Raw genomic sequence first — 115,343 nt, 5'->3', positions numbered from 1 at the left:
CCTCCCGAAAGTTCTTTTGGGTAGGCTTTTGCGAAGCCCTCCAGTCTGACCAGCTTGATCAGCTTATCCACATTCCCTCTCACTTCCGGTCGTTTGAGCGGCAGGTTCCCTGCAATATTCCGTTCGACCGAAAGCCAAGGGAACAGGCGGGGTTCTTGAAAAATAAACCCCTGATGAATGCCCGCCCGCCTCACCCTTTCACCATCTAGCTTGATTTCACCGGAGTATTCTGTATCCAAACCGACAATCGCTTTTAAAAGGGTACTTTTTCCACATCCGCTGGGACCAATAATCGTTATAAATTCGCCTTTCTCGACATGCAAATTGATATCATTCAAGACATGATTCTTTTCCTTACCTTTTTCAAAGGATTTATTCAACTGATTAATTTCTAGCAGTGCCATGATCACTTTCACCTCCGTTAGATGGTTTAGGCATTGACTTTTTGAAACACATTAGTTGGTCGTTCCAGACCCAAATGATCGCGCAAAGTTTGACCGGTGTAATCTTTGCGAAATAATCCCCGGTTCTGCAATTCCGGAATCACCGAGTCGACGAAATCCTCCAATCCACCAGGAAGGTAAGGCGGCATGATATTAAATCCATCGGCAGCCCCATTTTCAAACCATTCCTGCATCTGGTCGGCGATTTGTATCGGTGTACCGCTAATTTCCCGATGACCTCTTGCACCGGCGACACGCTGATATAATTGACGGATGGTTAAATTTTCTCGGTCTCCAAGGTCTTTTACCAACTGGAATCTTGTTTTTGCTCCATTAATATCACGGATATCAGGCAAATCCGGAAGCGGCTTATCCACCGGAAATGGCGATAAATCATAGCTGATGAGGGCGGAAAGCAAGCCCACCCCGACTTGTTCCGGAATTAATTCCACCAAATATTGTTTCTTTTCCTTAGCCTCTTTTTCGGTATTGCCGATTACGGGAAAAACACCTGGCATGATTTTTAACGAATCCTCTGACCTTCCGTATTTTTGTAACCGGCCTTTCACATCACGGTAAAACATCTGCGCCTCCCCCAATGTCTGCCATGCTGTAAAGATGACCTCCGCCGTCTTGGCGGCCAGTTCTTTGCCAGGTTCCGATGACCCCGCTTGAATGATGACACTATGTCCTTGAACAGGTCTTGAGATGTTCAATGGTCCTTTGACCGAAAACCATTCCCCTTGATGATTTACCTGATGGACCTTGGAAGAATCGGCAAATTTAGCAGCCTGTTTATTGATGAGGAGCGCATCATCTTCCCAACTGTCCCAAAGTTTTTTTACCAGTGCCACAAATTCCTCGGCGCGTTCATATCTTGCGCTGTGAACCAAATGGCGCTCTTGGCTGAAATTCAGCGCCTCCGACTCATCGGACGAGGTGACGACATTCCAAGCGGAACGGCCGCCGCTCAAATGGTCAATGGTGGCAAACTTCCTTGCCAAATGGAATGGTTCGTTATAGGTGGTGGAGGCGGTAGCAGCTAAACCGATATGTTTGGTGACCACCGCCAAGGCAGCGAGCAGTGTCATCGGATCCGGCCTTACATTTACGGTTTGTTCAATCCCAATGCCGTTCCGGTCATGCACCGCATTTCCATCGGCGAAAAAAATCATATCAAATTTGCCACGTTCCGCTGTTTCCGCTAGTTTCCGGTATAAATCGAAGGATAATAGCTGTTCGGTGCTGCTCTCAGGATGCCTCCAAGCTGCGACATGATGGCCTGGAATCATAAAGAAGGCTCCTAGTTTCATTTGCGGTTTGTTCATTTTCACCTTAAACGTCTCCTCTACCCATATTTTTAAAAACAATAAAGGAGCAACTTTTGTAAAAGCTGCTCCAGTTATCTGGTCACATAATTATGATTGAGTTTTTTCGCCTTTATAAATTCATTCAGTTTGACGGTCAAGCCACCATGCCCAAATTTAATAAATTTTTGCGGAGTGGGATTCGGGTACGTCTCTTTTACAAAATCAAGAAAAGCCAATATATAGATTCTTCGATAAATGATATGGATCACACCATATCCAAAAAACCAATAATCGATGGTATTAAAAACCCCCCGATTGATGTGATAGAGTTGATGGCACTGCTGATAAAATTCCAAATCTGGAAGATTTAAATACTCGCTGTCGAGCAAGGACGTTTTGATGATAGGCTTGGGATCATCTTCTATTCTTAAAACGGTCTTCGGCACCTGAGTCTATCTCCCTTCAATTTGAACTCTGAAGCTATTAAAAAGTTGCCTTTTCTATCGAAGTTTCAAAGGTCCGTTTAGGCCAATCATTAATCCATCAAGAGCTTTCCTTAATCTTTGCTTAGGTTCTTCCTGTACATAGAATTGGTCTTTTCCAATTCGTTGGATTTGTTGATCAATCGTATATACACCATTGAGGATATGGCTTGCTCCCAATTCATTTAGTACCGGATTTAAGGCATATTGAATGGTTAATAAATGGCCAAATGAGCCTCCAATCACTAAAGGCAGAACCACTTTATTTTCCAATGCCTTTTGCGGCAATAAATCAAGATAAGTTTTTAAAATTCCTGAAAAGGAGGCCTTATACACAGGTGTTAACATGATAATCCCCCCAGCCTTCTCCACTATTTGATTGGCATGTTGGATTTCCTCACTATCAAAATTGGCGGTAATCAAATCTTTCGCCGGCAGGGAATGGACATTAATCACTTCAAAGGGAATGTTTCTTTCATCCAGATATTTTTCTGCGAAATCCAACAATCCATTTAGCCTTGAGTGATTATTCGGTGAACCGGTAATAATGGCTACAGCAGTCATACAATCATCTCCTATAAAAGAATTATTTTGAACCCTAGCCTTCGTTTTTACGATCAGCAAGACTTTTTGTTTGTTTAATTGCTTTTATACATATAGGTTAACTCGGTTTTAAAGTTGACTTTTGCAACTTCACTCTAAAAAAATGAATAAAAAAAGGCATAACCCCGTGTTCCATAGGTTATGCCTTCAGTTTACCGATCGGCTTTTTGATTCATTTTTTAATAATCAGATTATATGTCATATTATTCCTACCTGTCAACTTGCATTTTGAAAATTCTGTACGATTTTATAAGACCCTTTTAATTGGGCTGTTGGTTTCCGTTCCAGTGCCCGCTTTCCTCAGAGTCTCCTCGGCCACATACTCTCGTAGGGGTCGAGCGCCTTTCATACCAATCAGCAGTGGCTAAAATTAACAATATCCTTCAACAGTGCTCTAAAAAAATAGACTACCTAATTGCGATTAATAACTACTAACTTCAATTCCGTCATCTCTTCAACCGCATATTTAATTCCTTCGCGACCCATGCCGCTTTCTTTGACTCCGCCATATGGCATTTGGTCGACACGGAAAGTGGGAATGTCATTAATCATGACCCCGCCAACATGGAGTTCATCAGCAGCCTTTAATGCAGCATCAAGGCGGTTGGTGTAGATTCCCGCCTGAAGGCCGTAGCGAGAATCGTTGACTAGCTGAATGGCTTCATCAAGTGATGATACTTTATTAATAAGCACAATCGGGGCAAACACTTCCTGGCAGGAAATCTTCATTTTAGGGTCAGCATTAAGGATAACCGTCGGCAACAAAGCATTTCCTTGGGCGTGTCCTCCTGTCGCAACGGTCGCCCCCCCTTGTTTAGCCTCCTCGATCCAGCTCAACGACCGTTCGATGTCTTTTTTCGAAATTAATGCCGAAATATCGGTGGCTGGATGTAATGGGTCACCGATTTTCAATTGATTGGCAGATTCCACAAACTTCTCGACAAATGCCTCATACAGGCTGTCATGGACATAAATTCTTTGCAAGGAGATGCACACCTGACCTTGATAATCGAAAGCTCCAACGATGCATCGGGGCATGATTTTTTCAATATCAGTCCCTTGATCAACGATAAGGGCGGAATTGGATCCAAGCTCGAGGGTAACGCGTTTTAAACCCGCCTTATTCCGGATGCCAATCCCAACCTCGGGACTACCGGTGAAGGTAATCATACTGATTCTCCGGTCCGATACGATTTGATCCCCCACGTCCCTTCCGCTTCCGGTTACAATATTCAAGGCACCCTTCGGCAGCCCTGCTTCTTCGAATAGTTTGCCAATCAAAAAGGCCGAAAGCGGGGTTTGCGAAGCTGGTTTCAGGATAACTGTATTGCCTGCTGCGATGGCCGGACCTAATTTATGGGCGACAAGATTCATCGGAAAATTAAACGGTGTAATCGCCCCAATAATCCCTATCGGTTCGCGGGTAGTAAAAGCGAGTTTATTTTCCCCGCCGGGAGCGGCATCCAATGCCAGGGTTTCCCCGTGGATGCGTTTGGCTTCCTCAGCCGCGAATTTATAGGTTTGGATTGTCCTGGCAATTTCTCGTTTGGCGGCAGCAAGCGGCTTTGCAGCTTCTAGGGCAATCGTCTCTGCTGCATGATCGGCCTTTGCTTCCAGTAAACTGGCCACTTTCTCCAAAATTGCAGCCCGCTGATGGGCTGGCAATTTGGCCATAACTGGTCTTGCCTGAAAAGCGGCCTCAATGGCTTGATTCACTTCTTCTTCTGAAGCGGCAGGTATTTCCGCAATTACTACCCCGGTGTAAGGCGATTGCAGTTTTGTATAATGTTTGGCTTGGACCCACTTTCCATTAATATATAATTCTTGTTTAGAATCTGGATAAACAGCCATTTCTACACCTCAATCCATTTAGTTTTTTTAGGTTGATAGGCCAATTGGAGTTCATTTTCACGTGCAAATAAAAAAAGCTTCTGCTATTAACTATGCAAATGAACTAGCTAATACGACAACAAAAAAGACGACAGAAGACTGTCGTAGAAAGATCTTCTTTACCATTTTTCTATATGAAATTAACCTAGTGCAACATCAAGTATCATCATAATGGTAAAACCGATCATCATGATGATGGATGCAAGGTCGGTGTTACCGTTTTCCTGTGAACCTGGTATCACCTCTTCCGCCACAACAAAAATCATGGCTCCTGCCGCAAAGCTGAGGGCATAAGGGAGCAGAGGTTGAATAAACAATACTGACAACGCCCCAATGATGGCTGCGATCGGTTCAACCAGCCCGGAAAATTGGCCATAGAGAAAACTTTTTGTTCTTGACATTCCTTCGCGCCTTAACGGCATGGCTACCGCAACGCCCTCCGGCAGATTTTGAATTCCAATTCCGATGGCCAAGGCTATCGCACCGGACAACGAAGCGGAAGGAAATCCTGCGGCAACAGCACCAAACGCAACTCCCACCGCTAGCCCTTCGGGAATATTATGTAAGGTGATCGCCAAAACGAGCAACGTACTTCTCTTTTTGCCGGTAGGATGAATTCCTTCCGCCCTCTCCATCGGCAGTTCTGGATGTAAATGGGGCAAGAGTTTATCAACCACTAATAAGAATAAACCACCAGAAAGAAATCCGATTGCCGCAGGCAGCCAGGATGGCAGGGAACCTCCTTCTGCCATTTCAAGTGCTGGTGATAACAAAGACCAAAAGCTGGCCGCAATCATGACTCCGGCGGCAAACCCCAGCATGCTGTCTAAAAATTTTTGATTGACTGTTTTTGTTGTAAACACTAATGCAGAGCCAATTGCTGTCATCCCCCAGGTAAATAACGTGCCCAAAGCCGCTTGAGCGACAGCCGGAAGACTCTCAAACCAATCCAGCATATTAATAGCCTCCAAATACTCTTACGTGTTGTTTTTTATAAAATTAGCATAGTTTGTTGCATTTTGCCAAAATACTTGCTTTTTAGGATGGACTTATATAATTAGGTTACATAATAAAATTATAATTCACCAATATTTCCCCTGTTTCTTCCACTCAATTTTATCGTTAAAAGCATTGACTTATTATTGGTATTTCCTTCTGGTCAAATCTTCCATGCCGGCCTTGATTTATAGCGATTTATCGTCTTTTATTTGGCAAAAATATGCCTCTATTTCCTGTCAAACTATTACTATATGATTATTTGGTAATCAAATTACACCATTACTTTGGGGGGATACAAAAGGGTGAAAAAACCTTTGCATTTATTAATGGTATTTACCATTATCGTTTCCTTGCTTCCATTTACCAACGTTCAGGCCCAACAAATTGAACCAGTTGTGAAAGTCAAGTTAATTAACTATCTCGGCAATAAAACAGCCATTGTCCTAAAATCAAATGGTGACTATATAACAAACGATAGCAATGTGGTTCTGAAGTCTGGTACCATATATGAGCTAAAACAAATAAACGGAAAATTATCATTATACAAAGATGGTATTTTACTAGGTTCATATAATACCTTGTCCGCACAGCCCGTCGATTCAAGATCCCAGCTTTCCATCAACGATCGTTCCTATTTGGGAAGTTTTGACTTTACCGTTGAGATTAATCAATATGTCCGGCCAATTAACTCAGTCTACATGGAAGATTATTTAAAAGGTGTTGTACCGATTGAAATGTATCCTTCCTGGAATATTGGAGCATTGAAATCGCAGGCCGTGGCGGCGAGAACCTATGCCATGAAATACACCAATGGGGGAATTATTGACGATACGATTTCCTTTCAGGTATACGGCGGCTACATCTGGACCCCTAGTACCACGAAGGCGGTGGATGAAACAAAAGGACAGGTCCTTCTATATAATGGCCGGTTGATTGATACGGTTTATTCAGCCAGTAACGGCGGCATGACCGAAAATAATGCCAATGCATGGGGGAATACCCTTGTACCTTATTTATCCATCAGGCAAGATAACTACGACCCGGTAACTCCTTGGAGTTTTTCCTTCAACAAAACACAAATCGATTTAAACGGTAAAGATTTGTCCAAATCCTCTGAATGGTGGACCACCGTGAAAGAAGCAGATACTGCCATAACCAATAATATTAAGGTTTGGCTTTACAGCAATGGTTATGCAAATAGCGAGATTAAAATTGTTTCCATCCCTGATTTTTCTCTTTATGATATCGGAACTGGCGGACGGGTTAACAAAGCCAGCATGACCGTTAACTTTTTAGTAAAAGATATCACGGACCCTACCAGTAAATTAATTCCTCAACAGATTACCTTTAAAGATACAAGCGCTGCAAAAGTACGTTCGATCATTGGAAATCGCGTGATGTTAAGTTATCTGGTTGATCAGGTTGATACGGCAACCGATAAGGTGAACGTCAAAGGCCGCGGCGATGGTCATGGTGTGGGAATGAGCCAATGGGGCGCCAAAAATATGGGGGACGCAGGGAAAACCTATGAAGACATCTTAAAGTTTTATTATACAGGAGTCTCGATTTTAACGATGTATGAGGTTTCTGATAAAACAACTAGCCCTGCCACGATGACCGAGGTGAAAAATCCTGTAACGGAAATTCCAGTTCTACCTTCACCTGTTCAGGATACCACTGCCCCCGTTCTTAAAGATGTGGCGAACTCTATGGACTATACAACGAAAAAGGCTTCTCTCACCTATTCATTTAATGAAAATGCACTTGTCACAACCTTTGTCCGTGATGCCAGCGGAACGGTTATTCAATATCTTGAGCAAGATGTCGAAAAAGCACCAGGCAAGTATACGGTTAACTGGGATACCACTTCTATCCCTGACGGGGATTATTCGTTTGGGATTATCACCAAAGACGCTGCCGGCAACAAGTCATCGGCTGCTAGTAAGTTTACTTTGGTCAAACCGGATACAACGGCCCCAGTTCTTAAAGATGTGGCAAGCTCTATTGACTATTCCAAGAAAAAGGCGTCTGTTTCCTATTCATTTAACGAAAATGCATTTGTCACAACCTTTGTCCGTGATGCTAATGGAACGATTATTCAATATCTTGAACAAGATGCCGTAAAAGCACCGGACGAGTATACTGTTGATTGGGATACCACTTCTGTTCCTGACGGGGATTACTCGTTTGGGGTCATCACGAGGGACGCCGCCGGCAACAAATCATCGTCCGCCAGTATGTTTACTTTGCTCAAACCGGATACAACGGCTCCTATTCTTAAAGATGTTTCCAGTTCTTATAACAATACAACGAAAAAGGCATCTGTAACCTTTTCATTCAACGAGAACGCCTTTGTCACTGTCTATGTCCGGAATGCCAACGGAACAATCATTCAGTATCTTGAAAAAGACGCGGCAAAAGCACCAGGCAAATATACGTTCGATTGGGATGTAACGTCTATGGCAAATGGGGATTATTCGTTTGGAATCATTTCCAAGGACCCGGCTGGCAACACGTCATCGGCAGCAAGCAAAATCACCTTAAACAAAACCTTAACTGGTACTATCAATGCAACGAACGTATACATTAGGCAAAACGCATCTACAAGTTCTAAAGTATTGGGAACACTTCAAAAAAAAACTGTCACGGTTTTCACCAAAACAGGTTCCTGGTATTATATCCAATACGGGAGCATCATAGGTTATGTTTACTCACCATATGTTAGTAATGTAAGATAATCTCAATTATAAGCAAAAAAAGCAGAGACAACCGTTTCTGCTTTTTTACTTATTATATTTAAATTCTCTGTTTCCTTTTCTAGTTAATCCATCGGTCAGCAAGCCTCTCCAAGCTCGCAACCGCCACCAATGGCAAGTTTTAAAATCCAGTCGGCCAGTTCGCCAATCTTCTCTCACTCTTTGTACCGTTTTTTACGGTTGCATACTCTAATGCCCTGCATAAGAATTTTCGGGTATCCCGCGGGTCGATTACATCATCAATGAGATGCTTGGCCGCCGCTTTGTAAGGCGAACTGTCGAAGGCCCATTTTTCCAACAGCTGTTGGCGGACTTCCTTGGCATTTTCTACTTCTTGCAGCTGCCGGCCATAGACGACGTTAATTCCGACTTCGGGGCCGGTAAAATTGATCTCGGCGGTCGGCCATGCGACGACAAAGTCTGCACCCATGGATGGCCCGCACATGTTCCCATAGGCAGCACCGACACTTTTACGAATAACGACGGATAATTTGGGAACGGTGGACTGTGCCAAAGCTTGGTTCCACACCATGATTTTAGTAGGGATTTTCACCTTCTCTGCTTCATTACTGACACGGAATCCAGGCGTATCATGCAGGAAAATCATTGGAATATGGAATGAGTCGCACAGGACAATAAAGTCGGTTGCTTTTTCACATTCCTGGACACCCGCTGCACCCGCATATTTCATCGGCTGGCTGGCAATGACTCCTACCGTGCGGCCGCCCATCCTGGCAAAAACAGTTAACAGGGCCGGACCATGTAATGCCCTATATTCAAAATACCGATGGTCATCCACGATTTCGGCAATGATTTTTTTCATATCATAAGCGCGATTGGTTTTGTTCGGTAAAATATCCAACACCGGATGAACGAGCCGATAGGGATCATCCTCGGTTTCCTTATACGGCGGCTCTTCTTTGGCGTTAAGAGGCATATAGCTAAAATAATCTTTCATCTGGGCAATACATTCCTCTTCTGTCTCTCCGAAAGCATCAGCCTGTCCGGTCTGATACGCATGTACCTTCCAGCCGCCCAGCTCTTCATTGGAAACCTGCTGGCCAGTTGCCATCTCAATCATTCTTGGGCCGGCTACCGCCATACAGGTTCCTTTCAGCTGGGTGACAAAATCAGTGGAAACGGCTGTCCAGGTCGGCCCGCCAAAGCTATCACCCAAAATACTAGTAATGGACGGAACCTCCCTGTTGTGTGTCAGCATTTCTTGGGGAAAGAGCTTGTCGCTGATGCCGTCGGACCCCATTCCATCCGGCATTCTTAATCCGCCGCCTTCATGGAGATAAAACATGGGCAGCCCCCGTTTTAAGGCATACTCATGGGTCGTTTTGGCTTTTCTTAGATGGACTGCCCCTTCTGTTCCGGCAAACACAGTTTTATCGCCGGCTTGGACCATTACCGGACGGCCATTGACCTTGGCCAAACCCACAATCAGCCCGTCACCGGCACTTTTATCCTCCGAACCTGCCATATCAGAATGGTTCAGCATGCCAAGCTCCATAAACGAATCCGGATCTACCAGCAAATTGATTCTCTCTCTCGCTGTATAAAAGCCGGCTTCATGCTGGCGTTTTATTTTTTCTAAACCTCCATTTAAATTGGCCCGCCTTTTTCGTTCCAATAAATCATTCACTGCTTCTTTAACGATATCCTTTTCTTGTTCGATCACGTCAAGCTTCCTTTCCCTGTGGTTCTTTTAGAAGTCTCCTTAATACTTTTCCAGAGCTGGTGGCGGGCAGTTGGTCAATGAACTCTACGAATCTAGGAGCTTTGTAAACCGCCATTTTCTCCCTGGCCCACGCAATGAGCTCTTCCTCGGAAATGCTTCCTTTATAATTGGGCCTTAATACGATGAAAGCCTTGATGCTTTCCCCTTTAGTTTCGTCCGGTACACCGATTACCGCACTTTGCAAGATTCCCGGATGTTCGTTAAGGAGTGCCTCCACATCTTCCGGAAATACACTGTATCCGGAGACTTTCATCATTTCTTTTAGCCGGCCATGGAAAAATAAATATCCATCCTCATCGATACTGCCGATATCACCTGTGTGGACCCAGCCGTCCCGGAGCGTATCGGCTGTAGCTTCTGGCCGGTGTAAATAACCTTTAAACACGCCAGGATTTTTGATGATAATTTCCCCTTTATGACCAGGTCCTGCTGGATCGCCCGTTTCCAGGTCGATGATTTTAAGTTCGGTATCATAGACCGGGATGCCGCAGCTGCCGAATTTTATCTTGTCGAGCGGCATAAACGTATCACAGGTATGAGTTTCACTTAAACCGTATGATGCCTCATGTAAGATGCAGCCGCTGGTCACATCCTTCCATTTATCCGCTAATTGTTCGGTAACCTGCACTCCAAAACTGGTAGCCAGATTTCTTTTTAAAGAGCTTAGGTTTCGGCTTTCTATCCCTGGAATGCTTAAAATCACTGCATTCATCGGGGCTATGCTATACCAGGTGGCCACTTCGTATTTTTCAATTGCCTCCACCGTGGTCATGGGATCAAAACGGGTTAATAAAACACATTCAACCCCGCTATAGACGGAAATATTCACCCCCATCACCATGCCTGCTATATGGCATAGGGGAGCAATGGACAGAATCCTGCCGGCCGGGTCCAATTGGTTCGCGGAAACAGTGGCGGCTGTTTTAAACAAGGCACTGCCGTATGGCAGCATGGCCGCTTTTGGTCTGCCGGTTGTTCCTGAAGTAAACACCATTAAGCCAATGTCATTCCAGAGATCGACCTCAACGCTATGTGGAAACGGCTCATTGTCGGCCAATGTTTCCAAGAAATCATATGAATCATGGATATGATGCTTTTCCAATTTTAATTCCACTGGCAATGGTAGTGTGGTTACATCGGGCAGGAAATCTACGTAGTTTGTGGTGACGATAAATTTAAGGGAAGGAGTTTTTGGTCGGACTGCTGCGATTCGTGGATAAAGCTCTTGACCGGCAACCACAGCTTTTGCATTTACTTCATTGATTAGGTATTCCAGTTCGGTTTCTTTATACATTGGGTTTAACGGGACGACGATTCCGCCAAGACGCTGAATTCCATAATGGGCAATAATGTACTGTGGGCAATTTTGCAAAAATAAAGCAATACAGTCCCCTTTTTTCACTTCATTTAATGCTAAAAATTGGGCAAACCTGCTGATCGACTCGTCCAGTTCCTTCCAAGATATGTCTCTTCCATAAAAGGAATAAGCGGTTTGATCCGGAGAATCGATGGCATTTTGTTTGACATACTCATGCAATGGTCTTTGACCCAGTCGATACGATAACGTTTTCGGAACATTGTTTGGCCAGCTTTTTTGTAGTAGTTCCTTCATTCCATTTAACCTCCTTTGTTTTAGCAATTAGGTAACCGTTTTCACTTTACGGCTTGTCCCATGATTGTTAATTCAATTTATATAAAATTATACATAAATTGGAATTTTTTCACAATCGAGTTTCTTTAACCTATAAAACGATTTTTTATAATATAGACTTTTTACCCTTTCGCAACATGGACAGCCTTCATAATTTATAACAAGTCCATATTAAAGGAGGATCACTTCATGCAGATTGATTATCAGAGTGCGAAACGGTTAGAAGGAGAATTGATTCGGTTTCAAAATAAAGAAGGAGAATGGACCATGGGCCGGGTGGCAAAAGTTAGAAAAGAAGGGCTAGAGATAGAGGAATTGGGCCATACCAGTTCCGGCGCCGGGTACGGTTTTGGCTTCTTTGGCGGCCCATTCTTTAGGCCTCCGGTTTTCTTCCCATTTTTCGGATTTGCATTTTCTCCATTTTTCTTTTAGGAATAAAGTTATGTTTTACATTTAAAAAATTTGACCCAGCCATTCTGGCTGGGTCTATTCCTTCTTTTTTATTCAATCTATAATATAAATGCCTTAACTAGTTTTTTATAATAATAAATCCTCCAAAGCCCGGCTAAGAGACGGGAACTTAAACTCAAATCCTGCGTCCATTAACACCTTTGGTGCCACATGCTGCCCTTCAAGAACAAGTGCACTTTTTTGACCGAGTGCAAGCTTCATGGCAAAAGAAGGGACAGGGAGCCAATGCGGCCGGTGTAGAACCGAACCAATCTTCTTTCCGAACTCTTTCATTCTTACTGGATGAGGCGAAACCACATTGACAGGTCCACGCAATTCATGATTAATAGTAGCAAAAGCGATGGCCCTGACCACATCCGTCACATGGACCCAAGAGACCCACTGTTCTCCTGATCCGATAGTATCACCGGCAAACATTTTATAGGGCAAGGTCATCAGAGGCAAAGCACCGCCATCATTCCCAAGGACTACGCCGAACCTCAAGAAAACGGCACGAAGGCCATGTGCTTCTACCTGTTTGGCTTTTTTCTCCCAATCGGATACCGTTTTGCCGAGAAAATCCTGGGCCGTTTCTATAGATTCTTCACTATAGATGTTGTTTAATGAAGCTGGATAGATGCCAATGGCACTGGCATTGATCAGGACAGATGGCTTTTCCGGCAGCCTGTCTATGATTCTTAATAATTCATCAGTCGCTATCATCCGGCTGTCATAAATTTGCATCTGATGTACTGCATTCCATCTTCCATCGTTAATCGATACACCGGCTAAATTGACAAATACATCAGCATTTCCAATTCCCGTTTCGGGTGAAGCTCCATTTGACAGCCACTTAATATAAGTTACATCACCTGAAGATGGCAAGTCCTTCCTTGTTAAAATCACTATTTTATGGCCATTTTTAAGGAGAAGTTCCGTGAGTTCCTTTCCGATAAATCCTGAACCACCAGCAATTACAATTTTCACACAATTGCCTCCAATCCCTATTCCTTCCTAAAGATTACCATATTTTATCTTTATTTGCTTTTTAATACATCTCCATCATGGATAAACCAAGATATATTCATATGTCGCAATATTTGATAGAATGTACTATTGTAAGAATTGTTAGAAATGATAGAATCAAGTCGATGAACGTATGGAAGGCTTTTGTAGTGAGGCTTTTCAATTATAGGATTTTTGGAGGCAAGAGATAGATGAAACTGAATGTACCATTGATAGGCCAAAGACCAGAATTGCCAACGGGCTGTGAAATTACTGCAGTTACCATGATGCTGAAGTATAAAGGGGTCGAAGTAGATAAAGTAACGTTAGCAAATGCCATGCCACGAAACCCGGAAAATCCTGAATTGGGGTATGTGGGGGACCCGTTTACAGAGGATGGCTGGACCGTTTACCCGGCCGCGTTATTGGACTTGGTCAAAAACTACGCGGGAGGCTCAAAAAATAGAACCGGTATCAGCCATCAAGAAATAGAAGAATCATTGACCAATAACAAACCAATCGTCGTATGGGTTGGACCCATCCACGGGTTTACTGTCCACGCATTGGTACTGACAGGATACGATCAAGAAAATTACTACTACAACGATTGCTGGACCAACGAAAAAGACGTAAAAATCAGTAAAACCGACTTTAACACCATTTGGGAAAACCAAAACAAACGGGCCATATCCTATTAAACTTGGGGGCCTGTCCCCCGCCTTGTTAACGCGGTAATGCGCCGGGGGCCTGTCCCCCACTCTGCTAATCTACTAAAGTGGTAACTTTTATCACTGAAAACATTTTTTGGTTCCCTATAGTTATATTGGGAGGTGTTTTGTGATGAAGGTTATGTATCGTTTAAAAGGCACTGTGGATATAAAGGTGATTAAAGAAGAGTTAAAGCAGTTTGGCGGGAGATGTGCTAAGGTTGTGGAGAAGGGGTTGGAATATCAGGTTAAAGAGGAAAATGAAGCCGGTGCTCACGAGTTTTTAATGAAGCAAGGTTATGTTGAATAACGCGCAAAATGGAAAAGACCAGCCTTCACTGGTCTTTTCCATTTTGCGCGTTTTTTTATCAATTTTTACTCGATCGTTTGACATTATTTCTTCCAGTACTCATAAATCCAGTCTTTAACTATTTGATTCAGGGTCCCCTTTTTTTGGGTTTTTAGCCATTCGACTTGGTCAATGGGCAGCTTTAATTTTAGCCGGATTTCTTCTTCGGGCATTTCGACTTTTCTTATGTCCTCCAAGGTTATGCCTTTTTCGATATTAGGGAACGACGAGCTATTTTCGTTGACCCGTTCAAAGTCTTCATAGTCTATCAAATCATCCAGTTCACAGAATAAATTAAGCTGCGGCAGTCCCCCTGGAAGGACTTTTGCATGCATGATGGAATTGATGAATCTCCCATCCTTTAATTCTATCTCCAGAATAAGGTTGTCAATGTCTTTATATTTTTTAAGCGTGACCTCGCTCACTATCAAATCCAGTTCCAATGTGGCGCCTTCTTCAGATTCGAAAATATAAATGGCACTATTAAAAACATGGATCACTTCCCCATCAATTTTGACTGATTTAACTTCTGCCATACACATTCTCCTCCAGGAAACTGACACCCCCTACTCTTGCCAAAGTATAAGGAATGTTTTTTTCTCTCTTACCAAGCTTCTATAATTAAATAGTAGCTTGATTTAATGGACTAGACAACAATTCTTTAGTAAAAAGTTACATTGGGAAACAAAAAAGCCGGAAGAACCCCCTTCTTCCGGTTAATCATAACTTATTGGTAATTTAATGTTCTTATTTTGATTGATTTCTCTATCCAGCTGTTCAAGGAATGTTGGGGAACGTGAACAAGACCCACAAAGTGCCTATGGATTTCGAAGCTTACAAAAAAACGCCAGTATCCATCCTTATACTTTAGATAGATATTGGCATCATACATTATCCAACCATTAATCCACGCTCAAAATGATTCATGTCCGTTAATTCTATAATATACTCATAGTTATAAATAGATTTTTGAATATTGATTTTGTCTTCTTTTGTTAAACTAGCATCTTCTAATTTTCGTAACAAATCTTGCCTCATGCCTTCTAATACTTCTTTTACCTCTTGGTATTCCACTATAAAGGCCCCTTTCCTGCTCCAAGAAAATTATTTTTGACCTAACCCGACATATTCAATCCATCTAAATTGTAATCGCTTTCTTAATGCCTTTATTATAAGCAAAAAAAAGCTAAACTTTTCAGTAAATTTGTTTCAAATTTGTGAAATCTGCTTACGGTAGAGTGTGATATCATTTCGCATACGATGCACGAGAGTTGATCCGAAGATCAACCTACCAATTAAAAAAAGTCCAGTACCTCCTTATAGAATACTGGACTAGCTTGAAAATGTTATGTACATTTTTTACAAATTGAACAAATTAAATTAAGTTCGATTTCTGATGATCCAAAGGAGTACCAACAGATCTCTTACTTAACAGTATCCTTGCTAAAAGGATACCAACGATGACCGCAGCTATTATAGAAATGATTGATCCTATCATAGCAATTTTTACAGTCATTAAAAAAACGATTGCTAGCGCTAGCATTGTCATAATTAGAACAGAATTCCAAAGTACACGGTCTTTAACCTTTTCTAATAATAATAGGGACGGTGTATCATGTGTTTCTTCATTAGCGGCATTCAAAATGGCCTTTAAGCGACGTAGATTAATGATAGGACCCATGAACGTCATTATGATTAAAATAGCCAGAGAAAAATCGATCCACGAATTTCCAAACCCCCAACTTGTAAAAACCAGGTATAATCCTGGAAACAGAATAAAAATGACACTAAAGGGCAGTAGCCCGTCTAGTCTGACCGCTATAGCAGCCCAACTCCGCAACGTCTCTGTCTTCTTTGAATGAAGCATTGAAATCATGGATAACAGCGTGATTCCAACAGCAACAAACATCAAAATTGCTCCTAAAATGTGGATGAACAAAATAATACCATACAACAATTTACTAATACCCCTTATTTTACCTAAAATATTATACATAAAATTTTACCGGGACGATAGTCCTTTACTGAATTTATGACAATATCCCTATTCCATGTAGGTTTGCATAAAAAAAGAACCTTCCTTGATTAAGGAAGATTCTATCTCTTCTAACCAATCACCTCAGGAGGCGGAACCGCTTCCTCTGACAAACTTCCTCTAAACCAAGGCCCTTTGGCGGTAAAGATCAGTGGAATGTACACCAGTCCGCCGATGGCACATACCCATAACCATGCATCCCAGCCTGAACCGCCTACTACGACTGGAACTATCAGTACCATAGCAATGCCGACGACGCGGATGATGAATCCCCAAAGGCCCCATGCAGATGCCTGAAGCGACGCTTTAATGTCCTCTGCGTTCTCAGAGAATAGCGCCATCCATGGTCCGTATGCAATTCCCATGAACCCGCCAAGTAAAGAGGTTGCAACAATTAATTGCCCTTCCGAAATATCTGTTCCAACCAAAGTGGCGAAATACATCGTGTAGGCGAGCGACAGAATCGCACCAATTAGTGAAATGATTTTTCGGAGTCTTAACTTATCAGAAATCCATCCTGCAATGAGCAGCGTGATTAGATTTAACGTCCAAAAATACTGGGCGATACTTGCTGCCTCGGCATTGTCATAACCAAAAGCCTGAACAAGTAATGTAGTCCCAAATGACTGGATCGTCAGGTAGGTTAATAGAAATAGGGAAATCCCGATACTTAAAGCCCAAATCCGGGGTACACGTAACATTTCCCCAGCCTTTTCGTTCTGATCTTTTTTGGCGTGTTGAACGACTTTGTTGACTTTTTCCACTTGATCCAAATTTGAAATGACATGTGATCTAAGCTCTGGAGACAGGTCACGGATATTAAATAGTATGAGGATGGACGACACTAGCGCAATCGCGCCCTGGATAATAAATTGCGATTCCCATGTAAGAAAAATCGGGAGCGTCCATGCGGCCAGCGCATTGGCAAAGAAGTTAGAGCCAACGGGTCCGAATGTCCAAAAACCATATGCCAGTGCCCGCCCCATCCGTGGTGAAAAATCACGGACAAGCCCGGCAGTGGTACTAATCGAAACTCCTTCGACAAGCCCTAATAGAACCCGAACCCAGAGCAGCCCCATTACCGTATCTACCGTTGACATTAAAAATACGCATACAGCGGTTAAAAATAAACTGGGAACTAAAAACCTGACCCGGCCATGGCGATCCGCAATCGGCCCAAAAATCATCGCCGAAATCGCGGCAGCAATAACAGATGCGCAAGAAATGAGTCCGTATTCCCCCAGCGTCATTTTGAGTCCATCTAAAAGCATGGGTACGACAGGTGAAATTTGAGCTTCATAGGCGGCAATAAAATTGGCAAGGATGACAATAAATAATAACCAGACCCGGCGTCCCCCAATAGGATACGCTGTTAACTCTTGTTTTTCATAAAATAACCGTGATTTTCCCATACAGTAGCCTCCTTTTTCTTTTCAAAATCGGATTACCTGCACTCACAGCCGTTTTCTGTTCCCTCTAAGCATCACCCCTCAACCAGTTTTAGGCTTACAATACCAAGGATGAATACGCTTACATATTATTATAAAAAGCTGTTCCGAACCGATTAAACCGGTTCGAAATAGGGAAGAGTCAACTCTTCATCCAGCTTTTCAAAGCAGACTTTGACCCGCTGATCAATCAAAGGCCGCTTAGTACCATCTTTGATTCGAGTCATCAGGCGGACTCCTTCATCGAGATCCACAATCGCGACCACAAATGGCACCTGTTCCTTAAAAGGGCCGAATGCATGATGGACCACCGTAAAGGAGTAGATTCTACCGGTACCCCCGGACTGCACCCAGTCGATCTCCTCCGAAAAACAGTGCGGGCAGATCGACCGTGGATAAAAAATATGTTGATGGCACTCTTCACATTGTTGAATCCATAATTGCCCACTTTTCAGACCTTCCCAATACCTTTGTGAATCCCCATCCGGTACCGGCCTTGGCACACCCGTCATATTTAATCCCTCCCCAAAATAACGGTTGAACTGGACGACAAGACTCCCCCTGTCCCATGGACTAAGCTAAGTTTGGCATCGGGCACTTGCCGGTCGCCACATTCACCACGGAGCTGTCTGGCCGCTTCTATTAATAAGAAAATCCCGTACATGCCAGGATGGCAATAGGATAAACCTCCTCCGTTGGTGTTCATGGGGAAATCGCCGCCAGGTGCAGTTCGGCCGCCGCTTACAAACTCGCCACTCTCCCCTGGTTTACAGAATCCGAGTGCTTCCAACGTCAACAGCACCGTGATGGTAAAAGAATCATAGATTTCGACGACATCCAATTCTTCATGAGTAATCCCCGCCATACGGAATGCCTGGTGCCCCGATTCCCGTGCACCGGTTACGGTCAAGTCCGGCATGTTGGTAATCGTATTATGTGTATGTGTTTCCCCATGCCCTAGAATCCAGACTGGCGTTTTCTTTGCGTGTTTGGCGGCTTTGGCCGAGGCCACCACGACGGCGCCCCCTCCATCAGTAACCAAACAGCAATCGAGCAGATGCAACGGCTCACAAATCCAGCGGGAATTTAGCACATCTTGAATGGTAATTGGCTCCCGCTTCATGGCCTTTTCATTCATAGACGCCCAACTTCTAGCCGCCACTGCTACCTCTGCCAATTGTTCGGAAGTGGTTCCATAAAGATGCATATGCCTCATCGCTGCAAGTGCATAGGCACCCACTGGTGTCGGCAGCCCATATGGCCTTTCAAATTGATCAGTCAAGCGTACCGCTGTTTCCTGAGGTCTGATAGGATTGGATCTTTGGGTACTCCCATAAGTGATCAGCGCCACATCGAATAGCCCTGCCCTGATTCCGGCTGCGGCATGCGCAACATGTGATTCAAAAGAAGAACCGCCAATATTGGTTCCATCCGTATATTTCGGCTGAATCCCTAAATACTCCGCCAACATCATATTGGGTGCCCACGACCAATTCCCCGCTGTGAAAATAGCATCGACGTCATCCTTTGTAAATCCGGCATCGTCTAATGCACGTTTGGCAGCCTGTGCCTGCAATTGCAGGACGGTTTTATTGGGGGTAATCCCCAGATCCGATTCGGCCACTCCAACAATGGCGGCTACTCGTTCATGTTTAGACATTTTCCTCACCTCTCTCATGACAAGTCATGGCAGATTGTATGTTCTGGGGGTGGAATCGTGACCAACGAATCCATAGCCCATAAAAAGCAAGAAATAACACAATCAACACGCCGGAAAACAGAAATGGTGCACCAGCATGGAAAACAAAAAACCAACTGGCAATCAACGGCCCTATCGTACGTCCCAAGCTGTTGGCAGTCTGTTGGTAGCCAAAGCCCCTCCCTTGGACGCTTTTGGACATCCTTAATGAAATCGCCGATGAAAGCATCGGAACCACGAAAGCACGACAGATTGCCAATAAAGCTACTGATGCAAAAACAAGGAGAATAAAATTGGAAAATCCTAGCATTAAATATCCGGCTGCGCCAATGACGAGCCCGGTGACAATGGTGACGGTCTCTCCAAACCGTGAGTTAAATTTAGACAGCAGCGTCATCTGTACCAGGGCGCCCATTCCCCCATTAACTGCAAACGCCCAGCCTGTCATGGCCTGAGTCGAGTTTAAATGGTCAACAATATAATACGCGAGGGTTGAAGTAATACTAGAATCGGACAAAGAAAAAACCACTGTCCCTAACATATAGGGTAAAATATTCGCTTGAAACAGAGTATTTCTCCAAGACTGAAGGGATGACCCCCTCGACACTCCTGGCACTTTAGCAGGTTGATTGACTCTCCTTACTTCTTTTGGTAAGAGCCATAACGCCATAACTCCGTTTATCGCCGATAAGATTCCCACACCAATAAACGGAATCATGACACCAAACATCCCTAAAAATGAACCGACGATGGGACCGAAAATAAACCCGATTCCATTCATGGCAGCCATATAGCCAAGGATTCGTGCCCGATCGCTTGCTTTTGTCCAATCCGCCACCAGTGCCTGAGTAGGCGGAAATACAGCAGCAACAAACGCTCCCCCGAGAAATCGAAGGATAAGGAACACAGTTACATTTGGTGAAAAACCCAGCAGTGCCGAAGTGATCCCATAGCCCAGCACACCCGTGACAAGGACCGATCGTCTAGAAAGACGATCAGACAGGGAGCCCCAAAAGGAGCTCGCTAATAATTGGGCAATGGCGAAAACGGAGAGAGCAAGACCTAATTCAAAGGAGGATGCACCAATATGCTTTGATAAAAATGGCAATGTCGGGAGAATGACCCCAAAGCCCACACTTGCCAGAAACATCGTCGCCATCAGGAAAAGAATTGGAACTGACATGATGTGCGCCTCCTACTTGTTATGCATAAACCCTAAACAACTAGCTTTGAGATGGCTGACCGGTTGCGATATAATCTCTTAATCGCGTTTTCAAGATTTTCCCTACGCCATTTCGCGGAAGTGAATCGATAAAGACAATATTTCTGGGTGACTTGTTTTTCGCAATGTGGGCTTGACAATACTCGATTAATTCTTGCTGTGTAACATCACTACCGGGCTTCTTGACCACGAAAGCCAGAACTTCCTCACCCATCCGTTCATCCGGGACGCCAATCACCGCGTTCTCCAACACTGCCGGGTGAGCGGAAAGCAATTCTTCGATATCACGGGGATAAATGTTGAACCCGCCGCGAATAATCAAGTCTTTCTTTCGATCCACAATATACAAGAACCCTTCCTCATCCAGCTTTGCCATGTCACCTGTATGGAGCCAGCCATTTTTTAAGACACGGGCCGTCTCTTCTTCATTTTCAAAATATCCGGGGGTGACATTATCACCGCGGACAATTAATTCGCCCACTTCACCAACGGGGACTTCCCGATCATTTGGATCGACGATTCGAATCTCCACCCCTTCGATTGGAACGCCGACAGATCCTTTTTTATACGGCATTCCATCACGATAACCCGAGACGGCGGGAGCAGCCTCTGATAAGCCGTACCCATCATATACGTCTACATTAAATTTTTCTTTGAAGGCAAGTCTGATTGCATCCGGCAAGGCCGCGGAACCTGATCCTAATTTTTCCAAACTGGATAAATCATACTTATCCGCATTGGGATGATTCAGCATCGCATAGACCATCGCCGGTACAACTGAAAAGGAAGTCACTTTATATTTTTCAATCGCCGCAAATACTTTCTCCGGATCAAATTTGGAGAACACGACAATTGAGGATCCCCGCAAATACAGCACATTGGAAACGGTCAGCCCAAAGACATGTGCTAACGGGAGGATGCCAATAGTCGTAATGCGGTCTGGATTTGGGTTCGAAGTAAGCGAAGCAGACGCATTTGAATATAGGTTCTTGTGGGTGAGAATGACGCCTTTTGGCTTACCGGTGGTCCCTGAGGTAAAGAGAATGACCGCTGGATCATTCTCGGTTAATCCCGAAACGTCCGGACTTGTGTCCGCATCAGTTTGCTTTGTAAGGTTGGATAAGCTTATGGCATCCGAATCCTCAAAATCATCACAGACAAGAACGAAAGGTTTATCATTTATAGGTCGGACACTCTCCTTGATTTTTGGCAAAAGCTCAGAAGACGTGATCACCGCCTTCGCACGAGAAGCTTTGATTATATATTCAATCTCATGCGCATGTAATAAGTACATGACAGGAACGATGATGGCTCCTGCGCGGGTAATGCCTTGATATGAAAACAGGACCTCTGGGCAATTGGGCATGCATACCAGGACCCGGTCTCCTTGTTGGATTCCTAGATTTCTTAAGCCATGGGCAATCTGGTTGGCATGTTTTAAGGCATCGAGATTGCTATAAGTTTGGTCTCCATAATAAATAAATGAATACTCACCATACTTTTGGATATTCTCATCCAATAAATCTTTAATCAGTGCGATAACAATCCCTCCCAATCTATTGAAAATCGAAATGGAAAAATAGATTATTTAGCAGATTGTAATTATAGTGGAATTACTTATGTTGTCTTAAATCCATTCCGTTACATTCCCCTGCCAAGATGGCTTCTATGAATTCCTTTTCGGTTCTGATGTCGCCCATGATAGTTAAACATCTTCCTAAAGAGTGGGAATGATGGGCATCACTTCCGCCAGTAACCGCTAACCCCAACTCATGGGCGGCATTCCGTACGCAATATTCTTCTTCTCTCACCCCAGTACCATTACAAGCCTCAAGGGCATCTACATATTGAAAAATAGGCCGTTCGAGAACGGTTTCCCACTTGGGGAGCCCTGGTGGCTTGCCGCCGTATTGATAGTGTGGATTCAGCTCACTTCGAAACGGGTGGGCCAAAACCAGTGCTCCCTGTCTGCGGTCTATTTCCTTGCGCAAAACTTCGATTCTATGAATCCCAGGAATATATTCATCCAAACCATAGGCAAGAATATGCCCTATATCTGTAGTCACCTCCACACCCTGTACGACAAGACAACCCGTCCGTTCCTGAATTTCTTGCAGAGTGCGACGCGGCATCACAAAATCATGGTCCGTAATACAAATGCCATCTACTGAACTAGCTTTTAGCCAATCAACCAAATTATCTATTTGAATCGCACCGTCATAGGAGCCGATGGCCGTGTGCAGATGGGTCTCGATTAGCATTCCTAATCCAGCAATTCACCGACTTTAACGTGGCCGCGGATTAAGTTGCGCGAAATAATAAAGCGTTGGATTTCGTCTGTTCCTTCAAATATCCGCCACAACCTCATTTCCCGATACCAGCGTTCAATCGGCAATTCTTTCGTGTAACCCATCCCGCCATGAATCTGAAGGACACGGTCTACGACACGGTTGGCCATATTAGAACCATAGAGTTTCGCCATTGAAGCAGCGTGACGGTTATCCTGCCCTCTTTCTTGAAGCCATGCTGCCCGCAGGACCAGCCATTTGGTCGCTTCAATTTCTACTCCTGAATCGGCAATCATCCATTGGATCGCCTGACGGTCAGCAATTGGCTTCCCGAAGGTGACGCGAGTTTTCGACTGGTCAATGCCCATTTGCAGCAATCGTTCCGATGCACCGATAGCCCGGGCCGGAATCAGCCAGCGGCCTTGGCCAATCCATTGCATGCCCAAATTAAATCCGCCGCCAATTTCGCCGAGGATATTTTCTTCTGGCACGTGGACATCTTCAAAGACAAGGGAAGCGGGTCCCCATTCACCCATGGTATGGATGTACTCAGAACGCCAGCCCATATCCCGGTCTACCAGAAAGCAGGTGACGCCTCCTCTTGCACCCTTTTCTTTGTCGGTCACTGCAAACACCATGGCAAAATCTGCTTCGTTACCGTTGGTGATAAAAACTTTCTCGCCATTCAAAACCCACTGGTCGCCTTTTTTGACAGCGGTCATTTTGATGTTTCCCGCATCAGACCCGGCAGAAGGCTCACTTAGGGCAAAGCAGGATTTTCTTTCTCCGTTAATGACAGGAATAAGGTACTTTTCCTTTTGTTCTTCATTACAGTAGTAAAGGATGTTATCCGCCGAGCCGCCGAAATTAAAGGGAACGAAGGTACGCCCGAGCTCCATGGAGATAAGGGCCGTCATGACGGGTCCCAAGTTTGCACCACCGAATTCTTCTGGCGTATTGATCCCCCAAAAGCCTAGATCTTTCGCTTTTTCCCGGATTCTTTTGAGGTCTTCCGGGTCCATTCCGGGGCGGCCTTCTCGTTCATTTTTTAATACTTCCTGCTCATAAGGCATTAACTCTTTTTTCACGAATTCCCTAACGGTGCGCTGGATCATTTTTTGTTCATCATTTAATGTGAAGTCCATTCCACATACCTCTTCTCTTGTATTTTTTAATAGAGTCAAAGATTGAGCTCTATTAGTAAACGCTTACATTTTGAGTGAAAAAAGCTAGTCTCTAATAGCTATTCATAAACTTAGAGATTTATTTGCATGCAGAGAAACATTTTCAACTAGTTACTTCGACCATTTCAATAACCAACTAAACTTTCTCGGTTGGATAAATGTGTTCAAACACCGTTGGAACCCGGATGCCGCATCTGAGCAGCTCGACAAAATAATAAATGCTTCGGAAGAAATCATGAAGGTTTCCCTGAACTAGTCTTACCCGGCGGTACATCATATTTTGGGTCAACTCCCTGGGCCCCTCGATGATTTCATACCAATCGTCCTCCGTGCCCGCAAGCAGAAAATCAGCGGTTCCCCTTTCTTCTGCCACCCCTAAATAGGCGTTAACCACATTTCCCTGGACGATATCGAAATACGCGAACTGATCGGCTTGCAGATGCTGCCTTTTTAATACCAGCCCTAGTCGGATATCCATTTTCTTCTTTCGCTGCTCAATCCAATTCCAATAATTCTCGTCCACTTTTTCTTTTCGTTCCGGACTGGGCCCTTTAAGGGTCTCTTTCATAAACTGGTCTACCCAAGCTTCACTGAACAATAATACGCCCATTGATCCCCTCCTTATCAACCGCCAGCCGCCGCTTCAGGCACTATCGAATCCATTAATTCTTGTATGTTTTTCGGGATCGTCAGCCCAATCATGTAAAACTTTTTCTGTAAGTTCCGGATCATGGTATTTCGAATCGTGTCACGCTCCAGGCCAAGTGGCGAATAGTCTATCGTTTGGGTATACGTATTACTCATGGCCAACATCGTATTGACGGTGTCATAGACAACCGGCACAAGCGACGGGTCATCATGAATTAACTCACTTAATAATTTCATCCCGAATTGAATATGACGGGATTCATCGCGAGTTGTGGCGATAAAACCTTTGTGAAAAGCGGGCAGAACATTGTTTTCCTTACAAAAGCTTAAGGTGATTTTCATAACACTTATCGCTAATACCCCTTCAATCCACATTTGATAATTAGTCAGTGCCGATACTAGCAATTTCCTGTCATCCGGGTTTAACCGAATTTGATCCACCAAATACGCCAAGAAACCGAATGAACCAATAAAGGTTTCACTCATAAAATCAAACGATTTATCCAATGTTTCCATCATATTGTCCGCTTCAATGCCAATCGCTTCCCGGTAAAAACGATCAAAAAAGATGGTGTGCCGTGCCTCATCTTCTAAATGACTGGCAAGAAAGATTTTATGCTCATCGATAGGCATCGCTGATATAATTGGAATGACATCTACCGCTACTTGCCGCTCTCCATGATGAAATCCGGTTGCAATACTTAAAAAAGATTTCCGCTGCTCCCCGGATAATTTTTCATTCCAATCAATCCGATCCTGGGTAAAATCCAGTTCCTGAACCTTCCACCGCTGTTGTTCATATTTTTGGTATAGATCCAAGGCATAATTTTTATCTAACTTGCGAATCCCGTCATGAATATAATCAATGACAGAATTCACATGGAAGTCATGATGCAGGGATTCGATGCTGACATGATCAATGTTTTTAAAGCTTTCAGACAAGGCCTAACCTCCTTCACTGAATATGTAACACCACTCTTCGATCTACTGAAGACACCTTTGAAATTTGTGATATTTCTGAATTAATTTTACAAAAGTGGTAATTACTTGTAAAATAACTATTAATCATGGGTTTATGATTAAAAGTCATGGAGGGTGGACATGAATATTGAACAATTAAAGTATATTGTCGAAGTAGCCAAAACAAAATCCATCACGTCTGCTTCACAAAACTATTATGTTTCACAATCCGGTATCAGCCGTTCCATTGCCTCTTTGGAAAAAGAGTTGGGGATAAAACTTTTTAAACGTTTACGCTCAGGAGTGGAACCAACCAATGAAGGAAAAATCCTGGTCGGAAGAGCTGAGGAAATAGTCACTAAATTAAAAGAGTTTGAAGATCAAGTTCAAAAGATGAACAAAACCATAAATGTCCTTTTAAAAATATCTGCAGTGCCTGGTTTATTTAACTCCCTCTTACTAGACTCTTTTAAAGCCTTTATGAAAGAACACCCGAATATTAAGGTGGAAATAGATGAAAACCCCACAGAGGCTATTATCGAAGGAGTAAATCAAGAGAGAATTGATATCGGCTTTATTCACGTCTATCAAGGTATACACAAAATATTTGAAAGCTATGAGGATCTTGTTTTTAATAGTCTATTTACAACAAAATTATATGCCCTCGTCAGTCACTCGTCTCCATTGGCATCTCGGAAACAAATTTATCCTATCGATTTAATTGACCAGCCAATTGTTGTTTATAACAGCCAATTCGTAAGAGAATTCTATCAAAAATTGGAATCCAAATACGGTTCCCTTAATATCTTGTTTGCCTCCAACAATACGGAAGTAATCCGGAAAACCGTTGAAGATGGGCGGGCCATAACCCTCGCCTTTGATTTAGCAATCAAAAATTCATTGTTAAATAACAAAAAAATGAAACTGATTCCATTTATTCTGAAAAAGGAACAAGTTCAAATACCCATGGGATACATGACGTCCAAAAAAGGACTATCAAAAGAAGCTAAGCTCTTTTTGCTTATTCTCAAGAAACATTTAGCAAAGGAAGATGATCAACTTTCGAACATTGGTTTTAGAAAATAAATTACACCGCTGCCTTAATGAGAAAAACGGAAATGAATTAATATTCATTTCCGTCTCTTTTTGGAAAAAAGGATCGCATCCGTTTTCCAATTTATTCAAATAATGGAGTAACAGCTTTTTCATTATGAATCCGTTCAATCGCCTCTGCCAATAAAGGTGCTACCGTGATTGTCTTTATTTTTGGAATCAGCTTTTCTTCAGGGATATTAATCGTATTGGTTACCACTAACTCTTCAATTGGTGAAGCGGCTATACTTTCGATTGACTTATCGGTGAATACTGCATGGGTAGCACCGGCAAAGATCGATTTTGCCCCGCTTTCAGCCAAGGCTTTGGCGGCAAAAGTAATGGTAGAGCCTGTATCAATCAAATCATCGATAATGATAGCATTTTTTCCTGCGACATTCCCAACCACATCGACGGTTTCGGCTCCCTTTTCCTGTGGCTGTCTTTTGTCAATAAGGGCAATAGGAGCATTTAAGATTTTGGCCAATTTACGCGCCCTGCCCATGCTGCCGTTATGCGCTGCGACCACCACAAGATCATCCAAACCTTTTGCCTCGAAATACTGGGCAAGGATTGGCACACCAATTAAATGTTCCACAGGGATATCAAAAAAACCTTGGATTTGTGATGTATGAAGATCCATGGTGAGAACCCGGTTCGCTCCGGCCATTTCCAACAGATTCGCCACTAACTTGGCTGTAATCGGCTCACGGGAACGGGCTTTGCGGTCTTGCCGCGCATAGGAGAAATACGGGATGATAATATTGATTTTACCTGCCGATGCCCGCTTTAACGCATCAATCATAATTAAAAGTTCCATAATACTTTCATTAACCGGGTAGGAGGTTGATTGAATAACATATACCTCATTGCCCCGGACGCTTTCTTCAATCGTTATTTGAAGCTCTCCATCGCTAAATTTGGATACAGAGCACTTCCCTAACTCGCAGCCCAAGAGATTGGCAATTTCCTCTGCCAGCTTTCGATTTGATTTTAACGCAAACATTTTAAAATTATTTCTCAGTTGGTACGTCACTTTTTTTCCTCCAAATGGTTTTTGCCCTAAAAGCTTTACTCATTATTTTACTATATTAAACACTTTTGTGGTATTGTAATGTATTTTTGTTAAATTTAATTGGTAAAAGCACGGGAATTGTTTATTTCGAGTTTGAATTAAAAACAAACCAACCGCCCCTTATGGATGCGGTTGGTTTCATTGGATTGGTTTAAGCAAATACTTGACTGGCTTTCATTAGGTCTTCCCTGGCTGTAATATACTCTTGGTGAAGTTTATTTACATAAGCTGCTGTGCTGGAAATTTCGTTAATGACACCAATCCCTTGGCCGCTTCCCCAAATATCCTTCCAGGCTTTTGCTTTTCCCTCTCCGCCAAAATTCATTTTTGAAGGGTCGCTTTCCGGAAGCGCATTTGGGTCTAATCCCGCTGCCCGAATCGACGGGGCAAGATAGTTTCCATGGACTCCCGTAAACAGATTGCTGTATACAATGTCATCAGAAGTACTATCCACAATGGCCTGCTTATACTCATCAACCGCACGTGCTTCATGGGTGGCAATAAAAGGCGAGCCAATATAGGCGAGGTCGGCCCCCATGGCTTGGGCTGCGAGTATCGCTTTCCCGTTGGCAATTGACCCTGACAAAGCAACCGGTCCGTCAAACCACTGGCGGATTTCCTGAACCAGTGCGAACGGGCTCTTGCTGCCGGCATGGCCTCCTGCACCGGCCGCAACCGCAATCAAACCATCTGCCCCCTTCTCAATCGCCTTATGGGCAAACTTGTTGTTAATAATGTCATGCAAAACAAATCCTCCGTAGCTATGAGCGGCGATATTGACCTCTTCACGTGCCCCCAAAGATGTAATAATGATCGGGACTTTATATTTTACACATAATTCCATATCTTGCTCCAAGCGGTCATTCGACTTATGGACAATTTGGTTTATGGCAAATGGAGCGGCTGGGCGTTCTGGATTGCGGGCATTATAATCGGCAAGCTTTTCCGTAATTTCAGCCAGCCATTCGTCTAGCTGAGAAACTGGCCGCGCATTAAGCGCGGGCATGGAACCAACAATGCCTGCCTTACACTGCTCAATCACAAGCTTAGGGTTACTAATAATAAAAAGGGGTGAACCAATGACAGGAATACGCAGTTTTTTAAGGATTTCCGGAATGTTAGGCATATGTATCAATCCTCCGTTCAAAAGTTTTTGACGATAACCAACAGGCAAACGCTTACATTTTTGTTTCTAAACTTCTTTTTCTACTATAATACTATACTAAAAATTACCACATTTAGCAGATAGTAGTCAATCAATTTCGAATATTATAAAAAAACATCTTCTTCCGTTCAATGGCAAAGGGCAATCACAATGATTGCCCCAGCTTTTGTTTATTTGGTTTGGTTACCCATTTTGATGCAAGACAACCTTCTACACAATTCAGGTCCCGCAGAAGGTTTGGTATCGTATGGTTGACGGTGCGGGTGGTTTACAGTATTTCTCTTGTTCCGAAGAGAATTGGTAAGGGTTTGATAGGACTTCTAGCAGTGTTTCCATTACCGTGTAGTCCCCCTTTTCAGCAGCCTCCAACGCTTCTTCAACCCGATGGTTTCTTGGGATTACAGACGGATTTGAGTTTCGCATTAATTCCAGAGAAGCGTCGGCTGATTTTGCCTGTCTGGCCAATCTTTCTTTCCATTGCTGATGCCACTGTTCAAATTCTGGAATTCCAGCTAGCCCCGTCTCCTCGGGTTTTTCCAAAGTTAAGGCACGGAAGGTATTGGTATAGTCCGCCTGGTACTGCTTCATCAAATTCAGCAGGTTCTCAAACAGGGACTCATCACCAGTTTCTTCATTGAAAATACCCAATTTTGCTCTCATCCCCTGAAGCCAATTAGCTTGATACAGCTTCGAACACTCGGAAATGGCATCCTGTGCCAACTTTAACCCTTGTTCCTCATCTTCGTGAAGCAATGGTATTAATGTTTCTGTAAATCGGGCCAGATTCCACCCACCGATATAGGGCTGATTTCCGTAGGCATAACGCCCTTCTCTGTCAATCGAACTGAACACAGTGGCCGGGTCATAGATATCTATAAAAGCACATGGACCGTAATCAATCGTTTCTCCACTTATCGCCATATTGTCGGTGTTCATTACACCATGAATAAATCCGACCAACTGCCATTTGGCAATCAACTCCGCTTGACGCTTAATGACTTGCTGCAACAGCGATAGATAAGGATTCACAGTAGCCTCAACCTCGGGATAATGGCGCTTGATGGTATAGTCAGCCAAGTTCCGGAGTTCTTCCACTGACCCCCAAGCGGCTGCGTATTGAAAGGTACCGACGCGGATATGACTGGCTGCCACACGGGTCAGGATGGCGCCAGGCAAGGCGGTTTCCCTGTATACAGGCTCACCCGAATCCACCACTGCCAGGCTCCGTGTGGTTGGTATGCCAAGCGCGTGCATTGCTTCGCTAATGATGTATTCGCGCAGCATTGGCCCTAAAGCCGCGCGCCCATCGCCTCCCCGTGAGTAAGGCGTTCTTCCCGAACCTTTCAGCTGAATATCCACACGCTTTCCATTGGGGGATATGTGTTCTCCAAGCAACAGCGCCCTTCCGTCGCCCAACCTGGTAAAATGCCCGAACTGATGCCCTGCATATGCTTGGGCAAGCGGTGACGCACCTTCGGGAATTTTATTTCCCGCAAACACCGCAACGCCAACTTCACTTTGCAACGACATGACATCCAACCCTAAGGATTCCGCCAACTCATGGTTAAAGACCGCCAACTTAGGCGACCGTACGGGGCTAGGGTTTTGACTGGTAAAAAACAAATTCGATAGCCGGGCATAACTGTTGTCAAAGTTCCAACCCGAATTGTTGATTTCTTTTTCCATTGTATCTCCTTATTTCTTTAGGCATCATTAACATTAGTTTTCCTTTTTATCAAAAGAAATACCATATTTCTTTTCAATATTATCACATTAGAAACCTGCTTATTAAAACATTAATTTTCTACATTAGTCTTCAGATTATGGAAGGATTGGCTTAGATTCGTTAATGTGTAAAGCCTTGCAGTAAAAATAAATAAGTCATGGTAGTTGTTTTTTACGTATTCCTCGATGACATGAATGCCCTTTTCAAACTGACCCACCAAGTAGTGAGTGTATTTTTCATCCCAATCGTACTGGTTGATTCTGATCAATTCATCAGCGATGATTTGAAACTTAAAATCTTCTATCCAAAGTTTTATTTGATAGATTTTATCGGTATTGGGATGAAGGCTTTTTTGGTTTTCATGGCTTTTTACGACAAAACGAATAAACTCATTCATTTGTTCAGCCAGCATCATGGCTTTTTGCCTTTCGTAGTGCATGTTTTCCTCTCCTTATCAACTTTCCTAAGAAGAGTTTATGTTTTGAATTGTAAATGTACCACCCACTGTTATTATTTTCAAAGTTTATTGGGGGTGGTATGGATTATTATACGTTCAAGCTATCATTGCAGAATTTTTTCAATTTGGAGCATGGACGAGAGCACATGGAGGAACGCAGCATACATGGAAGAGGTTTTAAGGTGTTTTTCATAATAATAATGCAAATGCATGGCGATTTCTTGGGTAGCATTGGGGTTAAAGTGGTAAAAGTCCACGATGGGAATGTATAAGCTGTCTCCTATCGGGATTAAGATTCCCATCGCAATTTCACCTTTTTCAGGTGGTACAGCGGATGGATCGAGAACGATGACTTCTAAAGGTTTTTCCTCCAACATATCAATAACTACATAAGATCTATTATTATGTTTATACCCCACGTAATAGAATTTCGGTACGACCTTATCACATTCCCTCAGCCATGAAAGCAAAATGGGTTTCTTATGAAGCATTTGATAGTTTTCGGAAATATATTCCTCTATACAGCTTTTTAAATGTATGTTCGCATCATAAAAGATCCGCCACCAAAACAGGTTATGGATCAAACCATCCTTTTTCTCTTCAGGAATCGCATGTTCATCCACAAATTCTTGTGAAATCGGCGTATAAGCATCATAATATTCATCTAACACAAATATCATGAACTCCCTGAATACCTTGTCTAGCATGACCTCCCTTAATTCGTCTGAAATGGGATAATCTTTTCGGAACTTCCGAGAATCGCTTTGGGTAAATTCGATTACTTTTTCCTTTACTGCTTTCAGTTGCATCATTCCCTCACCCTTTCCATGTTAAACTTCACTATGCTTTTTCGACATTATTCTTCATTATCCTTTATTTAAAAAAGTAAATTTTTGTGAATGAAAAAATACTGTTCCCATTTAGAAATTGCAAAAAGGGGCTATCCATTAAGGGTTCTAACACTGACCCCTTTATGGATAGCCCCATGCTATCGAATAACCATTATTCTGCTTGAGGTTTCGCTCTTTTAATAAAAAAAGCAAGCAATAAAGCAACGGCTGCTATACCGGTAGCTACCACAAATGCGTCGTTAATACCGCTGATTGTGGCATTTTTTGCGGCCTGACCATAAATGGTATACGTGGCCAATATTTGTCCTTTCTGGGCGGAAATCCCGGCCGCAGCGGTAATCGTGCGGCCTAATCCAGCTAGTTTCGCAGAAAGATACGGATTGGCACTTGTGATAACATTGCCATAGTTGAACGTATGGAACGTACTTCTTGTGGTCATGACGGTTACCAAGAAAGCTGTACCAAGGCTGCTTGCGACGGTTCTGGCGGTATTTGAAGCAGCTGTCCCATGGCCAGCCAACCGTGCCGGAAGCTGATTCATTCCCTCCGTGGTCACCGTCATTGATAAAAACGACATGCCAAACATCCTCATGACATAAAGCACCATAATAAATCCATACGTCGTCGTCATGGAAAGATGGGTAAATTGCCAGGTGGTAATAACGGTAACAATTAATCCAAAAACAGCTAACCACCTTGCACCTATCCGATCAAATAACCAACCGGAAATCGGCATCATAATGGCCATCGCGATGGCGCCTGGAAGCATCAAAAGGCCTGAATCAAGTGCTGTGAATCCGCGGATATTTTGCAGGTAAATCGGAACCAGCAGCATGGCCGCAAACATCGCCATATTAATAATCATCGAGATGACGGTGGTCAAGGCAAAAATATCATATTTGAATACCCGCAAATCCAACATCGGTTGGTCGGTGGTTAACTCCCGCCAAATAAACGCAACTAACCCAATAACCCCGATTGTAAGGGTAATCGCTACAATTTTGCTATCCCAGCCATTATTTCCTGCCTCACTAAATCCGTATAGCAAAAAGCCTAACCCTACAGTTGATAAAACAAAACCTGCCGTATCAAATTTCGGTTTGGTGATTTCCGCCACATCCACCATCCAGGCAAAAGCCATTATGATGGCCAAGATACCAAACGGAATCACAATATCAAACAAAATGCGCCAAGAGTAATGGCCGATTAGCCAGCCAGATAGGGTCGGCCCAATCGCTGGTGCAAACAGAATGGCGACGCCAAACAGCCCCATGGCCGCGCCCCGCTTATCTGGCGGGAATATCGTTAAGAAAACGGTCATTAATAACGGCATGATGACCCCGGCGCCAGCTGCCTGTATCACCCTGCCAAGCATCAGTAGAGAGAAGGTGGTCGACACCGAACAAATAACCGACCCTAACGTAAACGCAAATATCGCTGATATAAACAACTTCCTCGTGCCTAGCCTCGAAATGAGATAGGCGGTAATTGGAATGAAAACGCCGTTAGTCAGCATGTAACCGGTGGACAACCATTGTACGGTGCTGGCCGAAACATTCAAGTCATTCATGATATGCGGAATTGCCACGTTCAGCAAGGTTTGATTTAATACCGCCACAAACGCTCCGAGCATCATCGTGAAAATTAGTTTGCCCCTGCCAGTTTTAAAACGGTCATATGACGAGGCCTCTGCCGTTTCTTTGCTGGGCTCTGGTACGGGTATATGAGTTTCTTTTTTCTCAATCGTTATATTTTCGCTTTTTGTTGAGATTTGTACGATTGGGTCTATTGAGTCTGTTTCTGGTTTTTTCTTTCTCATGGAAGCCCGATTTCGTTCCTTTTCTCCACCGTTATTTTTCCTCTGTTTTCGCAGCATGAAATTAACGGTCCCGATCAGGAGCATGGATAATAGAATATAACCTGCGATAAAAATGGACATGGTATCACCTACTTATGAATTCGCACTGTTACATTCATTCCGGGAACCAATCTTTCTCCGTAACTATCAAGCGAAATTTTCACAGGAATTACCTGTGTTTCTTTTGTGTAATTTCCAGATGAACTGTTAGATGGCAAAAGTGAAAAAGTTCCGGCTGTTGCCAATCCAATCTCTTGCACCTTACCGTTTAAGGTCACGTTCGGAAACGAATCAACATACACATCGACGTCCTGACCGACTTTCACATCAATTAATTTTGTTTCTTCAATATTAGCAGTAACCCATAGGTGTTCTAAATCATAGCTGACAGCAAGCTGGTTTCCGGCAGCCGTCATGGAATTTTCCACTGCATTTGACTGTACAATCGTTCCGTCAGCAGGGGCTTTTACAGGCATATCTACAGCATTACCTTGGGTGCCTTGTACTTCCACAGTCCCAATGGTTTCATCTTTGGCAAAATTGTCTCCGGTATGGCCGCTCCATTCTACGAGTTTACCTGCTGCAGGCGAGGCAATACTCACTTGCTGCCCTGAAATTTGGGCATTATCAGTTGACAGGTAATTGACAGATTCGTTGAAGTAATAATAGCCTACAAATCCCCCGCCAACTAAAACGATGAGCAAAATTACATTAATAACAATCATTCGTCTCGTATTCATTTCTGGTTGTTTCTCCTTACTCCTCAAGTATAGCGCGGATTTTTTCATGAATCCGCATGAGATTTTGTATATCTTCTTCGGGCAGTTGTTTAATCCGTTCCAGCTTTGTGACTAACTCTGATTCGTTTTGGATGACTTCTTCTAACTTTTCTTCCCCTTTTTCCGAAAGCCGAATCATGATAGCCCTGCGGTCATGTTCAAGCGTATGTCGTTCCACCAAGCCGTTTTGCACCATTCGGTCGACTACCCCGCTGACGGTACTATTTGTCAGTTTCAAGACATCGGCTAGTTCCATCAAGCCGATATTGGGCTGTGACGAAATTCGATAAAGTGCCTTTAGCTGAACTACGGTTAACCCATTTTTATCCGCATCTTGTTTTGATATTTTGTAAAAGAGTTTATTAATAGTTGAAAAGGAATTTAGAATTTCACTATTATAGGCACTCTTCACTTACGTCCCTCCTTTCCAAATTAATGTTGATGCAAATATTTCGTATACGAATTATTTGTATGCGATATATAATCCCATACCATATTGTATGTGTCAACTTTTATTAATTTCCTATCAATATGTCTTCATCCAAAAATTGTAACAGCAAAACAAAAACTGCCAGGTATTCCCCCGCAGTTCATACTTTAGCTGGGCCGGAAGACCGGCCCATTTATTTCAATTCTTCCTCAGGAATTAGCCCGAGTTTTTTGGCCTTGGCAATTGTGTCAACCCTTGTCCGTACGCTGAATTTTTGGTACAGGGCTGTTAAGTTGTATTCAAGGGATCGCTGGCTCATAGCTAAGGCGGCGGCGATTTCCCGTGTGCTTTTGCCCTTAGATAGTTCTAAAAGAATCTGCTCTTCATTAGTTGTTAGTATCACTTTTTCGTTGGTATTGGAGGTTTCCGTTATGATACCCGGTCTTCTCAGTTCCCGCACCAGCGATAGCGGCAAGACAACCTGGCGCCTTAAGGCAGCCCGAATCCCCGAAACCAATTCCTCCCTCGACGATGTTTTGGAAACAAATCCGGCTACACCCGCTTCGACCAGAAGATTGAAATGGGGCTTTATATCAAAGCCGGTATAGATGAGGATAATTAGTTCCGGATTATAAGCCAAGGCCTGCTTCGCCAGCTCCAGGCCATTGAGATGCGGCATATACAAATCAAACAACATTGCATCATAATGGTGGAGCTTAATTAAGTTCATCGCGTTCAACGAACTGCTTTCGACGGTAATGTTAAAATCAGGTTCTTGTTCCAACAGCATTTTCGTGCCTTCGATAATCGATAAATGGTCGTCTACGATTAAAATATTTACCATTTTACGATGCTCCTTTCTAATTGAATGGGCAGCTCTAACGCTGCAGTTAATCCATAGCCTTGGTTGGAACGGAATTTGATTTTCCCTCCGAGACTTTGTGCCCTCTGGTAGATATTCGATAATCTCATACGGTCTGGTTCAGAGTGTTCATCCTGTATATCCAATCCCACTCCATCATCGCCATACACCAGCTTCAATTGATCTTTTTCAGAATAGAGCTCAAAGGTGACGAGATTGGCCCTGACGTCTTCTTCTGCATGATGGAGTAAATCTTGGACAATTCGGTAGATCCCAATGGTTTGCTCCTCGCTTAACGGAAGAGTAGAAATTTCCTCCGAACGAAAGATAATTTTATAGGTGGACGTAATCTGGATATGCTCGAACAGATTTTCCAACGCCCTTTCCAATCCTAATTCCCTCAACAGAGGTGGGCGCAAGGTATTGCATGTCGTCCGGATTTGGTGGATAATGTCAAGCAATCCCTGTTCAATATTAGTAAGTTTTGTTTTGGTCTCCGTTTCGATAGGGTAACGATTAAGAAGGGATTCGAGTCTTCTATATAATTCTATTTGATCTTGAAGCACGGTATCATGCAGGTCACTGGATAAGGTCAATCGCTGCTGTTCCTGCAGATTAAACATCATCCGCAGCACCCATTGCGGTGTTTCTTTGCTTTTTACAGCCGTTTCCAGTTGGTTGATCAGATTCTCAATCATGGACAAATTTTCAAAGACCATGATGGCATAATAAGCTAATGTCTCCAGCCAGATGGAGTCCATTTTTTCGCGAACAGCTTCCTTGTACAGGGAAATCATAAAAGGCTGTTTCCCCCGCTCGCCTATTTTAATCAACAGCTTGTCAGCGTGAACCAATACATTTCCTGTTACGAATTCGGAGCTGCTACTGGTTTCGGGATAGTTTTTCAAGATTTTAGGATGGGAGTTTGGCAGGACCGTTTTTATTTCCTTTATTAGCCTCTCTTCCAAATCTGCAAGCTTCATCACGAACGACAGGTCTTGTGAAAAGTTTTTCAGGCTATTTTGTAAAAGTTCATGACGGTTCTTATGGTGTTCCAGTTCCAATTCCATTAACTTTCTTTCGGTGATATCCCTTGTCGTTACAACCTGGAGGTAATTAACCGTATCTGGCAGAGGTGTGGTTTTGCACTCACAATACCGGATTTCCCCATTCTTTTTGATAATCCGATATTCCGATGAGTTACTTTTACCGGAGGCAAGCAAGTTTTTATGCCTTGCTTCCAAATTGGACCGATCCTCAGGATGAACCATAAAAAATGTGTCCCTGTTTAACAGTTCCTCCATACTATATCCTGACAATTCAACGATATTGGGAGTAATATAAACAATATGGCGATTTCGGTCGACAATCATCAACATATCACTCGTATGATCGGCAATGGTTCCAAAAAATTCCTGTCCGTCTTTCATAAAAAACACCACCCGAGTTCTCTTACTATCTTCAGTTTACCTGAAACCAAATGCTTGCAAACCGCAAAATTCTTGCGTGTCTGTCGCTTTTTTCATGTGGTTTGCATCGCTTTTACCTGTTTTTGTATTTTTTTTCTAGGTTAGGATATCTGCCATGTATGAAGAAACATTGTCATAAAAAATAGCCAACATCGCTGTTGACTATGATATTGAAATGAAAGGGTGCAGGCTTTTCGATTTTCTAGTGATCTGGTTAAATAGGTATTCCGCATCCTTACCCACACCGCCAATAAGAGCGGAACTTCGGCTATGCTGCCATGGCAGCCCTAAAAAGTAAAGACCTTTAGCCGATGTGACGCCTCTATTGTGGACGGGAAAACCGCTTGGGTCTAATATATGGCTAACCTCAATCCAACGATAATTCGGTTTGAATCCCGTTGACCAAATCACATTGTTTACTCTTAATTCCCCTCCATCTTCAAATTGAAAGCTATCATCCTGAACAGTGGCCGTCCTTGATTTTAGTTTTACTTTTCCACTTTCAATTAAAGGTTTCAGTTCATAACCGAAAATCGGATCGTTTTTACTTTTTACGAACCTTCCAATCTTCGATTCTTTACTGGCATTATACAATCCTAACTTTTCAAAATACCAGAAAATGCTTTTGCTGCCAATCTCTACCGGCAGGAATTTCAATTTATGGCCGACAGAAAAATAGACGTCCCTGTCTGCGGATAACTCAACGGCAATTTGAGCACCTGAATTGCCGCCCCCTACCACCAACACAGAACCCTTTCGCAGCTGTGCTGGATTTTTATATTGTGAGGAATGTACCTGGAAAACTTGATTCGATAAAGATTGTGAAAAGTTCGGAATGAATGGCTTTTGGAATGGACCGGTCGCCACTACTACTTGATTGCCATAAAACTCGCCACGGTTTGTGTGAAGATGAAACCCATCTGGAACCTGCCGAAGCCGCAAAACTTCTGTTCCATGCTGGATGGGAAGCTTATTTTTCATGGCATAAGCTTTCATATAATCAGCTACCTCATCCTTTGTAGGATACCTTGTTTTGGCATTGGTAAAGCTAAAACCGGGTAATGAACTGTAGAGATCAGGGGTAAAAAGGGTAAGCGAGTCGTAACGTGTTCTCCAAATTTCTCCAACCTCCCGGCCTTTATCCAAGATGATAAATGACAGTTCAGACTGTTTCAGATAATAGCCGAGGGCAAGACCGGCCTGCCCGCCCCCTATAATGATCACATCAAGTTTTTGCATGATGACAATTCTCCTCTCAAAGAATCTTTTATTCTTTCACTTCAATGACAAACGGGAATGCCCTCACCTTTCCATCTTGCTGGAATTCAGCCCAAATTTTATAGATGCCAGGATTATCAAATTTTGTTTCAAAAATCGTATCGGTGTCATTGGATGGATGGACATGAAGGAATTTCTTCCCGTATTCATCAAGTATGACCACATGGCCCATGGCCCCTAAATAAGGAGTTAAATTAGTCCTGTCTAAATCAAAGGATAGTTTAATATCATCTCCGGCTTTAAATGAGCTGACATTCAAGGAAACCTTCTGGCCATCGACCTCTTTCATAAAGACTGTTTCTGGAACTAACGTATGGCCATGATCCGCCATTTTTGGCGCTCCCACTACAAATGGAACAGGTTCAACTTGGTAACTATAGGATTTCGGTTTTATATCGATAAATGCTTTATAATAGCCTTCAGGAAGTGAATTTCCAATGGTGAATTCACCCTCCCCGGTCCGTTCCGGATGCACGTGGTAGTACTTTTGCAGCTGTTCATCGACAATGATGAGATGAAGAATTTTTTCATGATTAACTTCCAGTTCGTCAATGGGATTTCCAGCTTTATCTTTCAAGAAAATTTTAATTTGGTTTTGATCATTATAAACGAAGGCGTTGACTTGACTACCTTCTCCTGCAGCCGCTCCCGAATCATGTCCGTGGCTTCCTTCTTCGGAATGCCCTGCTTCCATTTCTTCCATGCTATCCATGGTCTCTTTTTCATCTTGGTTAGCCTTTGCAGTCTTTGCATCCTTGCTTCCCATATCATCCATACTTGCTTCTGCAGCCTGCGCATCCTCTTTGGCAAACCATTTGTCATATGCCTGAAAACCGCAAATGACGATGGTGACATATACCATGCCGATTATTGCCCATTTTCTCATCTTGTTCACTCCTTCAATTTAATTTGTTATTTTTTTGTTTGGTATGTTATTAGCATACAGTTGAGTCATACCGTTCAAACCGCAATTCCTGCGCACCATGCCGCAAAGATTCTGCTGGGTACCGCCATCAGCCTGTAGCCGAGGGCAAAAGTAAAGCTTGCGGACCCGATCCAATTGGATGGCTGGCAAGCTTGAAAAGTTATTTTAATAATGCATCCACCCATTTTTGCACGTTGGAGTCTTCCACTAAATTGGTGTAGATAAAATAGCCGCCAAAGAGAACAACCAATGATAGGAGTGCAGGTATCGTCCATTTTCTAGTATTAGAGCCTCTTTGGACTGTATCATGGCCAACCAGCACTTCATGCTGCAATCTTAGGGCGTTTAATACAACAGACACGGAACTGAAAGCCATGGCAGCGCCGGCAAGCCACGGAGCAAGCAGCCCCAAAGCTGCAACGGGAATTCCAACGGTATTGTAAGCAAAAGCCCAGAATAAGTTTTGTTTAATGTTGTGAATTGTCCTTTTACTCATGTAAATGGCGTCGGCAATCCCATTTAGTTCTCCGCGCATAAGAGTGATATCCGCTGCCTCGATGGCCACATCGGTCCCTGTTCCAATGGCCATTCCAATATCAGCGACCGCCAATGCAGGGGCATCATTAATGCCATCCCCTACCATGGCCACGATTTTCCCTTGTTGCTGCAGCTTTTGCACTTGTTCGGCCTTGCCTTCCGGGAGTACTTCTGCAAGAACATGGTCAATGCCCACCTGCGAGGCAATCGCATGAGCAGCCTGTTGATTGTCACCGGTCATCATGACCACTTCTAAACCCATGTCTTTTAGCCGTTTTACTGCATGTTTGGACGAGCTTTTCATCGTATCGGCAACTGCCACAATTCCTGCATATTTCCCATCAATCGCTACCAACATGGCAGTCTTCCCGTTTTGTTCTAATAGAGTCATTTTAGCTGTTGCCTGTTCGTAGGATATTTGCTGTTGAGTGAGGAGCTTGCGGGTCCCGATTACGACGTTTTTTCCTTCTATTACGGCTTTAACACCATACCCTGGAATCGCTTCAAAGTCCATGCATTCCTTCATCAAGATGCCTTTATCGTAAACTCCTTTCACGATGGCTTGTGCCAGCGGATGTTCTGATTGTTTTTCGGCGGCTGCAACAAATGTCAAAAGTTCCTCTTCTGACACGTTCCCATCTATGATAATATCGGTTAACACTGGTTCTCCATTGGTGATGGTTCCGGTTTTATCCAGTACAATCGTGGTAAGGCGATTGGTCCTTTCGAGATGCTCGCCACCTTTAAACAGGATACCAAACTCTGCCGCACGGCCGGAACCCGCCATAATCGAGGTGGGGGTGGCCAGCCCTAAAGAACAAGGACAAGCAATGACGAGTACGGCTATTAATTTCTCCAGTGAACCGGAGAAATCTCCTGGTGCTACCCAAAAATACCAAATTAAGAATGTTAAGACGGCCATTCCCACCACAATCGGAACGAAGATGCCGGAAATTCGGTCTGCCATTCGTTGAATCGGCGCCTTCGAACCTTGAGCGGTTTCAACGATTTTGATAATCTGGGCCAGTGCCGTATCCTTTCCCACTTTAGTGGCACGCATCTTGATAAAACCGTTTATATTTATGGTGGCACCGATGACCGTGTCCCCGATAGTCTTGTCAACGGGAAGACTTTCGCCTGTTAACATCGATTCATCTAAGGTGGTCCTGCCTTCGATAATTTCCCCGTCCACCGGAACCTTCTCACCTGGTTTAATGTGCAGGATATCCCCCACTACCACTTCCTCCAAGGGAATCTCCATTTCCACACCGTTTCTTTCGACAACGGCCTGTTTCGATTGCAGTTGCATCAGCTTTTTGATGGCTTCAGAGGTGCGTCCTTTTGCGCTTGATTCGAAGATTTTTCCAAGAATAATCAGGGTTATTAATATGGCACTTGTTTCAAAATAGACTTCCAACATTATAGCGCCTGTTCCATAGGATTCTATTAACACATACAAACTGTAGAAGAAGGCAGCAGAGGTGCCAAGTGCCACCAACACGTCCATATTGGCACTTTTACTCCGCAGTGCTTTAAAGGCTGCTAGATAAAACTGCCATCCGATAAGCAACTGGACAGGTGTGGCCAAACACACCTGCACCCATGGGTTCATAAAGAATGCCTGTATTCCTAAACTGTCTGGTATGTTGGCCATATCAGCCAACATGACCAGAGCCATCGGGAAAGAAAGAAGCATAGCGAACAAAAACTTCCCTTTTTGACGCAGCAATTCAAGCTCCCGCGGATCTGGTTGACCTTGGCCCACATCTCCTTTTTTTTCTGCTCCGTAACCGATCTTTTCAATATTTTGTATCAGGTCATGGAGTTGAACCATCGATGGATGGAATTCGACTGTTGCGGTTTCCAATGCCAAATTGACTGTTGCCTTGGATACTCCGTCCACCTTGTTTAATCCTTTTTCAATTCTTGAGGCGCAGGCGGCACAGGTCATGCCTGTAATCAGTAATTCTGCTTTTTCCGTCACGACTCCATAACCAAGATTTCTAATTTTGTTCTCCAAATCTTCCATCTTGGTGCTTTCCGGATTATATTTGACGGTAGATTGCTCCAATGCTAGGTTTACGGTTGCTTCCATCACTCCATCGAGCTTTTGGAGTCCTTTTTCAATCCTTGCCGCACAGGCTGCACAAGTCATCCCAATGATTTGCAACTGAGCATCTTTTGTACTCATGGCTTCGTTCCTTTCTTACATATATTTCACCTCAATTAAGAAAACAGATTTACTGCATTTGATTTATTGGCAAACCATATAGCCTTGGTCTTCAATGGTTTCCTTAATCTGTTCGATTTTTACTTTCTCAGATTGATAAGTGACTTCAACATTTGCTTCCCTTAAATCAACTTTCACCTTGCTGACTCCGGAAAGTTTGCCCACGCTTCCTTCAATCGCCCTAACACAATGATGGCAGGTCATTCCTTTTACCGTTAAAGTTACATTTTCCATTTCTCGTCTCTCCTTTGGTTTAATTAGTTGGCTGTTTACATTTTCATTTTATCGGGAATTGTGACGGCAAAAACCGCAAGCTTATGGGGAAAGACCGCAGGTTTTTGTTGCTTACCGCAAATATACTGGCGGGGTAGTAAAGTCCAATTGGTAAAAGCCAAAAAAATAAACCACACAAGGTGGTTTTCAGATTGTAGAGAAAGGGTATCTTTCTCGGCAATTTTTTATATTGTCGAAGTCTAACCACCAGATTTTTCATTAAATATTGTGCCTCCTCAAAGTCCTGTTGATTTCCGCTCCAGGTGCTTCGCGGACCTTAGGGCGTGCCGGGGAGCCTCCTCGGCGCTTAGGCGCCTGCGGGGTCTCCCCTGCCCCGTACTCCCGCAGGAGTCTTCGCACCTTCCGCTCCAATCAACAGGGGAAAATAACTTTAAGTATTGCCACACACATTTTCCAGCTTGGTTAAGTGGGTGGCAATCTTTTTCATGTTCTGGCAGGCGGCAGTAAGAAGAGCCTGTTCGCTCGCCTTCTTTAATCCCCGTAACCGACAGTAGCGAAGCCCATGGAGCTTTTTTGAGTCTGCGAAGCTTCGCTCAATTTTTTCCTTCCTAAATTTATAAAGCATTTTTCCCGATTTAGATAAGCGATTTAATCTTACCTTTTCTTTGTGCTCCTCCCAAACATGTCGTGTTACGACTTTTACCTTATTTTTTGAACGCGTACATTGGGATAGAAGCGGGCAGTTCACACATTTCTTTGAATCAGACTTGTATTCTCTATAACCCTCACGGGTTGTTGTTTTGTACATTAACTCTTGGCTATTGGGACAAACGTACAGATCATGTTCCTTGTCGTATGTAAATCTCCATTTAGGTAATAAGCCGGTAGTAGGGTGATATCTCCTATGGGCAATTACCCCAAAGATTTTCCGATCAGAAAGTCCCCTACAAATAGGGCTAGTAAGATAACCAGAATCTAATGCAACGGCTTCTACTTTAAATCCAAATCGCTGGACCTGACGGTCCAAACGATTCAGACATGGAACAGAATCATGAACATTTCCAGGTGTAACATAAACATCGGTAATGATATTAAGCTTCATGTCTGTAGTTCGGTGATCAAGATAACAGAACATTTCTTGCTTGTTTTCACGGGACATAAATCCACATTCAGGGTCTGTTGTACTAACGCGAATTTCTTTAGTCTCTTTCACTTCCTCTCTTTCCTTTAATGGCTTTTTTCCATGATTAACTCTATCCTCCTCAACTGCCTTGTTTAAATCATCAAAATATTCGCGAGTCTCTACTTCGACCTCTTTCTTTGAAAACTTGTTCTTATTTGCGTTTGCCCTTAAATGAGTAGAATCCGTAAATAAAACACGACCACCAACCATTTTGTGGTTCATTGCCTGTAGAACAATTTCATCAAAAATCTCCTGAAAAATATCTGTATCTTTAAAACGATGTTGGCGATTCCAACTGATTGTTGAATGATGGGGCACTGGGTCATGGAATTTCAAACTAAGAACCAGCGGTAAGCGATGTTCATTTTTATTTCTCTTTCTAATTGTCGCTCGGAACGAATGCCGTATATATATCCAATAAACATCATTTTAAAAAGAATAAGTGGATCAGAGGGGCGGCCATTATCATCACTATAATATGGACGTACTTTTTCTAGAAGAAACGAGAAATTAATATATTTATCAATTAAACGAAGAAGGTGATTGTCAGGAACCATTTCATCTATAGATACAAATTCATATTCGTTTTGAGAGGACTCTTTAGGTTTGAACATTAGGTTTCACCACTTTATAAATAAGTTTGTTAATCATATTATAACAAATTAACGCGGTGAATTATTAAAGTTAATGAACAAAATAAAGGACTGTCGAAGGTTTTTCGACAGCCTGTAAACCACACAAGGTGGTTTTTATTTTTTCTGATATATGGCTATAAACTAATGGGTATTTCAAAGCGAACATTTAACCCATTTCCAGGCTGGGAGTCAAAGTCAACCGTTCCGTTTAAGCTGCGCACCCTTTCTCTCATCCCCGAAAGTCCCATGCTCTTGAAGGTGGGCGTTAATTTTCCGGCGTCAAAGCCCTTTCCATCATCGGAATAATGAAGGAGGATTTTTTCATCCAACTTATGAAGGTGAAAATGAACATGGCTGGCTTGCGAATGTTTTATGGCATTGTTCAGCAGCTCCTGGACGATTCGATACATGCCAATGGTCGCTTCTTCATTCAAGAACAGTCCCTCTGTATCCTTCGTTGTAAACTGAATTTTATATGTGGAGGATAGCTGCGTGTAATCAAATAGATTTTCCAGTGCGCTGATGAGCCCTGCTTCCCTTAGCAATGGGGGGCGCAACTCGTTGCAGGTCAACCGGATTTGGTGGATCGTGTCTAACAATCCTTGCAAGATTCCCATCAGTTGCCGGTCCGCTTCGCTATCAAATCGATATTCTTTTAAAATGGACTCCAAATTTCGATATAAAGACATTTGGTCTTGCAATACGGTGTCATGTAAGTCGCTGGACAATTCCATTCTTTGTTTTTCCGACAAATTAAACATTAATCGTAAAACCCACTGGGGCCGTTCGCTTTTTTGTAGTGCCGTTTCGAGTTGATACATCAGACTCTCAATGACATTTAAACTTTCAAACACCATGATTGTATAGTAAACCATGGTCTCTAACCAAATGGAATCCATGGATTCCTGGATGGAGGAAGACTGGATTGTAAGAATATAAGCCCACTCTTTACGGTCGCCAATTAATATATGTATTTGGCCACTATCATAGTGCAATTTACCTATTGTCAATTTTTCCAGAGAGATTTCTGGAGAACCCTTTCCCTCGGCAGTTCCATTTTCTCGATTATAGACAATGATTTCTGGATTAGAATCTGGAATGATAGTATTGAGCTCTTTCATTAGGCGATTCTTTAAATCTGCCACCTTCATCACGGCTGATAAATCCTGTGAATAGCTTTTCAAACTGTTTTGCAGCATCTGGTAGCGATTTTTACGGCTGGCAAGCTCCGCTTCCATTTTTTTTCGCATGGTAATATCCCGGATTGAGACAACAACCAAGTTATCAGGATGGTCCTTGACAGGCATAACCCGTGATTCAAAATATCTTAATTCACCGTTTTTATGAAAAACTTGGTATTCATCTACTTTAGGTTCCTTAGTCAGAATGGCTTCCTGATGTGAAGCCATCATTCTCTCCCGATCCTCAGAAAGCAGCGGGTCGAAAGCATTCCGCCCCACAAATTCTTCGGGACGATAACCCAATATCGATTCGAAAGAAGGCGTCACAAACCTTACGATTTGATGCTGATCCACGATGAGCAGGATATCGAGAGTGTGTTGCGCAATGGTTTCAAACTCCCAGTTACTCAGGCTAGTCGGTTCCAATTCTCCACCTCCACTGGATAATATTTCCTATATTTTATTTTACACGATGCACTCGTAAGTGACTAGCTAATTTTTCCTATCCAATCGATGATTGAAAAAAATGACGGATAGAAAATGTATTTTGAGATTCAATTATTAGGTATATAGAACGAAACCCTCTATTACTAAACTACCATTTACAAAAATTTGGAAGGTTTTTAGAGAAAACTGTCGAAATATTAAGTCTTTATAAAAATAAGAGATTAAAGGAGCGATTGGATGAAACGATTTAATGGCCGGTGGGCTGTAATACTTTTGACATGCATGTTGATCATGTCATTAGTCCAACCGGTAAATGCCCAAACCACAGAAGAACAGATTAGTCAGCTATTAAAGGCCTATGTGGACCAATTGGCCAGCAATGCAAACAGTGAAGGAATGTCTGTAGGATACGAGGTATATTCTCTTAAAGATGATAAAACCCTTGCTTCCTACCAAGCTGAAAAAACATTTGTTCCAGCCTCCACCTTTAAACTCCTCGTGGCAGCTACAGCTACAGGCAAATGGGCAAAAGATATGACCATCCCGACAAAAGTATTCCTTACCGGCAATCTTAGCCAAGACGGTATTCTTAATGGGGATATCATACTAAAAGGCTATGGGGATCCAACACTGACAGTCAATCAATTAGATGCCATGGCAAAGACTCTGACAGAACAGGGTATACATAAGGTCAATGGCAACATCATCGTGGATGAGAGCTATTTCGATGACCAATATCTAGGCGAAAACTGGATGTGGGATGATGAGAACTTCTATTATAATATGGAAATGAGTGCCCTTTCCGTCAGGGAAAATATTGTGGATGTAAACGTAAAACCTGGTTCAGCAGTTGGGGAGCCTGCCAAAGTCTCCATCTCCCCTGCGCCAGATTATATGACCGTTGTCAACACCGCGACAACCGTTGCAGGGAACAAAGCATCTTTAACTATTGACAGGACACTTGGAAAGAATGAAATCGCCGTAAGCGGTACGATTGGGAAGGATTACTCCCCTAATGGTTATACCCAAGCACGGACGATTCATGATCCTGCCTCTTTTACAGGAACGGTCTTCCGTGACTTACTCAAAGACCATGGAATTACCTTTAAAGATAAGTCAGCGATTAAAAAAGGGACATTGAGCGACAATGCCCGCTTAGCCGCAACAACCCAGTCAGCAAAGCTGGACGATATTTTGACAAAAATGCTGAAAGAAAGTAATAATTTTTACGCAGAAATGCTTACCAAGCAGCTCGGAGCAAAAGAAAACGGCACAGGATCCATCACTGCGGGAGCCCAAGTAATTAAACAGCATCTGGTGGACGATTTGGGCTTGGATGCTGATTATATCCAAAAAGACGGCTCAGGTCTTACCCGATTGGACCACATTTCACCACACGCTTTTACCTTGATTCTCAAAGGAATATATGACAGTCCAGAACGAGACCGGTTTATACCGTTCCTGCCAATTGCAGGTGTCGATGGCACGCTGAAAAGCCGAATGAAGGGCACGGCAGCGGATGGTAATGTAAAGGCCAAAACAGGCAGTATGAGCGGAGTCAATACACTCGCTGGGTATGTGACGACGAAGGACGGACAAACCTTTGCATTTTCTATTATGTGTAATGGAATTTATAAAAGTTCCTTTGCAACGAATATACAAAATCAAATATCAATTGCTCTGGCATCCTTTCCAGAATTGCCTGCTGCGCCAGTGAGCACACCAGTATCACAAAACTATCCTTTGGCCAGTGAATTTGACCCGATTTTAGACGATTCTGCATTCCAAGGGCTGATTAAAGGAGCCGTCATTTATTCCACCAAGAATCAGGAAACGCTGTACGCCCGTAATGCCCAGTCGTTATTGACACCTGGAGCAAGTGTGAAATTATTAACGACAGCGAGTGCCCTAGACAACCTTGGACAAAACTACCGGTTCAAGACGGAACTTTATACAACGGGAACAGTAACAGATGGTGTCTTAAACGGGGATGTGATCATTAAAGGCTATGGGGATCCAACCATAGCATCTAACAGCAGCCGACAAACATTAGACGGACCAACGCTTGAAGGTATGGCACAAGACTTAAAGAATGCCGGCATTCATCTCGTAAAAGGAAATATCATCGTAGACAGCCAATTCTTCACGGATGATGTGTATGCCCCAGGCTGGACATGGGATCAGGAAAGTGATGCGACCCAGCCAGAAATTACAGCCCTGTCCGTAAACCACGGCACGGTGCGAATCACCTTTGAACCTGGAAAAGTTGGCAAGAGCATAAACATTTATGCAGACCCAAATATAGATGCAAACAAAATTGTCAATTCTGCTGTGACAGGTGAGGCAAATGCTGAAAACACCTTGCAAATCAAAAGAACACGCAATGAGAATACGATCGAAATATCCGGAACGTTGCCAGCAGGAACACAAAAAGGATACAAAGATATTACAGTGGAAGCTCCCCAGCTTTACACAGGTTATGTATTTAAAGATGAGCTAAAACAGGCCGGGGTGAATGTGAGTCCCCTAGCGAAAGTCATGAATGCGGATAAACCAGCTGAGGCCAGTCTAGTTAAAACCTATCAATCACCTGCCTTATCTGAAATTGTCCGTTACATGAACCACCAGAATGATAATTTCACGGCCGAAATGACCCTTCGGACACTGGGCGCCATAAAAAGTGGTAAGGGGACATTTGATGCCGGTATTAACTCGGTTCACTCGATGATGGATCAAGTGATTTCAACTGAGTTTGATATGATGGATGGATCGGGATGGACGACATATACCCAAATATCCGCGGCACAGGTGGCCAGTTTATTGGCAGCTGAAACGAACAAACCCACTTTCCAAGTATTCTATGATTCTTTGGCAAACGCGGGTAGTTCTCAGCTAGTTGTCATTGAGGAAAAACGAGCAGATATGCCGGGACTCTCTGGATATGTGAAAACCAAAGACGGGGACCTGTTGGCCTTTTCATTATTACTGAACGGCTACAGCCCTACCCCAAGCAAACAATTGGTGCATAACTTTGCACAGAAACTATTAGAAGTGACACGGTAAACCATATGGCGGTCCCCTTGCTCTTATTAAGCAAGGGGACGCCTTTGGTTTTTATATGAGGAGGTACATCATTCTGAAATTTCGTATTGCTAAGTAATTTCAAGTTCTTTAAAATAGAACGGTATAGCGAAATTGGACAACATGATAGGAGAAAACATGAATCGCAAAATTTTTCTTTATGTAAAATCTTTTTCTGATTTGGGAACTTATATGGATATGATCGCAATCAATGTGCTTATGTATGTGGCAACAGGAAGTTCCACCTGGCTGGCGGCAACCATGGCGGTACGGACTTTTGGAGGAGTTTTGTCCAGCTTGCTTTCCGGAGTCATCGCAGACCGGTTCGACCGGCGAAAAATCATGATTTGGACGGATGTATTCCGGGCAATAATCATCTTAGCCATCCTTCCTTTTCCAAATCCTATTGTCATCCTAATCGTCTGTTTCCTAATTGGGTTGACGACCAGCTTTTTTGCCGTCAGCTATAGTGCGGAAATCCCTCAGATTTTTGGCAAAGACAGAGTACTCGAAACGAACTCTTTAATATCAAGGTTATCATCCATCAGTATCGTACTAGGCTTCATCGGTGCCGGGGTAATCACGGACTTTCTCGGTTACCAAGTCACTTTAGTTATCGACGCCGCAACCTACATAATATCTGCCGTTGTATTGATTGTGATGAAATGGGAAACAACTTTTGTAAAAAGCCAAGCCATCGCTAATGGCGTGAAACAGAAACTGATCGGTATTGGACGTGATTTAAAAGAAGTGTATTCCTATATCGTGTTAGCCCCGATGTTGCTTTCGGTCAATATCGTCTTTTTGATGGGCTCTTTTGCAGGTGCATCCCATAACTTAGGAATTCCCTTGTTGGCAGAGAAAATGGACGGGGACAGGCAAAGCTTTTATTATGGTTTAATTTGGGGTGTTTGGGGAATGGGTTCCGTGTTGGCGACAGTCATTCTGCCGAGGCTGCGATTTTTACAGGGAAACCGGTTATATTATGCAAGCTTTTTCTCGGCCATGTTCATGTCGACCGGTTTTATGACGTTTTTCTCCAATACAACCATTTGGTTTGTTTTATCATTTGCCTTTTTTACAGGAATATTTGATGCCAGTTTCACCACCTTGCATGCAACCATCCTGCAAAACACAGACAACTATGTTCGCGGAAGAATCTTCGGAGTTGGGATGCTGTTAAAATCGTTGGGATTTATGCTGGGATTTGTCGTGGCTCCGATTCTACTAAATGCGTTATCCTTGACGAAGATGGTATGGGCATTCCATGGAACTTCCATACTTACATGTATGATAGTCTGGTTATCGCGCATGGGGATTCAAAAGAAGAAGACTGCCCTTAAACAAAGCGCATAAATAAATGGGCCCAGCCGGTGGCTGGGCTTTTTCGATTCTATTTTCATTTGACGAATCTACTTTTTTCAATCAGGCCAAATCCAATTCCAGTCGGATAAAAATGGAAAAAACGAAACCATTTTCTGCTTTTATAAAAGCAAAAAACCGTACCGCTATCATTAAACTATAAAGGCGAAGTACCCAATAAAGGCAATACAGAGGATGTACATGATAGGATGGACTTCTTTAGTCTTTTTCATGGCCATCATGCTTATCGGGTAGAGGATAAATCCAAGGGCAATGCCAGTTGCCACGCTGTAAGTTAATGGCATCATGATGATGGTGACAAAGCTTGGGATCACGACGGAAAAATTGCTCCAGTCAATCTTGCTGATTTCGGTCGCCATCATCGCGCCAACAATAATCAGGGCCGGCGCCGTCACTTCAGGTGTGACAATAGAAAGAACCGGTGAAAAAAATAAAGAAACCGTGAAACAGGCTGCGATCACCACTGAAGTAAAGCCTGTCCGGCCGCCAACTCCAATACCAGCGGTTGATTCTACCATGGAGGCAGTGGTTGATGTTCCCAATATCGCTCCGATGACCGTTGATAATGAATCGGCAAGTAAGGCTTTTCCCGCATTTGGTATCTCGTTATTTTTCATCAGACCCGCTTGGCTTGCGATGGCAATCAACGCACCGGCCGTATCGAAAAAGGCTACAAACAAAAAGGTAAAAATAACCGCAAGCACTTTCGGGGAAAGCACGTCATCCAAAGCTCCAAAAACGGCTCCGAAGCTTGGTTCAAGGCTAGGTATTTTTCCAATGATGGCTTTAGGCGGATCAATAACGCCTACCAGTATTCCAATAATAGTGGTTACCACCATTCCGTAGAAAATGCCTCCCTTCACTCCCTTGTTTAAAAATATGACCGTAATAATAAAGCCGCCAATGGCCAGTAAGGTTGCAGGAGTTTTCAATTCTCCAATCGCAACAAAAGTTGCTTCATTGGAAACAACGAGCCCGGCATTTTTCAACCCGATAAAGGCAACGAAAAAGCCGATTCCCACTGCGATGGCATGTTTTAAATCCTCTGGTATGACATTAATGATTTTTTCGCGGATTTTCAACAAGCTCAAAATCATAAAGAGGACGCCGGCAATGAATACACCGGCCAACGCTGTTTGCCACGGAATTTTCATACCGATACACACCGTAAAGGTAAAAAATGCATTCATCCCCATGCTGGGTGCGATACCAATTGGAAAGTTAGCAATTAATCCAATTAACAGCGAACCAATGATGGCCGACAAGGCCGTGGCGGTAAACAGTGCCCCTTTGTCCATACCTGACTGGCTCAAGATGACCGGGTTAACCACTAAAATATAAGCCAATGATAAGAAGGTGGTGATACCGGCAATACTCTCTTGCTTATAAGACGTATTCCGTTCGGCAAATTGAAAGTAATGTTTCATGATAGTTCCTCCGAGTCTATTAAAACTAAAAAACCCCCGGCAAAGTTGCCGGGGGATCCGTCTGCAAAGGACAAGAAAAATACGCCATGTCCCTCGTAGACAGGCTATTTACGGCAGCCTGGTAGAGACGTTCAAGCCATATTCTTGAACTTATACAAGGTAAAATTAATATATAAATATAATAATGGGTATCGTATCAGTATACGAGTAATGAGTCAATAGTCCTGGCCGTTTTCCGCCAATTAAGTTTATTCTTAAAATTCAATAGACCATAAAAAACGGACATCAAAATAATGTCCGTTCAAAACTATTTAGGTCACATTCCATGAGACGAATTTATTTAACTGATTGTTTCTTAATAATTGTTGAAGCGACGGAACCGTCTTCGTAAATATTCAACGCAGCCTGAAGCCCTTCCCCGCGGTTCACTTTTGCCCTTTGGCGTATTAATACCGCTTCTAAAGCACCAAGAACGGATAATACATTTTCTTTGCGGCAGCTATACCCCATTGTGCCGATTCTCCAAATCTTTCCATGGAGCGGTCCAAAAGAGGAAGCTATTTCAATGCCAAAGGCATTAAGCAACATCTTTCGGACTGATTCACCATCGACCCCTTCTGGAATCTCTACACAGGTTACACAGGGCAGTTTATGCTCTGGGTCTCCAAACAGTTTCAAGCCCATCGCTTCAAGTCCTGCCATTAACGCTGTTTCATGAAACTTATGCCGGGCAAATCGCTGCTCGAGCCCTTCCATTAAAATAAGCCGTAATCCCTCATGAAGGGCATAATTCATTGAAGTTGCCTCAGTATGATGATTCAGCCTTCTCGGTCCCCAATAATCTTGCAACATGCCTAAATCAAAATAATTACTGGCAATCGATATCCTAGTACGGGAATAATCAAGGTCATCTTGCGTGGCAATCCCGCGTTCAACCTTTTTTCGCTCGAAGAGGATTTTTTCAATCTGTTCGTTATAGGTAATAGGTGCCATTCCGGAAGGTACAGATAAGCATTTCTGTGTACCCCCAACCACAGAGTCTAAATACCACTCATCAGTTTTCACTTCCACACCACCGATTGTGGCCACCGCATCGACAACCAACAATATATTCCGATGGCGGCAGGTTTTACCGATTTCCTTAAGCGGCTGCATCCTGCCAGTCGAAGTCTCTCCGTGAACAACCGCAACAATTTTTGGAGAAACGCGATCGATTTCATCGATAACCGTTTGCGGGTCAAACACTTCTCCCCATGGGCATTCAACCGTACGGACATCCGCCCCATATCTCTCGCAAATCTCGACCAACAAATGCCCGAATCTCCCAAAAATCGGCACCAGCACCCGATCTCCCGGCTCAATGATGCTGCACAAAATCGCTTCGGTTCCAGAACGGGATGTGCCATCAATAGGAAATGCCCAGCGATTTTTGGTCTGAAATACTTGCCGGAGCATTTCCATGTTTTCGTTCATGATCTGGGTAAAAGCCGGGTCAAACTGCCCTAATATCGGCGTACTCATGGCACGAAGCACTCTTGGGTCCACCTCGACCGGTCCTGGGGTCATAATCGTCCGCATTGGGGTCACAAGCTCTCGAAAAGGCATTTTCAACAACTCCCTCTAATAAGCTAATCGATATAAAACTTCAGTTAACAATTCGATTCCTGCTTCTAAATCTTCCAACTTGGTAAACTCTTTTGGTGAATGGCTAATCCCGTTTTGGCTTGGAACAAATAGTAAAGAAGTGGGGCACATGGTACCAAACACTTGGGAATCATGGCCCGCACCGCTGACAATGTCCTGGTGGCTAAGTTTTTTCTCCGATGCAATCACTCTAGCATACTCACACATCTCTTTATCCATCTCGATAGGCTTCACATCCATCCACTGGGAAATCACTATTCCCATATCCAAGCCTTCAGCAACCCGCTTAAATTCGGCGAATATATCCGAGCAATACTGTTCCATAACCTGTTCTTGATGGTGACGGATATCCAAACTGAACTCGATCTCCCCTGCTATCACGTTCGCCACATTCGGTTTGACATTCACACTCCCAACCGTCGCAACTAAACGAGGATCCATTTCCTTGGCTCTTTTGGTTAAAAAAGAAATGAGATGGGAAGCAGTGCTCACGGCGTCCTTTCGAAACTGCATCGGGGTGGTACCGGCATGGTTGCTCTCCCCTTTTATTTGAACCGTATAACGGCGCTGGCCGACTATATGGGTGACAATTCCAACTTGTTTCTGGTTTTTTTCTAGAATTATGCCCTGTTCTATATGAATTTCCAAAAACCGTTCTACATCTTCCCTAGCCGGACTGATGTAATGATTCGGATCAAATCCAGCTTGATTCATAGCCTCTAAAAACGATACCCCGTTTGAATCCTTTACGTCTTTGACTCGATTAAGATCATAGGCGCCGCTGATGTTTCTGGATCCCCAGAATGTTAATGGAAAGCGGCTTCCTTCCTCTTCACACAAAGAAACCAATTCGATGGTTTTTCGGGGAGGGCCATAGGTACGGAACAGCCGGAGCACGGCCAGGAAACTGGCAATAATTCCATAACCACCATCATATTTTCCGCCTTCTACCACCGTATCAACATGAGAGCCCGTCATAACGGTTTTCCCGTTTGGCTCCGACCCCTGCAATCTGCCGAATAAATTTCCAGCACTGTCAAAATAAGTATCCAAGCCGATATCATCCATTATACCTTTTAACGCCTTCTGGGCCTCCTGCCAAGCCTTAGAATATAATAACCTTGTGACGCCCCCGTTTGCCGTTTTGCCAAATGAAGCAAGCCATTCAATCATTGCCCCCACTTGATCTTTATCCACTATCTCTTTGCTCACATGAATGGCCATACTGGTATTCCCTCCTGTTTTTTAGATGTTATATTTCATTACAATTAATGGTATATACATAGTTTACAAAGATGAGGGAAGAACTTCATTAGCTAATCCGTAAAAATTTTCAAAATTTTTTATGCAATATCACTAATTTGTGATAGACTAATTGAAAAACAAATTACGTGTTGTGTTAGATTTTATAACACAAGGGGGGTTTCTAATGAAAGTACATGAGCTTTTAAAGGTCCCGGAATTAGAGGGAATGGTTTTAATCGCAGGGACCTTGGGTAAAAACCGCGAAGTCGAAACAGTTAATATGATGGATGCGCCTGATATTATTCACTTTTTGCATCAGCATGAATTCCTTGTCACAACAGCTTACCACCTCAAAGATGAACCCGACAGGTTAATCGCGTTGATAAATGCCATGGCCGTTCAAGGCTGCGCAGGATTAGGGATTAAGACCAAGCGCTTTTTGCAAGAAGTTCCTATAGAAGCCATCCAGTTGGCGGATGAATTGTGTTTCCCCATCATCGAACTGCCGCTTGAATTATCGCTTGGGGAAATTGTCAATCACACACTAAAGGCCATTCTGAATAAACGAGCAACAGAACTGGCTCTCGTTTTGGAAACCCATAAAGAATTCACTAAAATTATTTTACAAGGAAAAGGGATTGACTCACTGCTTCAGGATCTATCCAACTTAATCCATCATCCAGTCCAACTAATGGATGAACATTATAAACAAATCTATCCAACCAGCACAAGTGCAAACTTTTCAATGCTTTTAGACGGGTTTTCGGCTCCAGTAACGAAATCACCAATATCCTTTTCTATTTTGTCTATAAAACAAACCTGCACCTTATTCCCTGTTCCAATTAGCGAAAAGAAAACTGGTTATCTCGTCATCATCGGAGAACTGGAAACCAATGATCAACTGGCTTATTTGACCATTGAACAAGCAGTGAACGTTATTTCTTTTACACTAATGAAGGAAAATGCTCTAAGACAGAAGGATCGAGGCATGCGCAATGATTTCTTCCTCCATTTTTTAGATGGCACTTTTTCATCCCCACAAGAAATCATTGGCAGGGCCAGCGAATTTTCAATTAAGAATGAACAGAAATATATTTGCGTTGCAGGAAAACCGGATGGCCAGGACCACCTGCCAACCTTTACAAAACACCATGAAAAAGTCGACGATATCTATGATTTTATCGAAGCCGAAGTCACCGCAACGAATCCGAAAATCCACTTTTTCACAAAAGGCAAAACCTGTATTCTTCTTTTTGAAATCCAAGAAATCACGACAAATTATATGGACTACACAAATTCTATATTATTGCAGCTGCAAAAAAGAGTTTTAAAGTATTACGGTACAACCATCTCATTTGGGGTCAGCAATCTTAGCCATACGTTTTTACAAATCAAAAATGTCGAGAAGGAGGCAACAGACGCTCTTACTCAAGGGAATCTCGTAAGGAAAACGCAATTTATCCAAACCTATCAAACCAAAGACGTAATGGAAATATTACGGCAAGTCCCCCATGATGATCTAAAAAACTTTTATTCCTTTGCACTAAGCGGTTTTTTTGGCACAAAGTCGGAAGAAGAACAGTCGTTGCTTGAAACATTATCCGTTTATTTAGAAACGCATTGCCAAATCTCCGAAACAGCAAAAAGGTTGTTCGTCCATCGGAATACGGTCGTTTATCGAATTGAAAAATGCGAAGAACTCTTAGGCAAAAGCCTTAAAGATCCCGAAACAACCTTACAAATCAGGCTGGCATTAAGAATTAAGTCCTTATTGGAAATCTAGGATTTATACAAGTTCAATAAGCCGATACAGAATTTTTAGTTATTGTACACAATGACAGTTCAATGTTAATTGATTAATATGTAAGCATTAGATACATCACATGTTATATTTCATTACATTTTGACTCTGCTAAATTTGGCTGTTGATTTCCACTTCAGTCGTTCAGCGAACCGCGGGGGTCTAGCTCCTTACGTTCCAATCAAAGTATTAAAATTCAACATTATCGGTTTAACAGAGCCAAAAATTAAAAGGAAGGAACTGCTGTTATGTTGACCATCAAGGAAATTAACCAGGCCACACATGAAGAATTTATGGCGATAACGGATGGGATTTTTGAAAATTCTCCTTGGATTGCGGAAAAAGCAGAGACCGCTAAACCATTCGTTTCTTTACAGCACTTACATCAAGAAATGGTTCGCATTGTGGAATCCGCTTCGACAGTAGAAAAACTAGCACTGGTTAAGGCGCATCCCAATTTGGGCGAGCGGGTGGCCATGACGACCCATTCCATTCGGGAGCAAGAAGGAGCTGGCTTGCAAAATCTATCCCCCGAAGAATACTGCCTGTTTATTAGCTTGAATCAACAATACATGGAGAAGTTCGGATTTCCATTTATCCTGGCGGTCCGCGGGAAAAACAAGCAAGCGATTTATAAAAACATGGAAATGAGGCTCCATAACTCAAAAGAGATCGAGTTCCAAAGAGCTTTGACCGAAATCTATAAAATAGCCTTTTTCCGGTTAAAAGAAAAAATGAACGATTAACCTGATTTCTGCAAAACAAAGTGCCTTTTTACCTAACGACAATCAAGGGAGATTGATGGATTATTTAACTTAAAAAGGATGATGGACATGAGTTTAGAAATGTTGAACAAACAAGTAAAAAGAGATCTTTCCTATCTTGCATTTGGAGGTACCAATTGGGTTCATCCCCTCAGCCATCCGGATGGCCATGTATATGACGTAGTTATTGTCGGAGGAGGTCAATGTGGACTGGGAGCAGCCTTTGCGTTAATGCGTGAGCGCATCTCCAATATTCTGATTATTGATGAAAACCCGGTAGGATTGGAAGGACCGTGGGTGACCTACGCCAGAATGGTGACGTTAAGAACACCCAAACATTTGACTTCAATTGACCTGGGAATCCCCTCCCTTACCTTCCGCTCTTGGTGGGAAGCACAATTCGGTACAGATAGCTGGGAAAAGATAGATAAAATTCCCCGGGGCGACTGGATGAACTATCTCCGCTGGTACCGAAACGTCCTAAATCTCCCCGTCATAAATGAGGTCAAACTAAAGTTAATCGAACCAACGGATGAAGGGATCCATCACTTGCATATTGAAGGTGCAGGCGCACCCTCCGAGAAGCTGTTGGCCCGTAAAGTCATTCTGGCAACAGGAATTCAAGGTGGCGGGGAATGGCATGTCCCTCCTATGATTTCCGAAAATTTGCCACGGCATTTATATGCCCACACCTCTGAATCCATCGATTTTTCGAAGCTAAAAGGAAAGAAGGTTGGTATTCTAGGAGGCGGCGCTTCTGCCTTTGATAATGCAAACTTCGCCCTTTCCGAAGGTGTTTCCGAAGCACATGTGTTTGTCCGCCGCAAAGAGATGCCCCGTATCAATCCGATTCGTCAGATGGAAGTTTCCGGCATGATAGAACGCTTTTACACATTGGTTGATGAAGATAAGTATGCGGCAATTTCTCACTTTTTTAATCACAATCAACCACCGACCAACGACACCTTCCATCGTGCCACCTCTTGGCCCGGTTTTAAGCTTCATTTAGCTTCGCCCTGGTTAGAGGTAAAACCGACAGACGAAGGAGCACATGTGACCACGCCACAAGGCCAGTTTACTTTTGATTTTCTCATCATCAGTACCGGTCTACTCACCGACCCAGCTTTAAGGCCCGAATTAAAACTGGTGGATAAATATATAGCACGGTGGAAGGATTACTTCCAAGCACCTAAAGAAAAAGCAAATTCGATTCTGGATGCCCATCCGTATCTCAGTCCCGGCTTCTCCTTTTTAAGCCGCGATGAGGCGGGTAAAAAACGACTTCACGGGTTATTTGCCTTTAATTATTCCGCTTTAATCAGCTGCGGCATATCCGCCTCCGCCCTCTCCGGCATGAAATTTTCGATACCGAGGCTTGCAACGGCCGTGGCGGATCAGTTGTTCCTTGATGACAAGGAAAGGATATTGAAAAGTTTCTATGAATACAGCGTCAACGAATTCACGGGGGAATGGCCAACCAAGAATTCAGCTGAAAACGAGATAATAAAAATCACAAAAATTGTATAAATGGAGCTTGGAGGAAATATGACTGGTTTAACGACACATATACTAGACTTAACGAAAGGCGCACCTGCCGCCAATGTGACAATCGAACTTTATTTTCAAGATGAAGCATCTGTAGAATGGAAGCATGTAAAAACGGCGGTGACCAATACAGATGGACGGCTGGACCTCCCTTTTCTCACAAATGAGGAGATGAAACCAGGTACCTACGAACTTATCTTTCATCTCGGGGAATATTTTCGGGGGAATAACATAGAACTGCCAAATCCCCCATTTTTAGACAAAATACCCGTCCGCTTCGGCATAAACGAACCCTCTGTCCATTATCACGTTCCATTGTTGGTCTCGCCATTCGGCTATCAAGTGTACCGCGGCAGTTAAATGGTAATTATCAAGGTCGTCTTTTTAAAGGCGACCTTTTATTAATACGGATTTTTATTTAGGCTTTGTTAAACGGTATGGTTATTTTTTCTTAACTCTGTTGATTGAAGCGGATAAGCCCGACTCCTGCGGGAGTGCGAGGGCGATGAGGCCCACTGGCACCCACGGGTTCACTAAGCTCCTTTCGCTGTAATCAACAGCCATATTTTACAGAGCGCTTTTATTAAAAAAATATAATTTTTCCTTTTTTAATAGCTCGTATACGGTTACAATAAATACATTAGGAATAATTAATATCCAGTGTAGAAAATGGGGCTAAAAAAGGAGTGGCAAGATGGCAGAGGAAATAAATCTTTGCCCAGAGGTTGAAAGAACTTTTGAATTAATAGGGAAAAGGTGGACAGGTCTAATCATCTATGTATTGTTAAGCGGACCAAAGCGTTTTAGCGAAATGAATGTACTAATACCTGACCTCAGTAAACGAATGCTGACTGAAAGAATGAAAGAGTTAGAAGAGCATGGAATTGTTTTACGTCATGTGATTCCTGAACGTCCAGTTAGAACAGAATATGTCTTAACACAAAAAGGCAATGAGCTCGGTAAAATTCTCAGACCAATAAGCCAGTGGGCTAACTGTTGGATGAAGGATTATCAAGAAATAGCCAAAGATTGAATGAAATTCTAAACATGAAAAACCCTTACCTTTCATAAGATAAGGGTTTTCTTTTTTCTTAAAAATCTTGCGACTTATAGCGAGTTTTTCCAATCCGCAGCAAATCTTTCAATTCCTTGGTCGGTTAAAGGATGTTTCGATAATTGTTCGATGACTTTAAATGGAATGGTGGCAATGTGGGCACCAGCCATCGCTACCCGAGTTACATGGTCTGGATGACGGACAGATGCGGCAATGATTTGCGAATCAATATTTTGAATCCGGAACAATTCAGCAATTTTCGCAACAAGCTGGACTCCGTCTTCACTAATGTCATCCAAGCGGCCCAAGAATGGGGAGACATAGGTTGCCCCAGCACGTGCTGCCAAGAGGGCTTGGTTTACCGTAAAAATAAGGGTAACGTTGGTTTTTACCCCTTTTTTTGTAAGATAGCGGCATGCCTCTAAGCCATCCAATGTCATAGGGAGTTTAATTGTGATTTTCTTGTCTCCCCCGTTAATTTTAATCAGTTCGTTTGCTTCCGCAATCATTTGCTCAGCAGTTAAAGCATTTGGCGTTACTTCAGCAGATACCGACTCTGCATCAGGAACAATATTAAGGATTTCAGCAATACGATCTTCGAATTTAACCCCTTCTTTTGCAACCAAGGAAGGATTTGTCGTGACGCCTGATAAAACTCCAATTTTATAGGCCTTTTTAATATCATCTATATTTGCAGTATCAATAAAAAATTTCATGTCCCTTTCCTCCAAAAATGATTATTTGTTTGATTTTTCAACGGCATGTCCGCCAAACTCATTTCTTAAGGCAGCAACCACTTTTCCTGTAAAGGTGTCATTCTCTAAGGAACGATAACGCATCAATAACGATAAGGCAATAACAGGAGTGGCAGTTTGAAGATCAAGGGCCGTTTCCACAGTCCATTTGCCTTCGCCTGAAGAATGCATGATTCCTTTAATTTCATCCAGATGAGGAAATTTAGAGAACGCGTTTTCGGTTAACTCCATCAGCCAAGAACGGATCACAGAACCGTTATTCCAAACTCGGGCTACTTTTTCATAGTCATAATCGAAATCACTTTTCTCCAGTACTTCAAATCCTTCCCCAATCGCTGCCATCATGGCATATTCGATGCCATTATGAACCATCTTGAGAAAGTGGCCGCTTCCCGCTTTACCTGCATAAAGATAGCCATTTTCAACAGATGTATCTTTGAAAAGAGGTTCGACAATCTCCCATGCTTCCGGATCGCCGCCAACCATATAGCAAGCACCGTGCCGGGCCCCCTCCATTCCGCCGGAAGTTCCGGCATCCATGAATCGGACACCCACTTCCTTCAACTCGTTATAACGTTGAACTGATTCTTTATAATGGGAATTCCCCGCTTCTATGACAATATCCCCTTCATTTAGAAATGGGAGGATTTCACCAATAACGGAATCAACCACCGCGTGCGGAACCATAATCCATAGGATTCTAGGCTGTTCTAAGGATTGAACCAGTTCTTTAAAGCTAGAAACTCCTTTAGCCCCGTACTTTTTCATTTCTTCTACCGCACCAGGGTTGACATCGAATGCGACCACTTCATGATTGTGCTCAATTAAATTTTGTCCCAGGTTAAAACCCATTTTTCCTAGGCCGATTAAACCTAACTTCATTTTTTATTTCCTCCATGCTATTACTTATTTAAAAGCAATTTGGTGAGATGAACGACATTTTCAGTTGTAAAACCAAAATGCTTCATCACGGAACCGCCGTCTCCGGAAGCACCAAAAGATTCGATCGATAGGATTTTTCCATCAAAGCCAACGAATCGTTCCCAACCTAAACGGATGCCCATTTCTATGGCCACGCGTTTTGTGACTGAAGAAGGCAGTACCTCTTCTTTATACTCATCTTGCTGTTTCTCGAATAATTCCCAGCTTGGCATTGCGACAACACGTACAGAAACATTTTCTTTTTCCAGTTCAGCTTTTGCGTTTGCGGCCAATGAAACCTCTGACCCTGTGGCCATGAAGATGACATCTGGATTTGAATTAGTTTCTGCTAATACATAAGCACCTTTTGATACATGATCCAGATTGGCTTTTGTTTCGTTAAATACAGGCAGATTTTGACGGCTGAGAATCAATGCCACAGGTCCTTCTGTTTGTTGAAGAGCATATGCCCAAGCGCTTGCTGTCTCATTTGCATCACTTGGTCTGATAACAGTAAGGCCTGGAATGGCACGAAGGGCAGCCAATTGTTCCACCGGTTCATGTGTCGGCCCATCTTCCCCGACCGCAATTGAATCATGTGTAAATACATAAATAATCGGAAGTTTGGACAATGCTGCCAAGCGGATAGAAGGCCGCAAATAATCATTGAATACAAAGAATGTGCTGACAAATGGCTTCAATCCGCCATGATAAGCCATCCCGTTAGCTGCAGCACCCATGGCATGTTCTCGAACTCCGAAATACACATTACGTGCACCATAGGATTCAACGGCAAAAATTTGTTCCCCTTTGATTTCAGTCATCGTGGAATGGGAAAGGTCTGCACTGCCGCCAAAAATCGCCGGCACTGTTTTGACAAAATGGTTAATTGCCTCTCCGCTTGCCACCCGAGTCGATACAGCTTTGCCGCTATCAAACGTTAAAATATCATTAGCATCGATGAGCACTTTTCCAGAAATCGCATTTGTTAGCTGTTCTGCCAGTTCTGGATGTTGTTTTTGGTAAGAAGCAAACAATTGGTTCCAGCTTTCTTCCAACTCATTTCCTTTTTGCTTTAATTGTTCAAAATGGTCTCTGACTTCTTGTGGAACATGGAAGTCTTCGTCAAAAAGCCAATTGTAAGCTTTTTTGGTTGCTGATGCCTCTTCAGCCCCAAGCGGTGCTCCGTGGGCCTTATTGGTTCCCGCAACCTTCGGGCTGCCGAAACCAATGATGGTTCTGATTTCAATCAAGCTTGGCTGATTGGTATTTTCTTTTGCTGATTGGATTGCCTTTGTAATTGCCTCGATATCGTTGCCATCTTCTACTCTTAAGTAGTGCCAATGGGCTGCCTCTGTCCTTTTTTTGATATCTTCGGAAAAGGATACATTCAATTCCCCATCAAGGGAGATATCGTTGGAATCATATAGAACAACCAGCTTTCCTAGCTTCATATGTCCAGCCATTGACATGGCTTCATATGAAATACCTTCCATAAGGTCGCCGTCACCAACTAATGCATAGGTGTTATGGTCAATGACAGGAAAGCCTTCTTGATTAAATTTAGCGGCTAAATGGGCTTCGGCCATTGCCATGCCCACCGCATTGGCAATACCTTGTCCAAGTGGGCCCGTAGTTGCTTCTACACCAGGGGTATAACCGAATTCTGGATGCCCCGGTGTTCTGCTGCCCAATTTTCTGAAATGCTTTAAGTCATCAATAGAAACATCATATCCAAATAAATGCAGCAAGCTGTATAACAGACTGGACCCATGCCCTGCAGATAAAACAAACCGGTCACGGTTGAACCACTTCGGATTTTTAGGATTGTGATGTAAATGGCTCGCCCATAGGGCATAGGCCATTGGCGCCGCCCCCATCGGAAGGCCTGGATGGCCAGAATTAGCCGCATTCACTGCATCAATCGATAAGGTTCGAATGGTTGTGACTGCTAAATCGTTGATATTTTGGGACATTTCTTTTTCCTCCTAGAGATCTGTTACTTCTCATGTACTATGTCTTTATTTTCTTCCACTTTTTTATCAAGCCACCATGAGTACCCCTCTTCAGCCAACAGAAGCTCGGCGGCATGTGGTCCATAAGAACCGGATTGGTATTCCTGAAGAGGCAGCACATTTTCCTCGAATGCCTCCAAAATAGGTTGTACCCATTGCCAAGACAATTCCACTTCATTCCAATGGGCAAAAAAGGTGGAATCTCCGATCATAGCATCATAAATAAGCCGTTCATAGGCTTCAGGCACCCCTGATCCAGTTGGTTCTGAATCTTCACATGAAATACTGATTCTTACGGGTTCAATTTTGCCGCTCACTGGATTTTTTCCATTCAATTGCAAAGTGACATTTTCATCTGGGCTGATTTCGATAATTAACAGATTGGGTTCGACTTTTTGGTCTTTGTTATAAAGGAGCTTTAAGGTATTTTTAAATTCAATGACGATGCGGGTGGACTTTTCTTTCATCCTTTTCCCTGTCCTTATATAGAAAGGCACCCCGCTCCAAAGGGGATTATCAATCCATAAACGGGCAGCCACAAAAGTATCTGTTTGAGAGGCTGGGTCCACTCCCGGTTCCTGTCTGTAACCTGCCACCGGATGCCCATTTAATTCACCCGAAGCGTATTGTCCACGAACAATCTGGGTTGTAACTTCTTCCTTTTTAACGGGACGAAGGGCTTCCATGACTTTACGCTTTTCACTCCGGATTTCAGTCGCATTAATCTTGTAAGGAAGGTGCATTGCGGTCATCATCAGCATTTGTAGCATATGGTTCTGCACCATGTCGCGAATGGCACCTGAATGGTCGTAATAACCGGCTCTTTGTTCCACTCCTACCGTTTCACTCGCTGTAATTTGCACATTGGCAATATGGTTTTTATTCCAAATGGATTGGAGGACTGGGTTTGCAAATTCCAATGCTTCGAGGTTTTGCACCATTGGTTTTCCTAAGTAGTGGTCAATACGATATATCTCTTCTTCATCAAACGCTCTGCTAAGCCGTTCATTAAGCTCCCGTGCAGATGTTAGATCGTGGCCAAATGGTTTTTCAATGATTAATCGTTTCCAGCCTTTTGTAGCGCCAAGGCCGCTATTTTTTATATTTAGGGCAATATGATCAAATAGTTCTGGAGCTACTGACAGATAAAACATGCGATTTTCTGGAATTTGCAATTCATCTTCTCTTTGCTTAACAACTTGAAGCAGCTTTTTAAAATCCTCTTGTTTATTGACATCGAGTGTACAGAAACGAAATGCCTTTAGAAAACCATCCATTTCACTTGCATCGTGTTCTAATCGGCGTGAAAACTCAAGGACCGATTGTTTCACGTTTTCTTGAAAATCATCATGAGATAAATTGCCTCTTCCAAGCCCGATAACCGATATGGGCTGCGGCAGCTTTTTATCGATGTATAAATTATAAAGAGCTGGGTAAATTTTTCTCTTCGCCAAATCTCCCGTTGCTCCAAATAATACAAAGGTCATTGATTCCATGGTTACTTCTCCCTTATAGTTGAAAAATACTTAACGCAAACTACATATTATTGTTCCACTTCCGAACCCGCCTATTTTCGCAAATTTATGTCAATTCCTTTACTGGCATTCATGGTGATTACGATATCAGCCATTCCAACAAACAGTCCATTATCAATCACACCGGGTATTAAATTTAAATTTTTCTCTAATGTCCCGGGATTGGTGATATTCTGAAAGTTGCAGTCCAATATATAATTCCCATTATCTGTTAGATAAGGGATTCCCTCTGTTAGCCGCAACTTGGTGGATCCGCCAAGTTCTTGAATATATTTACTGGTCATCTCTACTCCAAAAGGCAGCACTTCAACTGGCAGTGGAAAGGTTCCTAACTGATGGACCATTTTGTGTGAGTCCGCAACCACAACGAAGGTTTTCGATGCTTTGGCGATAATTTTCTCCCGCAAAAGGGCTCCGCCGCCCCCTTTTATTAAATGTAAATCAGGGCTCACTTCATCAGCACCGTCTAAGGCCAAGTCGATTTGCTCGACTTCTTTAAAAGAAACTAGCGGTATGCCTAATTCCATAGCTAATTTTTTTGTTTGAAAAGAGGTGGGAATCCCTCTTATAGAGAGCCCTTGCTGGACCAATGTTGCGAGTTTATGAAGCGTATAATATACCGTAGAACCTGTTCCGAGCCCTACTACCATTCCATCCTTGACGTAATCTACCGCTTTTTCTCCAACCTCTTTTTTCTCATTCAAGGGGACCTTTTCCTTTCATCATCTACTAGGAGATATACAATTACATCCAAATAGACCATCGTTATTAATAACCTTGTTATAGCCAAATTATTTCCTCATACTATGCGATTATCCCACTTGTTTATTGAAAGGCCTTTAAGCTTAGTAAGTTCGGGTTACAAAAAACACATTTTTAATACCAGGTAACTTTTAATAACCAAAGTTATTTTCGTACCCATGATACTCTCATGGGTTATGACCGTCAAGAAATCAACTCATCGGATCATACCCAAAAGATTATCTAGCAGCCAAATGCCTTTTTTTCGGATGTCTCTGTTAAAAATGTCAGTTGATTTCCCCTCCAGGCACTCACTCAGTGAAACCGCGGGCGTGCCAAGGAGACACCTCGTGCTGTACACCCGCAGGGGTCGAGCATATTCGCCCCAATCAACAGAGTTTAATAATTTGTTTACCAGAGCCTTTGGATTTTAAATAAGGTTAAAAGGTTACTGTTCCATCTAGGTTTTCTTAATGGGCAAAATAAAATCGCACCCTTTTTCTATAATGAATGGGTGCGATTTTTTATGAAATAAGTTACAGGACACAGGCAAGTATTTTGTACAGAAAAGGCTTTCCTACATAGTTCCCAGCGTGACACCAAGTTCTTTCAACCAGCGTCGATAAGCAACCGACAGTAAATCGGCTTTATGATTAAGTTCCATTTGCAAATCAAGCGGCAGCAGTTCTGGTTTTTGCGTTTCAATGATCCACTTATCTTGTTCAAAAACCGTGTCTTGAAACCTCATGAAATCGGCGTCTGACACCTCAAAGCCATAATTCCGGGAAACCACCATGAACACTTTACATTCTTTTTCGCTTACAGGCAGGACAGTCAGCAGGATCCACAAAGTTTGCCCGGTTTCCTTGTCCTGTTTCGATAACCTGGCTGCGAGCGGGTGGAAAACTTCCTTTACATAAACATAAAATGTTCCGTTCTTCGCATCAGAACCAGAATGAGCAACAGGCTGAAAGATTGGCACTTCTGAGGTATATATTCGGCCGGGCTCTTTTGTGATGGTGAATTCAGGCAGCTCCGCATAATCCGGATGCCCCAAAAGACCGCTGTGGACATACATGAGGTGGGCATAATCGGTAAAGTTTTCTACCACGCGGGTTCCTGCTGCTCCTACTTCATATGGACCACAAACCAACGGACGTCTTGAATCATCTTCAAATTCCTCAAAGTCTGGCAAATCCTTTGTTGGCTCACCTAGACACACCCAGATGATTCCATATTTTTCTTGGCAATGGAAGACTTCCGCTTTCGCTCTTACAGGTATTTTTGTCCCATTGCTTTGAGCAGGAATCTTCACACAATTTCCATTGCCATTGTATGTCCAGCCGTGGTAAGGACAAACCAAACAGCCATCTTCAACATACCCTTCAGAAAGCATCGCGCCACGATGAATACACAAGTCTCGGAAAGCATGAACTCCTTTATCCGAACGATAAATCGCAACCCTTTCGCCCATGACGATAACGCCAACCGGTTTTTCCGTTAATTCACTAGATATATAGACAGGATGCCATTGATTCTCCAACACCTTATCCTGGATTCTTCCTTCAAAAGCCAATTTCACCATCATTCTCTCCCCTTTTTGAACATCATATTAAGAAAAGCTTAGTATCTCTAAAGAGAGGCACTAAGCTAATGCTTTCATCATGTTGCCTAGTTTTTTGGCAAGAATTCCGTTGTAAAAACTGTTTTTGCATCAAATTTTTCTTTTAATACCCCTAAATCATGAAGCTGTTCGATCAGGGTAGACCAGCGCTCTTCGGTCATATAACCGACTCCATGCTCTTGTGCATCACGTCCATAAACGAATTCAGCCTGTGATTCAGATTCAAAATCCAATGCTTCTAATTTGATATCAGGATCGTCTTTTTGGATGAGTTTATTTATATCTTTATAAGAATCTTTGTACTGATTCCATCCTTCCACAAAAGCCGTTGTCATGGCTTTAACCGTCTCTTTGTTTTTCTCCAGGTAATCTTTGGTCACGTACAGAACGATGTTATATGGATCATAGCCTGCATCAGAGATTAACTTTGTTTCCACTTCGGCCCCTTCTAATTTGGCGAAGTATGGTTCAGATGTCACAAATGCCTGGGTGACGGCATTTTCATCAGCAAGGAAGTTGGTTAGCTGTCCTGTATGAGTTAACTCTTGTACTTTGCTCAAATCGTATTTTGACTTCAGATACTCCCAGTACACAATGCCAGGTTGAATGTACACCTTTTTGCCGTTTAATTGCTCAAAATCTTCAATGCCTTTGCCCTTATGAAACATAAAGGCCTGCGGGCTGCCCTGCATGGCTGCTGCAACAGCAACCAGTTCAATTCCTTCATTTCTCGCATTGACGATTTGGTCAGCATGGGCTAGACCAAATTGAGCTTTACCGGATGCCACCATATTGATAGAAGAAACTTGCGGACCTCCTGGTTCAATCGTAACGTTTAAGCCATTTTTTTCGAATAAACCATTTTCCTGTGCCGCATACACACCGCCATGCTGCGCTTTGGCGAACCAGTTTAAGACAATTTTGACATCTGTTAGTTTTTTCTCCCCCGAGCCATCCCCAGCAGACGAACCGCCCGTCTTTTCCCCGCCGCATGCGGCCAAGATTAGCATCAATGCCATTCCCACGAAGAGTAGTTTTACTTTTCTGAATGCTTCCATTTCACGTTTCCCCCTTTTATATGTAGAGCATCTATTTTTCAACCTTCATTGCTGACTCATGCCATGACCGCAGCATCATATGGGATATCCAACTGACAAGAAGGTAAAAAACAATTCCGAAAATCGCGCCGCAAATCGCGCAAGCAAACAGATAGGGTGTTTTCAACTGAACAGCAGCGACGGTAATCGCATATCCCAAACCGCCTTTTCCGCCGCCAATCCCGGCAACAAATTCCCCGGTAATCGCTCCGATAATAGCCAATGTACAAGAAATCTTTAATCCTGACATGATATAGGGCATGGCAGCTGGAATTCTAAGCCTCCACATTGTCTGCCATTTCGAGGCGTTGTATAAGGTAAATAAATCGTTCATATTTTTATCGACCGAATTCAGTCCCATCAAGGTATTGGAGACAACCGGGAAGAACCCGATCAGGAAGGCGATAATGACGATTGAATTGTAGCCTGAACCAAACCAAATCACGATAATCGGAGCAACAGCCACAACCGGTATGGTTTGCAGAATAACGGCATATGGGTAAAGGCTGATTTCGATGATTTTGGAACTGGCTAATAAAACGGCTCCCGTTATTCCCACGACCGCACTGACGATAAATCCAATCACTGATTCCGTTACAGTTATTTGGATAGCCGGCAACAATAAATCCCAATCTTCCACTGCTGCATTCAGGACGTCTGTTGGTTTCGGCATGATAAACGGTTTAATGTCTAATAAAATCGGAACAAACTGCCATAGAGCAAGAAAAATAATAAGAGCTGCGATGGGTCCGATATAGGATAACTTAAATCTGAATTTCTCCCTTTTCATGCCACTTGACTTAGTGACAATCTCTTGATTATTGGTGGCTGCTGTTTGGACAGACATTAGACCATCTCCTTTCGACCCATACTATGTTCGAGGCTTTGCGAAGCAATTTCAACATAATCATTAAAGCTGCCGATTGTCCTCTCCCGCGGATAAGGCAGATCGACATCGATCAATTTGGATAATCTGCCCGGGCGCGCGGACATCACAGCAATTCGGGAAGATAGGTACACTGCTTCATAGACATTATGGGTAACAAATAAAATGGTTGTATTTTCTTTTTTCCATATATCCAAGAGATCCATTTGTAAGGTTTGCCGTGTCATTTCATCTAACGCGGCGAAAGGTTCATCCATCAGTAGCATTTTTGGTTTTGCCGCAAATGCCCTGGCGATTGAGACCCGCATTTTCATACCGCCCGAAAGCTGTCTAGGATACGATTTTAGATAATCTTTTAAACCAACCATCTCCAACGCTTTAATGGCCGTTTCCTTTCTGGACTTTTTATCCGATCCCCTTAATTCAAGGGGGAGAAGGACGTTATCCAAAACGGTTCTCCAAGGAAGTAAATTGGCGTCTTGGAAAACAAAGGCGATATCATTCGTATGACGGATCACATCTTGAGGATCTTGTCCAAACACCTCCACTTTTCCGTTTGTGGCGTTGCCTAGACCCGCAACCATTCTTAGAGCTGTTGACTTTCCGCATCCAGAAGGTCCCAGGAAACTAATAAATTCTCCTTCCTTGATGGCCAAATTAAATTGGCTTAGGGCAACAGTCCCAGTGTTGTAAATTTTATCGACATGCCGAAAGGAAACTACTTCTTTTTGGATGGCTCCCATCGCCGCCCCTCCTTTTTATAGATATAGTTTGTTACGTTTTAAGGATGTTAGATTTCATTACATTCAATTAACTCGTTGAACACTGTCATTGCTTTTTAATTTTTATGTTACAAAACCTAACATCATCTGTAATATAGTCACATTATATAGTTTTCTGAATCATTTGACATTAGTTAATTGTGACAAACTTTTTGATTGTTTTTAGTCACTTCAGCTAAATTTTTCAATGTAAACGTTATCTTTTCTGACACAAAAAAAGAGGGAAGAAAAACATAAGCTTTTCTTCCCTCTTTTTGTACAGTGACAATTCATTATTATAAAAATAGTGCCCCGAAGGTCAATCCACCAACAATAACAAAGGCGGGATGCACCTTCCATTTTTCTAATAATGCTAAACTTACAATCGTGATGAAAAAAGTAATCCAAATACCATTAGAAGCATATGCGGTTTTAAAGAAATCAAAAGTCAAGGATCCCATCAGGATGGCAATGGCCGGAAGGACAATTTTAGATAACCTTTTTACCTTTGGTGAATCTTTATGTTTATAGATCAGCTGCAGCAGAACAATCATCAAAACCAATGAAGGCCCAACTGTTGCGAACAGGCCTACGACAGCCCCAATAACGCCGCCAATTTCATAGCCAATATACCCTGCCATCTTAGTCGCAATAGGGCCAGGCAGAGCATTTCCCAAGGCCAGCACTTCACTAAATTCACTCGTTGTCATCCAGCCATAGCGGTTGACCACTTCATGCTCAATCAATGGAATCGATGCGGGCCCGCCGCCATAGCCAACAATACCAGGTATAAAAAAGGCTAGAAATAGATGCCAATAAATCATAGGCTCTCCCTTTTCCCTTTCATCGGCAATTCCAACTTCGCTTTCTTCTCCGGCATCAAGAAAACTGTAACTAATAACACACCAATCACCACGCCAGGATGGACTTTTAGGATTTCGATGACAATAAAGCTGCCAACAAGCAACAGCCCACCTGTCTTCCAGCCAAAACCAGCCTTTGTTTTTTTGAAAAATTCCCATGTTAACATTCCTAACATAGCACCAACAATCGGGACCACCGCATCCGTCATCCCTTGAACTCTAGGATTATCCTTAAATTGGTTAAAGGAGGTCAATAAAATCAGCATTAAAAGAATAGTCGGTAAAACCGTGGCCAGAAGGGCAACTACCATGCCCAAAACACCTCCAACCCGGTAGCCGATATAACCGGCCATCTTGGTCGCAATGGGCCCAGGCAATGTATTTCCCAAGGCCAATATATCACTGAATTCCTGATCATTCATCCATTTATACGTCCCGACCACTTCTTTATGTACTAAAGGAATCGCCGATGGGCCGCCGCCGAAGCCTAACATACCAGAACGAAAAAACGCAACAAATAGATCCCAGTGCCGTTTCACAGCATAACCACCCTTTTTTGGATTCACATTTGGATCTTTCCAATAACGAAATCTAGATGACTAGTATCCCAGTGCAGCGCCATCTCCTCTTGGGTCCGCACCACCATATTTTATTTTGCTATCGGGATCGATTTTAATGACTCCGGCATGGCCCATCACGTCTGTGAAGTCTTGTAGACGTTCTACTTGGTGCCCTTTTTCCTCCAATGACCCCACCACATTTTGCGGCACTCTTCCTTCGATTTTCACGCTATTGGACTCTGCCCCCCATGTCCGGCCATATAACCATCTTGGAGCTTCAATGGCCGCTTGAACCGGGTAGTGATAGTCGAGGATTCGCGTTACAAGGGCAGCTTGTGTTTGCGGCTGCCCCTCGCCGCCCATGGTCCCGTAAACCAAATAAGGCTGATTGCCTTTAAACAACATCGCTGGATTAAGGGTGTGGTACGTCCTTTTCCTTGGCTGCAGGCAATTGACATGGTTATGGTCCAATGAGAAGAAGCTTCCGCGATTTTGCAGAACCATCCCAGTACCTTTTGGAATGATGCCCGAGCCATACTCATGATAGATGCTTTGAATCATCGAAACCGCATTGCCCTCTTTGTCAACCACACCGAGCCAAACCGTATCCCCTTTAGGGTCTAATTGCTTCTCAAGATTTTTTGATTGAGTAAAAAGGATTTTGGTTGCCAAGTCCTTGCCTCGTTTTTCCGATAATAATTCCTCCACTGGAATGCAAGAAAAATCAGGGTCGGTTAGATATTGATCACGATCTTCAAAAGCAAGTTTAATTGCCTCAATTAACAAATGGTAATACTCAACAGACCCTTCCTCAATGGAAGGCAAATCAAATTGATTTAAGATATTCAAGATAGACAAGGAAGCGAAGCCTTGGGTATTAGGCGGTAAATTGTAGACGCGATAGCCCCGATAGTTGACGGAAATCGGTTCCACCCAGTCTGACTGATGGGAAACAAAGTCATTGTAGGTTAATAAACCTCCTTGGGATTGAAGATCTGCCACCATCCGCTTTGCCCATTCCCCGGAATAGAATATCCCGCTTCCTTCTTTCGCGATGGCTTCCAATGTGAGGGCTAAGTCTGTCTGTTTCATTACTTCACCGGCATGGTAAGATAGACCGCTTGGTTTGGTGAAGATTTTTTTGAATTCAGAAAACCGTTGCAGATGCCTGAATTCATCATCTGAATCATCCAAGTTCACGCTGGTCCAATGCTCTTGGCTGGGTGTGACCGGAAAGCCTTCTTTTGCATAATGGATGGCTGTTTGTAATAATTGGTCCCAGTGAAAGCTCCCGTTCAATCTAGTACTTGAATAATCAAAAGCCTTATTCCAGCCGGCAACTGCCCCTGGGACGGTATTAGCAGCAAGCGCTCCTCGGGAGGGGATTTTTTGCAAACCTTTCGATTGATAGAAATGAGTCGTGGCATTTTCCCCGGAACGACCGCTGCCGTTTAATGCGGTCAGTTCTTTTTCACGGGCATTGTAGATTAGCCAAAAGTTATCGCCGCCAATCCCGTTCATATGGGGATACACCACTCCGATCGTTGAGGCGGCAGCGATGGCCGCTTCGATGGCGTTTCCGCCCTCCTGCAATACTTTCATTCCGGCTTGGGAGGCCAGATAGTGTGGAGTCGTGATCATCGCATTTGGGGCCATTGTGGTGGGCCGATAGGAGATAGGATACTGCCTGTTCATACTTTTCCTCCATTCGAAGACAGTCTAGGAAACTTTTATTTTTTCGTTAAGCAAGGCCGTGAACCGTGCAACCCATTCGAGTAATTTTAAGTCTTGGTTTTGATTGGCGATAAATGATAACCCGATTGGGAGCCCATTTGCTTTTACTATCGGTATCGTGACTTGCGGGAAGCCGGTCAGTCCTGCAATACAGGTGAGCTTCATCGTTTTGGAGCGATATTGTTCCATTTCTCCGACCGATAAGTTTCGTAACGGTGCTTCCCCTGGGGCAGTTGGAATAATCAAAAGGCCATTATCTCCAAGCAATTGTGACAAATGTTTTTTTAGTTTTGTTTTAATGGAATATAGAGAATCATATTCACTGGAATTCAACTTACTTGCCCACTGGAATCTCTCGGCAATTCCAGGACCAAATTGGGGGGATACCTCTTGTATCCAGGCGCCGTGTTCTTTCCAGATTTCTATGCCTTGAATCTCCCTAAACAGCTCAGCCCAGTTTGACAATCCCTCCTCTGCCGTGTTTATATACCGATGGTTTGAGTTTAGCTCTTTCAAAAAATCCGTGACTATCAATAAACTCTCCTTCGTATCCTCTTCAACATAAGACCAAGCTTCCGTTTCAAAATAAAATTGCTGAAAATGATGATTTTCCTTACTATGCTCCGACTTAGGAATAAGGGTTTTACCTATCTCTCCCAATAATTTAGGATCACGTGCCATCCAGCCGACCGTGTCAAAACTTTTAGCGAGCGGAATGACTCCTTCGATATTGACTAGTCCGTGTGTTGGCCGGATACCATAAAGTCCGCAATAAGAGGACGGAATCCGGACCGAACCACCTGTATCCGTCCCTAACGCGAAATCAACAAGACCTGCGGCAACAGCTACAGCGGACCCACTTGACGATCCTCCAGGTATCCGGTCTCTCCCCTGTGGATTAATCGGAGTCCCGTAGTGGTAGTTCTCGCCGTTCAAACTATACATCAATTCATCTGTATGTGTGGTTCCTTTCAGGAAAGCCCCTTGTTTCAGTAAATCACGAATAACCGGGGCATAGCTTTCACCGGGCGGATGGGTTCGCAGCCAATCAGGATTTCCAGCGCTGTTACAAATATTTTTTATTTCAAAGACATCTTTTACGGCGAAGCTGAGCCCTTTTAAACTCCCGAAGGCAGTTGGGCTAATATTTAACTCTCCATTTATAAAGGCACCCCAGTTGTCTCTCATCTGTTCCCTCCTGTCACTTTCTATCAGATTAAATATAATACCATTTATTATAATTTGAAAATTCAAACGCGTCATTGGTATTTTCACTAAATTACCAAGTTAATTTTGTTTAAAATTTCAAATACAAATAAACAAAAAAGAGCAGCTTTGTTCTGCTCTTCGAAATTTTTGTGCACTATCCTTTTAAACTATTTTTGTAATGGTCATACTCGGTTTTTATGTAGTGAAAGGCTGCCGGATTTCCGCCATGATCCGGATGCGTTAGTTTCAACAACCTTTTAAATCCTGCTAAAACCTCCCTCTGGCCTGCCGTTTTTGATAGACCTAATTTCTGGTAATAATTGAGTGTATTTAGGGTTGGCAATTTCTGAGGCGTTTCTGGTTCCACTTTACCTTGTCTTGCCATTTCTTCTTTAAGTCGGAGTAATTGCTTACGTAAATCAAGATTTTCCTGCAGTACTTTTTTGGTTTCCGCCTGCAGCTTTCTATTCTCCGATTCGAGGTTAACGAGTTCTTTATGTAATTTGTTCCTTTGCTGGATCAGTGCCTGGACAGATGTTTTATGGATATCTTGGACTCCTTTGATATGCTCATCCTGTGCTTTAATTTTCAATTTTAGATCACGAATGACTTTATCCTGTTCGTTTTGTTCAGTGTTGAACCGGTTTCTATGGGTCTCATCAGAGATGTATTCCGCAATTTGAGTTCCCTTTCCCATCTTTCTAATTTTCCCTTCCTGCAGCCAACGCTTGACCACTTTTATACCAATGCCGGGTGCGACCCCTGCGTCCTTTAAAAGGTTAATTGCCTCATCGGTATCGTTCAAAATAAAGTCTGTATTCGTCCCTCCTGATTTGCCCTCATAGCTGATTTTTTGCTCGCGAAGCCAGCGCCTCACTGTTTGGATACTCATATCATCCGCTACTCCAGCGGTTCTTAATAGGTCAAAAGCTTGGTCTGTATTCATCATATCCTCCTCAACTTGTTTGGTACGTCATTTAGAGGTTCCTTTAATTACCCACTACGGGAATACAGTCTTCTATCATACTCAATAGTTATCTTAAAGGAGTTAAAGAATAAAGTGAATGGCTAAAATAGACTAATAGAATAGCCACAATTAAGGAAAACTTAAGGAAAAATAACTATGGATTTTTTAAAAACCAAATAACCAAGTTAACATAATATCGTTATATTACCTTAGGCGATGCTAAAAAAGAAGGCTAATGTTTATGTTAGCCTTCTTTCCTATCAATCTATGATAATTGTTTAATGAGCATTTTCAACGCTGTCCACATGGGAAATGTGTGAGCGATTCATCAAAATAAACAGAACAGACAATAGGACAAAACAGCCGCCTACAATAAACGGTACATGCGGTGAAAACCATTCTGCGAGTTTACCGGCTAAAAACGGTGCGACCGCGCTTCCTAGGTAACGCAAGAAACTGTATGCGGCTGATGCGGTTGACCGTTCAATCGGGGCTGCATTCATTACCGCAGTTGTGATTAACGTATTGTTGTTCCCAAGCAAAGCTCCTGCCAAAATGACCGCAGCTATCACCCACCATTTTGTATTCGTCCATATTCCCATTGAAATTAATAATAAGGCAAATAAGAATAGCATCATACACATAGATTTTATCGTCCCAAACTGTTGTTGAAGTTTAGGCGCCATGAACACGGAGGTCACCGCAAGCAGAACTCCCCAGCCGATAAACACATAACCAAGGCCATGTTCATCAAGCCCCATTACAAACGGTGCATAGGCCAGCAACGTAAAAAAGCCAAAGTTATAAAGACATGCAGATAGTCCAAATACCAAAATCGAGCGATGCTTCAACGCACGGAATGGATCAAGCAAGGACGTGCTCTTTGCTGCTGCAGCTGGCCGCTCTGCATTCAATTTCTTTTTTCCCGGCATGAGAACCGTTAGGAAAATAAAAGCAAGCACCATTAATGCTGCGACCCCTAAAAATGGGCCTCTCCAGGTGATGGCCCCTAACTCTCCGCCAAGAAGCGGGCCAACCGAAATTCCCAGACCGATGGCAGCTTCATAAAGAATAACCGCTTTAGCCGTGCCAGAATTCGACAATGTCACGATAGCAGTGAGGGCAGTTGCGACGAAAAGCGAGTTTCCTAGCCCCCAGCCTCCGCGCAGTCCAACGATAGACCAAATATTATGGGATAGACCGCCTGCGGCAGAAAAGACAGCAATAATGACCACACCAGATAATAAGGTCATTTTAATACCCAGACGGGAAGAAACAACCCCAGTTATCAACATGGCGACTGCCATGACGGCATTGTAACTGGTAAAAAGCAAGGTAACTTGACTAGGTGTAGCATTTAGTTGTTTGGAGATGGCCGGAAGAATAGGATCGACAAGCCCCAACCCCATAAAAGCAATAATACTGGCAAAAAAGACAGCCCAAACGGCTTTTGGCTGGCCTGCCTGTTTCCCTTCCCCAAGGACAGATGCTGTGGATAAAGACGGTGATGACATTACAATACCCCTTTGTATGTTATTTTTTAACAATTATACAAAAATCTAACGTTAACGTCAACGTTAGATTTAAGGGAAAATAGTCCTGGATTTAATTGATGGTAATATTTTTACATGGTTTCAGTGGATTTATCAATTCTCTCGATTGCGGCTCTTGCCCGCTCCCTTAACGTCACTAACTCTGTCTGGACACTAAGAATCTTACCAATCTTTTGTTCTAACAAGGCCAATTGTTTATCAAGAATTTGAATCATCTCAGCCAATTTTTCCTTTTGATCCCTTGGGTTGGATACCTTCTTGTATTCCGCTTTCTGGCTTTCAATTGTATCTGTAAGGGTGATGAATTGTTGCACTTCATGTAATGTCAGGCCCAAAACCTCTTTGGCAACCGTAATTTTTTGCAAAAATTCAATATGCTCCTGGCGGTAAAGCCTGGTGCCCCCTTCTGTACGTTCGGGGACAGGCAAGATACCAATTTCTTCATAGTATCTGATCGTCCGTTTGCTCAAACCGCTTTGTTTAGCCACATCATCAATTTTTAAAAACTCTTCCTTCAAATTCCCCACCTCCTGACAGGTTTACCCATATTATATCTGCATCATACGTTAAAGTCGAATTGATTATGGTCAGGTTCAATTTAACTTTGGAAAGGCTTCTTGTTTGGAAACCCGGATAGCTTCACTAGGAAAGTATTTTGAAAAGTACTTTTCCACCCTGACATGGATATCCTTAAGGTACCACTTTGACAACCCATGCTTCTCAAATAACGCAGTCATTCCTAGCCTCTCTGAACGTTTTCCCATTAAACCATCCCCCGATACTTAGTGTATCAATCCAAATATGATCCACAATTCCATCCAAGATTTTTGGAAAATCAGGGGTAAAGGGCAATACAGGGGAAATTGAAGCCTGGGTGGGAATTCCCGCCTCGTGAATTTCTTTTAAGGCTTTGATTCGTAATTTAATACCAGGAGCATAGGGAGCGAATAGCTTCTTCATATCTTCCCGGTCGGTTTCCACCGTCATAGATACCAGGACATCACATTTTTCTTTCAATTTCATGATCAAATCCAAGTCCCTCGTAATGAGTGGGCTTCTTGTCTGGATCTGTAGAAAATCAGGAGGATTCTCGATCATTTCTTCCAATAAATTTCTAGTAATGTTGGCTTTTCGTTCCATAGGCTGGTAGGGATCGGTGGCGGAAGACATAAAAATATTCACAGGTTTGTTTTTCTTGCGGAGCTTAACCATTTCATTACGATAATTTTCTGCTGCATTCGTTTTTAAATCCAGCCATTCTCCCCAAGGAGTTCCTTTAAATTTTTGGATAGGCATTTCTCGAACATAACAGTACCTGCAAGCAAAGGCGCAGCCGCTATAGGGATTCAAGGAATGGGTAAAGCCGATATCTAAATAGCCCTTTGCTTCTGTAAGGATTTTCTTTGCCTGAATATCATTTGTTTCCAATGGAGCGTCTCCTCTTCCAAAAGAATCGTTCAAGTTTTAGTAATTAATAATATTATTTTTATATTAATAATTATTATATAAAAATTGGTATGTTTATGTTATATTTTCCTTATAAAAGCAGGACTTCTATAGTAGATTAAGCCCGAACAATAGGATGGTAGGTTCCTATTTTTTATAAAATAGAGAGAAGGTTTGTCATGAAGAATCATGTACTAACAGATGTTGAATATAAAAATTTAGGACAATTTCTTATCGAGAATGAGCAAACCTTCTTGCATTTTTGGGAAGAACAAATTATCGTGCATGACATGCGAGACAATAAAGAAATGATAAGAAAAAACGGTTATTTGATGTACCAAATCTTAACATCTACCATTACAAACGGTTTTTCAGAAGATGATGTGAAACAATTGGCTTACAAAGTGGCTCAGGAGCGGGCCGATGCTAATATCAATATCGGGGAATTTGTTTATAATGTCAACCTTGGCAGAAGCATCATTATAAAATATGTAAACCGTTCTGGAATCATGGTTGAAGAGCTGCAGCTAATTATTGACATAATCAATAAGCTGTTTGATTTATTCTGCTATGATGCAGTGACAAGGTACACCGAAATAAAAGATATGAAACTCCAAGAAAGAAACCTATTTATTACCCAAACACACAAGGACCGATTGGCCATCCTTGGACAAATGTCCTCTAGCTTTGTTCACGAATTTCGCAACCCGCTTACCTCTGTGATGGGATTTATTAAACTTTTACAGAACGAAAGTCCTGATATTCCTTATCTGGATGTGATTAGTAAAGAATTAGATCAATTAAAGTTTAGAATAGCCCAGTTTCTTCATACGTCCAGGCTTAACACTGTGATTGAAAGCAAGAATGAAGATTTTCAGATGAATCGATTATTAGAAGAAGTCATTGATTTTCTGTACCCCAGTATAGTGGATGGAAACATCCAGGTAGATTCTACTATTGATGGTGATATAAAAGTGCACGGCGATCGGGATGAGTTAAAACAAGTTTTCCTGAATCTATTAATGAATGCGGTTGACGCTGTATGTGAAGAACTAAATGAGAGAAAAATTACTCTCTACACAGAAGTGGATGAAAACCAGATTAAGATTAACATCTCTAATAACGGCCCAACGATCCATCCTGATTCAGTCAAATATATTTTCGAACCATTTTATACGACAAAAAAATTAGGAACAGGAATCGGTTTATTTGTTTGCAGGAATATTATTGAAAAACATAATGGGAAAATTTATTATGTTTCTGATGATCATTTAACTACCTTTCAAATCATTTTACCTATTAAGAAGAATTAATCTTTCTATCATTGATGACGTGCAAAAAGAAAATGGCGTGCCGATGGCATGCCATTTTCTTTTTTTAAAACATCTTCACGCGGGAAGTTTATGATGCTCTTTGGATAGTAATCTTTTTCCCTTCCTTGCGACGTTTTCTAAATTCGGCTGTTGCTGTGAACAACACGTCTGTTGAAGAGTTAATGGCGGTTTCAAAGGAGTCTTGTAAAACACCAATAATAAATCCCACTCCAACTACCTGCATGGCGACATCATTTGGTATTCCAAACAGGCTGCAAGCTACCGGAATCAACAATAAGGAACCACCGGCAACGCCTGATGCACCGGCAGCACATACAGCAGACAATACACTGAGAATGATGGCGGTCGGAATGTCCACATGCATGTCCAGAGTATGGACCGCTGCAAGTGTCAAAACCGAAATCGTCACAGAAGCACCAGCCATGTTGACGGTCGAGCCCAATGGAATGGAAACCGAATAGGTGTCCTTGTCCAATCCCAGTTTCTCGCACAATCTCATATTCACCGGGATATTGGCTGCTGAGCTTCTGGTAAAGAACGCGGTTATCCCGCTCTCCTTTAAGCAAGTGAACACAAGCGGATACGGGTTTTGACGGATATTTATATAAACAATGATAGGATTCACTACTAGCGCGACAAAAAGCATGCAGCCGATTAAAACGGCAAGTAACTTTCCATAGCCTAGAAGCGACTCGACCCCATTCGTGGTAATCGAATCAATGACAAGCCCCATAATTCCTAACGGCGCAAACTTAATGACCCATGAAACCATTTTGGATACCGCATCGGAGAAGTTGGCAATTAAAGTCTTGGTGGTATCCGAAGCGGATTTTAACGCATAACCCAAAACGACTGCCCATGCTAAAATTCCAATGTAGTTCGCGTTGTAAATCGCTTTTACCGGGTTATCAACCACGTTCATCAGTAAGGTTTTAAGAACCTCGACTACACCCCCTGGAGGGACCAAGTCATCAGCGCCTTTCGTGAGAGTGATACTTACTGGGAAGAAAAAGCTTGCCACTACAGCAATAGCCCCCGCTAAAAAGGTTCCTAAAAGGTATAAAATGATAACCGTCTGCATATTGGTTTGATGGCCTTTTTTATGCTGCGCTATGGCCGACATCACTAAAAACAGGACCAAAACGGGCGCAATCGCTTTTAAGGCCCCAACAAAAAGGGATCCGAATATGACAAGTGGCTTTGCTCCATCCGGAATCACCACAGTCAAGATTATTCCTATAACTAAGCCGATGGCAATTTGCATCACAAGGCTTAGTTGATACCATTTTTTGATAAGTTGTTTCATCACTATAGTCCCCCTCACATCCATCATTATTTTATCTCTATAACGCTTTACCCTATTGAAGTTTAATAAATAGTATTATAGTTAATATTTAGATATTTTACAATAGTATTAGTTTTATGCAAATGAGAGAAAATTCACAATTGTCCTGATATATGTTTGTCATAACGTTTTCATTCGCTAAAATAAAGACCTCTATTAAAAATTATTGTGAATCTGATTTTACGGAAGGTAAAACTTGGTCATTTCTAGAATTTATATCATATTCTATCCGTAGGAATGATATTTCACGATTGTCACTTCAGTTATATAGGAGAAAAAGACTATGAGAGTGAAAGAAATGAAGGTATCCAAAAACTTTTCTGCAGATGATTTAATCAAATTTATTAATACGGCGAATAGCTTTGAAAGTGAAATATCAATTAAAAGTGCCCATTTTACGATTGACGCCAAAAGTATTCTTGGCATCATTACTTTGTTAATGGCGGGAATGGATATCACGATTGTGACAAAAGGAGATGATGAGGAAGAGGCATTAAAGGCTATTTCGAATCTTTTATGAGATACTAGTCCTTCAAGTATAACCATAAATAAAAACACCCGAGACCGGGTGTTTTACTACTTATAAATGGAATTTATGGAAGTTTAACAGTGATTTGACTCAATTCTGTACGGGATGAGTATTGAAGCTGAAGCTGTTCACCAATTGGCTGTTCATAGGCAAGAGTACCCGTTGTACTGGCGCCTGGTTCCAGTTCTCCGGAAGGCAGTGTGGTCTCGATATCAATCATAAGCAACGGTTGGAAAATATAATCCCCTTTATGATTACGAAGATTAAAATAATCCGGACTATACTCTAGATTTTCTGTTCCGGTATTCGTGATTTGTACGGTCACAATGATAAATTCATTTCCTGATTTTGGTGTCTCCTCACTATTTCCTTGTGATTTTTCCACCTTGGTTATGGTTAGAGTGGAACTCGCTAATTTTATCTCCTCCCCGACCGAATAGACTTTTTCTTCCTCTTCTTTTGATGGTTTCTCAAGTGGCGGTAATAACTGGGAAGCTGCAGACTTACTTTGGGCCGTCGATTTAGTCTCTGTTTTCGATTCGGCTTTATCTTTACTTTCAACCAGCATAATTACACCCAAGAGCAAGACGACCGCAACACCAACCAGTATTTTTTTGCCAAAGAACCTCCTGCCGGTTTCTATCGTTTTTACATCAGAAGACACTTGCTGTTTCACTTCGGCAAATTTAAATTGATCCGGCGTAAGGCGATTATATTCCGTGGCTGTCGTTTGGCCAGCTTTGGCTGGTTTCTTCTTCCAGACAAACCTTCCATTCATATTTGCTTCAAGCTCTTTTTTCATCATGTTGATAATAAGGATGACAACCAGATACCCGATGATTGGCACAAAGACGACCCAAGGAGCCCTGATAAAATCATTAAAATTCTGACCGACTAACCCTGCCCACTCATTCGATAACGATGCGGGCTTTGGGGGTGGTTCCTCATACCCAAACGTTCCGCCAATCGTTTTGCCTCCTAAAAAGAAGCCGAATATGCCAAGATGCATCGTCAACTGCAGAGTGCTTAGCAATTGCTGAAAGACGAGCAAGACCCCGTAAGATTTGAAATAAGGCAGCAGATGCGTACGGATCATATGAAACTTACTGGCACCCATTAAAAAAGAACTTCTTACGAACGATTGCCCCATCAGCTCATCCGTTAGTTCTGAAGTAAAAATAGCTGCCGTTGGGAACCCCATAAATACCAGTACGATCAGCTGATAGGCGACAACGGAAACAAGCGGCTTTTCAAACGCTCCAACCGCTGGCACCATTAAAATAAGGCACAGGAAAATGGAGGGAATATATCGAAAAATAATAAAAAAGTCCTTAAAATAGTTTTTCAACCAGGGGGTATAAACAGACAGGAAAACCCCGGCCAGGCCCCCGAAAACAACCCTTAACAAGGCCACACAAATGGCTGACATGAGGGTGTATTTGGCACCGTACAATAGGAGCAGGTGCATATCCTGGCCGTTTCGGTCCGTTCCAAAAATGTGATCCGATGACGGAGGAAACGGAGCCCTGCCGATCACTTTATGATTCTCATCATAAACTAAAATTCCTTTGTTAAAATCATCAGGACCATAAAACGGGTACAAATAACTGACCAGAAACAATAGGAGAAGAAGGGCAGCACCAATGGTTGTTTTTTTATAGCTAATCATAAACTGGCCGCCCCCTTTCCTTTATAGAACTTTAACACCAAGAAACTGATGGCTTCGATGATTAGTAACGGTAACATAAACAATAGGAGCAAGATAACCATTACCAAAAAATCATCCTTGCCATAGGAAATCATAAATGTTTTCGTGAATCCCGGAAGGTTAAACATAAACTCCAACAGGTAAAGGTTGGAAAGCAGAACCCAGAGGATGGTTCGCAAATGGATGACAAAGAGTGGAATAATGTTCCGAACCATGTGAACAAACAAGATTCGAAACCGGCTAAGCCCTTTTACCAGGCTGTATTGGACATAATCTTTTGACTCTTCCTGTTCCAGTTCTTTGATTATAAATTGCATGAGCATCATAGCCGGTAAAAAAGAAATAGTAGCAATCGGAACAAATAATGGCTTTTGGCCAAATATGCCATATAACTGGAGGATTTTTAGCCCTGTCTCTTTATAAAGAGTGATGATGACAAACTGAAATAGGAAAATGATGAATAAATCCGGAACCACTTCAAAGAAATCAATCACTTTCTTTAATGGCCGGCGGATGATTCCCGGCGCCATTTGCAACAGGATGGCCAAAAAGATACCTGTCAAAATCACAACGAACAGGGATACAGATAAAATCGTCATCGAGTAACGATAAGATTCCCCGGCATTTAGCTCGTCCAAAAGAGCCAAAGAGTTTGGCTTGATAATTTGCGTTAAAGCCCACACTCTTAACTTGATAAAGCCCCACAGCGGTTCTAACGTGAAGGTTAGGGTATCCCCTACTTTAAATAAGTAGGGGATAGCAAAAAAAGAAATGCTTCCGGCAATCATAAATAAAAGCCTCAGGGGAAGCTCCAAGGTCTTTTTCATTCTATCACCTCTTTAATGTAGGAATGTTTTTATAGTATTTTTCTACCTAAATAGATTAGACGAGACATTGCCTATTTATTGTTCACTATTTGAAAAATATTTTTTATTTTCAAAATAATATTATCATATCGGTTATGTTACATGGGGTTTTTTTATTATTTTTCTATTATTTTTTTGCACATTTGTGGTAAATGATAGACTTATAATACTATAAGGCTAGTGTTATATGAACTATGCTATGATATAAAAGCAGATTTATCATTATACAGGGGGTTTGTCCTTTGCAACGTAGAGAAAAAGCAATCATTTTGGGTGGCGGAATATCGGGTAAATTGGCGGCACGGGTGCTGTCTGATTTTTACCAGGAAGTCATTGTATTAGAACGGGATTCAGAACCGTCCGGACCGTTTCCAAGAAAAGGGGCCCTGCAAGGCAACCATATTCATGCACTCCTTCACGCTGGTGAGCATGGTCTTGAGAAGTTATTCCCTGGCATTACGGAGAAATTTTATTCCACCGGTGCTGTAAAAATCAATTCCACACAAGACCTTGCTTGGTTTCACCATGGAGTGTGGAAGCATCGTTATGACGGCGGGTACACGACAACGCTTCAAACACGCCCGCATCTGGAATGGCATATCGGAGAATCTATTAAAACGTTACCCAATGTAACCATTCATTACAACTGTTCTTTTAAAGAATATATATATGAAGAAAATGAGAATCGTATAGTAGGTGTCGATTGCACTGAGGGAGGTTCCTCCAATAGTTTATATGGCGACCTCATTGTGGACGCAAGCGGTGCGGCCAGTTTTACCACTGGCTGGTTAAAAGGACGCGGTTTACATATTTCTGAAGAGAAAGTAAAGATTGGATTAAGCTATATTAGCAAGAAATTCCAACTTCCCGATCACCAAGACAGGGATTGGACCATTAAACTTGTGTATCCAAATCCTCCGCAGGAAAAAATAGGAGGAACGATTTCAAAGGTTGAAGGCAATCAATATATCGTTACTTTCATAGGCTATCATGATGAAATAGATGAAAAAGAGGTTCTCAGAAACGAGGATAGTTTTATAGAGTTAGCTAAAAAATTGCCAAAATCCGACATTTATCAAGAATTAAAGGATGCTGCTCCATTGTCTCAGACATCGGTTTTTCGTGTCCCCCATATCACTTGGAGGAAATATGACCAAATGAAGCAGCTGCCTGAAGGCCTGCTGCTCATTGGTGATACAATCTGCAGAATTGACCCTGTTTTTGGACAAGGCATGAGCATTGCTATATTAGAAGCACTTGCCCTGCAAAAGTTGCTCACGAAGCAGAACCAGTCGCAACAACACCTGATAAGAGCTTTTCATAAACAAGCGGCTAAAATCATTGCTCCTATCTGGAGTATGGTGCTTACTGAAGACTTTCGCTATCCGTCTACCACCGGGAAAAGGCCCATGGGTCTTTCCTTTTTACAATGGTATTCAAGAAACATCTTTCTTCTATCCGCCGAGGATAAGCGGACCTATAATTCATTTATAAAAGTCATGAACCTTGTCCGACCCATGACGATATTAATGACCCCAAGGATTTTATGGAGAGTGTGTAAAAAGTCCATCTTAAAATAAGGCTCTTTTCTAAAGGATTGTTGCTTTTTCTACAGTTAAAAAGACTGCTTGGAATATGTATAGCGATAAACGACCGTTCGCTTGGAAAAATTACCGGTACGTTCGTTAATATCCCTTATAGGCGACCACACACTTTGAAAAAATTCCAGTACGGTCGTTTATACATCCTACGGAATCCATATTATTAGAAGAGACGATTTATCTTTCAATACCTATTATTCTTTAATAAACGTAAGAAGGAAAACAAAAATATCTACGAAAACAGCTTAAAATAAATACTTTGAACTAAAAGACAAAAAATGCTGCTGTCACAATCGACTGCAGCATTTTTTGTTTGTCGCTCATTCTCTGTGCCCTTCCACCTTTCTAACGCCCTGTGCCCAAATAACGACCGGGATAAGAAGCAAGGACAAAATCCCACCGCCAAAGGCCAAAGCAGTGAAACTCGACTGTGCCACAATTACCCCCGAAAGCATCCCTCCGGAAGCGCCGGCTAGTGCGATAGACACATCCACTGTCCCCTGTGTTTTTGCCCGGTTGGATGGGTTGGTGGCGTCCACAATAAGCGCTGTTCCGCTGATTAACCCAAAGTTCCAACCCAGTCCCAGTAGAGTAAGTGCCAACACAAAGATCAGCATGGAATCCGGAGGCGCGGCGGCTGCCACTACGCCTGCGGCAAGTAGAGTGGCACCGGAGGCAATCGCCATCACCGTGCGGCCAACCTTATCAACGAGAATTCCGGTCACGAAAGATGGCAGGTACATGGCGCAGACATGAATGCTAATTACGAGTCCGACCTCACTCAAACCATGGCCATGGTGCCTCATTTGCACGGGAGTCATTGTCATGATGGCCACCATGACCAGCTGGGTCAGTATCATGATGGTGGCGCCTACCACAACTCCCCGTTTCCGTGCTTCTTCTGTTACGGTACCGTTCGTATTTTTGTGCTCTGCTTCGCTTCCCTGCTTTAAGGCAATGGCATTTGCCACAAGAAGCGGATCGGGGCGAAGGAATATCAGCAACACCAAACCTGCCAAAATATAGGCGGCGGCTGACAAAATGAACGGTCCGGATAAAGACGGTACGCCGATGGATACGGCAAATTGTCCCATTGGTCCCACTAGGTTGGGCCCCGCAACCGCACCTAATGTGGTCGCTACCATGGCGATACTGATCGATGTGGCCCGCTGCGTGGAATTGGCCAAGTCGGTACCGGCATAGCGTGCCTGGAGATTAGTCGCAGTACCGGCACCATAAATGAACAGGGAAGCAAATAGGAGGATAATACTAGAAGTGATAGCTGCGATCACCACTCCAATCGCACCTGCTCCCCCAATTAAAAATCCGACTCCAAGGCCCAACCTGCGCCCGAATCGCTGGGAGGACCGCCCCACCAGGAAGGCAGCAAGTGCTGAACCTAACGTGAACAACGCAGTCGGGACACCAGCATACCCGTCGGTGCCAAGCATAGCTTGGGCAAGCAAGGCACCCACTGTTATTCCAGCCGCAAGGCCAGCCCCGCCAAAAATTTGTGAAAAAACAACAATCAACAACGTTCGTTTGTAGAGCTGTTTTTGCTTTAAAGGAGAGTCAATATAGTGACTAAACGAGTTCGGTTGACTCTCCAGAGCCATGGGATTATCGCCGATTTGGGGCACCACTCATCCGCCTTTCATTAAATCTGTTTTTGTAAATTTTTCCTATTTTTATTCTCTATTAAACTTAATTAAATTGCAATGAGGAAATGTAGAAAATGTCCAAACATGATGAAGTAGGACGGTACCCATGACCAGGCAACCACTTGAACCTAATTTCCCAGCGCTTCCTTGTTGGTGACGCACTAATAATGGCACTTCCAACCCTGCTTGCCGCAATGCCTGGTTGTAGTATCCAATCTTTTTGCCAAGCAGTCGATTCCCCCAACCACCACTAAAAAGTAAAAATGGGAGGCCAACCAGGTATTATTTCTGGTGACTACGTTACAATAATGGCCAAGTAGTTATCTTAGATATAGTTGAGACGCAAGTGTATGCCATTGTTTTTTATTGGTTCACTCCATACTTCAAGTAACCTTTTTTATAATTTTTAAGTCTTTTTAGTTAGAAGAAATGAAAATAATTTAAAGAGGTTCTTATTATGAAATTTATCCTAAACAAAAACCTATCTTTATTTTTCCTCTTGATAATCGTAAGTATTTTATCAACTGGGTGCGGTTCTACTGGGAAGAAGGTTGAATCAACTGGTTCAGTTAAACAAAAAGTAATAGCTTATCTGAGTGAAAAGGGGTATAAAGACGAAGATTATTCCTTGACTGTTGAATACGAGAAGCTAACAGAAGGTAAAATTGGTAGTCCATTTGCCATAAACGTAACTTTTAATGATGAATCTGACGTAATTTACAACTATAAGTACAACACACACAATGGTGAAATTACCCAAATTGGTGTTTCCCCATTAAAAGGAAGGCCGGCTAACGATAAAAACTTTAAACATCTTAATTAAAGAGTGGTTTTGAAGGTATAGAAAACCTGCTGAGGTAACCCAGCAGGTTATTTTGGTTTATGTTGATCAACTAATTTTTGTTCTATCAGACTCATTCTGAATAAATATTTTAATGTTGCCAACTTGAGATTTTAAATAACAAAAAAGTTCTTGACTTCTTATTTTATTACATCTGAAAACCCTGACAGCATATAGGCCATATGGACAATTCCTTCTTCAAAATCCTTCAGTTTAATAGACTCATTCGGTGCATGCACTTTAGAACCAAACCAGCCTACACCAGTGCTGACAATCGGCAGCTGGAGTTGTTCCCCGAAAATAAACATTGGGCCTGTGCCGGCTGCGCTTGGAGCCAACACCCCTTCCTGCCCATACACTTCTGTTGCTGTCTTCATGACATGTTGGATGAACGGATGATTAAAGTCGGCCCGGTATGCTTTTTGACCGTTAATCATGGTTGCCTCAATATCATGGAAGCCATGTTTTTCAAGGTGTTTCTGAATGCAAGCAAGAATATGATCAGGATCCTGCCCCGGCACTAGCCGGCAATCAATCTTTACTTTTGCGTTCTTAGGAAGTACGGTTTTCGCACCCTCCCCCGTATATCCGCTGATAATTCCGCAAATCGTCATGGTTGGCTCCAGAACCATGGCCTCTCTAGGATCTTGTCCCTTCGCTTTTGTGATGAGCGGCCGTTTTAGACCGTACAAATTGTTAACAGCTTCCTCATCAAACGGCAGGTTACGGACCGCATCCAAAACAGCAGCCGATGGTTCCTCGATTCCATCATAAAAACCACCTACTAAAATCTCATTCTGTTGATTCTTCATGGTAGCAAGCGCTTGAACCAACCGCCAAGCCGCATTATCCACATAAGCGCCAACCGAAGAGTGAATATCAATGTCAGCCCCCACACAAGTCAACTCTATGTATGCCATGCCCTTTAAACCGGCTACCATGCTGATCCTGTCTTGGTCGTTCTTTTCGCCAAACTCCCAAATACAAGCATCAGCCTGGAATTTATCCCAATATTTTTCTAGGTATGGGGCAAGGTTGGGAGAGCCAATTTCCTCTTCCCCTTCTACCATGAACTTGACATTACAAGGCAGGCCGCCATTGATTTTTTGCAGGACCTTAATGGCTGTTAATCTGGCAACCAGGTCCCCTTTATTATCGGCAACTCCCCTGGCAAAAAGCTTTCCATCCTTAATTTCCGGTTCAAATGGTTCGGTAAGCCACTCATCATGCGGCTCGGGAGGCTGGACGTCATAGTGGTTGTAAAAGAGCAGGGTTTTACTAGAGTCCCCAGTACTGCCTGCTGGGAAATAGCCATAAACCACCGGATTGCCAGGTAAATCGTCCAATACCTCTGCTTCTCCTCCGGCTTCAGAAATCATTTTTACCACATATTCCACTGTTTCCGGAATGGCTGATTTCTGGGCGGATACGGTAGGAAAACGCAAATATTGTTTTAATGTTTCTAAAGCTTGTTCAACAGATGCTGCCGTCTCACTTTTTAATTTTTCTAGTTTGCTATTACTCATGATGTACCCCTTTCAATTCTGGAATACCTATTATTTCGACATGCGAAGTAAGAATCCCTTCTGATTATTTTGCTTTTTCAAAAATATTGTCGAAACATATTAGCGAAGGGATTTATTAAATAAGGCTATTGATTTCAACTCCAGTCGCTCAGCGAACCGCGGGTGTGCCGGGGATCCTCCCCAGCCCCGTACTCCCGCAGAGGTCGAGCTTATCCGCTCCAATCAACAGAGTTTTTAAAATATCAATATAACAATAATGTTTACCAGAGACTATCAAAAGTACTATTTTCTGGAGATTCCCTTACCCGTTTTTCTTTACAATTACCCCGCACTGCTGTTCCAATGGCTGTATCACGGCGGACATGTCCATATCACCGAGGCCTGTCTCCGTTGCATGGCGAAATGCTTGTTCTGCCAATTGTCCGCTAAATTGCTTAATTCCTGCTTCTTGAATTAGCTGATTGGCCAATCGGACATCTTTATGAACGTATTTCACGGCCCCGCCTGGTGCAAATTGACGATCAAACACGTATTGCTGCATATGCCTTCTTAAAATCCGGCTGTCGCCATAGCTTGTTGTTAAAATTCGGTATAATTGTTCAGAATCCAGCCCCAACGCCGCCCCTGTGACCATGGCTTCCGAAGCCGCAAGCGAATGGACAGCGACAAGATATTGATTGAGAAGCTTGGCCATGCTCCCGGAACCGGATGGACCTAGATATTCAACAGTGTCTCCCAAAACATCCAATACAGACAAGTTTTTTTCAAATGCCTGCCTTTCTCCCCCAACCATAATCGTCAACGTGCCGCTTTCAGCTCCCTCCGGCCCTCCGCTTACTGGGCAATCGAGATATTCAATGCCGTATTTTCTTGCCTCCTCGAACACGGTCTTGCCCGTATCAGCCCCGGCCGTCGTCAGGTCCATACAAACCGTTCCTGGACGCGCATTTTCAAGAATGCCGGACTTGCCTGAATAGACAGCTATTACGTCCTCCGGCATGGATAAGCATGTCAAAATTATGTGGCTTTTTTGAGCTAGCGATGCTATAGATTCTTCATGAATGGCACCTAGATGAAGTAATGGTTTCACTTTTTCCTTGGTGCGGTTATAAACGTGCACTTGGAACCCATGATGAAGGAGCCTTTGGACCATTCTTGAACCCATCACACCTGTGCCGATGAATCCGATATTCATATTAAATCTCCCCCTCTCCAACCAACCCCAAGCAGCCAATCGAAACTATCTTCACTCATTCCGCTGGGGATATATTCAAGACCAATGTAATCTTTATATGTATTTTTTAGATAGTGGAATATCTTTTGATAATCCATCTCTCCCGTTCCAGGCTGATGCCTGCCCGGAACATCCGCTATTTGAACATGTTCAATGATATCAACGTTTTGCTGGAACAAGGAAAGCGGATTTCCATGGATTCTTTGAATATGGTAAAAATCAAATTGAAGCTTCACGTTTGACAGATTCACCTCGTTTAAAATTTCCTTTGCCAACGCCAGATTGTCTAAAAAGTAACCGGACATATCAGTCGTGTTGATTGGCTCTATGAGGAGTGTCAATCCGTACTTTGCCATTTCAGTCCCCGCATAATAAAGATTCTCTAAATAAACCTCTTTTGCTGTTCGCGGTTCCGAATTGGCAAGAACACCAGCCATACAGTGAATTCTCGGAACCTTCAATGGTAGAGCATAATTGATCCCTTCCATGACTGAATGTTTAAATTCTTCAATCCGATTCGGGTCAATCGCTAACCCGCGGTCTCCTCTTTCCCAATTTCCAGGAGGCAGGTTCAATAACACCATCGTCAATTGCTGTTGGTCCAGTTGCCGCCTGATTTCTTCTACCGGATAAGCGTAAGGAAACTGGCATTCCACATGAGAAAAACCACATTCCCGTGCTTTTTTGAAACGCTCCAAAAAAGGAACTTCGGTAAAAACAGTTGATAGATTAACAGCCAATCTGTTCATAAATATCTCCATTCAAGAAAGTTTTTTTCCTTTTACCAATTAGGGAATTCGACAAAACTGCCGTTTTTCCTTTCCTGCTGGCTACATTGGAAAAAGCTGCAGGAAAAACCACATCATTAGAATTTCATGGTGCGGTTTCTCCTGATAATTTCGGTCCCTGCCATAAGTAAATACGGGCCAGTGCAAATGACACCTATCAAGTATAGGACTACTGCTAAGTAAGCAGGCAATAAGTGAAGAAAATCCGTATAGGCAATGAAAAAATGGGTAAGGATTCCCGCTAAAAAGGCCGGGATGGCCCCGATAGTGAAGGTCCACCAGACCCAGCTTTCCCCTTCGCGGATTCCCCATACAGCGAGCATCAGGACGAGTAAACCCACACTTAGGAGAGCACTGCCAAAACCGGCCCGGTCATGGGCTATCACAGGGATGAGAAGCTCATTAAATTCATCCACCATTTCCGGCGAAAGGCACAAAAACGTCAGGTCGGTTGGGACAAAGACACTTGTCGCCCCAATGACAGAAATCACCATTCCGCCAACAGCGAGAGCCGCCCCCAATAGAACGAATGCCAGCTGTCCGATCAAACTCAACCTCCACAATCGATGATTATATCGGTTAGTGCCGGCTGGCGCTGCAGTCGCCTTTGTTGATTTTACATATCCCCAAAGGAACAACGGCAATAAAATTAGCCAAAACAAGCCATGGAGCCAATCAAAATAACCGTATCCGATAAACAGCAAGATTCCCAGGAAACCAATAATGCCGGCTGTATTTACCGCTTTTCTTGCCCAATGGAGGCCATGCTGGATTCCATTCTTAGCAAGCTGCATATAAATCACTCCGCCGGAAATCATCGTTCCCGAAAGCGTCATCCGGTCATGGGCCATGAAATATAAAATAGCAGGGTTGAAATTCAGGATATCGGTTCGCAGGATTCCTAAAAAAGACTCATCGTACGGAAGGATCACCGTGGTCATGCTAAAAATGAGCGCAATAATACCCGCAACTGCTATGGCCAAGCCAAACAGCCAATACCAGCGCCAGCCCTCAACCAGCACCTCTTTCCTTTGCAGCCTGCGGCTGTATGCCTCATTAATCCGTTTTGGCAGACCCGGTCCGGCAAATACATAATCAAAGCCTAACATGACTAAGGAAGCCCCATGTTCCAATATATGAATGGCATCTGCGGGTTCCTTAACACCGCCTGATGTGATAATCGGGATATCCTCGGGTAATATCCTTTTGGCCGCAGCCAGCACATCGATCATCCTCGAAGGAGAACCATACCCTTCTAGAAGAATACCACTTGGATAATAGTTTCCCAGTTCTTTTAAATGTGCAGTATCCTCTGCTGAATAAACCAAGATAATCGGTTTTCCTGCTATCTCTCGTAATCTTTCATATTGTTCAGCTGAATCGAAGGCATGGAAGTCCATTATATAACCATCACTATATGGCGAGAGTTGTTCGCAAATTTCTTCGATTTCTCGGAGTGTTCCCTCCACTCTTATGAAGAAAGGGAGTTTCTTTTTTGAAGTGTGAAGCCGGTCCTTAACTGTCGATAGTTTTATCGGTAAACCTGTATATCCCTGTATCTGTTCCAGCTTGGGATCCACGTGGAGTTCTTCCTTCCTCACTGGATCATGTAGCGAAACGGGACCTATTTCCAGGAAGCCGAAACCAAGATTTTGAAAGGCTGCCAGTCCGGATGCCTGGGGGTCGATTTTACCGCTTAGCCCGACAGGAGAAGGAAACGGAATGCCGAATAAGCTTCTCTCCAGTTCTTTCGAAGGTGTCATGTGTCCCAGAAACTCTATTAACGCTTCTCCTATTGCCGTTGAAGACAAGATGCTCATTCCATGGTGAATTAACTCCCTGCTAAAGCGTGGTGGCAGCTTTAGAAGAATGGATTTGAATAAAGGATGATAGGACCAATCCGGCAAGTACCACTCCCCTCCTTTCCTTATTACTCAAAATGTATTCACTTTACTGATCAGTTCCATTTACTCATTTACAATTTATATTCACATTTTATCACACTACAGGGAAAATTAGGTTTTTAGGGACGTTTTATGACTTTGCGATTATGATAGCTAAGTATTTTCAATATGTGATACTCATCACAAAAAAAAGGAACGCCATATGCTATATTGCTATTGAGAAAACTTATCAATAAGAACACGTTTTTCTATTCCTATAAAATAAGGAGATTATTCCCATGAGTGAAATCATTAATAACCGTGAACAAGACATCATCAGTCATACTGAACGGCAAACAATATTAAAAGAAATTATCAAAGACTTGCATATTGGCAAAAGTGTCGAAGAAGTGAAGGCGCAATTTGAGGAAGCAGCTGGCAGCATTTCCGTAGCCGAAATTTCCCAACTCGAACAAGCCCTCATGGAGGAAGAAGGTATTCCGGTTGAGGAAGTGCAGCGTTTATGCTCCGTCCATTCGGCCGTTTTTAAAGGGTCCATCGAAGAAATACACCGATCACAAAAGCCTGAAGATCAGCCGGGCCATCCGATCCATACCTTTAAAATCGAAAACAAAGAAATCGATCTGCTGGTCAATTTTAAATTGCAGCTCCATTATGAATGGTTTGAAAAAGAAGACAGCGAACAAAACATCTTGAAACTTCTCGAGGATTTAAACCTGTTGCTGGATATTGATAAACATTACAGCCGCAAGGAAAATCTCTTGTTCCCTTATCTGGAAAAGTACGGAATTATGGGCCCTACCCAAGTCATGTGGGGCGTGGATGACAGGATCCGTGCAGCCATTAAAGCGGCAAAAGAGAAATTGACCAACTATTCCGGCGAGAAACAACCGGTTTTGGATGATCTTTTCTTTGTTATCCAAGAAGTAACGGATATGATTTTTAAAGAGGAAAACATCTTGTTCCCGATGGCGTTGCAGACTTTAACGGAAGACGAATGGGTCAAAATTGCCCGTGAAAGTGATGAAATCGGGTTCTGTTTAACCGGACCCGCAGGTATATGGAAGCCGGAACGTAACGAAATCAAAGAAGATGCCATGACGTCAGGGTTTATTAAATTGGAAACTGGGATTCTCTCGCTAAAACAACTTGAACTCCTGTTAAACCATTTGCCTGTGGATATTACCTTTATTGACCAGGATGATGTGGTTCGCTACTTCTCCCACGGAAAAGAGCGAATTTTTGCAAGAACGAAAGCGGTCATCGGCCGGACTGTGCAAAATTGCCATCCGCCAAAGAGCGTCCATGTGGTGGAAAATTTATTGGCGGACTTTAAGTCGGGTGTCAAAGACGTTGAGGATTTTTATATTAAATTTAAAGATAAATATGTTTATATAAGATATTTTGCCGTTCGGGATGAAAGAGGCCAATACATGGGTACTCTGGAATTCACCCAAAATATCGCCCCAATTCAAAAAACTTTCCGGGGAAAAACGGATTCTTGAATAATAGGAAAAAAATAGACCTTTATTTTCATAAAAATATTGAAAAGGCAGGAATTTCTCCTGCCTTTTCAAATGTTAACTTGCCCGTGTATCTGGTGACAAACTGCGAAGTTCACGATTTCGTTTATTGGCCATTTTGGAATTAGGCATGTTCGGTGCCTTAATTAGCATGGCAATTAACACTGAAACAATGCTCAAGACCGCAATCAATTTAAATGTCGGGATAAAACCGCCCAATGAAGAAGCGATAAACGAACCGGAGATGGCCCCTATGCCAAAGCCCTGATAAATGATTCCGTAGTTTTTGCTTTGATTTTTTAAGCCAAAGAAATCGGCAACGATGGCTGGAAAGACTGTAATATTACCTCCGAAGCAAAAGGCGATGGCTGCTACACAAGTAAAGAACAAGCCATAGTGGAGCTCGGCAAAGCTTAACACCGTAACAGCTGCTGCCGTGACCAGCAAGGCGAAAGAAACGACCCGCAACCGGCCGAGTTTATCGGACAGTGCACCGAGAATAATCCGGCCGCATGTATTAAAGATGGCCACTAATGCCACCGCATTGCTTGCTGTCGCAATATCAAGCCCGGCCAGTTTCACACCAATGTCTTTTACCACTCCGATTAAGAATAAACCGCTCATGCACGCTGTAAAGAAAATCCCAAAGAGTAAATAAGCTTCTTTTGTTTTTAACATTTCTTTTACTGTGAAATCCTTCTGTAAGTTCTTATCTTCAGTTTGATTCTCATTTATTAATTTTGCTTCCCGTACCAAGAAAGAACCGCCTACTACCAAGACCATGACGATTAGTCCCCAATAAAGAAAAGCTTGATTGACACCAACCGTCTGGATAAGAGCTCCGTTCACGAATTTAAATAACAAACTGCCTGTCCCATACGCTCCAACCGAAATCCCGGATATCAGCCCTTTGCGTTCAGGAAACCATTTAATCAAATTAGATAGTGACGTAATATACGCGGTACCATCAGCCGCTCCGACCACCACTCCTGCCGTAATATAGAGCATCCACAATGAAGATGCCTGCGAACTGATGATTAAACCCACTCCAAGGACCACACCGGCAACCGCGATTAAGCGGCGGAGTCCCCATTTATCTTGAAGCTTGCCGGCAAACAATGTGGACAGGGCCAAGGCTAAGCTCGTGATGGAAAAGGTTAATGCAACGGAATTTAATTCCCAACCAAACCGATCGACTAACGGCTGGTTGAACAAACTCCAAGTATAAATCGTCCCTAATCCCATTTGTACAATGATGGTCCCCACCACAATCAGCCAGCGTTTTTCTGTGCTTGTTCTCATGTTGATCTCCTCTTTTCTTCTATTTCAATAATCATGTTTTAGTATTGTAACTGTTTACATGAATATCTTAGCACTGAAAAAAGAAGAGAAACCGTTTTCCGAATGAAATGCTTATATTCCGGAATGAATGGCGGTTATAGTTGCATAATTTGGCGAAAGCCTTTTACTTTGCTTCGGCTAACCGGAATTTCTACACTCAGATCCTTCAAACGGAGCTTGTAAGTTTGATTAAACCACGGGACAATTTCTCGGATTTTCGTCAGGTTGACCGTGTAGGACCGGTGGCACCGGTAGAAAAGTTCCTCTGGCAGAAGGGCTAAAAATTCCGAAATACTCATCGGCATTGTGTACTCCTCATTTTGGGTATATACCAATGTCACCTTCTCCCGGGCTTCTGCATAATAAATGTCATTGACATCCGTAACGATTATCTTATCGTTCTTTTTTAGATTGATATGTTTTGATGCCTTAGGATGGGATCCCTTTTCAGAAATAGGTTTTGTCCCACTTGATTCCTGTTTCCCCGCAGCCGGCATCCGGTCGCGCTGAAAGGCAGACTCGAGTCTTGCTAGAACAGAGGCAATCCGTTTCTCATCATATGGTTTTAAAATATAATCAAACGCCTCCAACTCAAAAGCTTGGACGGCATGTTCTTTATAGGCCGTTGTAAAGACAATATAGGGCCTGTCCGAAAATTTGCTGATGGTACTGGCTAACAGCATCCCATCAAGGGACGGGATATTAATATCCAGAAAGATGACGTCCGTATGATGCTCCTGTAAAAATTTCAGCACCTCCAGCCCATCCTCAAAACAATTCGTTATTTCAATTTCACTATACTCTTCTATTAAATATTCCAGTTCTTCGCGAGCTGGAATTTCGTCCTCAACAATGATGGCTTTCATACTTTCTCCTTTTCCATTTCAAAAAAGACTTCTGTACCGGGGTCGAGCCGTTTAATGGTGAGACCATGCCCGTAGATGAGTTTTACGCGTTGATGTACATTATACAAGCCGATTTTGTTGGCCGGCACCGCATCTTGCTGCATCTGTGTGATGACTGCTTCGCTAATTCCCAAACCTGTGTCCTTCACGCTTACTCGGATTTTATCTCCTATATCCTTAACGGAGATGGTGACAACTCCTGGGCTCTTCTGTTTTAAGATGCCATGAATAATGGCATTTTCCACTAAAGGCTGAATTAGCAGACTAGGAATTTTAATGTCAACGTCATCGAGGTCATACTCGACCGTTAACCGGTTACCGAACCGTGCCTTCTCAATTTCCACATAGTCGCGGACTTGCTCGAGTTCTTTATTAATATCGATGAATTCGTCATTTACCTCTAAATTGTAGCGCATATATCCTGATAAGTTGATAATCAATTCACGTGCCCTATCCGGGTTTCTTCGGGTGGTCGATGCAATCGCATTAAGGGCATTAAACAAAAAATGAGGGTTAATTTTTGTCTGGAGCGCCTTCATCTCCGCCTTATTCGCGGCCTCGCGAATTTGTTCAATCCGCGAAATTTCCATTAGGGTGGATATAATTTGCGACAACCCGATCGCCATCGTTTGGAGCGAGTTGGTCATTTTATAAGCTTTCCGATAGTAGATTTTTAAAGTTCCGGTCACTTCACCGTGTTCCTCAAAGGGGACTATCAAAAGTGAGTGAATTTGTGGAGTATGATGGTCAGCCACTTGGTTTCGCATAATGATCTTCCCGCTGCGAACCGCCTCTTTTGTTAAGTCACTAATGATTTCCTGCCCGATCACATACCGTTCTTCCCCAAATCCCACATAAGCAAGCACATCATGAATATCCGTGATTGCCACCGCATCAGCTTTAATATCATCTTTAATAATGGTACAAATCTTCTTTAATGATTCTGAGTTGACTGAACGAAAATATGGCAGGGTTTTGTTGGCAATATCCAACGCCAGCTTTGCCTGCTGCGCTGCGATTGTTTCCTTTTCCCGCTCCACACTCATAACGAGCAAAACAATCAATCCGATATTGATTTCGCCGGCAATCATAGGAAAACCAATCTTGGACACGATATCGATACCAAGTGAAAAAGGATGAGCCATAAGAAGGATTAACAGCATGGTTAACACTTCACAAAACATTCCCGCCGCAATGCCGTAAATCCAGCGCAACGACCTTTTTACCCGGCGATTGATGTAACCCGACACGACACCGGCAATGATGCTTGTAATCAGGCATGGAATCGAGGTAATCCCCCCGATATCGATTAAATACCGGTGGACACCGGAAACAATGCCTGTAATGATTCCTACCCAAGGTCCGAACAGGATTCCTCCCGATACCACCGCGATAATCCTAACATTCACCAGCGAACCCTCAACGTTTATCCCGGAGTAAGTACCAAAAATAGCAAAGGCGCAAAAAACGACGGTAAAAATAGCGCGCTCTCCAGGGGAATGGCGGCCCTTTTGCAGGGATTCCTTGAATCTTGGAATCCTGATCATAAAAAACAGGCAGATCAAAAGCAAGGCAGCCCGCTCAAATAAGTCAATTAACATTTCCAAATTAGTATGCATCCGATGTTCCTCTCTCATGATGAAGTTACCTACTAAAGATACACCTTCTTATCCTGATTGAAAATATGGCGAAGGCCTTTTACAAGATATTGTTCGAAAGCAAGTCTGCTGACTAAGACAATGTTGCATAAAAATACAGCTGGTCATTCATCTTGGCCAGCTGCTCCCCAATTTAATAGAAGAATTCTTCTAGGTTTTTGTTATTTTTCAGGACGATGCCATGAAGGTTCTCGTCTCAGAACCATTTTGAAATCTTTGCTTTACTTTCTTTTTCAAAATAATGGTTCCAATTAAACCTCATCTTAAACATGCTAAGAGACGACGTGTAATTAGCTTTTTCTATTCTAGATTTGTCGTAAATACCTCTTAATGAACCTATTTTATTTTTACTGGATAGGACGTGTCCAAAAAAATAACGATGTCTCCATTTTGAAAACTTTTTAACGCCAAGCGTTGGTATGACACCTTCTATAATCCATCTTTCTTAACCTTTAATTTGATTTGGGTTTTACAATCGATCCCCCGATGGATGTCTTACCATACCACATTATCAAGCTGATAATAGGGTATGGTATACTTTCCGGAAAAGAGTACTAGCCAATGTGGTTTTACCACTTCCTACTGAGCCGATAATCCGGATCTTGGAAGGTAATTTTTCTTTCAATTTGATCACTGTCCTGACAGCTGTTACCATATAACTCTCTAGAACATTCTTATCATTTTAAATATGTTTTCCCTTTACACTTTTATAACGACATGGTCATCTTTCTGCTATTGGTTTTCATCCCTAGGCTTTCATAAAATGATATGGCTTTGTGGTTAAACTCCCAAACATTTAAATCTAAGGACTCAGCGCCTTTGTTCTTAGACCATTCTACACAGGCATCGAATAAAGCTTTTCCAATACCAATTCTTCGGTATGTGCTTTTTACGCCAAAATCATTGATATAAGCATATGTTCTAGGTGTTAACGAATCAAAAGGCGGGGATAGTTTTAGTTCCACAACAGCAAAGCCAACTACATTCGCACTTACTTTTGCAACAAGGATGTCGATTTTGGGATCCTCCAACAGTTCGCAAAAATAGGTTGATGGCATGACTTGATCGACCTTCTGAAATATATGCGGCAATGCTTCGGAATGCTCATCTTGACCTTCTTTTACAATTAAGTTAACAGCATCAAAATCCCTAATATTAGCGAGTACTACTTCAATGTTCAATTTTAACCTCTCCAATGTTTACCATTTATTGATTCTATTTTACACCATTTAACAATGTAAAAAGGCTTTTTCTTTGAGTAAAATTGGTTTCTATATGTTAATCATCTAAACTCATTTCGATTATGTAGTCGTCTTAAAACGCCAACAATTATGATTATTATTGCAATATCCAACACTGCCAGTACATCGATCCATTGATGTTCACGCCCAGTACACTCTCTATATATAATATGGATTTTTGATATCGGGTCTTTTATTATATTTAGTAATGCAATATGTCCAATTAATCCGCATGCAATAATTTGAGCGAACGAAGTATCAATCAATATTCCTGAAAATGATTCAAAAATTAAAATCACGGTTGTAATACTCAAAAAAATTCCGGCAGCAACGTAAATGGGATTAAAGGATATGCCTGATGCAATCATGACACTATCGATGCAAACTGAAAAATCCGTGATTAGCACAAGAAATATCATCTTTAATTTGGAAATGTCAGGTACTTGTCTAACACCCTTATCCTGTTGAATTGACCATGCCAAATGGAAAGCTACCAAAAGCATAATCAATCCTAATAATACTCGTACCCCCGAAATTTCTGTCAAATAATGAAAAGTCATAACATATATGGTTCTGCTTATTGTTATACAAAGTATACTATATATCAGTGGTTTTATCTGATAACCATGCTTCCTAATTACCGTTGAAAATAATTAAATAATTATCGAGTTTCATTTATAACACTCATTATATAAATCTTTTAGGATTCCCCAAATCCCAGTCACTCCTGCCTTTTTAGAATCAATTTATTATGACTGGAATTAAAATATGCAGATTGTCCTTCTTCCCCACTTTATTTGCATAAATAAAATTCAACATCTTATACCATGAAAGACCATAAGCACAATTTGGATATTATTTTTAATTCGGACATAAGTATATAAAAATAGAGCAGACAAGCAGTCTACTCCATTCTTTAAGTCAGATTATGTTGAATGTGACCTTTAGTAGCTACCAATGCTACTTTGCAGTAATGCTGATGAACATTTTTCAGGTCCATGATTGATTAGTTATAGCAAATATTCCATTTTTAAATCCTAAAAAAAAGAGCCATCCTATTAATCAGGTGGCTCCTTCTTTTGCCTGGCAACGTCCTACTCTCACAGGGACTTGCGTCCCAACTACCATCGGCGCTGAGAAGCTTAACTTCCGTGTTCGGTATGGAAACGGGTGTGACCTTCTCGCCATTGCTGCCAGACTATTTTGCTTGAGATCGCTCCTCAAAAACTTCGGGAAGATAATCAGGAAGAAACTTTATAAAACGAGTTCGCATTTTCATATGACTTGGTTAAGTCCTCGATCGATTAGTATCAGTCAGCTCCACACGTCACCGTGCTTCCACCCTGACCTATCAACCTGATCATCTTTCAGGGATCTTACTGGGCTTGACGCTATGGGAAATCTCATCTTGAGGGGGGCTTCATGCCAGATGCTTTCAGCACTGCACATAGCTACCCAGCGATGCCTTTGGCAAGACAACTGGTACACCAGCGGTGCGTCCATCCCGGTCCTCTCGTACTAAGGACAGCTCCTCTCAAATTTCCTGCGCCCACGACGGATAGGGACCGAACTGTCTCACGACGTTCTGAACCCAGCTCGCGTACCGCTTTAATGGGCGAACAGCCCAACCCTTGGGACCGAGCCCCAGGATGCGATGAGCCGACATCGAGGTGCCAAACCTCCCCGTCGATGTGGACTCTTGGGGGAGATAAGCCTGTTATCCCCAGGGTAGCTTTTATCCGTTGAGCGATGGCCCTTCCATGCGGAACCACCGGATCACTAAGCCCGACTTTCGTCCCTGCTCGACTTGTAGGTCTCGCAGTCAAGCTCCCTTGTGCCTTTACACTCTGCGAATGATTTCCAACCATTCCGAGGGAACCCTTTGGGCGCCTCCGTTACTCTTTAGGAGGCGACCCGCCCCAGTCAAACTGCCCACCTGACACCGCGCTCCCATCCCGATAAGGGATGCGGGTTAGAATTTCAATACAGCCAGGTAATCCCACCGACGCCTCCACTGAAGCTGCTCCGGCTTCAGGCTCCTACCTATCCTGTACAAGCTGTACCAAAATTCAATATCAGGCTACAGTACTCCATGGGGTCTTTCCGTCCTGTCGCGGGTAACCTGCATCTTCAGGTACTATAATTTCACCGAGCTCCTCGTTGAGACAGTGCCCAGATCGTTACGCCTTTCGTGCGGGTCGGAACTTACCCGACAAGGAATTTCGCTACCTTAGGACCGTTATAGTTACGGCCGCCGTTTACTGGGGCTTCGATTCAGAGCTTCGCTTTGCAGCTAACCCTCCTCTTAACCTTCCAGCACCGGGCAGGCGTCGTCCCCTATACTTCGCCTTGCGGCTTCGCAGAGACCTGTGTTTTTGCTAAACAGTCGCCTGGGCCTATTCACTGCGGCTTACCGAGGCTATTCACCCCAGTAAGCACTCTCTCCCGAAGTTACGGGTCATTTGCCGAGCTCCTTAATTCATTTCCCGCTCACCTTAGGATTCTCTCCTCGCCTACCTGTGTCGGTTTGCGTACGGGCACCTTTTATCTCGCTAGAGGCTTTTCTTGGCAGTGTGGAATCAGGAACTTCGGTACTCTATTTCCCTCGCTGTCACAGCTTGAGCCTTACGGTGAACGGATTTTCCTATTCACCAGCCTAACTGCTTAGACGCACATAACCAGCAGTGCGCTTACCCTATCCTCCTGCGTCCCCCCATCACTCAAACGATAAAGAGGTGGTACAGGAATAGTCAACCTGTTGTCCATCGCCTACGCCTTTCGGCCTCGGCTTAGGTCCGACTAACCCTGAGCGGACGAGCCTTCCTCAGGAAACCTTAGGCATACGGTGGATGAGATTCTCACTCATCTTCACCATACCGGCATTCTCACTTCTAAGCGCTCCACCAGTCCTTACGGTCTAGCTTCAACGCCCTTAGAACGCTCTACCACTGACATCGAAGATGTCAATCCACAGCTTCTGCGATACGTTTAGAAGCCCCGTACATTTTCGGCGCAGAGTCACTCGACCAGTGAGCTATTACGCACTCTTTAAATGGTGGCTGCTTCTAAGCCAACATCCTGGTTGTCTAAGCAACTCCACATCCTTTTCCACTTAACGTATACTTTGGGACCTTAGCTGGTGGTCTGGGCTGTTTCCCTTTTGACTACGGATCTTATCACTCGCAGTCTGACTCCCACGGATAAGTCTTTGCATTCGGAGTTTGTCTGAATTCGTAAACCTGATGGGGGCCCCTAGTCCAAACAGTGCCTCTACCTCCAAGACTTCTGACTATCGTGAGGCTAGCCCTAAAGCTATTTCGGAGAGAACCAGCTATCTCCAGCTCGATTGAATTTCTCCGCTACCCACACCTCATCCGCGCACTTTTCAACGTGCGTCGGTTCGGGCCTCCATCCAGTGTTACCTGGACTTCACCCTGGACATGGGTAGATCACCTGGTTTCGGGTCTGCCGACTGCATACTATTTCGCCCTACTTAAGACTTCGCTTTCGCTGCGGCTCCGTCTCATCAACTTAACCTCGCATGCAATCGTAACTCGCCGGTTCATTCCCATAAAAGGCACGCCATCACCCATAAACGGGCTCTGACTACTTGTAGGCACACGGTTTCAGGATCTCTTTCACCCCTTCCGGGGTGCTTTTCACCTTTCCCTCACGGTACTGGTTCACTATCGGTCACTAGGGAGTATTTAGCCTTGGGAGATGGTCCTCCTGCTTCCGACCGGATTTCACGTGTCCGGCCGTACCAGGATCCACTCAGGAGGGAACGAAGTTTCAACTACAGGGCTGTTACCTTCTATGGCTGGCCTTTCCAGACCGCTTCATCTACCCCGTTCCTTTGTAACTCCATGTTGAGTGTCCTACAACCCTGAAAGGCAAGCCTTTCGGTTTGGCTGTTCCCGTTTCGCTCGGCCGCTACTCAGGGAATCGCGTTTGCTTTCTCTTCCTCCGGGTAATTTCAGAGCAAGCAGCTCCCCGGGTATGCCTTCAATAATTCCCATGTATTCAGGTAAAGATGCTGCCCCATTACGGGCAACGGGTTTCCCCATTCGGAAATCTCCGGATCAAAGCTTACTTACGCTCCCCGAAGCATATCGGTGTTAGTACCGTCCTTCATCGGCTCCTAGTGCCAAGGCATTCACCGTGCGCCCTTTCTAACTTAACCTAAAATGGTTTAAAACCTAAAATGGCGATTACTCGGTTTTACTTGGTTTCTTCATATTGATGATTATCCAGTTTTCAAAGAACGAGCTTGAGAGAATGTTTTGAATTATACCTTACGGTATAATCCTCACAGAAAAGATTGCTCCCTCAAAACTAAACAAACAACAGAGGTCAACTGTTTATCAGTCCATATGGACTGCATATTTCCTTAGAAAGGAGGTGATCCAGCCGCACCTTCCGATACGGCTACCTTGTTACGACTTCACCCCAATCATCTGTCCCACCTTAGGCGGCTGGCTCCGAAAAGGTTACCCCACCGACTTCGGGTGTTACAAACTCTCGTGGTGTGACGGGCGGTGTGTACAAGGCCCGGGAACGTATTCACCGCGGCATGCTGATCCGCGATTACTAGCGATTCCGGCTTCATGCAGGCGAGTTGCAGCCTGCAATCCGAACTGAGAATGGTTTTATGGGATTGGCTTCACCTCGCGGCTTCGCTGCCCTTTGTACCATCCACAGCACGTGTGTAGCCCAGGTCATAAGGGGCATGATGATTTGACGTCATCCCCACCTTCCTCCGGTTTGTCACCGGCAGTCAGATTAGAGTGCCCAACTGAATGCTGGCAACTAACTAAGGGTTGCGCTCGTTGCGGGACTTAACCCAACATCTCACGACACGAGCTGACGACAACCATGCACCACCTGTCACTCTGTCCCCCGAAGGGGAAAACTCTATCTCTAGGAGTATCAGAGGATGTCAAGACCTGGTAAGGTTCTTCGCGTTGCTTCGAATTAAACCACATGCTCCACCGCTTGTGCGGGCCCCCGTCAATTCCTTTGAGTTTCAGCCTTGCGGCCGTACTCCCAGGCGGAGTGCTTAATGCGTTAGCTGCAGCACTAAAGGGCGGAAACCTCTAACACTTAGCACTCATCGTTTACGGCGTGGACTACCAGGGTATCTAATCCTGTTTGCTCCCCACGCTTTCGCGCCTCAGCGTCAGTTACAGACCAGAGCTCGCCTTCGCCACTGGTGTTCCCTCCACATCCTTACGCATTTCACCGCTACACGTGGAATCTGGGCTTCTCTCTTCTGCACTCAAGTCCCCCAGTTTCCAATGACTCCTCCACGGCTGAGCCGTGGGCTTTCACATCAGACTTAAAGGACTGCCTGCGCGCGCTTTACGCCCAATAATTCCGACAACGCTTGCCACCTACGTATTACCGCGGCTGCTGGCACGTAGTTAGCCGTGGCTTTTCTGGTTAGGTACCGTCAAGGTACCGGTACACCTGATACTTGTTCTTCCCTAACAACAGAGCTTTACGACCCGAAGGCCTTCATCGCTCACGCGGCGTTGCTCCATCAGACTTTCGTCCATTGTGGAAGATTCCCTACTGCTGCCTCCCGTAGGAGTCTGGGCCGTGTCTCAGTCCCAGTGTGGCCGATCACCCTCTCAGGTCGGCTACGCATCGTCGCCTTGGTGAGCCGTTACCTCACCAACTAGCTAATGCGCCGCGGGCCCATCTGTAAGTGTCAGCTAAAAACCAACTTTTAGCCTTTCCTCATGTGAAAAAAGAAATTATCCGGTATTAGCATCGGTTTCCCGATGTTATCCCAGTCTTACAGGCAGGTTGCCCACGTGTTACTCACCCGTCCGCCGCTAATCAAAAGGTGCAAGCACCTTTTGATTCGCTCGACTTGCATGTATTAGGCACGCCGCCAGCGTTCGTCCTGAGCCAGGATCAAACTCTCCAAGAAAGTTGATATAGCTCATAAAAGTTAAAACGTTGGCTTCGTTTCGAAAGAAACGAATGTTTATTGTTGACGTATTGTTTTGTTTAGTTTTCAAAGAACAATTTCTTACACTGTCAAAAGCGACAGGAACAATAGTATATCGCTTTTCTTCTAACCTATCAATCATCAATTTTTACCAATTGTGAATGACGTTAGCTCTTTTTTTAGAGCAACGGGTTTTATCATAGCACCAAAACAGTGAAGATACAACCAGAAGTTATTTCCAAAACATTTATTGTTTCGCTCTTCAGAAGCGACTTACCTATAGTAACACCAAAGAAGGTATGCTACAACAGAAAGTTTTTACCAAATTCACAGTTTTTTTCTTAACTGATTCATACATTTCCTTCTGAATAGCGACAAGAATTGAACATTACGGCTTAATTATTTTTCAACCCGGCATTATTTTCACATCATAATAACAGCATTAGTATGTTTAATAAGAATACCGGGGATATTATCAATACATCTTCAAATGCCAGTCAATCTGTTCCGGTAACAATTGAAAAATACAACTATGTACATATTAATTATTGGAGGTAAAGAAATGAATGAAAAAAACGAAAAGCTACCCGAATGTAAGTTTAGGCGGTGAAAGGGCTAAGGATAAAGGTGAGGTAGATTCTGGACAATTGCGATATGGTGAAGAAAAAGGTAATAGCAAAGGAAAGTCAAAATAAAAATCATGATGTTTCCTTTCTAGTTCAAAATGACTGAAAAAAGAGTAGACCCAGGGGGCTACTCTTATTCTTTAGATATCTACTGTACCATCACAATCAATCTATAAATTTTTATTATAACCACCTAAAGAATAGTGTCCCTTATTATACTTTGTTGTTCCCTCTTTTCCTGATGTAATTGATTGACCGGAAACCTTTTGGCTATTCCTGCTTTTCCATTGATCATAGGTTAATAGTCCAGAACTACATGTCATCATTTAAATATTTAATATAATCATTCCCATAAATATAAATCAAAGGAATCACCTCCACTGGTTACTAATAATGTATGCGCTTTCATTTATAAACAACACTGTTATGTTAAAAATGTGCTCATTTTGACTTGAAGGTAATTCTAAGGCATTTGACACTTGTTAGCATAATATTTTTCTTGGCAATAGGGACTACAATTGATAACATCCCTTTAAATGCGAACTGCTACTTTTTCAGAATCCCGCCATGAATCTTACAATCCGAGAAAATATGAGACAGGACATGAACGATTCAGGTGGATAGCAACTCCCTACACTTACTTCACCCAATTCCTGGTGTGAGGCTAACAGTTCAAGATATAATTAAAGATCCTTCATATTCCTAAGAGTGATTAAACTTTCCTTTCTAATAACGTTGAATTCAAGGAGTATTTGCGTAATAGGAGTTCTTCACTGTTTAAGTCGATCAAAAGGAGGAAATTGCTTTTTAGTTCCAGCTTGAAGAATAAATTCTAATCGTGAAATCCAGTTATTGTTCTCAGCCTCAATGAGGTGCTAGACTACCTCGCGTGCATTCCATGTGCCTTCACCGTCTTTATTATTCAGCCATCCTGTAGACAAACCAAAAAGAAATTACTCCAGCATCTGTGGTGCGCGCTCCAGAAATTCTAATTTTCTTCTTTCGTGATATTCAAATTTTTCTCCTTTCAGTTAACTTATTTTCATATTGGAATCTTACCCTATAGTCAAAATCTCCGTTAGTCTCAATGATGTCGCTTATCACTTCCATTTCGAACGGTTTTTGTCGTAAAATAGTTTTGCTCTCTCCCTTTTCCTCATAAAATATTTATGTAATCGGAAATTGAGATATTTGTAACTTGATATTAAAACAAATGAAAACAAAATATGGGATAATGACTACTTCAAGGGGAATAGGAATACATAAATTAGTAGGTTACTCATTCAAAAAAATAATGTTATCTAGCTCTAGGTGGTGCAAAGTTTGACACGTTCGAAGAAAAACAGAATCAGAGTAAGATGGAGGAGAGTTTTTGGAGCCCTTCTTTTATTAAGTATATTAATGGCAGGTGTTTTTCAAATATATCAGTACGTAGAAGGTAAAATCTATGCCGAAAGCCAGCCGCTAAAGAAAGTGGAAGGAAAGCAGAGTTTACAAGGAGAAAAGAATAACCTGGAGGAAATCAATGTCCTCTTATTAGGCAGTGACTCCCGGGGAGAAAAACAAGCCCGTACCGATACAATTATGGTGGCCCATTTTGATCCACAAACCCATAAGATTAAACTTATCTCTTTTATGCGTGATATGCTAGTGTCTGTCCCAGGACATGGGCAACAAAAATTAAATGCGGCCTATTCGTTTGGCGGCACTAAATTGTTAAGGGAAACCATTAAGGAAAATTTCGGACTGGATATTCCATATTATACGATTGTCGATTTTAAAGGATTTGAAAAAGCAGTGGACCTCCTCGTACCAGATGGTATCGAAGTAAACATTCCTTATGAGATGTCATATGGTATTGACACAAAGCTAGAACCTGGCAAACAAACACTTCACGGTAAAGAACTTCTGGGATACGTCCGTTTTCGCCACGATCGTTTAAGTGATTTTGGACGGATACAGAGACAGCAGGAAGTGATTTCAAAATTGACAGATGAAGCCATTAGCCTGGAAAGTGTTGTTAAACTCCCTAAGCTGATCAGTCTTATGAATACATACATCGATACAAATGTCGATAAATCCACAGTTTTGACAATCGGAAAAGATATTTTAACAAAGAAAAGCAAAAATGTAGAAACCATGCGTATCCCTGAAGATGGCAGTTTCGAAAATAAACGAGATGAAGCACTTGGTGAAGTATTAGAAGTAGACTTTGATCAAAATATCGAATCACTTAATCAATTTCTAGAAGGAAAAAACGTTGCACAAAATGAGGAATAGTTATTGTGTTGCAAAATAGGTACATAAAAGCGTGGGTCAACTGTTGAAGCCCACGCTTTTTTATTTAAAACTGTGGTACGTTGTATTGAAAAACAACCCTTACCGTTGCATTTAATGTATTTTCACCAGGTTGAATGGGAGTGGTTGTGCTTTTAGCTGCAAAAGCCACTGATTCCGCGCTCACCGGGGTAAAGAAATGCGGGGTGGGAATTTGTTCTATTACTCTTAGTGGGATCCGATTTAAGTTCACTCTGATGGTATGGGCAATTTGCTGTGCTTTGGCTAGAGCGTCGTTGACAGCCAATGTTAATGCCTGCAGATAATGGAAATCCTCTTGCGTATTTTGGAATTGGATGTTTCCCGATCGGTTGGCACCTTCTTTAATGGCTAAATCATAGACCATTCCGACTTTAGATAAATCTTTGATCGTTATTTGAAGTTGGTGCTCTACTTCATATCCTTTGAATACCGATTTCCCTTCCACAAAGTCATATCTCGGATTGACGGAATAAACCGTGGTTTTTATGTCATCTTGTTCGATTCCCGCCTGTCTGATGCTAGCAATGATACGATTGGTGATGACCGCATTTTCTTGTTGGGCCGTTTGTACATCTTCATTCGTTGTAACGACCCCAATGGATATGTTGGCTTGGTCAGGCTGCACAGTGACCTTCCCTTTCCCTTCTACCGTAATCGTGTAATCATCTTTATTTGGGTTAGGCAAATGATGGTTTTCCCTAAAAAATGCCACTTTTTTCACCTGCTTTGCTTTATGATAAAACTAATATATGTATAGACCCTTGAAGTGTAATCAAACAACAGCATCATGGTTTCATTTCCCTCTTTTACAAAAAGAAGGAAGCAGCTGAGTGCCACTCCCTCCCTACCTTCCAATATTTACCTACTCTTTATTTTTCATTATACAGAACAGTGGTTCGGATTCATCCCAATAGGTGAAATATTTTTCCAGCCGAATGCTAACTCCGTTAATTCTTTACCTGCAAAATCAACCGCTATACTAGTAATCACTTCGCCACCCATCTTTTCATAAAAACGGCAAGAAGAATTATCCTTTAATACCCATAACATCATTGATTGAATATTTTGTTGTATTAAATCTTTTGTAACAGCCATTATAAGACTCCTGCCTATTGTACGTCCTGGAAGCTCTTTAAAATATAGATGGCATATAGTTCACCTTGATATTCGGGGAAATCTCCTGTCCTTTCTTTGCCGCCGTTAGCAAATCCGATAATTTGACCGTTTATCTCTGCCACAAAGACATTTTCCTCCGGTATAATCCCTTTCCATAATTCTGCCCGTTTTTCATAGGTCAACGTTTTTAGGTATTCATCGTGAATAGATCTGCATAAGTGGTCTTCCAAGCATCCACGTGCACTTTCGCTATTCCCTCCACGTCTGCTAATCCCGCTTGCCTGATTATCATTTGATCACCTCATCCAATTTGATCTAAATGTCATCAATCTATACTGTGATTTTATATGGAAATATATCTTACAATCTTTGTGACATAAAGTAACTTTTCCTATAAAATTTCTAATAATCAAGATATTTATGGGAGATCTCACCTTTATTAAGTAAGGAGTGATTGCTTTGGATTTTAAGCGAGCAAGAGTAGGAGATAATATTGTCTCGACGAATGGAATAAAGGGCAAAGTGGAAAAAGTCGGAGAAAATTCGGTGGTAGTGGAAATCATCGAGAATTACTCAGGCCAAAGTTTTAAAAATAATAGGACTGTTGTTTCCCATAGTAAATATGTGGTCCTTTTAAGTTAATCTCAAAATTCCTGCATCAATAAAAATACCTAAAAGAATAAGGCAACCTCCTGGCCATTCCTCATATGACGAAAGGCGCCGGAAGCTGCCTATTTTAATGTCCTTTTACCCTGTACACTTTTAATCCAACGTCCCCAAACTGATAATCCATCGTTTCCCCATTCTCATGAGCGTATTTTTCCAGGTTTCGCATAAAATGAACCCCCTCACTCAGCTCGTCATTCGTAATGATGTCAAGAGCGGGTGACAGCAGCTGTCTGGATAGGAATACGATTGTCTTGCTTCTGCCTCTTGTGATAGACACATTTAAACGATTGAGGCTGTAAATAAACTCTCCTTCCATTACCGCCTGTTCGAGGTCCGCTACACCATAGCTGATGATGGCGACATCACTTTCCTGCCCTTGCATTTTATCTACAGTACCGACAAAGAATTCAGGTCGCAGCCCTTGTTCCTCCAGCTGCCTGTTAATCTCCCTGATTTGAGCATGATGCGGGGAAATGATGAACAATCCTTTCTGCCAGAATTCCCTGTCACCGAGTACACTATCCTCGTACAGATTTCCATCCTCGTCCTTTAACGAATAACGGAACTCCTTAGATAATTGGGCAACCCATCCTGCTTCCATGGCATTGGCTTGGGATTCCTGGATCCCATCATAGACACAGACAACCAATGGATAATCGGGGTCGGCAATGGTTTCCACCCATTCCAAGCTCGGTTGATTAGTCAATTGGATTTTTTGGTTCGCGATGCCCGAATTAAAGGCCGTGTAGTTTGGTCCGTAGATCATCGATGCAGGATATCGACAAAGCACTTCGTTCATCCGGAAGTTTTCTGTTAACTGACAGGTATACTTTTGATCAACGTCCAACTCGAACAATAATTTAAAAATAGAATCATAGACATTGGGTTCGTTTTCCTTGACCAGATAATTTCCTTTTACAATAGGCGGTAATTGAAAATGGTCTCCTACAATCAGCATCCTCCCTGCAGCCTTCAAATGGCTCAGCGCCAATAAGGAATCAGATGTTCTGACTTGGGAAGCCTCATCCAAAATCACGACGTCAAAATCCAATTCATTCCAGACGTTATCGTAGGTTTTTTGAATATTGTAAAGGGTTGCTCCAATAATGGTAGTGCAATCGTCCTCCAGCCAGTCCTGTACTCCTTTTTCATAAACCATTTCGATGTCCCTGGCTTTGGCAGTGGTTACCTGATTCAATTTGCCCACTTTGATTTTCTCTTTTTTATGAAGCTGTTGGATTTTCACCAACACATTCTCAATAGCAGCATGGGTAAATCCGGATACGAGTATTTTTAACGGCCTTCTGTTTTGATAGATTTGTGACAATAGGAGAACCGAAGAGGCAATAAAATGGGTTTTGCCTGTTCCTGGCGGTCCCCAGCAAAGAGTGAGCGTTTTGTTCAAGAAGTGCCGGAACGCCTTCCGCTGGCTTTTCGTCAAGCCCGCCTGTTTGACTAGCTGTTTCACCTCTTCGTCATCCCATTTTTTCATTAACTTCCTGCTCATTTCAGCAGGGTTGTGAAAAAGCCCCAATATCCGGTGATCTTCTTCATCGATCATATCGAGTGCACCAAGGACTCGTTTGCTGGTCCAATCGGTATACCGTTTCGACACCAAATAATGCTCACCCTCATAAAACTCAAACTTGGTTTCTCTTCTCGGCATCTCTAACTTTAAAAATGCCTTGCCATTTTCATGAACGATGTCTTTGATTTTAGTATAGTACAGATTCGCACTTTTAGGCGGATACATGACGTTTCGATACCGATAATCATTAAACTTCAGCTGTTCCAATTCGCCAGCGGCATTTTTTTCCGTTATAATCCAAGCGTCACGCGTCTCCAACTCAGCTGCCACTTGAATGTTATGCAACTGAAAAAGTCCGTCTTCCACATAAGTGAGGTTTAAGGTAGTGCCAGCTTCCTCTCTTTCCTTCAGGGATAGGGCCCGTGCACTGCGGATTTCCAGATAGCTTAATAGGGTCTCATATCGGGTGGCAAATGCCAGCTTGGATAAAACAGCATGCTTATAGTGTCTGACAGTAGGCAGTTTAAACTTTTCAGGCCAAGCAAACAGGAGCGAACGGCCACTCCGGTCTTTTGCGGCAGCACGAATCCCGGAAACCACGCTGTTGGCTAGGTTTAGTCGTCTGTCCAGTTCTCTTTTAATCCAGTCCAGCTTTTCTGTTTCCTTGTCATTCCATACCTCGTGAATAATATCCGATTTCATGACGTTTGTAAGTTTGAAAGATAAATATTCCTCAGACTTATATTCAAAAGGCCAATCGCTTTGGGAAGCGATATAATCTGATAAATCTTCCAAACGATAAGCAATGTGGGCCGGCAGAGCAAACAAGCGGCTAACCACAGTAGTGAGGACAATGATAGGGAATGGAATCATATCCTCCGGATGTTCATCCGTTTCCGATAACAAATCACTATGAAAATAAAACATTAGGTGTAGGGCCTTTTCTTGATACTCTGGATCCTCCAACAGCACATTGAGAATTTCCTGGACATTGTTCCATTCATAATTGTCGGTTACATAGGACTGAACACTCTTTTGTTCCTTCCAATCTCTTTCCATGTTATACGAATGGACGGTTTCCAATATGTCATAAAGCTTGTCGACAAATCGGCGGATGACAAGGGACTCCTGGTCAGATGTTTCGGCAATAAAGTGGAATTTTTCCGACTTGCTTCCAAACAATTCACTTCCGCTAATCCGGTAAATGGACGCCGCATACACCCTTCCTGACACCTGATCCCGCTGCACGGTCAGAATCAATCGTATGTTTTCCCCAATCGGCATATCGGTGGCAAAGCTTTCATATGGAATCATTTCCCCATTTTTCAACGAGTCCAGCTGCTTATCAATCCGTAACACCCGGCCTCTTAAACTAGCACTTTTCTCAAGCAGTTTTAATTGGTCCTGATCGGTGATATAGTCAGCAAACTCTTCGATAGTAAGCGGTAAGCCGTTCTCCCGGATAAACCGAGAACCTTGGCTTGAAAGGTAAGGCAGCAACAATACATGCTGCTGTTCCTTCGCTTTTCCTAAGCAATAATCAAATAAACTGCACCACTCACAACGATAGTCCAAATGCCAGAAAACTTCTTCGAGCTCTTTTTCAGGAAGTTCCTTTAACTTACCCATCAAGAAATCTTCCAAATATGGAACCAAATGCTGAACGGAAATATATTGCGGATTTTCCTGTTCATAGAGCCAAACACCGGTTTCTTCTATTAATATTTCGCCCTTAATTTGATGTTCTTCGAGGATGGACTGAAGTATCATCGCATAAAGAGCCGTTTGAACCCGGTGGGATACTTTTAGGGCCTCAGAGGATTTGACATCAATAATCCGAAATCGAAAACCGGATTCTCCGGGAAGGCATTCAATCAAATCAGGCCGGCAATCGGAGAATGTGATTGTTTCCCTGTCGATCTTGTATTTTTGATAGAAACGGTCAGGAATGGAAAAGGTAGGCTGATATATGTATTTTTTGCTTGGGTTTTTTAACTCCTGGACCAAATCGTCAAATTTTATGTAACGGTTGGAAAGTGGCATGTCCCCTGTCCCAATCACCACATCGTCACCCAAATAGTCGGTCACCACCTTTTCTTCCCATACAATCCCTCCAGCCGTGATTACAGTATTGGCATTTTGGTTTTCGATGATTTCTTTGGGAATATCCAACTCAAGTTTCTCTTTCTTGGAGAGAGAATGATAGTATAGAAATCTTTCACA

Annotated in this window: 90 protein-coding genes, 3 rRNA genes, 3 pseudogenes and 1 riboswitch (2 of these 97 cut by a window edge); of the genes and pseudogenes, 20 read left to right on the top strand and 76 right to left on the bottom strand. The window is 42.9% G+C overall.

Translation table 11 applies throughout. The annotated features are described in order from the left end of the window. The 6 genes from ACY8D0_RS25715 to ACY8D0_RS25690 all read right to left on the bottom strand — a co-directional run. A protein-coding gene (locus tag ACY8D0_RS25715; protein WP_462413304.1) for an ABC transporter ATP-binding protein crosses the window boundary here: on the bottom strand, positions 1-404 show its 5' portion. It extends 367 nt beyond the left edge of the window; only the first 404 of its 771 coding nucleotides appear in the window; its start codon is at positions 402-404; its stop codon lies off the left edge, out of view. 26 nt (positions 405-430) lie between these two features. Beyond that, positions 431-1,771: an LLM class flavin-dependent oxidoreductase gene (locus ACY8D0_RS25710; protein ID WP_462413615.1), complete on the bottom strand. Its 1,341-nt coding sequence runs from the start codon at positions 1,769-1,771 to the stop codon at positions 431-433. Between the two features lie 74 nt (positions 1,772-1,845). After that, entirely contained in the window at positions 1,846-2,199 is a 354-nt protein-coding gene (locus ACY8D0_RS25705; protein WP_462413303.1) for a hypothetical protein, read from the bottom strand. A gap of 54 nt (positions 2,200-2,253) precedes the next feature. Further along, entirely contained in the window at positions 2,254-2,799 is a 546-nt protein-coding gene (ssuE, locus tag ACY8D0_RS25700; RefSeq protein ID WP_462413302.1) for an NADPH-dependent FMN reductase, read from the bottom strand. Between the two features lie 450 nt (positions 2,800-3,249). Continuing rightward, on the bottom strand, positions 3,250-4,689 hold the full coding sequence (locus ACY8D0_RS25695; RefSeq protein WP_462413301.1) for an aldehyde dehydrogenase family protein: 1,440 nt from the start codon (positions 4,687-4,689) through the stop codon (positions 3,250-3,252). Between the two features lie 179 nt (positions 4,690-4,868). Further along, the gene (locus ACY8D0_RS25690) at positions 4,869-5,684 is read right to left on the bottom strand and encodes a ZIP family metal transporter (RefSeq protein ID WP_462413300.1); all 816 of its coding nucleotides are present in this window, start codon (positions 5,682-5,684) and stop codon (positions 4,869-4,871) included. A gap of 345 nt (positions 5,685-6,029) precedes the next feature. On the opposite strand from ACY8D0_RS25690, the gene ACY8D0_RS25685 reads away from it, so the two are divergent. After that, entirely contained in the window at positions 6,030-8,465 is a 2,436-nt protein-coding gene (locus tag ACY8D0_RS25685; RefSeq protein WP_462413299.1) for a SpoIID/LytB domain-containing protein, read from the top strand. 139 nt (positions 8,466-8,604) lie between these two features. On the opposite strand, the gene ACY8D0_RS25680 is transcribed toward ACY8D0_RS25685, so the two are convergent. Then, on the bottom strand, positions 8,605-10,167 hold the full coding sequence (locus ACY8D0_RS25680) for an acyl-CoA carboxylase subunit beta (protein ID WP_462413298.1): 1,563 nt from the start codon (positions 10,165-10,167) through the stop codon (positions 8,605-8,607). A 1-nt stretch (position 10,168) separates the two neighbouring features. Beyond that, positions 10,169-11,839 carry an AMP-binding protein gene (locus tag ACY8D0_RS25675; protein WP_462413297.1) on the bottom strand — a complete coding sequence of 557 codons (1,671 nt, stop codon included), beginning with the start codon at positions 11,837-11,839 and terminating at the stop codon, positions 10,169-10,171. Positions 11,840-12,067: 228 nt separating this feature from the next. On the opposite strand from ACY8D0_RS25675, the gene ACY8D0_RS25670 reads away from it, so the two are divergent. Continuing rightward, positions 12,068-12,310 carry a hypothetical protein gene (locus tag ACY8D0_RS25670; RefSeq protein ID WP_462413296.1) on the top strand — a complete coding sequence of 81 codons (243 nt, stop codon included), beginning with the start codon at positions 12,068-12,070 and terminating at the stop codon, positions 12,308-12,310. A 105-nt stretch (positions 12,311-12,415) separates the two neighbouring features. Here the strand turns inward: ACY8D0_RS25670 and ACY8D0_RS25665 are convergent, their stop codons facing one another. Further along, on the bottom strand, positions 12,416-13,315 hold the full coding sequence (locus tag ACY8D0_RS25665) for a TIGR01777 family oxidoreductase (protein ID WP_462413295.1): 900 nt from the start codon (positions 13,313-13,315) through the stop codon (positions 12,416-12,418). Positions 13,316-13,545: 230 nt separating this feature from the next. Between ACY8D0_RS25665 and ACY8D0_RS25660 the strand changes: the two genes are divergently transcribed. Both ACY8D0_RS25660 and ACY8D0_RS25655 read left to right on the top strand, forming a co-directional pair. Next, complete coding sequence (locus ACY8D0_RS25660; protein WP_462413294.1) at positions 13,546-14,031, top strand: C39 family peptidase; 486 nt, start codon at positions 13,546-13,548, stop codon at positions 14,029-14,031. Positions 14,032-14,170: 139 nt separating this feature from the next. Beyond that, positions 14,171-14,350 (top strand): hypothetical protein, encoded by a 180-nt coding sequence (locus tag ACY8D0_RS25655; RefSeq protein WP_462413629.1) that lies wholly within the window; start codon positions 14,171-14,173, stop codon positions 14,348-14,350. Positions 14,351-14,433: 83 nt separating this feature from the next. Here the strand turns inward: ACY8D0_RS25655 and ACY8D0_RS25650 are convergent, their stop codons facing one another. From ACY8D0_RS25650 to ACY8D0_RS25595, 12 genes are all read right to left on the bottom strand, one after another. Further along, positions 14,434-14,925, bottom strand: a complete 492-nt coding sequence (locus tag ACY8D0_RS25650) for a hypothetical protein (protein ID WP_462413293.1) — start codon at positions 14,923-14,925, stop codon at positions 14,434-14,436. A gap of 355 nt (positions 14,926-15,280) precedes the next feature. Further along, complete coding sequence (locus ACY8D0_RS25645; protein WP_462413292.1) at positions 15,281-15,463, bottom strand: DUF3896 family protein; 183 nt, start codon at positions 15,461-15,463, stop codon at positions 15,281-15,283. A 301-nt stretch (positions 15,464-15,764) separates the two neighbouring features. Further along, positions 15,765-16,385: a DUF2269 family protein gene (locus ACY8D0_RS25640; RefSeq protein WP_462413291.1), complete on the bottom strand. Its 621-nt coding sequence runs from the start codon at positions 16,383-16,385 to the stop codon at positions 15,765-15,767. Between the two features lie 110 nt (positions 16,386-16,495). Next, positions 16,496-17,836: an MFS transporter gene (locus ACY8D0_RS25635; protein WP_462413290.1), complete on the bottom strand. Its 1,341-nt coding sequence runs from the start codon at positions 17,834-17,836 to the stop codon at positions 16,496-16,498. Positions 17,837-17,988: 152 nt separating this feature from the next. Then, positions 17,989-18,384, bottom strand: a complete 396-nt coding sequence (locus tag ACY8D0_RS25630) for a Zn-ribbon domain-containing OB-fold protein (RefSeq protein WP_462413289.1) — start codon at positions 18,382-18,384, stop codon at positions 17,989-17,991. 2 nt (positions 18,385-18,386) lie between these two features. Continuing rightward, positions 18,387-19,532: an acetyl-CoA acetyltransferase gene (locus ACY8D0_RS25625; RefSeq protein WP_462413288.1), complete on the bottom strand. Its 1,146-nt coding sequence runs from the start codon at positions 19,530-19,532 to the stop codon at positions 18,387-18,389. Then, positions 19,525-20,754, bottom strand: a complete 1,230-nt coding sequence (locus tag ACY8D0_RS25620) for an MFS transporter (protein WP_462413287.1) — start codon at positions 20,752-20,754, stop codon at positions 19,525-19,527. The genes ACY8D0_RS25625 and ACY8D0_RS25620 overlap by 8 nt, the downstream gene beginning before the upstream one ends. Positions 20,755-20,794: 40 nt before the next feature. Next, positions 20,795-22,348 (bottom strand): class I adenylate-forming enzyme family protein, encoded by a 1,554-nt coding sequence (locus tag ACY8D0_RS25615; RefSeq protein ID WP_462413286.1) that lies wholly within the window; start codon positions 22,346-22,348, stop codon positions 20,795-20,797. A gap of 58 nt (positions 22,349-22,406) precedes the next feature. Then, a complete protein-coding gene (locus ACY8D0_RS25610; RefSeq protein ID WP_462413285.1) occupies positions 22,407-23,054 on the bottom strand; it encodes a PHP-associated domain-containing protein in 648 nt (215 codons plus the stop codon). A gap of 2 nt (positions 23,055-23,056) precedes the next feature. Next, a complete protein-coding gene (locus ACY8D0_RS25605) occupies positions 23,057-24,226 on the bottom strand; it encodes an acyl-CoA dehydrogenase family protein (RefSeq protein WP_462413284.1) in 1,170 nt (389 codons plus the stop codon). A 175-nt stretch (positions 24,227-24,401) separates the two neighbouring features. Continuing rightward, positions 24,402-24,875 carry a hypothetical protein gene (locus ACY8D0_RS25600; protein WP_462413283.1) on the bottom strand — a complete coding sequence of 158 codons (474 nt, stop codon included), beginning with the start codon at positions 24,873-24,875 and terminating at the stop codon, positions 24,402-24,404. Between the two features lie 14 nt (positions 24,876-24,889). Continuing rightward, positions 24,890-25,855: a ribonucleotide-diphosphate reductase subunit beta gene (locus ACY8D0_RS25595; RefSeq protein WP_462413282.1), complete on the bottom strand. Its 966-nt coding sequence runs from the start codon at positions 25,853-25,855 to the stop codon at positions 24,890-24,892. Positions 25,856-26,014: 159 nt separating this feature from the next. Here ACY8D0_RS25595 and ACY8D0_RS25590 point away from each other — a divergent pair, with 159 nt between their 5' ends. Beyond that, complete coding sequence (locus ACY8D0_RS25590) at positions 26,015-26,959, top strand: LysR family transcriptional regulator (RefSeq protein ID WP_462413281.1); 945 nt, start codon at positions 26,015-26,017, stop codon at positions 26,957-26,959. A 91-nt stretch (positions 26,960-27,050) separates the two neighbouring features. On the opposite strand, the gene ACY8D0_RS25585 is transcribed toward ACY8D0_RS25590, so the two are convergent. The 16 genes from ACY8D0_RS25585 to ACY8D0_RS25510 all read right to left on the bottom strand — a co-directional run bounded on the left by ACY8D0_RS25585 (position 27,051) and on the right by ACY8D0_RS25510 (position 46,266). Then, positions 27,051-28,001: a ribose-phosphate diphosphokinase gene (locus ACY8D0_RS25585; RefSeq protein ID WP_462413280.1), complete on the bottom strand. Its 951-nt coding sequence runs from the start codon at positions 27,999-28,001 to the stop codon at positions 27,051-27,053. A gap of 190 nt (positions 28,002-28,191) precedes the next feature. Beyond that, positions 28,192-29,166, bottom strand: coding sequence for an NAD(P)H-dependent flavin oxidoreductase (locus ACY8D0_RS25580; protein WP_462413279.1), 975 nt, complete (start codon positions 29,164-29,166; stop codon positions 28,192-28,194). Between the two features lie 258 nt (positions 29,167-29,424). Continuing rightward, a complete protein-coding gene (locus ACY8D0_RS25575) occupies positions 29,425-30,891 on the bottom strand; it encodes a protein adenylyltransferase SelO (RefSeq protein WP_462413278.1) in 1,467 nt (488 codons plus the stop codon). A 110-nt stretch (positions 30,892-31,001) separates the two neighbouring features. Further along, entirely contained in the window at positions 31,002-31,370 is a 369-nt protein-coding gene (locus ACY8D0_RS25570) for a hypothetical protein (protein WP_462413277.1), read from the bottom strand. Positions 31,371-31,492: 122 nt separating this feature from the next. Further along, positions 31,493-32,200: a hypothetical protein gene (locus ACY8D0_RS25565; RefSeq protein WP_462413276.1), complete on the bottom strand. Its 708-nt coding sequence runs from the start codon at positions 32,198-32,200 to the stop codon at positions 31,493-31,495. A 190-nt stretch (positions 32,201-32,390) separates the two neighbouring features. Further along, positions 32,391-34,178, bottom strand: coding sequence for a DHA2 family efflux MFS transporter permease subunit (locus ACY8D0_RS25560; protein ID WP_462413275.1), 1,788 nt, complete (start codon positions 34,176-34,178; stop codon positions 32,391-32,393). An 8-nt stretch (positions 34,179-34,186) separates the two neighbouring features. Further along, a complete protein-coding gene (locus ACY8D0_RS25555; RefSeq protein ID WP_462413274.1) occupies positions 34,187-34,837 on the bottom strand; it encodes an HlyD family secretion protein in 651 nt (216 codons plus the stop codon). Between the two features lie 16 nt (positions 34,838-34,853). Next, positions 34,854-35,288, bottom strand: coding sequence for a MarR family winged helix-turn-helix transcriptional regulator (locus ACY8D0_RS25550; protein WP_462413273.1), 435 nt, complete (start codon positions 35,286-35,288; stop codon positions 34,854-34,856). Positions 35,289-35,499: 211 nt separating this feature from the next. After that, a complete protein-coding gene (locus tag ACY8D0_RS25545) occupies positions 35,500-36,150 on the bottom strand; it encodes a response regulator transcription factor (protein WP_462413272.1) in 651 nt (216 codons plus the stop codon). Next, positions 36,144-37,598, bottom strand: coding sequence for a PAS domain-containing sensor histidine kinase (locus ACY8D0_RS25540; RefSeq protein ID WP_462413271.1), 1,455 nt, complete (start codon positions 37,596-37,598; stop codon positions 36,144-36,146). The genes ACY8D0_RS25545 and ACY8D0_RS25540 overlap by 7 nt, the downstream gene beginning before the upstream one ends. A gap of 201 nt (positions 37,599-37,799) precedes the next feature. Continuing rightward, positions 37,800-38,876 carry a flavin-containing monooxygenase gene (locus tag ACY8D0_RS25535; RefSeq protein WP_462413270.1) on the bottom strand — a complete coding sequence of 359 codons (1,077 nt, stop codon included), beginning with the start codon at positions 38,874-38,876 and terminating at the stop codon, positions 37,800-37,802. Positions 38,877-38,904: 28 nt separating this feature from the next. Then, positions 38,905-39,801 (bottom strand): DUF8832 domain-containing protein, encoded by an 897-nt coding sequence (locus tag ACY8D0_RS25530; protein ID WP_462413269.1) that lies wholly within the window; start codon positions 39,799-39,801, stop codon positions 38,905-38,907. Between the two features lie 199 nt (positions 39,802-40,000). Continuing rightward, on the bottom strand, positions 40,001-42,568 hold the full coding sequence (locus tag ACY8D0_RS25525; RefSeq protein WP_462413268.1) for a heavy metal translocating P-type ATPase: 2,568 nt from the start codon (positions 42,566-42,568) through the stop codon (positions 40,001-40,003). A gap of 63 nt (positions 42,569-42,631) precedes the next feature. Continuing rightward, positions 42,632-42,841, bottom strand: coding sequence for a copper chaperone CopZ (gene copZ, locus ACY8D0_RS25520; RefSeq protein WP_462413267.1), 210 nt, complete (start codon positions 42,839-42,841; stop codon positions 42,632-42,634). 430 nt (positions 42,842-43,271) lie between these two features. Next, positions 43,272-44,638 (bottom strand): IS1182 family transposase gene (locus ACY8D0_RS25515; protein ID WP_462413266.1). Its coding sequence is split into 2 segments (ribosomal slippage): positions 43,272-44,362 and positions 44,362-44,638, totalling 1,368 coding nucleotides; the frame shifts between segments, so codons are not numbered across the junction. 155 nt (positions 44,639-44,793) lie between these two features. Then, on the bottom strand, positions 44,794-46,266 hold the full coding sequence (locus ACY8D0_RS25510) for a PAS domain-containing sensor histidine kinase (RefSeq protein ID WP_462413265.1): 1,473 nt from the start codon (positions 46,264-46,266) through the stop codon (positions 44,794-44,796). Between the two features lie 258 nt (positions 46,267-46,524). On the opposite strand from ACY8D0_RS25510, the gene dacB reads away from it, so the two are divergent. Further along, entirely contained in the window at positions 46,525-49,350 is a 2,826-nt protein-coding gene (gene dacB / locus ACY8D0_RS25505; protein WP_462413264.1) for a D-alanyl-D-alanine carboxypeptidase/D-alanyl-D-alanine endopeptidase, read from the top strand. Positions 49,351-49,506: 156 nt separating this feature from the next. Beyond that, positions 49,507-50,724, top strand: coding sequence for an MFS transporter (locus ACY8D0_RS25500; RefSeq protein ID WP_462413263.1), 1,218 nt, complete (start codon positions 49,507-49,509; stop codon positions 50,722-50,724). Positions 50,725-50,882: 158 nt separating this feature from the next. On the opposite strand, the gene ACY8D0_RS25495 is transcribed toward ACY8D0_RS25500, so the two are convergent. The 3 genes from ACY8D0_RS25495 to allC all read right to left on the bottom strand — a co-directional run bounded on the left by ACY8D0_RS25495 (position 50,883) and on the right by allC (position 55,046). Further along, positions 50,883-52,178, bottom strand: a complete 1,296-nt coding sequence (locus tag ACY8D0_RS25495; protein ID WP_462413262.1) for an NCS2 family permease — start codon at positions 52,176-52,178, stop codon at positions 50,883-50,885. Between the two features lie 76 nt (positions 52,179-52,254). Beyond that, positions 52,255-52,356: riboswitch (purine riboswitch) on the bottom strand. Positions 52,357-52,514: 158 nt separating this feature from the next. Then, positions 52,515-53,783: a pyridoxal-phosphate-dependent aminotransferase family protein gene (locus ACY8D0_RS25490; RefSeq protein WP_462413261.1), complete on the bottom strand. Its 1,269-nt coding sequence runs from the start codon at positions 53,781-53,783 to the stop codon at positions 52,515-52,517. Positions 53,784-53,798: 15 nt separating this feature from the next. Then, entirely contained in the window at positions 53,799-55,046 is a 1,248-nt protein-coding gene (gene allC / locus ACY8D0_RS25485; protein ID WP_462413260.1) for an allantoate deiminase, read from the bottom strand. 205 nt (positions 55,047-55,251) lie between these two features. Between allC and ACY8D0_RS25480 the strand changes: the two genes are divergently transcribed. The 5 genes from ACY8D0_RS25480 (at position 55,252) to ACY8D0_RS25460 (ending at position 60,210) form a co-directional block, all read left to right on the top strand. Next, complete coding sequence (locus ACY8D0_RS25480) at positions 55,252-56,850, top strand: PucR family transcriptional regulator (protein WP_462413259.1); 1,599 nt, start codon at positions 55,252-55,254, stop codon at positions 56,848-56,850. Positions 56,851-57,116: 266 nt separating this feature from the next. Continuing rightward, on the top strand, positions 57,117-57,614 hold the full coding sequence (gene uraD, locus ACY8D0_RS25475) for a 2-oxo-4-hydroxy-4-carboxy-5-ureidoimidazoline decarboxylase (protein ID WP_462413258.1): 498 nt from the start codon (positions 57,117-57,119) through the stop codon (positions 57,612-57,614). A gap of 87 nt (positions 57,615-57,701) precedes the next feature. After that, complete coding sequence (locus ACY8D0_RS25470; RefSeq protein ID WP_462413257.1) at positions 57,702-59,159, top strand: NAD(P)-binding domain-containing protein; 1,458 nt, start codon at positions 57,702-57,704, stop codon at positions 59,157-59,159. Between the two features lie 18 nt (positions 59,160-59,177). Further along, a complete protein-coding gene (gene uraH, locus ACY8D0_RS25465; RefSeq protein ID WP_462413256.1) occupies positions 59,178-59,537 on the top strand; it encodes a hydroxyisourate hydrolase in 360 nt (119 codons plus the stop codon). Between the two features lie 334 nt (positions 59,538-59,871). Further along, the gene (locus tag ACY8D0_RS25460; protein ID WP_462413255.1) at positions 59,872-60,210 is read left to right on the top strand and encodes a winged helix-turn-helix transcriptional regulator; all 339 of its coding nucleotides are present in this window, start codon (positions 59,872-59,874) and stop codon (positions 60,208-60,210) included. Positions 60,211-60,284: 74 nt separating this feature from the next. On the opposite strand, the gene fsa is transcribed toward ACY8D0_RS25460, so the two are convergent. The 17 genes and pseudogenes from fsa to ACY8D0_RS25375 form a co-directional block, all read right to left on the bottom strand. Continuing rightward, positions 60,285-60,947, bottom strand: a complete 663-nt coding sequence (gene fsa / locus ACY8D0_RS25455) for a fructose-6-phosphate aldolase (RefSeq protein ID WP_462413254.1) — start codon at positions 60,945-60,947, stop codon at positions 60,285-60,287. 21 nt (positions 60,948-60,968) lie between these two features. Beyond that, positions 60,969-61,868: a phosphogluconate dehydrogenase (NAD(+)-dependent, decarboxylating) gene (gene gnd / locus ACY8D0_RS25450; RefSeq protein WP_462413253.1), complete on the bottom strand. Its 900-nt coding sequence runs from the start codon at positions 61,866-61,868 to the stop codon at positions 60,969-60,971. A 20-nt stretch (positions 61,869-61,888) separates the two neighbouring features. Beyond that, positions 61,889-63,883 carry a transketolase gene (gene tkt / locus ACY8D0_RS25445; RefSeq protein WP_462413252.1) on the bottom strand — a complete coding sequence of 665 codons (1,995 nt, stop codon included), beginning with the start codon at positions 63,881-63,883 and terminating at the stop codon, positions 61,889-61,891. Positions 63,884-63,906: 23 nt separating this feature from the next. After that, entirely contained in the window at positions 63,907-65,418 is a 1,512-nt protein-coding gene (gene zwf, locus ACY8D0_RS25440) for a glucose-6-phosphate dehydrogenase (protein WP_462413251.1), read from the bottom strand. A 71-nt stretch (positions 65,419-65,489) separates the two neighbouring features. Continuing rightward, positions 65,490-66,161: a ribose-5-phosphate isomerase RpiA gene (gene rpiA / locus ACY8D0_RS25435; protein WP_462413250.1), complete on the bottom strand. Its 672-nt coding sequence runs from the start codon at positions 66,159-66,161 to the stop codon at positions 65,490-65,492. Between the two features lie 614 nt (positions 66,162-66,775). Further along, on the bottom strand, positions 66,776-67,786 hold the full coding sequence (locus tag ACY8D0_RS25430) for an aromatic ring-hydroxylating dioxygenase subunit alpha (RefSeq protein WP_462413249.1): 1,011 nt from the start codon (positions 67,784-67,786) through the stop codon (positions 66,776-66,778). A gap of 83 nt (positions 67,787-67,869) precedes the next feature. Further along, the gene (locus ACY8D0_RS25425; protein ID WP_462413248.1) at positions 67,870-68,880 is read right to left on the bottom strand and encodes an ABC transporter substrate-binding protein; all 1,011 of its coding nucleotides are present in this window, start codon (positions 68,878-68,880) and stop codon (positions 67,870-67,872) included. A gap of 31 nt (positions 68,881-68,911) precedes the next feature. Then, a complete protein-coding gene (locus ACY8D0_RS25420) occupies positions 68,912-69,766 on the bottom strand; it encodes an ABC transporter permease (protein WP_462413247.1) in 855 nt (284 codons plus the stop codon). Beyond that, a complete protein-coding gene (locus ACY8D0_RS25415) occupies positions 69,766-70,548 on the bottom strand; it encodes an ABC transporter ATP-binding protein (protein ID WP_462413246.1) in 783 nt (260 codons plus the stop codon). Before ACY8D0_RS25415 ends, ACY8D0_RS25420 begins: the two co-directional genes overlap by 1 nt. A 314-nt stretch (positions 70,549-70,862) precedes the next feature. Next, the gene (locus ACY8D0_RS25410) at positions 70,863-71,390 is read right to left on the bottom strand and encodes a chromate transporter (protein WP_462413245.1); all 528 of its coding nucleotides are present in this window, start codon (positions 71,388-71,390) and stop codon (positions 70,863-70,865) included. Further along, the gene (locus ACY8D0_RS25405; protein ID WP_462413244.1) at positions 71,387-71,968 is read right to left on the bottom strand and encodes a chromate transporter; all 582 of its coding nucleotides are present in this window, start codon (positions 71,966-71,968) and stop codon (positions 71,387-71,389) included. The genes ACY8D0_RS25410 and ACY8D0_RS25405 overlap by 4 nt, the downstream gene beginning before the upstream one ends. A gap of 60 nt (positions 71,969-72,028) precedes the next feature. Then, the gene (gene ggt / locus ACY8D0_RS25400) at positions 72,029-73,684 is read right to left on the bottom strand and encodes a gamma-glutamyltransferase (protein ID WP_462413243.1); all 1,656 of its coding nucleotides are present in this window, start codon (positions 73,682-73,684) and stop codon (positions 72,029-72,031) included. A 24-nt stretch (positions 73,685-73,708) separates the two neighbouring features. Next, positions 73,709-74,911, bottom strand: coding sequence for an amidase (locus tag ACY8D0_RS25395; RefSeq protein WP_462413242.1), 1,203 nt, complete (start codon positions 74,909-74,911; stop codon positions 73,709-73,711). 175 nt (positions 74,912-75,086) lie between these two features. Then, the gene (locus tag ACY8D0_RS25390; RefSeq protein WP_462413241.1) at positions 75,087-75,881 is read right to left on the bottom strand and encodes a hypothetical protein; all 795 of its coding nucleotides are present in this window, start codon (positions 75,879-75,881) and stop codon (positions 75,087-75,089) included. Positions 75,882-76,177: 296 nt separating this feature from the next. Beyond that, complete coding sequence (locus ACY8D0_RS25385) at positions 76,178-77,413, bottom strand: MFS transporter (protein ID WP_462413240.1); 1,236 nt, start codon at positions 77,411-77,413, stop codon at positions 76,178-76,180. Between the two features lie 110 nt (positions 77,414-77,523). Continuing rightward, complete coding sequence (locus tag ACY8D0_RS25380; protein ID WP_462413239.1) at positions 77,524-77,970, bottom strand: MerR family transcriptional regulator; 447 nt, start codon at positions 77,968-77,970, stop codon at positions 77,524-77,526. A gap of 75 nt (positions 77,971-78,045) precedes the next feature. Further along, positions 78,046-78,880, bottom strand: a pseudogene (locus ACY8D0_RS25375) (radical SAM protein). A gap of 197 nt (positions 78,881-79,077) precedes the next feature. On the opposite strand from ACY8D0_RS25375, the gene ACY8D0_RS25370 reads away from it, so the two are divergent. After that, complete coding sequence (locus tag ACY8D0_RS25370) at positions 79,078-80,211, top strand: histidine kinase N-terminal domain-containing protein (protein ID WP_462413238.1); 1,134 nt, start codon at positions 79,078-79,080, stop codon at positions 80,209-80,211. A gap of 88 nt (positions 80,212-80,299) precedes the next feature. Here ACY8D0_RS25370 and sstT read toward each other — a convergent pair whose 3' ends face one another. Beyond that, positions 80,300-81,538, bottom strand: coding sequence for a serine/threonine transporter SstT (gene sstT / locus ACY8D0_RS25365; RefSeq protein WP_462413237.1), 1,239 nt, complete (start codon positions 81,536-81,538; stop codon positions 80,300-80,302). 322 nt (positions 81,539-81,860) lie between these two features. On the opposite strand from sstT, the gene ACY8D0_RS25360 reads away from it, so the two are divergent. Beyond that, the gene (locus ACY8D0_RS25360) at positions 81,861-82,097 is read left to right on the top strand and encodes an HPr family phosphocarrier protein (protein WP_462413236.1); all 237 of its coding nucleotides are present in this window, start codon (positions 81,861-81,863) and stop codon (positions 82,095-82,097) included. 73 nt (positions 82,098-82,170) lie between these two features. On the opposite strand, the gene ACY8D0_RS25355 is transcribed toward ACY8D0_RS25360, so the two are convergent. Both ACY8D0_RS25355 and ACY8D0_RS25350 read right to left on the bottom strand, forming a co-directional pair. Then, on the bottom strand, positions 82,171-83,775 hold the full coding sequence (locus ACY8D0_RS25355; protein WP_462413235.1) for a DUF4352 domain-containing protein: 1,605 nt from the start codon (positions 83,773-83,775) through the stop codon (positions 82,171-82,173). Continuing rightward, positions 83,772-84,641 carry an ABC transporter permease subunit gene (locus ACY8D0_RS25350; protein WP_462413234.1) on the bottom strand — a complete coding sequence of 290 codons (870 nt, stop codon included), beginning with the start codon at positions 84,639-84,641 and terminating at the stop codon, positions 83,772-83,774. The genes ACY8D0_RS25355 and ACY8D0_RS25350 overlap by 4 nt, the downstream gene beginning before the upstream one ends. A 281-nt stretch (positions 84,642-84,922) precedes the next feature. On the opposite strand from ACY8D0_RS25350, the gene ACY8D0_RS25345 reads away from it, so the two are divergent. Then, a complete protein-coding gene (locus ACY8D0_RS25345) occupies positions 84,923-86,260 on the top strand; it encodes an FAD-dependent oxidoreductase (protein WP_462413233.1) in 1,338 nt (445 codons plus the stop codon). 341 nt (positions 86,261-86,601) lie between these two features. Here the strand turns inward: ACY8D0_RS25345 and ACY8D0_RS25340 are convergent, their stop codons facing one another. Continuing rightward, positions 86,602-87,897, bottom strand: coding sequence for an MFS transporter (locus ACY8D0_RS25340; protein ID WP_462413614.1), 1,296 nt, complete (start codon positions 87,895-87,897; stop codon positions 86,602-86,604). A gap of 502 nt (positions 87,898-88,399) precedes the next feature. Here ACY8D0_RS25340 and ACY8D0_RS25335 point away from each other — a divergent pair. Beyond that, positions 88,400-88,765 carry a hypothetical protein gene (locus tag ACY8D0_RS25335; RefSeq protein ID WP_462413232.1) on the top strand — a complete coding sequence of 122 codons (366 nt, stop codon included), beginning with the start codon at positions 88,400-88,402 and terminating at the stop codon, positions 88,763-88,765. Positions 88,766-88,923: 158 nt separating this feature from the next. On the opposite strand, the gene ACY8D0_RS25330 is transcribed toward ACY8D0_RS25335, so the two are convergent. From ACY8D0_RS25330 to ACY8D0_RS25315, 4 genes are all read right to left on the bottom strand, one after another. After that, positions 88,924-90,309: a M20/M25/M40 family metallo-hydrolase gene (locus tag ACY8D0_RS25330; protein WP_462413231.1), complete on the bottom strand. Its 1,386-nt coding sequence runs from the start codon at positions 90,307-90,309 to the stop codon at positions 88,924-88,926. 301 nt (positions 90,310-90,610) lie between these two features. Next, entirely contained in the window at positions 90,611-91,504 is an 894-nt protein-coding gene (locus ACY8D0_RS25325; RefSeq protein WP_462413230.1) for an NAD(P)-dependent oxidoreductase, read from the bottom strand. Then, positions 91,501-92,292 (bottom strand): hydroxypyruvate isomerase family protein, encoded by a 792-nt coding sequence (locus ACY8D0_RS25320; RefSeq protein WP_462413229.1) that lies wholly within the window; start codon positions 92,290-92,292, stop codon positions 91,501-91,503. The genes ACY8D0_RS25325 and ACY8D0_RS25320 overlap by 4 nt, the downstream gene beginning before the upstream one ends. Positions 92,293-92,408: 116 nt before the next feature. After that, positions 92,409-94,238, bottom strand: a complete 1,830-nt coding sequence (locus tag ACY8D0_RS25315) for a dihydroorotate dehydrogenase (protein WP_462413228.1) — start codon at positions 94,236-94,238, stop codon at positions 92,409-92,411. A gap of 275 nt (positions 94,239-94,513) precedes the next feature. Between ACY8D0_RS25315 and ACY8D0_RS25310 the strand changes: the two are divergent. After that, a pseudogene (locus ACY8D0_RS25310) lies at positions 94,514-95,744 on the top strand (DUF438 domain-containing protein). A 71-nt stretch (positions 95,745-95,815) separates the two neighbouring features. Here the strand turns inward: ACY8D0_RS25310 and ACY8D0_RS25305 are convergent. The 8 genes from ACY8D0_RS25305 to ACY8D0_RS25270 all read right to left on the bottom strand — a co-directional run bounded on the left by ACY8D0_RS25305 (position 95,816) and on the right by ACY8D0_RS25270 (position 106,841). Beyond that, positions 95,816-97,060: an L-lactate MFS transporter gene (locus ACY8D0_RS25305; RefSeq protein WP_462413227.1), complete on the bottom strand. Its 1,245-nt coding sequence runs from the start codon at positions 97,058-97,060 to the stop codon at positions 95,816-95,818. A 134-nt stretch (positions 97,061-97,194) separates the two neighbouring features. After that, the gene (locus ACY8D0_RS25300; protein ID WP_462413226.1) at positions 97,195-97,965 is read right to left on the bottom strand and encodes a LytR/AlgR family response regulator transcription factor; all 771 of its coding nucleotides are present in this window, start codon (positions 97,963-97,965) and stop codon (positions 97,195-97,197) included. Further along, entirely contained in the window at positions 97,962-99,623 is a 1,662-nt protein-coding gene (locus tag ACY8D0_RS25295) for a LytS/YhcK type 5TM receptor domain-containing protein (RefSeq protein ID WP_462413225.1), read from the bottom strand. Before ACY8D0_RS25295 ends, ACY8D0_RS25300 begins: the two co-directional genes overlap by 4 nt. A 746-nt stretch (positions 99,624-100,369) precedes the next feature. Continuing rightward, positions 100,370-100,843 carry a GNAT family N-acetyltransferase gene (locus tag ACY8D0_RS25290; protein WP_462413224.1) on the bottom strand — a complete coding sequence of 158 codons (474 nt, stop codon included), beginning with the start codon at positions 100,841-100,843 and terminating at the stop codon, positions 100,370-100,372. A gap of 101 nt (positions 100,844-100,944) precedes the next feature. Then, positions 100,945-101,541, bottom strand: a complete 597-nt coding sequence (locus ACY8D0_RS25285) for a TerC family protein (protein WP_462413613.1) — start codon at positions 101,539-101,541, stop codon at positions 100,945-100,947. A gap of 443 nt (positions 101,542-101,984) precedes the next feature. Next, positions 101,985-102,101, bottom strand: a 5S ribosomal RNA gene (rrf, locus tag ACY8D0_RS25280). Positions 102,102-102,187: 86 nt separating this feature from the next. Then, positions 102,188-105,086 (bottom strand): 23S ribosomal RNA (locus tag ACY8D0_RS25275). 211 nt (positions 105,087-105,297) lie between these two features. Continuing rightward, positions 105,298-106,841, bottom strand: a 16S ribosomal RNA gene (locus ACY8D0_RS25270). The 16S, 23S and 5S rRNA genes sit together here, the layout of an rRNA operon. 587 nt (positions 106,842-107,428) lie before the next feature. Here ACY8D0_RS25270 and ACY8D0_RS25265 point away from each other — a divergent pair. After that, positions 107,429-107,557 (top strand): hypothetical protein, encoded by a 129-nt coding sequence (locus ACY8D0_RS25265; protein ID WP_462413223.1) that lies wholly within the window; start codon positions 107,429-107,431, stop codon positions 107,555-107,557. A gap of 1,254 nt (positions 107,558-108,811) precedes the next feature. Next, positions 108,812-109,768, top strand: coding sequence for an LCP family protein (locus ACY8D0_RS25260; RefSeq protein ID WP_462413222.1), 957 nt, complete (start codon positions 108,812-108,814; stop codon positions 109,766-109,768). A gap of 64 nt (positions 109,769-109,832) precedes the next feature. On the opposite strand, the gene ACY8D0_RS25255 is transcribed toward ACY8D0_RS25260, so the two are convergent. Beyond that, positions 109,833-110,519, bottom strand: a complete 687-nt coding sequence (locus ACY8D0_RS25255) for an SIMPL domain-containing protein (RefSeq protein ID WP_462413221.1) — start codon at positions 110,517-110,519, stop codon at positions 109,833-109,835. A 167-nt stretch (positions 110,520-110,686) separates the two neighbouring features. After that, positions 110,687-111,045 (bottom strand): annotated as a pseudogene (locus ACY8D0_RS25250) (N-acetyltransferase family protein). Positions 111,046-111,382: 337 nt separating this feature from the next. On the opposite strand from ACY8D0_RS25250, the gene ACY8D0_RS25245 reads away from it, so the two are divergent. Then, positions 111,383-111,565 carry a DUF2187 family protein gene (locus ACY8D0_RS25245; RefSeq protein WP_462413220.1) on the top strand — a complete coding sequence of 61 codons (183 nt, stop codon included), beginning with the start codon at positions 111,383-111,385 and terminating at the stop codon, positions 111,563-111,565. A 94-nt stretch (positions 111,566-111,659) separates the two neighbouring features. Here ACY8D0_RS25245 and ACY8D0_RS25240 read toward each other — a convergent pair whose 3' ends face one another. Continuing rightward, positions 111,660-115,343, bottom strand: partial view of a bifunctional RecB family nuclease/DEAD/DEAH box helicase gene (locus ACY8D0_RS25240; protein ID WP_462413219.1) — the 3' portion only. Its footprint extends 57 nt past the window's final position; only the last 3,684 of its 3,741 coding nucleotides appear in the window; its start codon lies beyond the right edge, outside the window — the gene reads right to left on this strand; it ends in the stop codon at positions 111,660-111,662.

This window comes from Neobacillus camarae, assembly GCF_054950115.1.
The sequence above is the reverse complement of the archived record's forward strand: the minus strand, read 5'-3'. Positions and strand labels throughout refer to the sequence as shown.

Excerpts from the sequence above, each read along its gene's own strand:
- ACY8D0_RS25635 (WP_462413290.1), bottom strand. The coding sequence starts at position 17,836 with ATGGGAAAATCACGGTTATTTTATGAAAAACAAGAGTTAACAGCGTAT.
- ACY8D0_RS25360 (WP_462413236.1), top strand. The coding sequence starts at position 81,861 with ATGAGAGTGAAAGAAATGAAGGTATCCAAAAACTTTTCTGCAGATGAT.
- ACY8D0_RS25565 (WP_462413276.1), bottom strand. The coding sequence starts at position 32,200 with ATGATGCAACTGAAAGCAGTAAAGGAAAAAGTAATCGAATTTACCCAA.
- ACY8D0_RS25500 (WP_462413263.1), top strand. The coding sequence starts at position 49,507 with ATGAATCGCAAAATTTTTCTTTATGTAAAATCTTTTTCTGATTTGGGA.
- ACY8D0_RS25630 (WP_462413289.1), bottom strand. The coding sequence starts at position 18,384 with ATGACGGGTGTGCCAAGGCCGGTACCGGATGGGGATTCACAAAGGTAT.
- ACY8D0_RS25430 (WP_462413249.1), bottom strand. The coding sequence starts at position 67,786 with ATGATGGTGAAATTGGCTTTTGAAGGAAGAATCCAGGATAAGGTGTTG.
- allC (WP_462413260.1), bottom strand. The coding sequence starts at position 55,046 with ATGGCCATTCATGTGAGCAAAGAGATAGTGGATAAAGATCAAGTGGGG.
- ACY8D0_RS25570 (WP_462413277.1), bottom strand. The coding sequence starts at position 31,370 with ATGCACTACGAAAGGCAAAAAGCCATGATGCTGGCTGAACAAATGAAT.
- ACY8D0_RS25530 (WP_462413269.1), bottom strand. The coding sequence starts at position 39,801 with ATGAGAAAATGGGCAATAATCGGCATGGTATATGTCACCATCGTCATT.
- ACY8D0_RS25555 (WP_462413274.1), bottom strand. The coding sequence starts at position 34,837 with ATGAATACGAGACGAATGATTGTTATTAATGTAATTTTGCTCATCGTT.
- ACY8D0_RS25625 (WP_462413288.1), bottom strand. The coding sequence starts at position 19,532 with ATGTCTAAACATGAACGAGTAGCCGCCATTGTTGGAGTGGCCGAATCG.
- ACY8D0_RS25610 (WP_462413285.1), bottom strand. The coding sequence starts at position 23,054 with ATGCTAATCGAGACCCATCTGCACACGGCCATCGGCTCCTATGACGGT.
- ACY8D0_RS25295 (WP_462413225.1), bottom strand. The coding sequence starts at position 99,623 with ATGCATACTAATTTGGAAATGTTAATTGACTTATTTGAGCGGGCTGCC.
- ACY8D0_RS25330 (WP_462413231.1), bottom strand. The coding sequence starts at position 90,309 with ATGAGTAATAGCAAACTAGAAAAATTAAAAAGTGAGACGGCAGCATCT.
- ACY8D0_RS25385 (WP_462413240.1), bottom strand. The coding sequence starts at position 77,413 with ATGTCATCACCGTCTTTATCCACAGCATCTGTCCTTGGGGAAGGGAAA.
- ACY8D0_RS25675 (WP_462413297.1), bottom strand. The coding sequence starts at position 11,839 with ATGAAGGAACTACTACAAAAAAGCTGGCCAAACAATGTTCCGAAAACG.
- ACY8D0_RS25305 (WP_462413227.1), bottom strand. The coding sequence starts at position 97,060 with ATGAGAACAAGCACAGAAAAACGCTGGCTGATTGTGGTGGGGACCATC.
- ACY8D0_RS25410 (WP_462413245.1), bottom strand. The coding sequence starts at position 71,390 with ATGATTTATTGGCATCTATTTCTAGCCTTTTTTATACCTGGTATTGTT.
- uraD (WP_462413258.1), top strand. The coding sequence starts at position 57,117 with ATGTTGACCATCAAGGAAATTAACCAGGCCACACATGAAGAATTTATG.
- ACY8D0_RS25395 (WP_462413242.1), bottom strand. The coding sequence starts at position 74,911 with ATGAGAGACAACTGGGGTGCCTTTATAAATGGAGAGTTAAATATTAGC.
- ACY8D0_RS25620 (WP_462413287.1), bottom strand. The coding sequence starts at position 20,754 with ATGTCAGTTCCAATTCTTTTCCTGATGGCGACGATGTTTCTGGCAAGT.
- uraH (WP_462413256.1), top strand. The coding sequence starts at position 59,178 with ATGACTGGTTTAACGACACATATACTAGACTTAACGAAAGGCGCACCT.
- ACY8D0_RS25690 (WP_462413300.1), bottom strand. The coding sequence starts at position 5,684 with ATGCTGGATTGGTTTGAGAGTCTTCCGGCTGTCGCTCAAGCGGCTTTG.
- ACY8D0_RS25560 (WP_462413275.1), bottom strand. The coding sequence starts at position 34,178 with ATGTCCATTTTTATCGCAGGTTATATTCTATTATCCATGCTCCTGATC.
- ACY8D0_RS25695 (WP_462413301.1), bottom strand. The coding sequence starts at position 4,689 with ATGGCTGTTTATCCAGATTCTAAACAAGAATTATATATTAATGGAAAG.
- gnd (WP_462413253.1), bottom strand. The coding sequence starts at position 61,868 with ATGAAGTTAGGTTTAATCGGCCTAGGAAAAATGGGTTTTAACCTGGGA.
- ACY8D0_RS25670 (WP_462413296.1), top strand. The coding sequence starts at position 12,068 with ATGCAGATTGATTATCAGAGTGCGAAACGGTTAGAAGGAGAATTGATT.
- ACY8D0_RS25540 (WP_462413271.1), bottom strand. The coding sequence starts at position 37,598 with ATGAAAGACGGACAGGAATTTTTTGGAACCATTGCCGATCATACGAGT.
- fsa (WP_462413254.1), bottom strand. The coding sequence starts at position 60,947 with ATGAAATTTTTTATTGATACTGCAAATATAGATGATATTAAAAAGGCC.
- ACY8D0_RS25650 (WP_462413293.1), bottom strand. The coding sequence starts at position 14,925 with ATGGCAGAAGTTAAATCAGTCAAAATTGATGGGGAAGTGATCCATGTT.
- ACY8D0_RS25355 (WP_462413235.1), bottom strand. The coding sequence starts at position 83,775 with ATGATTAGCTATAAAAAAACAACCATTGGTGCTGCCCTTCTTCTCCTA.
- ACY8D0_RS25605 (WP_462413284.1), bottom strand. The coding sequence starts at position 24,226 with ATGGACTTCACATTAAATGATGAACAAAAAATGATCCAGCGCACCGTT.
- ACY8D0_RS25425 (WP_462413248.1), bottom strand. The coding sequence starts at position 68,880 with ATGGAAGCATTCAGAAAAGTAAAACTACTCTTCGTGGGAATGGCATTG.
- dacB (WP_462413264.1), top strand. The coding sequence starts at position 46,525 with ATGAAACGATTTAATGGCCGGTGGGCTGTAATACTTTTGACATGCATG.
- ACY8D0_RS25710 (WP_462413615.1), bottom strand. The coding sequence starts at position 1,771 with ATGAACAAACCGCAAATGAAACTAGGAGCCTTCTTTATGATTCCAGGC.
- ACY8D0_RS25420 (WP_462413247.1), bottom strand. The coding sequence starts at position 69,766 with ATGTCTGTCCAAACAGCAGCCACCAATAATCAAGAGATTGTCACTAAG.
- ACY8D0_RS25335 (WP_462413232.1), top strand. The coding sequence starts at position 88,400 with ATGAAATTTATCCTAAACAAAAACCTATCTTTATTTTTCCTCTTGATA.
- ACY8D0_RS25660 (WP_462413294.1), top strand. The coding sequence starts at position 13,546 with ATGAAACTGAATGTACCATTGATAGGCCAAAGACCAGAATTGCCAACG.
- tkt (WP_462413252.1), bottom strand. The coding sequence starts at position 63,883 with ATGTCCCAAAATATCAACGATTTAGCAGTCACAACCATTCGAACCTTA.
- ACY8D0_RS25495 (WP_462413262.1), bottom strand. The coding sequence starts at position 52,178 with ATGAAACATTACTTTCAATTTGCCGAACGGAATACGTCTTATAAGCAA.
- ACY8D0_RS25640 (WP_462413291.1), bottom strand. The coding sequence starts at position 16,385 with ATGTATAATATTTTAGGTAAAATAAGGGGTATTAGTAAATTGTTGTAT.
- ACY8D0_RS25265 (WP_462413223.1), top strand. The coding sequence starts at position 107,429 with ATGAAAAAAACGAAAAGCTACCCGAATGTAAGTTTAGGCGGTGAAAGG.
- ACY8D0_RS25535 (WP_462413270.1), bottom strand. The coding sequence starts at position 38,876 with ATGCAAAAACTTGATGTGATCATTATAGGGGGCGGGCAGGCCGGTCTT.
- ACY8D0_RS25470 (WP_462413257.1), top strand. The coding sequence starts at position 57,702 with ATGAGTTTAGAAATGTTGAACAAACAAGTAAAAAGAGATCTTTCCTAT.
- ACY8D0_RS25490 (WP_462413261.1), bottom strand. The coding sequence starts at position 53,783 with ATGCCTTTTCGAGAGCTTGTGACCCCAATGCGGACGATTATGACCCCA.
- ACY8D0_RS25370 (WP_462413238.1), top strand. The coding sequence starts at position 79,078 with ATGAAGAATCATGTACTAACAGATGTTGAATATAAAAATTTAGGACAA.
- ACY8D0_RS25340 (WP_462413614.1), bottom strand. The coding sequence starts at position 87,897 with ATGGCTCTGGAGAGTCAACCGAACTCGTTTAGTCACTATATTGACTCT.
- sstT (WP_462413237.1), bottom strand. The coding sequence starts at position 81,538 with ATGAAACAACTTATCAAAAAATGGTATCAACTAAGCCTTGTGATGCAA.
- ACY8D0_RS25580 (WP_462413279.1), bottom strand. The coding sequence starts at position 29,166 with ATGCCTAACATTCCGGAAATCCTTAAAAAACTGCGTATTCCTGTCATT.
- ACY8D0_RS25600 (WP_462413283.1), bottom strand. The coding sequence starts at position 24,875 with ATGGGCGTATTATTGTTCAGTGAAGCTTGGGTAGACCAGTTTATGAAA.
- ACY8D0_RS25525 (WP_462413268.1), bottom strand. The coding sequence starts at position 42,568 with ATGAGTACAAAAGATGCTCAGTTGCAAATCATTGGGATGACTTGTGCA.
- ACY8D0_RS25575 (WP_462413278.1), bottom strand. The coding sequence starts at position 30,891 with ATGGAAAAAGAAATCAACAATTCGGGTTGGAACTTTGACAACAGTTAT.
- ACY8D0_RS25460 (WP_462413255.1), top strand. The coding sequence starts at position 59,872 with ATGGCAGAGGAAATAAATCTTTGCCCAGAGGTTGAAAGAACTTTTGAA.
- ssuE (WP_462413302.1), bottom strand. The coding sequence starts at position 2,799 with ATGACTGCTGTAGCCATTATTACCGGTTCACCGAATAATCACTCAAGG.
- zwf (WP_462413251.1), bottom strand. The coding sequence starts at position 65,418 with ATGGAATCAATGACCTTTGTATTATTTGGAGCAACGGGAGATTTGGCG.
- ACY8D0_RS25480 (WP_462413259.1), top strand. The coding sequence starts at position 55,252 with ATGAAAGTACATGAGCTTTTAAAGGTCCCGGAATTAGAGGGAATGGTT.
- copZ (WP_462413267.1), bottom strand. The coding sequence starts at position 42,841 with ATGGAAAATGTAACTTTAACGGTAAAAGGAATGACCTGCCATCATTGT.
- ACY8D0_RS25325 (WP_462413230.1), bottom strand. The coding sequence starts at position 91,504 with ATGAATATCGGATTCATCGGCACAGGTGTGATGGGTTCAAGAATGGTC.
- ACY8D0_RS25390 (WP_462413241.1), bottom strand. The coding sequence starts at position 75,881 with ATGATGAATACAGACCAAGCTTTTGACCTATTAAGAACCGCTGGAGTA.
- ACY8D0_RS25545 (WP_462413272.1), bottom strand. The coding sequence starts at position 36,150 with ATGGTAAATATTTTAATCGTAGACGACCATTTATCGATTATCGAAGGC.
- ACY8D0_RS25300 (WP_462413226.1), bottom strand. The coding sequence starts at position 97,965 with ATGAAAGCCATCATTGTTGAGGACGAAATTCCAGCTCGCGAAGAACTG.
- ACY8D0_RS25350 (WP_462413234.1), bottom strand. The coding sequence starts at position 84,641 with ATGAAAAAGACCTTGGAGCTTCCCCTGAGGCTTTTATTTATGATTGCC.
- ACY8D0_RS25320 (WP_462413229.1), bottom strand. The coding sequence starts at position 92,292 with ATGAACAGATTGGCTGTTAATCTATCAACTGTTTTTACCGAAGTTCCT.
- ACY8D0_RS25415 (WP_462413246.1), bottom strand. The coding sequence starts at position 70,548 with ATGGGAGCCATCCAAAAAGAAGTAGTTTCCTTTCGGCATGTCGATAAA.
- ACY8D0_RS25590 (WP_462413281.1), top strand. The coding sequence starts at position 26,015 with ATGAATATTGAACAATTAAAGTATATTGTCGAAGTAGCCAAAACAAAA.
- ggt (WP_462413243.1), bottom strand. The coding sequence starts at position 73,684 with ATGAACAGGCAGTATCCTATCTCCTATCGGCCCACCACAATGGCCCCA.